The organism is Maribacter corallii (genome assembly GCF_047345415.1).
In the GTDB taxonomy this organism is placed as follows: domain Bacteria; phylum Bacteroidota; class Bacteroidia; order Flavobacteriales; family Flavobacteriaceae; genus Maribacter_C.
In genome coordinates, this window is record NZ_JBLFEP010000002.1 from 863,908 (window position 1) to 979,250 (window position 115,343).

A 115,343-nucleotide genomic window follows, 5' to 3' on the forward strand; every position below is an offset into this window, starting at 1 on the left:
CTCTAATGGCAAACTCGGGAATTATTTGGTATTTAAGCCCCGTATTCCACCCTAGGAACCCATCGTTCTTTTCCAATAATTGCTGGCTGTTGAACTCTATAGCGGAAAGCTGGTAGGTATAGTATTTTAAGGCAGCCGAGAATTGGATTTTTTTATCTACAAAATCCCCTTCGTATTGAAGTCCGGCAATATCCTTGGTGATTTTTTGTTCCGGTACTACCGAAAATTGTGTCGGGTCGTTGATATCAAAATCGATAACATCCCTATTTTGATGCGCAATGATATTACTCAATAATAACCGCTGATTTTCATTGAAATCATAGTTAAGTGAAAGGCGATTCACATAGCTTTTGGTCATTGTCTCAATATTCGCAGGAGAACCTTCCGCAAATTCTCCCGGTCTATTTCTAAAGATTATATCGCCAAGCCAGTTATATGCATTTGCAGTCGTATCAATAAAGGTTACGGTTTCGTCACTATAATTGGATATCGTTTTTAATTTCAGTTTCTCTTTTAGTAGCGTCTTGTCATATTTTAATACCGTCGAAAAATTCTCTCGATCCCCTGTTGCTTCTCCAACGGCCAGATTGGTAATCTGCAATCCATTTTGAATCTCTCTGAACGAATTCAGATAATTAAAGGAAATCTGAGCATCGTCTGTCCAATTTTTGTCCGAAGTTCCCAAGGTGGCGCTTGAATACTGTAAACGATAGGCATCGTGGAACCTACGAATATTTTGGTCCTCTATTTCAATAGGAGGCGCACCTACTAGAGCAAAGGGGTTGTTGACCAACAAATCGGCTTTGAACGTATAATCGTTATCGGAATAATTAACACCGCCACTAACGTTTATAAAATTGTTTTTATCATCGACCAAAGTCAGGTTTAGATCACCCAAATGTGTATTAAAAGAACCTATGCTATAGGAAACCCTGAGGTTATTGGACTTTCTATTTCCTGTAATGACGTTTATTCCACCACCAAGCGCATCGGTTCCAATATCTACGGGCAGTACGCCTTTGTATACGTCCACACGTTTGATATTGGATAAGGGAAGGTTGGCCAAGTCCAATCCCGGGTATAAAAACTCTAAGGGAATACCATCGATATAGACCCGAACAGCTGAACCGTTGAGACCGTTTATAGAAATATCTGATTCATCACCTAGGGAACCGGAACGACGGATGCGCACGCCCGATATTTTGTCGATTTGGTCTGTAATGATATTGGTCTGCGATATCACATCGGCCAATTCAAAACTTCCGATGGTGATTGCTTTTTCAGTTTGACGCGTAGACGCTTTTTTACCTGAAACGGTTACATCGTCCAGGTTTTCGACGCTATCTGCAAGTATGAAATCTAGGTTAAGATTACCGTTTACGATTATATTCTGGGTGATGGTCTCAAATCCTATGGAACTAATAGTCATGGTATAATCGCCGCTTCTGACACTTTTGATTTCGTAACCACCGTTTTCTTCGGAAATGGCGTATTTATTGTTTCTGTCCAGGGTAATACTGGCGTAAGGAACGGGACTACCCGCAGAATCAGTAATACGACCTGAAATACTGAAGTCTGATTGCGCAAGTGAAAAAAAAGGGATAAACGCAAAGAGTATAAAAAGATGTTTCATTTAGTAAATTCTGGTTGGCTTGGTTTAATTCAATCCTATTTGATATTCTATCTGTACGGTAGGGTTATTCAGGATGAAAAGTCTGTCTTGTCCCGAAAACAAAAATTGTAGTTCTAAAAGTTCTTCTTTGTTCAAGAGAATCGTCAAACAGCTCTTACCCATACGTATCGGTATCTTTCGCCTATGAATTGAATTTTCATATTTTTTTTCGATGCTGTCCCCATCTAAACTCGATAGGTATTTCAAGAAGGCGTCGTACTCCTCTAGGTAAAAATCAAAGCACAGGTTTTTAAAGATTACCTGCGCCATTTCACAATTTTTGAACCAATAAATGGCGCCGTTTGTGGTAGTATTCAAGACTTGGATATTAGGACACATCATTATTATTTGGAACAAATCTAAATAACTATTTTTAATTAATCTAAATAATAATAATATTTTTATATATTTGAATTCTGAATCAACCAATTTTAACAAATGGCAATAACCACAGTACTTTTGGGAAGTTTTTTATTGTACGGAACGTCCAAGTATTTTCCTGAAAAATTTTTGAAAATCAGGTATTTAGTGGCTAAAAACAGAAAAATGGCCAAGCTTTTAGGCTGTTCGTTACTGCTTCTTTCCGTTATGCTATTCTCATTGAAAAATGGTTTTGCCACAGGGTTTATCATGTTTGCGATAACCTTGTTTTTGGCACTTAGCTCACTTGTTATCAGCCTTTCTGTTCATAAAAAACTCATCTATTTATTCATTGTCATTGTAGTGGGTGATCTGTTAACCCTAATACTTTTTTGATTGTATGCCGGCAAATGCAAAATACTTATCGAGTAAAGGTCAACGTTGGCTGAAAATATCTGCGGGTATACTTGGGGGGTATTTGGCCTCCATGGCAATTCATATTGCTATTGGGGCTGTTTTGGAACATAAATCAGCACTTGTCTTAACTACAGCATACAGCACTTTCTTTCTGTGGATAGCCTTTATGGTCTTTGCCTTCCTTTCAAAGAACGGATGGAAGGTATGGGGCTGGATGCTTTTGATTATCGCAATATGTTCAACTATCATCGTTCTTTTTAAACAATAGGTAATGAAATTGAAACCACTTGGAAAACGTGCGCATAATATCATGTTCCATACACATACTGTAGCCGGCATTGTTATCAGCTTTGCGTTGTTCATCATGTTTTACGCGGGAGCCATAGCCCTGTTCAAGGATGAGATTTACAAATGGGAGAACCCCAATGCCCGTTTTGAGGCTCCGGCCTGGGTCGATTACATCAAAGTACACGAAGCTATTGGCAATGCATACCCGAATTTTAAGGAAGAGGGCCAGCTTACTTATGTGTTCCCTGAAAGTAATATACCCTTTGTTCAGGTATATGGAGATTTGAAGGAGACCGATAGTACGACCTCAAGATTTCAGGCTTTAGTAAATCCCGAAAATCTTAGAGTTGTCAAATCAGAAGAACCATTGACCACCGTTGGCGATACCTTGTACCATCTACATTTCTTTGACCAAATCCCCGGTTTGGGTATTTGGTTATCCGGTTTGGTGTCGTTGTTCTTTCTTTTCGCTATTGTAACGGGTGTCTTGATACACTGGAAAAATATGGTCAATAAATTTTATGCCTTTACCACCAAAGGAAAATGGAAACAGATTTGGACGAACGCTCATACTGTTCTTGGGGTAATAGGTCTTCCGTTTCAAGTGATTTATGCAGTTACGGGCGCCCTTTTTGGATTACTTACGCTCTTACTTGCACCTAGTGCGGTAGTTCTGTTTGATGGCGATAGTGCACCCATCTTTGAAAGTATACGTCCCGAAAGGGCTATAACAATGAATCCGGAAGCACCCTTATCAGAGAATAAATCGGTGAACGAGCTACTTTCCGATGTCGAGGCCAAATACAGTGATTTCGAGGTCAAAAATGTGGTCATGCAAAATTTTGGGCGGGAAGATGCGACCGCCACGTTCTACGTTGATGACGGAGAAGGTATCGTAGGTGACGGACTTTTCGTCTATCGCATGAAAACAGGGAAAATCGAGGCCCAGATAGCTCCTAACAAAAAGACCTATAGCCAAACGGTTTATAACCTTTTGATTAAACTGCATTATGCCACTTTCGGCGGTATCTTGATGAAAATTGTATACTTCATTCTAGCAATGATCACCTGCTTTATCATTGTGAGCGGGATTCTTATCTGGCAAAAAGCCCGAGACAATTCGAAATATACGGAGAAACAGAAACGCTTCCATCACAGGACGACCAAAGCCTATCTTGCGATTTGTTTGAGCCTTTTTCCCGCTACGGCGCTTATCTTTTTGGCCAATAAATTGGTGCCCATGGAAACCGCTGAACGGGCATTTCAAGTAAATAGCATCTTCTTTTTAGGATGGTTGGTTCTTATTGTTGTTGGATTGTTCTGGAACGATTTGAGAAAATTGAATCGGAACTATTTGGCCGTGGGAGGGCTCCTTTCCCTATTCATTCCAATAATGAACGGCATGGTTACAGGAGATTGGGTTTGGGTTGCTCTAACCCAAGGGCAATGGCAGGTCGCTTCAATTGATATCGTTTGGTTCTTTACGGGGATTACGGCAGTGATTATGGTTCCTATCCTATCAAAGGAAAGAAAACGTAAGAATATAGAAGTTCCAGCAATATCATCTTAAACAAGAGTATGACCAAAAATGTCCCTATCAAACTAATAATTTAAAAATATGTTTCATGGCCTGTATCAGTAGTTTCAAAATTATCAAGGGAATATTCACCTCCTTTTTGGAAGAGAACGGACACCGAAAAACATCGGAACGTTACGCAATTTTAGAGGAAATTTATAATGCAGATGAGCATCTGGATATAGATGCGCTATACATTCTTATGAAGGATAAGAAGTATAGGGTAAGTCGCGCTACCTTGTATAATACGATGGATATTCTATTGGAATCCAAGTTGGTGCGCAAGCATAAATTTGGAGATAAGGTTGCTCATTACGAAAAGTCTTTTTTTGATGGTAAGCATGACCATATCATCTTAACGGACACGGGTGAGATATTGGAATTTTCCGATCCGAGGATTCAAGAAATAAAGCAGACTATTGAAGAGACTTTTGGGGTTGATATCGATGAACACTCCCTTTACTTTTACGCTACTCGGAATAACAACTCGATATCTAATCAGTAAATTTTATGGAATGCGCTTCAAATCTAAAATGGTTTCAATCGGATGCTATGTGATTCAAAACTTAAAAATGAAGAAGACTTTGTTATTTATTGGTTTGGTTATTTTGATTTTGAACTGTTCAGAAAGAGAGAATAGTTCTGAGTTGAAACCTTTGCTGATTGAACAATTGAAATACTCACACACTGATGAAAATTGGTTCGTTCCAACTAAAATCGCAGTAGCAGGACTTACTGCCGAGCAATCGAATTGGAAAGACAGCACGGAAAACCACTCCATCGGAGAACTCGTTTCGCATCTGACATTTTGGAATGAAATGTTTCTTAAGGATATAAATGGAGAGGATTTTTCTGATTTCGATATGGATAATGAAATAACTTTTAAAATATACTCGGAAAAGGAATGGAAAAACGCAATTACTAAATTGGACAGCGTTCAGACGGAATTTGAACGCATATTTGAAAATGCAAACGACAAACAAATATCCAATCGGGCTTCAGACGTTTTGACTATGACCGCACATAATGCGTATCATACGGGACAAATAATCTATATTAGAAAACGTAATGGTTGGTGGAATAGAAAATAAAAAAGATGTGGCCAACCTTTTAAAAGGCTTGAATTTTGAGTCCCGTAAAGCGAACCTTTCTTAAAACACCTACCCATTTTCCTATTTAGTCCCTTTTTGTCGCTGTTGTATCGGTCTGGCCGAAGCGTCAAATCATCCAAAAGTTTCCGAATGATGGTAGCGTACGTTTGCGTTTATGAAACTGTTTTGGAGGTGTTCCCTTACTATCTGATGACCAGTTATACACGCTGAGCAGCCATGTATATAATTTGCTATGTGAATAAAAACTAATTTATTACATTTAATGTAAATCGCTTATTACCAATACTTCCCCCAAGAATGTAACGTATAACTATTCTATTATGGGGTACTACAGCATCTTTTCGAATTTATTTTTTATCCTGGTATTCGTTACCGGAATGGTTTCTCAACAAGACAAATCCCTTAAAACAGTTGACACCCAAGTGATTCATGCAGGTGCCCTGATCGCTGTTGAAAAAGGCCAGGTTATCAATGACGTTGTTATCGTCATTGAAGGGAAGAAAATCGTAAAAATTGAAAAGGGCAGTGCAAAGACGAAATACAACCCTATCGTCGACTTATCCGAGTACACGGTACTTCCCGGTTTGATCGACTGTCATTCGCACCTGACAAGCCCGTATTTCGACACCTCCATTGATGCTTATGAGATGGCCATCGCATCCTATGGTGTTTTAGGAACAGTATACGCTAAAAAAACGCTTGAAGCTGGTTTTACAAGCGTACGTGACGTCGGAGGTGTATTTTATAGTGATGTTGCCCTTCGTGATGCCATCCATAACGATTGGATTCCCGGCCCGCGCATGTATGTAAGCGGCAAGGCCTTAACGATGACAGGGGGACATGGTGCATGGGGCAATTGGTTGGCACCGCATATGAAGCTAGAGCCCAACCCCGGATTTCCGGCAGATGGTGAAGATGAAGTCAGAAAACAGACCAGGACCCTCATCAAAAATGGAGTTGACTTGATCAAAATTAATGCTACGGGTGGCTTTGGCACATCCAAATCAATTCCCGGGGCGGCATCCTTTACTATCGAAGAAATGAAGGCCGCGGTTCAAGAAGCAAATAAAAATGGCTTGAAAGTAGCTGCACATGCCCATGGCGCTGATGGTATTAAAAATGCTATAAAAGCCGGCGTGAATTCCATAGAACACGGCACTTTTTTAGATGACGAATCCGTACAATCAATGAAAAACCAGAAGGTATTCCTGGTGATGGATTTATTGGCCGCCCACTATGAGCTTATTGAAAAAAACGACGATTTCAGTGACAAAAAAACAAACCTGAACAATCAAGAGATGTTTCAAAAGCTTTCGGGCAACTTCAACAAGGCATATACCCAAGGCGTGAAAATGGCCTTTGGAACCGACTCGGGCATCTACCCACATGGAAGAAATGCGGAACAGTTCAATTTGATGGTCAAAGCAGGAATGAGTGAAATGGATGCCCTAAAATCTGCAACGATAATTGCAGCGGAGCTTATCGGAATTGAAGACAAGACCGGAAGTATCGAAGAAGGAAAATGGGCCGACCTCATAGCCGTTAAGGGAAATCCACTGGAGGATATCTCGCTCTTGGAAGAAGTCGAATTCGTAATGAAAGAGGGGAAGATTTATAAATCACCTATACAATGAAAATACACCTTTCAGCTGTAGTATTGATAATGGTATGCAAAACCAGTATTTGGATGGCATCCGCGCAAAATTCGATTACCCCAGATGCTATTGAAATCACGACCCAACTTACGTTTATCAAAGTCGAAGAAGCCGATACATCAAAGTTTGAGACTGCGCTGTCTCGTTTGGCCACATTGGCCCAAGAAAGCGAACTGCCAGAAGATTTTGATTGGTTGGTGTATGAATCCGATGAAAAAGAGTATTTGATTATAAGCTTTAGTAACGGCTTGGACGATGTGCTCAAGTTGGACGATTACCAAACTGCATTTCAGAAGCGCGACGAAAAAGTCGCCTTTGATGCTATTTTGAATTCCCTGAAAACTTGCCACTTCATAGTGACCAAAAACTTCTTGCAAGAAATGCTTTTGCCTTGGAGTACCGTAAAAGAAATAGCAACCTCAAAACATCCTTTGACAACTATGGTCGAGTATAAGGTATATCCGAACAATCGTGATAAATTCGATGACTACACCCGACAACTGGTAAAACTTTTAAAAGAAACGGAGTACCCCTATCCTCTTGAGGGTAATCGGGGTGCCTTTGGGGCATATAGCAGTCTATTTCATATTTGGTTTTATGATTCGGGCATGAATGAAGGCATTTATGAAAATATCGAAAAATGGATGACTAAAAAGGGAAAGTCCAACGAATATGAAAGCATTGGAAAATCCATTGCGAAAGTGGTCATTTCCCAAAAAGAGTACCATCTGGTATACCATCCGAAAATGAGTTATTGAAAATCATAAATATGAGAACACTTTTAAGAATAGGAGCTTTTATGCTTCTGATAACGTCTTTTGTTGTTGGAACTACCTGTAAAGAGGCACAGGACGAAAGGTCAAACTATGACCTGATCATCTCCAAAGTCAACCTGATCGATGGCACGGGGAAAGACCTACAAGAAAATGTGAATGTCTATATCAAGGATTCCAAAATCTCAAAAATAGATACGGGCGCTATCGAATCAAATGAGCTAAAGAACGTAATCAATGGAGCGGGCAAATATCTTATCCCTGGCTTATTTGACTGTCACGCACATACCTCTTCCGAACCATCCTATATAGCTAAATTCGTCCATTTTGGTGTGACCTCTATTTTCATCCCCGGGGGGAGTCGAAGCACCAATGCGTTTTACAAGAAAATGCGTGCTATGGGAAATCAAGATTCCATTCCAGCTCCCAGGACATTCCACACAAGCCAACACTTTACCATGGAAGGTCGGCATCCGGTCAAAACCTATAGTTCGTCAAATTGGGTCGAAGGGGAAACGGTGTATTTATTGCGAGAGGTTGACGAAATAGCGGGCCTAGTCAAACAAATGGCCCAACAACCCATTCTAGGGATCAAGTTAACCATTGAAGACGGCCCACATCCGCCCGTGGTAGAACGCATGCCACAAGCTTTTGTAGATCAGGTGCAAAAGGAAGCAGAAAAAAATAATCTTGAGGTCTATGCACACATAAGTGACAATGTAGAATTGGAAATGGCCGTAAAAGCCAATATCAATAATCTGGTACATTTTACTGGGGTCGACCTTGACTTTGTTCGCGACAGCAGCCTTGTGTCAAAAATATACAAGGATAGTATCAATTGGGTGACCACTTTAATGCTTGACAAGAGTTTTCTGTACCCGCTGCACCCCGAATGGGCGGAAGATCCACACATTCAAGATTTGTATCGGTCGGAGACTTTTGAAGCTCTCAACGATTCAAGCTATGTTTTTCGCGCCAACGATTACATCACTTTTATGAAGGACTATTTGAATACCGATACCCTGACCTTGAAAGACGCCGTTCAATTTCAGGTAGACGATATCAAGGTGCTGATGCAAAATGGGGTCAACATGGTACTGGGAACGGACACGGGCAACACATTTATTCTTCAAGGATATAGTTTACATGAAGAAATGCAACTCTTGGAATTAGGGGGTATGCCTCCTCTGGACATCATCAAAATGGGCACCTTAAATGCTGCTAAAATGATGAAAGCCGAAGACCGTCTAGGCTCTATCGAAGTAGGTAAATTGGCCGATATGGTCCTTTTGGACGCGAACCCCTTAGTGTCCATTACGAATACCTTAAAAATAAATAGCGTGTTTAAAAATGGTCAAGCCCAAACTCGGATCGAATGACGAATGGAAGGTCTTCGACAACTTTGAAAAGCATACGAATCAAGTTCGGTAAACGGAACAATTTACCGCCCCAAGTTTAACTTCTTAAGGTTCAATTAAACGTATGACCACTTCATTGTACAAATGCAATTGATCCCGTGGGGGCCATTCCTATCCGCGTGCCAAACTATTTGAGAGCCATTGGGGGGTGAAGTCCCATCAAACCGATGACTTTCTTGTAGCACTTTAAAGCGCATTGCTATTCCCGTTCAAGAAAAAAGCCAAGGAAAAGATTGGGTAAATTACCGTTCAATTATGCAGCCAGTTATACACTTTCTGAAGCCATTCATACAATAATATATTGTTAATCAAATATTTACATTTAATTTGACACAGCTTTTATGGGAATATAAAACTTGGATCAAATGGAATGGAAAACGAACTCTATATCAAAAATCCCCTTTCTTTTGATAGCGATTATGTGCGTGACGTGTTCATCGTCGGATGATGGCGCCATAGAAGAACCTCAGAGCGGGGAAATCGATCAAGCTCTTGTAGGCACTTGGATAGGCACTATTGACGGCGGTCTTGGCGAGGCTGAGATTGTCATTGATCTAAAAAGTGACGGAACCATGTCCGGTGAAGGAGCCGATTCCCCATATTGCCCATTGAACGCGAAATGGGAAGTGAAAGAATCTTCTTTTATAGCAAAAGGAAATGATACCTGTGATGGCACCGCTGTCACATTAACTGCGCCCTATTCCCAAACGGAATTAAAAGGGAGATGGAATGCGTCGAGCGGAAATACAGGTACTTTTTCAGTAAAAAAGGAATAGCACTCGGCGATTGCCCATTCCCGATTCTTTCCTAAATTCGAGAAAGTTTGGAAGGGTCCCTCAAAAAAATAAAACCAAACACAGATGCTATCCGATGGTATTTAAGTTGACGTTAAACCTTATCGTATTCCTATCGTGTCTTTTCGTGCTTCAATCTGGCAGTCCTGAATATGATAAATTAGCTGACGACCAAAAGAGTACAAACCAAAAATTAGATTCAAGTAGAAATGCATATCGTGATAGTTTAAAGATTTCCTATATCGGTAATATGGGGGTATTGATAGGTTGTGATGATCGGCACATTCTCATTGATGCGCTACACAAAAAGTATAAACCAGACTATGTATTTCCTTCCAAAGGCACTGTGCAAAAATTGATAAATGGAGATTCAGGTATTGACATTGCTCTAGTAACGCATCATCATAAAGACCATTTTGATGCAGTGTTGGTCAGTGACTATTTGAAGGAAAATGATAGATCAATCGTGCTAGGTTCTCCGCAAGTGACAGAAGCAATTGCCCCAAATTCCAAGGAGATATCATTTTCGAATAGAATAAAGGAAATCGCCTATGATGGGGAAATGCATACGATACTACATGATGAAATAGAAATACGAGCCTTCAAATGCCCTCATGTAAATGCTACGCGACACCGTTCAGTTCAAAATATTGCCTACATCATTAAAATCAAGGGGTATTCGGTATTGCATGTCGGGGATACCAATTGGGATACCGCTAGATCAAGTTTTAAAGCTCAAAATGTAATCGATGAAAAATTTGATGCCGTGGTACTTCCGTATTGGATGCTACTCGATAAAAGTTCACAAAAGGAAGTTTTAGAATCCTTGACAACAAAACAAATCATAGCAACGCATATTCCCCCATTTCTTGACGACGCAGAGAAGAAAGCTCTATTGGCCAATCATGCCAATATCGTTTTATTTGACGTTCTAGGTAAGCAAATTACGCTCTGAACAGTCTTGATCACAACACAGTGACAGTAAACGTCGGCATACATTTGAGCTAATAGTAATGAAAAAATTGGTGACACGGTCCGATGTTGTTCGAATCACAAAGTGTAATCAGGATAGCAATTGCCAGCTTGACTAATGATAAAGGCCTGAAGGAAGTGTCCTAGTTCGCGTCAGGGTTATGGATAAAATGATACGTTCAAAAGTTCAGTCTTAAATTTAATTAGAGAAAAGATACAATCGTTTTTCTTTTGGCCTTGAAGATAGATTCAAGTAATTGAGCCAGCCGCGCTGTTGTTCCAATAGCATACAGGGCATAGGTTTTTCTTTTTCGAAATTTATCGGCTAAATAAGTATCTTTAGGGTAACAACCATCCAGTTTCGAGCATGTCCGAAATTCAAACCAAGCTTCCGGCATTTCTGAAAAAAGTCCCCTTCTTTTCCGAAGTTTCCAAGACTTCGTTGATTACGTTATGCGAACATATTGAATTGCATGATTTTTATAAGAATGATCCTATTGTTGTCAAGGGTGATGTCGGTGATGCCATGTATGTCATTCTTGAGGGAGAAGTGAAAGTACATGAAAATCAGTACGATTTTGGTACCTTAGGAAAGGAAGAGTGCTTTGGCGAATACGCACTTATCGATGACGATAGGCGGTCCGCTTCCGTGACGGCCCTCAGGGAAACCCAGGTTGCAAAGATAGATAGGGTGCACTTTCTCGATCTGATGAAAGGTGACCAGGGGTTTTCCCAGGGAATACTCTCAGTAATGATCAAACGTCATCGTGAATTGGATGCCACCCAAGAACAATTGGCGAATTCCAAAAAATTAGTGGAACAGGCAAACGGTAAAATGAGCGGACTCATCAATGGCGCTATGGACGCCATTATCATGTTCGATTCCAGGTTTCGCATCATCTTGACAAATCCTTCTGCGGATACGATACTACAAAATGATGATACACTTCAGCGCAACATACTTTTTTTCTTTGATGAAGCTAGTGCCGAACTCATTGAAGCTCTCGTAAAATCGGGACTCGAAGGCGATGAAAAAGCCATCAACAACTACTTGCCGAATATTGTTAAGGTCATCGGTTCAGATGAAAAGGAAACCTTGAACGAAGGTACGATTAGTAGATATGGTGAAGGTGATGAAACATTTTATACGCTAATTCTAAGGAATATCGACGAACGCCTCGCAGCTCAAGACACCATTAGTCTTTTGACCAATCAGACCGAATATTTGGCCGAGGAAATACAGGAATTGACCAGCAGCTACGGAATTATCGCAGAAGATTCAGGTATGGTCGACGTACTCAATTCGATTGAACAAGTCGCGCAGACTGACGCCACGGTCTTGATTAACGGAGAAACCGGTACAGGTAAGGAATTGGTCGCCAGGGCGATTCATCAAGCTAGTCCTAGAAATGATAAACCACTTATTCGAATAAATTGTGGTGCCATTCCGGCGAACTTGATCGAGAGCGAATTGTTCGGCCATGAGAAAGGAGCCTTTACAGGAGCTACGGCAAGTCGCAGAGGGCGCTTTTTATTGGCTGATAAAGGAACCATCTTTTTAGATGAGATCGGTGAAATGCCTTTAGACTTACAACCTAAATTGTTACGCATTATTCAAGAAGGGGAATTCGACCCCGTTGGAAGTTCGGAAACCATAAAAGTAGATGTTCGGATTATCGCGGCAACACATCGAGACCTGTTGCGCTTCTCCAAGGAAGGAAAGTTTCGAGAAGACCTCTATTATCGTCTAAACGTTTTTCCTATTGTGGTTCCACCATTACGGGAAAGGGGTGATGACATCTACTTGATCGCTCAGGAAATCATGGGCCAATTTTCTGCCAAATTGAATAAAAATGTAAAACCTCTGACGGAGGCGGACAAAGCGTTGCTATCACGCTACAATTGGCCGGGTAACGTTAGGGAACTTCAAAACATTATTGAGCGAGCAGTAATCATAGCGAAAGATAGAAACATCGACTGGAACACTTTGATTCCCAAATCTTCCGAAGATGGTGCTGTGCAGGTTGAATCAAAAACGGAAAAAATCTACTCCGCCGAGGAAATGATCAAACTCGAACGCGAGAACATTCTTCGCGCGCTCAGGAAGACCAAGTGGAAAATATCGGGAAGAAATGGGGCGGCGGCCATTCTCCAATTAAAGCCCACGACGCTTACTTCCAAGATCAAGGCCTTGAACATCGAAAGGCCGATATAATATCTCGACTGCATTTGAATTGCGTATTGACCTTGGCCATGCACTCTTATGGCATTGGTCAGCTCATCTGACCTCTCCGCTATGACCATCAAATGTCGGTACTAAAAATATGCATTGGATATTTCACGAAATCTCGTAAATATACTAACGATATTTCGTGAATACTTGAAATATCGTAATATCTTGAAAGCAATTTTTATTATTTAATAAACTGATAATCAATAGTTTGAATGGTTTGGCACGGGGATGGTAATAGACCTGGCAGCAATAATGCTAAACAATTTAAATTTTATTAAAATGATTACAACAGCAAACATTAAAAACGGAGTAAACGTAGACCAATTAGTAGAAACCATTGGTGCAGTTCAAGGAAATCCTGAATTGGCGAAATTCGAGTTCAGAACAAAAAACAATTGGATCGAAGGCGGTCATTGTGTATCGAGTATGAAGAGCTTTTACGGTGTGGGTCAGGAAGACACTACACGTAAAGAGACCTTTACCATGGAGTGTGATCACCCGAACGTTTTGTTAGGAGAAGACAAGGCCGCTACACCTGCAGAAGTGGTGTTGCACGCTTTGGGTTCTTGTTTGACAGGTGCAATGGTGTACCATGCCGCTGCAAACGGAATCGAAATCGAAGGCGCTGAATCTTCTCTAAAGGGAGGATGTGATTTGCACGGTTTCCTTGGTTTGGACCCTGAGGTGCGAAAAGGTTTTGACGGTATCACGGTTCGCTTAAAAGTGAAATCGGATGCTTCTGAGGAGCAATTGCTAAACTTGGCGAAGTTTTCCCCGGTTTTTGATATCATTTCAAACCCTACTCCGGTTGCTATCGAAATCGTAAAGTAAGACTGCTAAAAAAGGCCGCCCGAAAAATGGGTGGCCTTTTTTATTTTTTAAGCACCAAACAATAAACACCCAATCATAGTCAAAATGAATTCTCATAAGCATAGCATAATTACGGGAAACGAGGCCGCCGCGACAATCGCTTATAAAACCAATGAGGTCTGCGCCATTTATCCTATAACACCATCTTCTGAAATGTCGGAACTGGTAGCGGAGTGGAGCGCGACCCAACAAAAAAACATTCTCGGTTCTATCCCCACTGTTTTTGAAATGCAAAGTGAGGCCGGAGTCGCCGGCGCGTTACATGGCGCCCTGCAAACAGGATCTTTGGCAACCACATTTACAGCCTCTCAAGGGCTTTTGTTGATGATACCCAATATGTACAAGATTGCCGGTGAGCTTACACCTAATGTCATTCATGTGGCGACGCGTTCTGTTGCTACCCACGCCTTATCCGTTTTTGGAGACCATAGCGATATCATGGCGGCGCGCAGTACCGGTTACGCTTTTCTTGGTGGCGCATCGGTACAGGAAGCGCTCGATTTTGCTTTGATTGCCCAGGCGGCGACCTTGGAATCGCGTATTCCTTTTGTGCATTTTTTCGACGGATTTAGAACTTCTCATGAAACGGCAAAAATCGAATGCATCTCTGATACTAGTCTTCGCGAAATGATGGATCAAGATTTGATCATCGAACACCGAAATCGAGGACTGAACCCGAATGCGCCGGTCTTGCGTGGAACATCTCAAGGTCCTGATGTATTCTTTCAGGGTCGCGAAGCAGTGAATTCCTATTATAATGCTTGTCCGGATATCGTTCAAAATCAAATGGACAAGTTTGCAAAATTGACCGGCCGACACTACCGACTATTCGACTACGTCGGTCACCCAGAAGCGGAACAAGTGATCATTGCCATGGGTTCCGCCACGGAAACTATTCAAGAAACCGTAAAGCATCTCAATGCCAACGGAGAAAAAGTCGGACTGATCAAAGTCCGTTTGTTTCGGCCTTTTAGTATAAAACATCTATTGGAGGCATTACCTAAAACATGTAAATCGATAGCCGTTTTGGATCGCACCAAAGAACCGGGTAGTGCCGGTGAACCGCTATATCTGGATGTCGTACAATCGCTAATGTCAGTAACGGATACCTACGCCACACTTCCTAAAATAGTGGGTGGCCGTTATGGACTTTCTTCCAAAGAGTTGAACCCCAGTATGGTCAAGGCCTTGGTCGATCATTTAAAACAAGAACATCCGAAACACAGTTTCACGATGGGAATAAACGATGATGTGACCCATCTGAGTATACCCTATACTGATGACATTCAGCTACAGGGTGAAAACTTTCAGGCGTTGTTTTATGAAACCAAATCGGAAGCTTCATGTACCAGTTTCAATGCACTACTGCAAATCATCGGAGCGGAAAAGCAGATCCAGGGCTATACAGAAATCGATTATAAAAAATCGGCATCTCGTAGTGTGTCCCATCTACGGATGGCTGATTCGCCCATCAAAGCACCTTATTTGATTTCGAATGCTGATTTCGTTGGATGTGATTCCGTAGGGTTTTTGGAAAAAGATACGGTCTTGAAACGCCTAAAGGACAATGGAGTATTGTTGATACATACTGCTTTGAACACTACGGAATTTTGGAAGGGTATATCCTTGGAAAAGCGGAAAGAAATTCAAGATAGAAACATTTCATTGCACTGTATCGATTTGAATACCATCAGCAAAAACTGCGTTTTGGGCGCTAGTAAAGTGTCAGGTTTTCATACTTGTGTTCTACCATTGAACGGTGATTTGTGTGATGAAAAAACAGCTGCGCAATTACAAGACTATATTTTAAAGGTCGATACGTCATGTAATTTCAGTACGGAACAAGCATCGAATTTTGATGTCGAATTTGCCGATTCCTTTTTGGGAAGATTGATGGAGGGAAGAGGGGAAGAGCTTCCTGTGGGGGTATTTCCCGTTGATGGAACTTACGAAACGGATACGGCGAAATTCAATAATCGAAATTCGTGGGATGCCCTTCCGGAATGGGATGCCGATTTGTGTACGCAATGTGGCGCATGCAGTATGGCATGCCCGCAAGGGGCCATTCGCATGAAAGTGTATGACGATTCTTATGTACAGCAGGCTCCTGAGGGATTTCGATCGGTCAAGTGGATTGAGGAAGATGGGCAAAGCGATTTGTTGAATTATACGATACAGGTAAACCCTGAGCAATGTACGAGCTGTAACAATTGTCTGGATGCCTGTCCGGCAAAAGCGTTAACGCTTCAAGACAAGGGTTTAAAGTTCAAGAAGGCGCAAGAAAACTGGACGCATTTTGATAGCATTCCGGAATTTGATAGAACCAAATTAAATACGACCAAAGTAAGTCAGCAGCAGCTGCAAGAACCGCTGTTCAAATATTCGATCGGTGTTGATGGATGTGGCGAAGCGCCTTACTTAAAGCTGATTTCCCAATTATTCGGCGATCGAATGTTAGTTGCAAACGCTACTGGTGCCAGTTCCATTTTCGGCGGGGCACTCCCAACAACGCCCTGGGCAAAAAATGACAAGGGCAGGGGGCCGGCTTGGTCGAATTCCCTTTTCGAAGACAATGCGGAATTCGGTTTGGGGTATCGACTGTCTTTAGACCAACAAGCACAGCAAGCACGAATGTTGTTGCAAAGCTTAGTGTCCGATTTTGATTTGGCACATGATATTTTGACGGCGGAGCAAAACACCGAAAGACAAATTCAAGAACAACGAAAACGAGTAGAACAGTTAAAGGCCCACTTAACCACTGTCGCCAAGACGGAAGCGCAACAACTTTTGGGTATTGCCGACAGTCTGGTGAAGCAGAGTGTATGGATCGTGGGAGGCGACGGTTGGGCCTACGATATAGGTTATGGCGGATTGGATCATGTGGCGGCGTCCGGGAAGAATGTAAACATTTTGGTATTGGATAACGAAGTCTATTCGAATACCGGCGGACAAATGTCAAAAGCCACCCCCTATGGGGCTTCCGCTAAATTCGCTACCAACGGAAAGCAACGGCAAAAGAAAGACCTGGGGCGTTTGATGCTGTCGTATGATGCTATCTATGTCGCTCAAATTGCGATAGGAGCTGATCAAGAACAGACGTTAAAAGCGATTCAAGAAGCAGAAAGTTTTGACGGGCCATCGATTATCATTGCCTACTGTCATAGTCCTGCTCATGGGATCGACATGAAAAATCCGAGCCAGTACCACAAAGCGGCTGTTGCTTCCGGACAGTGGTTGTTGTATCGAAATGATCCTAGAAGAATAGCGAATCCTTTTCAATTGGATTCAAAAGCTCCCGATATTCCTATTCAGGAGTATTTAAAACTCGAGGGGCGATTTGCAAAAATGGTCAAAGAAAATGGGGCATTGTTGGAGTCCAAAATAGCGTCTATTCAAAAGAGTATCGATAAAAAATATGAACTGTTCGCGACAATGGCTTCACAAGAAGAAGCTGCCTTGGTCTAAAACCTTATTTCTCATGCATGGTGTTTACGATTTCCCAATCTTTCGGAACTCCTGAAACTATATACTCGGCAGCCTTGGTCATAAAATATTTCGAGACCTTGTCTTTTGGGTTTTTGGTCAGCACCTTATCAAAAATTGCGGAAGCTTTCGGAAATTGATTGTTGAAATAGTAGTGCAATCCTTTTTCAAACTCCTTTAGAGTTTTTCTCTTGAGTTTGACCACCTCAGGGTCATCCCCATCAAAGCATTCGTAAATACCGATAATGTTGTCTTTTCCTTTGACCTGTACTTTCCCCAAATACCTAAAATGATAATCCCCCTTGTTCTTAATAGTTGCAAGACTATCTTCACTGATAATAATATTCGCACCATAATGTTTGGTCACACCCTCCATTCGCGAAGCAGTGTTCACGGTATCGGCTATGATGGCTGTGTCGTTTCTACTTTCATCACCGATGATACCCATTACCAAAGGCCCGGTATGGAGGCCCATTCCTACCGAAATAGGAACATTGCCATCACTGATTCGTCTCACATTATATTCTTGAAGGGATTGTTGCATGTCGATACTTGCCTGTAGCGCATGCTCCGCTTCATGCGGGAAAAGTGCCATAATACCATCCCCCAAATATTGATTGACAAAACCTTTGTTGTTTTGAATTACGGGTCCCATTTTACCCACATAAGAATTAACGAATTTAAAATTCTGTTTCGGAGTCATGCCTTCCGCAAGGGTGGTATATTCGCGAATATCGGTAAAAACTACGGTCACGTCCTTTTCAACATGATCGCCCAATAGTACATCTGTAATGGTTTCCCTTCCGACGGACTTTATGAATTCCGTAGGGACAAATTTACTTGTGGCCTTATGAATTCCATTCATATCTAAATGGGCTTTGAGCCGCGCCAACAGTTCATTTTTTGAAAAAGGTTTGGTCAGGTAATCGTTTGCCCCAACATTGAAACCGGCTACCAGATCTCGTACCCGATTTTTTGCCGTGAGCAATACGATAGGCAGCTCACTGGAAACGTATTTTTTTCGAATCTCTTCGCAAACCTCATAACCCGACATGCCGGGCATCATGACATCCAATAGAACGATACTGAAATCTTCTCCCTTTTCTATGATTTTGAGCGCTTCATCCCCGTTTTTAGCACTGATCGTACTATAACCACCAATGGCCAAATGGTTTTCAAGCACACGCCGATTGATGGGTTCATCATCGACGATAAGAACCTTGGCGAGGCCTTTTTGCTTTTGTACAGAGACATCGGATGATGTTGTACTTTCATCGGTTTCTACACGTAATTGGGGAATTTCCTCATGTTCTAGAATTTCCCCCAGCAACATATCTTTGCGTGTTTTATCACTTATGGGAAGTGTAAACGTAAACATCGAACCTTTACTAACTTCCGAATCAACTTGAATGGTTCCCCCATGAAGCGCTATCAACTGCTTTGTTACCGAGAGTCCGAGTCCGGTCCCGCCATATTCACGTTGCGTAGAACCATCGCCCTGCTCAAAGGATTTAAAAATGTCTTGAAATTTATCTTTTGGTATGCCGATCCCGGTATCGGAAACAGAAATCGAGAGCATTTTGTCTTTTTTGCTGGCTGTGATTTCGACGGTACCTTTTTCGGTAAATTTAATCGCATTGCCAACGAGATTATGTAAAATCTGTTGGACACGATTTTCGTCCGCTTCAACCAAGGCAATTTCCTTGGGTACGGTGTTGAGAAGCTTCAGGTTCATGCCTTCTATCAAGGGCTGCGAGAGCTTCAGTACAACGTCTGCAATCGAATGTATATCCACCGGTCGTGTAGCGAGCTCCAAATCGTGGTTTCTCAATTTCGAAAAATCCAAAATATCATTGACCAAATGGGATAAACGTTTACCACTATTGGTTATCATATCTAGATTTTCAATGGCTTTTAAGGGCAAGTTTCCTGCAACTCCGTCTTTTAAGGATTCCGAAAGTCCGATAATACCACTCAAAGGAGTGCGGAGTTCATGGGAGGTATTGGCGAGGAATTGATCTTTAAGTGCATCGACTTGTTTTAAGCGGGCGACAAGATTTCTTTCTTGCTCTAATTTCTTGTTTTTCTGCTTGTTTTTCCAATAAAAACCACCAAAAAGTAAAAGGGCAAAACTTCCGAACAAAGCTAAATAGAGGGTAGTGCGTTGTTTACTGAGGTTCTTTTCAAACAACAATTCTTGCTCAGCTTTTTGTTTGGTAAATGCGATACTGTCGGATAACTGTTGCTTATCGAATTGGTATTGCATTTCTTGCCTGGTAATCTCCTGTATTTTCTCTTGGTTTATCAATGAATCCTGAGTGGTAGTGGCAAGCTTAAAATACTCCAGTGATTTTTGCATATCCCTTAACCCTTCCCAAGCGCTGCTCAAGCACTCGTATGATTCCTTTTGAACGAGTAGGGCTCCTGTTTTTTTTGATAGTTCAAGTGCTTTCTCGGCATCCTTGATTGCCAATCGAAAGTCTTTTTGCGCTAAGAAAGTTTTTGCCCTGTAACTGTAGACGGCCGGTAGCCCCTCGCTATCGCCTATTTCTTCTTTGATTTGGACACTTTTGTTTAGGAAATCCAACGCTTTTGCGTATTCCCCTTGTTGGCTATAGGCCCCACCTATATTACTATATGCCCTACTAAAAGACTTTTTATCATTTACCTCTTCCGCTATTTGCGCACTTTTTAATAAGTTTTCTAAGGCGAGTTCATGGTTTTTTAGATTCGTATAGATAAGTCCAATATTGTTATAGGATGCCGGTAAAGCTCTTTTGTTCCCTAATTCCTTCTTTATTTTTAAGCTATATTGATAATATTCCAATGCTTTTTCATTTTTCCTTTGATCTGAGTATACATTGCCCAAATTATTGGTGACCCTTGCAAGCCCTGGTTTATCATTTAGTTCTTCAGAAATTTTCAGACCGGCTAATAGATTTTCCAATGCTTGGGTATAGTTTCCGAGCTCGTAGTAAATAGTTCCTATATTACTATAGGACGTGGCGGTTGCCTTCCGGTCTTCCAACAGTAAATTTATTTCATGGGTTTGTTGAAAGTATTTTAAGGCCTTCCTGAATTCTCCTGCCACTGCATAGGCTCTCCCAATAAGATTTAAGGAGGTAGCTTTCCAATCCTGGTTTTTTTGCTCCAAGGAGAACTCTAGTAGTTGTTGCCCGGTGGCCCTTGCAGTATCAAGGTTCTGCCTAAATTGAAGTAAATACAGATCAAGTCCTGCTTTGAAACGAATGGAATCGATTTGGGTAGGGCTTTCCCAAACCAGTTTTAAGCTATCTATTTTGTCGGTTTGGGCGTTCACGAACTGGCACGTCAAAATAACCCAAAGAAATGTGAGTAGTACTTTTTTCATGGTCTGAGCGGGAGAACAGTTGGTTTGTTGTTATCCTAAATGTAACGTTTAATGTTCTAAACACAAAAAAAGGCCTACGGCATGATAGGTCGTCTTATGAATGAAATTTATGTTTCCAATAGCATCCTGATTGATATCAATGAAAATCTAATGGGAATATACCCGCTAGTAGGTAAAAAGACCATCTGTCAAATTTAGATGGTCTTTTGCGATGGGTAACTCGATATTCGAGATGTATACGGGAATGCCGTCAAACAAGCATCGATATGGTAAATCTGGCTTTCCTTGGATGCCTTCTGAGTCCATCTTTGTTGGCAGGCCGGCTTGGTCTGAGCTTATTTACGGGTTGTCTAAAGCTAGTTCCCCTGAATGGAGTCTAGTTTCGCGCTTACAATTTTAGAAATTTCCTTTAGCATTTCACTATTCTTATACAGTTCACCATAGGTGCTCACCGTTTCGATATAGTCCAAGGTTTTTTGGTACATTCCGTTTCTATTGTAAACCATAGCTGCATATTCGGCGTAATAAAAATCATTCTTGGCATTAGCTCCATATTGTATGGCCTTTTCCAGATACTCCAATGCTTTTTTATAGTCTTTCTTCGAGTAATACATGACAGACATGAACTCATATCCTTTCGGTAAATTAGGGATGAGCTCCGTACTTTTTTTGTAGCATTCCAAAGCCTTGTCAAACTCGCTGTTGTAATAATAGGCCATACCTAAAGACCAGATGGCCGCTGCACTATCTGGATACATATTCACTACTTTTTGAAAATACTCTTGCGCCTTGAGATAGTCTTCCTTTACCAATAAGTAGTACTCCGCTTGCATAATATCACGTTCTGATTTTAATCTTGATTTTTTGGAAAGCTCATAAGCTTGAGTAACCTTTTCTTTATATTTTTCAGGGTCTTGCTCATAAAATCCTCCCATTAAAAAACCACTTGGATAAGAGGGATCTAATTTCATTACTTGCGCTGCCTTTTCTTCAAATTCATCCTTATCACCATAGAAAAAGAAGTTTTTTTCCAAGTCATTAAAAAGCTGATGTACTTCAGGTACTTTGGAATCTACAGCAAGGGTAAACCCATGGGTATTCAAATCTTTTGGCGCATATTTTTCTACAAATTCGTCTTCTAGTTGACGTTCTGTTTTCTGTGATTGGCAACTCGATAAATTAGAAACAATGCATAGGGCAATCAAATAGGTTATACTTTTCATAGGGATATCGTTTAGTTTAAAAATCTAAAGTATATCGTATGAGTACACCTTTTTTTGAAAGTAGAGTTAGGTCGCACAACTGTTGACGAAGAAGGCGAAAGTGTCGCTGTTTAAAACGTGTAGTTTTTACGAGAAGGGTAGCTTTTGAATCACCTCTTTGGCATAGCTAGTACCAATTGGAATTTCAATCGTTCCGATTTCGATATCTTTTTGGGTATACGCGGTGATTTTTTCCAACGCTATAATGTAGGATCGATGTGTTCTTAAAAAGAGATGTTCAGGAAGTTGTTCGGTTATTTTACCAATATTGCTCTTCACCACAATCCTAGTATTTGTGGTATGAATTCTAACATAGTCTTTTAAACTTTCGATATATAGAATTTCATTAAAAATGATTTTAATTTGTTTCTTATTCACATTGACATAAAAGAATCGTTTCTCAATAGCTGCTCCTGGTTTGTTTTCGAATGTACGTTGTGTTTTTTCATAATACCGGTCTATGGCCTTGACAAAACGTTCAAAAGAAATAGGTTTTAAGAGGTAATCTACAATGTCTAGATCATACCCCTCTACGGCATATTCCCTATATGCCGTGGTAATGATAACCTTGGGCGGATTTTGCAATGTTTTTAAAAAATCCAAACCCTTTAAAACCGGCATTTCAATGTCTAAAAATAACAGGTCTATTGTTTCGTTTTTAATAATTTCAAAAGCTTCGATAGCGCTGTAACAGCATGCTACAATTTGAAAGGTATCTAACTTTTTTATGTAGTTCTCTAAAAGCGCAATAGCAGGTGATTCATCATCGACCAATACACATCTGACCATCTTAAGTTAGTTTTAAGTTTAATCGAAGAATGAAAGAAGTAGGCGCCTCCTGTAGTATGAGCTCATGTTTTTTTGAATAGATTAAATCCAATTGCCGTTTGATATTTATGAGACCTATACCTGTTTTATACGCGTCTGTTTTGTTATCGCTTTTGTCTTCGGTCTTTGTATTCCAAATACTAAAATCCAACTCCGAATTAAATTGCCTTAATTGAATTCTGATTTCCGGTTTTTGAATGCTTCCACTAACACCATGCTTAAAAGCATTTTCCACCATTGACAATAACAAGAGTGGTGAAATCTGAATGGTGTTTTTCGAGATTTCCTTATCAAAATTTATTTTTAATCGATTGCCGTATTTGATTTTTTCTAAGGAAATATAATTTTCTATGGTTTTTACCTCGGCTGCCAATGACACCTGTTTTTGCTGACTTTTGTATAGGATGTAATCTAAGATCCCCGATAGCTGTAGTACCATATTCGGTGCTTTAGGAGACTTCGTGATGACGTAGGAATAGAGATTATTCAGCGTGTTGAACAAAAAATGGGGATTTAGCTGTGCTTTTAAATATTTCAGCTCGGTAGATACTTTTTCATTTTCTAAGGTGTACAGCTGCTCTCTTTCTTTTTGCTGTTCTCTATTCACTTTATGGAAATACATAATTAAACCAGGGAAATGAAAGGATAGCATGTAAAGTGGAAAATCTTCAAAACTTAATAACGGATAAGGCCCGTCTACACAAAATTGATCTAAATAGTAATACCCCATCATACGAAATAGGATGACCAAAAACCCAATAGTAAAGGCCAAGGAGAGAGTGAACGCCATATACTTTTTTTGGTTCAAATACTTTGGTACCTGCCAATAATTAAAACTGTAGGCCGCTAGAATCAATAGGGGTAGCTTACATAAAGTAGTCTCTATGTTAACAGTAAATGACTCCCGACTTGTAGATGACGAAATGTAGAAAAGAAAAAATATCACCCAGAAGAAAAAATGTCCTAACAGTTTTCTTTTATTTAGGTTCATAAGTTGCGTGCAATTAAAGTAGTGCCATTGCGAGGCATTTGTGTATGACTATATGGAAAGCATAGTAGCATTCTACTATATCGTACAAGAATGGGCAAATAGGCTGTGATAAAACGATTGCTATTCATCTTTTTTAATGTATTTAAGGGAAAAGAATAGCCGCGCTCTACAAAACAATAATCAGATTCAGCATCTGCGTCACAAAATTAAGACAGGGCTTCTATTATTTGATTTTACGCAACAAATCCTTCATTTTTCTTTCTTGCTCTTCCGAGGCCCTTTGATGCCTTTCTTCGGTCCAGTTTTCTGGATTGGTTTTTACATAATCCATTCCAATTTTTAGTGTCTCAAGAGCTTCTTCATATTGTTTTCTGCTGGTTAATATGTCAATTTTAAGGTCGTAATACCAAGATACTTTTCTTAAATCTATTGCTAGATTGATCAGTTTTAGCGCAGTTTCTAATTCTGTATTTAGAAAATAGTAATAGTCGGCGTCTACATCAAGTACATCTGAGTCCTTGACTTTACCTGCCAATAATTCTTCATTAACCATTTTCATTAGACTCTTATCGGTTTGTGTCTTAATTTCGAAAGTCACCCGGGTATTTTCCCAAGAAATATTCAATTCGGAATCGGCCCTTATTAAATCAATATCAATTGTAAATGATTCATAGTACCTTTCGGTTGTATTTACATTTGTTTTAAAACGGATTATATCCTTGGTTTCATCATACCCTTCTAATCCGTAAACCGTACTATCACTATTTAGAATAATCGTCCATTCTTTTTTGTCAGGAATGGTGAATAAAGAATACTGTCCTGCTGGTATTGCGATATCGTCTATGACAACCTCATCATCGAATTTGATTTTTGTGCCATTACCTGCCCCTGTGCGCCATATTGCTCCAAAGGGTACCAGTTCACCAAAAATTTTTCGCCCCCTTGCTATGGGGCGCTCATATGCTATTGAAATTGTTTTGATTCCAACTTTTTGTTCAATACTTCCCTTTGGACTTAGTGACGGAAATTCTATTTGCGCCGCCAACCCGGAAGTGGAAAGTAGTAGCAATAGTAGTAGATAAACCTTCATACTTCTCAATTTTATTGGTTCTTAAATTTTTATTAGTAGTCATGCTAACAGAAGGTAAACGCTCAACACTTTAATAATTGAAGTTTTACTGATTCAAAAGCTCTCCGAAATTGTATTAAACTGCCAGAGGCCTATATATTGTTTTCGGATTACGCTTATTTTATGTCCGATATAAATTCAAAAGCATGTTGTATATCAGTAGCTTGAAGTACTACTTCTTTTGTGTTTTCATCTTCTGAGCCAGAGGAGACCAAGCCTACAATTCTTCCGATAGTATCCACTACGGGAGCTCCACTCAAACCTCCCATATTTTTTGGGCCTCTTGTTTGTATAAGGGTATGAAAATTTCCCTCAGTATTATCGAATTTGTATTCATAGGCGCGTTGTGGGCCTGTTGTATCTTTATAAGTCCATCCGACGGCGTATAAACGTTCTCCTTTCTTTAACGGTTTCTTCCTAAAAAGTAATGGGGTATAGTTTGTTTTGTTTTCTTTGACGGAGAAAACCAACCAATCCTCATAAGTATCCCAGTTGGTGTCCATGTAGGTCCAAGTGAGGGAGTCTTTTTTATTTGTATTCAATAGTTTGTCGGTAATAATGTATTTTGTGCTATCATTCTTTGGGTGCATTTTCCACTGCTTCAAACCCCCTTCAAAATCAACAAATTTCATAGCATCGGTTTTAGCTATCATTAGAACATGTTTTGCTGTGATAGCATACGTTTTACCGTTATACACAACTAAAAAACCGTTTGACGCATTTGAATTGTCAAATGATGAATCTTGATAAGAAACATTGTTTATAAGGCCAATTTGAGTATTCTTCAAACGTCTTGTTGTTGAACAACTTATAACTACCGTCGTCATAATTGTTACTACTATCGCGCTCCTAAATTTTATGGTCTCTGCAAATGTCATTTTTGTTTATCAGGTTTATAATTAAGATATGTCAGGTGTATATTCAGTGATTCTAAAGATTGACTTCTATTTAGTTACTGAAATAATATTTTTATCGGTAAACCCATTATTGAATTTAATCTGGGATAGTGTTTGTGTGATGCTTGGAGATTCTCCATACGCGCCTTTTGCGTCAGGTAAAAAGTAGATTCGGTTTGTAGCAAGTTTCTGCCCTTCAACCATTTCATAGGTGTATTCTGCTAAAATTACCGGTGCATTAATACCCGCGAAAGGGAGCGAAAAATAAAATCGGTCTATTAAAAGCGTAGCTGGATTTATATGAAGTATATAAATGTCATTTTCCGCTTTTCCCGTTGTTGCTGGATCATAGGTGACCTCTAACTTAGAATACGTAATGTCATTGTATACTTCTGTTCCTATATATTTAGCAATGGTTCCGGGGTCATTGAGCTTATATGGCATTACAAACCAAAAGTAATTGGCACGCCGTACAAATTCTGCTATGGCTATTGTCCTTTCCTTTTCTATAGTACTTCCATTAAGTGTGATCTTTGTTTTTTTTCCATCAAAAAGATGTGTGACGATACCATTTTCAGTGGGTAAGGTGTTTATTTCATGACGAGTGTAATGTCCAAATGAAATTTCATCATCAAATATGTAACGTTCCGTAGAAATATCTGCATTACCTTCTGACATCGTATATTCGTAATGATATTCCACATCATTTTTACTGCGTAGGTGATTCCAACCGCCATGAGCCTTTTCAACTGCAGCAAGTAAAGCGCTTGGGTCCGTGAGGTCAAGTTTTGGCGCTGTATCTTTTTCTTCCGTTATCTGGCTCTTCTTTTCTTTACAGGCTGTTAGGTTTAGCAAAATAACTATTGCTAGTAGGAAGGGTTTTTTAAAATGCATGAGTTTAGTCTAATGAACCCGAAAGGTATGTTAACAATCGCTGGCACTATCTTTTTATAGACATTTACAAGGTTTCTGAATACAAAGAGCTATTTACCGTAGACGTAGCGCATACTATTTTATGAAATTATCATTAAGAAAGACCTGGTTTCTATGTGACTGCGTCAATTAAAAGAGCACTATCATGTAATAAATCAAAAGATTTTTTTGATATGAAGAAGACTACGAAAATTGAACAGTGCTTAAGATAGAAGTTTACAAAGCGCGTATTGCGGTTTGTCAAGGACTCTAGAAAGGTCAATGAAACCTGTGAACTATTCAATATCAGCAGGAGCACTTATTTTAACTGGAAAACAAAGTGTCAAAAATAAACAAGACCTATAAATCCATACACATAAAAGAATTTAATCTGTAGCTATTGTTTTGGAAATCAAATGGCCGTCGTTTGAAAAACCTTGGATAACGAATAGTAAACCGTTGGTCTTTTCATTTTGTGCGATTTTAAAGCTGATGTCTCCTTTCGTATCCGTTTTCAAGTGGGGTTTCCAATCGACTTCCAATAAATCCAAAGGTCTTGATTCCTCAAAGATATATCGGGGTGTATAATACGTTCTAGCGCGATCAAACCCATTGTTAACAACGAATTGGTCAAAAGGTTTGTTTTTATATTGGCGATAATCAGCTGAAGTAAATACTTGAAAAATCATAATACTTACTTGAGCTCCTGGGTCAAAGCCGAGATTGTTGACCATGATATTTTCAATATCATTTAGTGGCAATTGCAGGGTGGGTAACTCTTCAGGTCGGATCGACCTACCATTGATGAATAGTGGGGCGAACTTGCGATGGCCCCCAAGATAGGCTTCCCCATTGTCTCTTGTTCGAACGGTAAACCCTTGTTGTGCCAGAAGATCCATTAAGCCCATATCGGAATTTTTGAATACTTCGGGAAACGGTATATCATAGTATTTGCCAATATCGCTCACCAAGGGTTTATACTTCGCGATTGTTTTTCTTCTTTGTAGGTATCGTTCGCTACGTTTCTTATCGGTTACGGTTACTTCATCTAGGTCAATGGTACCCTCCAAATTTCGGAATAGACTATCATTGCCCCAGACCCTTGTTCCATAATTTTTTATGTTGTCAAAACCATAGGGCGGGCCCTTTTCTCGGGCGGAAACTGCTGGTGCTCTATCAATCTTAAGGTCGGTGGTCGTTTTGTTAGCAGTGGTGTCATATGCAATAGTTGAGGGTTTGATCAGTTTCCCGAAACTATCTCGATAGGCTACCCTTAAGGTATCGCCATTGAAGAGGTCCAAGTTTTGAAAGACAAATTGAGATTGGTCCGTTAATTCAACCTTGTCGATTATACGGAGGTCATCAGGTATTAAAACAAGATCGGTATACTTCCCTTCTTTTTTGAGTGTCCCCTTTAGTTCAAAACCCTGTTCGAATTCATAGGCTTCATCTGGGTTGATTTCTTGAATCAGTTCATCAAGCGTGTACCGGGTCCAGCCCTGGGTAAGTAACAGCAAGTCTAAATGTTCTTTTCTTTTCTCATTTTCGGTGTCAAAGTAATATGCCGGGTTTTCAATCGTACCTTTCACATAAGGACTCAGTAGAAAGGCGCTCTCGATGGTGTTTTTTTGATCTACCGCCTTCGATTTTTTTTGAAGTATTGAAACACTCAAATCGACCCCTAGCCTTTTCTTTTTTCCTTTGGTCGAAAGACGATACGTAATGGAGTCACTATCGATTTTGGCTTTTTCAAGAGAAACAAATGATTTTTTCCGGCCGGTTTCCATATAGAATTTACGTTCGGCGATAGGTTGGTCATCGGCGAAGAGTGTTAGGGTATGTACCCCGTCTAAAAATATGTTTTTATCGGTTTCGATGAATAGGTTCGTTGAATCGAGCCGTTCCATCGAAAGAAGTTGGAATAGCTGACGGTCTTGATAGTATAAGAGCGTATAGTTCGAAACCGCTTGATTATTTAGCGTCGCCTCATTGGTCTTTACGCTTGTTTTGAGGTATTTTTCGTCTGAATTGTCGATGCTTAACGACACGCCTTTCGCCAATGCCTTGGGCACATCTTGTTCCAGTAGCGTATCTTGAAGTTGTATTTTGGCCCTATAGGTTTCCCCTTTTTCGTAGATAAAACTACACCTTCCCATGCCCTCATGTTCACTTTGGAAAGTGGTAATGGTCCCGCCCTCGTTGTTAATAATAGTGCCTTGAAAATCAACACTTCTGCTGCCTAATAGTGCTTTAATGCCAAGGCTATTTTCAACGTCTTCAATAAGATTTCCACTTTCGGGAAGCAATTGCACATCATACTGCTTGTGCTCTTCCATTGATGGGTTAGGGGGTAGTTGCCCCAATATCGTAATTTCTTGCAGGTACTGGTATTCCTTTCCAAAATTACGCATGTAGTTGGTGCGGGCCTGAAGGTAATAGACGCCGGGCGCGATAGCATCATTTAGTTCGATTTGACCCAAGCCCGTCCCTTCTGTTATAGCAATGTTCTTTGCGAATATTTGTGTTCCATTTTCATCGAACAGTTTTACTTCCAAGATTTTTGTTCGAACCGATGGATGATTGATTGAATCGCCTACGTATGCTTTGAACCAAATGATATCATCGGAAAAGTAGGCCGTTTTGTTGGTATGCACATAGACTTTTTCTTTCAGTCTAGGGTTTTGTTGCATTTCGTACAATCCGTCGATCAACGAAGTCTGAGCGGTCATAAAAAGGCTGACCGATAGCATGCCGATATAAAGCAGAAATTTAACGCCGCTGGCCACTTTAGACATTTCCTTAACGATTCTTTCTATCAAGATAGTAAAAAGGATAATGGACACTGGATAGAACGACCTATTTATCGAAAATCCCTTCAAATTTGTACGTGGTAGATGAACCGCATCGATTTTCTTTTTTGTGTAGATCCAATATATCAATTTGAAATAAGGAAGTGCTATTCGCGTGTGAATTCAAATCACGAATTACATACCGGAGACGGAAGTCGTAGAAAATGACCAATATTTAAGCCCCATGGATTTTCTGAACCGGATGGATTAAATGGCCGTTTTGAAGGACCGCTATTTTTCCACCAATTCTTGAAAGTTGTACTGAACCATCCTTATCAGTTATATTTGGTATATAGTGAGCATATGTTCATTATACATACATTGGTAATCATTTCACTCAAAATGAAATTTCTCTTCTTATTTCTAGTCATTATAGGTTTCCAAGGTTTCTCCCAACCGGGGTGTGAAGATGGAAAATATAAAATATTGATATACGGAATGGCCAAAAATCCAAGCCAGTCGGAACTGGCTTTAGATCAAAAATGGAATATTGAAAAAATATCCGTTGCCCAATGCCGAGTGAATGCTAAATTAAGGGACAGCGTCAAAATTGAAAATGAACAAACTTGGGCAAGAATAGCAAAAGAATTGCGAATCGAAAATCCTGAATTGGACTATCAAAAACAACTCTACAGTACGAAAAGAGACTTGAACATAATCAAATCAATGGTTCACAATAGCAATGTTGCGAATTCAATATGGAAAAACCTAAGGAAGAAAAAAGAGGATTTTTTGATTTATGAAAACATGGAGATTTTGGATAAATCAAAATATGCGATTTCAGTTAAGAAATGGAAAAGGGAAAATGACAGCAAACCACAAAGCAGGACTTATAATTGCATTGTTGACCTATCTTCGGAATCGGTCGTACTGAAAGACTAAGCTACTATTGGCAACATGGGTCATAATTTATGGCTACAAAAAGTTAACTTCAACCTTGGAAATTATCAACGGCTGAATTGGCCACCGCAGGAAATCTAAAGAGTTCCAACGCCACTTCAAATTATTGCCGAGACGTTGGCAAACAATAACAAAAGAATCATGAAAAAAATCATGTTACTATTTCTGACTATTCTGACCATAGGATGTAAAGAGCAAACGAAAAAGGAAGAAGCCAAATCTGTAGACAAAAAGGAAAATGTAAAAAAGAAACGACCAGTTGCATTTGAAGAGGGCAAGTTTTTCGAAGTCGATGGAAAGAAAATGTTATGTGGTGGAGAAAATGAAAATGAGCATTTTGACATTACTAATTATCTACTCAAAGACGAACAGTTTCACTACGGAATAGGACGTGAAAAATTTCCCGCGTTATTAAAACCTAAATTTGTTTCTGTTGCAGAAGCAAACAAAGTGTGGGCAGATAGTACAAGGTTTTTGTTAGCTCAATCTGGTAATGAAGTCAAAGCATATGCTGTTAAAGACTTAACAAGACACGAAATTGTAAACGATGTTTTGGACGGACAACCCATAATGGCCGTTTATTGCATATTGGCTGATTTAGGAGCTATTTATGAGAGAAATTATGGCGATAAAGAGCTAACATTTGCATTAAGTGGATATACTTACTATGACGAAAATGTTTGGAATGGATTAGATGGGTTTGTGTTTTGGGATAGGGAAACAGAAAGCCTATGGTGGCCATTGATCGGAAAGGCGGTCTCCGGACCTTTAAAGGATGTAAAACTTATTGAGATGGACAAAAACAAATGGAGTGATACCCATTGGAAAAACATACGAGAAAATCATCCAAATGCAAAAGTTCTAAAGTCAGGACAGGATTTTGAAAGGCCAACTGAATGGAAAAAAATAGAAGATGTGGCTTCCATTGTAGAGAACTTTTCGGTAGAGAAATAATAACGTTTGCCGAGCCGAAATAATAGCCGATACAATTACATATCATTTAAACTAACCATATGAAAAATTATATTCTTTTACTGGCAGTCGCCTTATTAATATCTTGTGAGCAATCCAAAACGACCATTACCGAAAACGAAATTCTTTGGGATACTTATGGCATTCCTCATATCTATGCAACTTCTGATAATGACTTGTATTACATGTCTGCATGGGGTCAGATGAAAAATCATGGAAACCTTATTTTAAAACTTTATGGAGAAGCTAGAGGTACTAGTGCAGAATTATGGGGTGAAGGTTTTGAAATTAATAAAGCATTACATCATTTAGGCCTTTATGAACAATTGCAACCCGCTTATGACAATTTAGTGCCTAAATATCAAGAAATGCTTCAATCTTTTGTGGCTGGAATCAATTCCTACGCAGAGAAGAATAGTGACGAATTAGATGAAAAATATAAAAGGGTTCTACCGATAACTGTAAATGATATCATCGCACACAATTTTCGTGTAGTGAATTATGAATTTCTTATTCGAGGAACTTTTTCATCCAATCAAAAAATAGAAGGTGGATCAAATTCTTGGGCGCTTTCAGGAAGCAAAACCTCTACTGGCAATGCGATGTTGGTTGCCAATCCACATTTATGGTGGTCAGACCTTTATTTATGGCATGAACAACAATTTATTACAAATGAATACAACATGTATGGCGCAACCCTTATAGGGAATCCCTCAATAATTCTTGGTTTCAATGACAACGTGTCGTGGACACATACGGTAAACACAATTGATAACACAGACTTGTTCGAATTAAAGAAAGAGGGCAATACTTATTTACTGGATGATGAATTTATTCCATTTGAAGTGCGTAACTATATAGTTAAAGAATTGCAAGAAGATGGAATCATAAAAACGCATGAATTCAAAAGGAACATCGCAAAGCATGGGGTTATCATCCGGGAAAGTGAAAATTCTGCAATAGCCATTCGCTTTGCACAGATGAAAAACTTCACACCACTAATCGAACAGTACGACTTAATGTCGAAAGCGAAGAATTTAGAGGATATGAAAAATGCCCTTGCCCTAAGACAAATGCCATTTTTGAACACAGTTTATGCCGATAAAGACGGCAATATAATGCACCATTTTGGCGGACTTGTACCTAAAAAAAATGGCGATTGGGATAAATGGCAAGGAGTGGTATCTGGTGATTCTAGTGCTGACATTTGGACCGATTATTACGAAAGTAATGAGTTGCCTGTTGTTATCAATCCTCCCTCCGGTTGGTTACAGAACGCTAATGATCCACCTTATTTAAATACGTTGCCAAAGGTATTGGATCCCAATGATTTTGCATCACATATAGCACCGAATAATATGAGGTTTCGACCACAACGTGCCGCGAGATTAATGCATGAAGAAGATAGTATTTCTTTAAATCGTTTGGTAGAGTTAAAACATGACAATAAAGCAGAATTGGCACTACGATTAAATGATGACCTGCTGGCTTTGAAAGATCTTACGTCCGACTCTTTAGTTCGTGCAGCCGTTGACGTAATGACAAAATGGGACGGTTCTTACGACGCCAATAGTCTAGGTGCCCTACTTTTTATGGAATTTACCAATACATGGGCTTTAGAAAAGCAAACTAGCCCATTTCAATTGATTAATTTATTGAAGGATCCATGGCAGTATAATGACCCTATCAATACACCAGACGGATTTGTTGATAATAAGGAAATTGTTGATATCATAAAAAAAGCTGCTGAAAATCATTTGACTAAGTATCCCTCTCTTGAAATTCCATATGGAGACTATTATAAATTAAGAATCGGTGATTTAGAATATCCCGGAACAGGAGGTCCCCAACATTTAGGTGTTTTTAGAATTTTATATTCTTTAGGTTCAACCCCTGATGAAGAAGGCAAATTTTTCGGCAATTTTGGAGATACTTTCGTTCTTGTTCTTGAAATGGGAGAAGAAATCAACGCTAAAGGACTCTTAACATATGGAAATTCATCTAATACTGATAACAAACATTATGGCGACCAACTAGAAATGTTTAGTAAGAATAAATTAAGGGATATTTGGTTCGAACGAATCGATCAGGAGACGAATATGGAGCTGAAGGAAAATAAAAACGATATGTGACAATAGTTATAAGTAATCGCCTGCCTGCGGGTAGGCTTGCTAAGTTAAGTGTTAACTGACACAACTACTTATAACCAAGACCGCGAGGTACAGGCAATTCCTAAAATCATGGATTTTTGAAACTTTTTCTTCCTTAAGTCCTGTTAGTCGACCGTTTTGTGAAATGTATGAGAGGTAAAAAGCTTTTTGTCGCTAAAATTTCTAACTATTTTATAGAATAGTGTACTATTAATTTAGGCCTTACCCACCCGATTTTACTTGATGTAACCAGTACACATCAAGATATGACCACAGTATCGCATTTTTCAAAAGTTTCACCGACTTCATTCAAAACGTGGAAAACACCTTTTTTCCTCAGCGTCAATACGCTTTTGAGGATGCCGTTATATCGATCCGAAAAATAGTCCGCTTCGCCTTACATTAGATTTAAAAGCCCTTTTATTTGTTTTTAGAGCTCATCTGCCTTGGTGCAACAGTTTTCAGTAAGGCATTGACAATACCTACGGTTGTACAAATGCAGTATGACCAAGGCAATTGAGGGTACATAAATCAGTGCCTCTGCAAGTGCGATGAATTGCAGTTTTTCATTCAAAATGATTCCGGCCAATACTGCCCAAAAGCTCCATAGGGCCAGCTTCATCCATTTTTTGGAGGTGTTCTTTACGGACCAAAACACGGCCACGAAGGATATCACAATGAAAACAATATCCAAAAACCCCCACCAAAGGGGGCTGCTATGATGTCCGTGCACATGACCGGTATGGGCGGCGAATAAAAATGGTGTGGCCAAGCAATGCGCAAGGCACAGGCTACTTGCCATGGAGCCCCATACATCTGATTGCTTGATCCATTGTGTCGATGTTGCCATAGTTGTTTCGTCGGTTATCTTTTTAAAAATTAGGATTTCCTTTTAAGGTTTTAGCGTAACTGTTCGGGTTACTTGATTGAAGGGGCCTCCAATGGCATTGCCATCGACATCCACCAGCGCTAACTGTATGGTGACTTCGCCCATCGGTAATCCTTTGACAATGTGTGGGGCCCATTCCGTAATTAGAAATTCGGTGCCGTTCACCGTCGCCTTCACCTTAGCACCATCTTCTGCAAGGGTGGTGTTCAAGACAAAAAAGTCTAATAAAAGGCTTTCCGTGTCTTTTCCTGAATACGTTCCTTTGGGGCGGCTGTAAATGAGGGTAGGTGCCTCCATATCCAATTCTAAAGAGTCGATTGCATTTGGCCCAATCTCCAGTTTTTTAACTACTACCGATTTTTCATTTTTAACCGACTCGTGGTAGGAGCGGCTCAAGAACGCCACTAGATGATGTACACCATTCGGAATGTCCTTTGCAAAGGAAGACTCGTAGTGGGCCGAGTACGGTTGGTTATTCAAAATAAAATGGATGTGTTGCCCCTTGCCGGAATTGGCCAAGAGTTGAGCATTGGGACCTTTGGTCTGTGCGCCCAGTTCGTAATTGTCTACAGTAAAGCCGAAGTCTACATTCCCACCTTCGGATATTTTCATGTTCTGCGGAGCGTTCATCTGCAAAACGGCATCGCTATAGGCCGGTGAACCTTCAAGTTTTTCGAGGGTAATCTTAGGGGTTTCGATTTCGACTGCCACTGATTCTTCGACTTGTTCGCTATTTTCCTTTTTCTGTTGTTTACAAGAGGCAATTATAACTGTAATCAAGAGCATTGTTAACCAATTGGGTGTGTTCATTTTCATTTCTATTGCTTTTAAGGGTTATGTATTATTCAATGTTGTTTTTATAAAGGCCTTCAAAATCCCATACGGATTCAGTGCCTTGATTGGAGATGATAAGATTACCTAAGTAGGTTATACTATGGTCGATAGTGTTTAAACGGCACTCTATCTTGAGGATACGGCTATATGCTATGGCATTTGACGGAGTTATGGTAATGGTGACATCACCACTGGCAATAGTTAGTGTTTGGCCTTCTTTTTTTAATAGATTACATCCTAAATGCCTCATTTCTTGAGCAATGCGTTCGTAATCTTTAGGAGTGCACTCTAGGGAGATGTTTTTGATTCCTTCAAAAAGCTGTTCTTCTTTATAGGATTTCCTTAAAAAAGCCTCACGGGAGTAGTCGGGATGTTTCTCAGGGTATAAACTATCAAGAAAGGCCGGATTGTAGAAGGCATACCAAGTATGTAGGGCGGTGTCTTCACTTGGGGAATAAAAGGCCTTGAACCAAGTGGCTTCCTGTTTTCCAACTGGCATGTCAACGGTTTCGGAAATACTGAGGTATGGGGTACCCGATTGTTTTAATTTGGGTTCTACGCCCAAATGAAAATGTTCTCTGCTGTTCTGGAGTGAAAAACCTACACCGCTTTTGCCAATCGGCTCTTGGTAAGTATTGTCAGGGCCAAGTAGTTCAATATAGTGCTTATGGCCCCGAAGATAACACGAGGTGGTCCGCTTATCAATAGCGGCAAAATCCGGCAGGCCTTTGTCCATTGCTCCATATGTATTCCCCCAAGAATCCCTTTGGGTCAATTGGGCGTATGAAACACTGTCCAACACTACGTAAAGGTGATCAAAAAGGAGCTGTGACACATCATGACCGAATAGCGCATCGACTTTTTCATAATCTATTTTAGAAGGTGCTGTCTCGCTTCCCTTCCCCAGACAAGATAGGAGACCTATTAGAATACCGGATAGTATCCCAAGAAGTCTAAGCATAAATTTTAATCGAGGTCCTTTGCCCTTTTTCATGATCTTGACTTAAGTTGCCTTACGGTTCGTTTGTGATGAAAGCTAGTACTGTTTTGTTGAAATCGCCGGGTTTTTCCCAAAATGTGGCATGACTTGAAATAGAAACGACCTTGGCCTTGGGTACATGGCTCGTTAACCACTCGGATGCTCTTCCATACCATGATTCCCTTAGCATAAAGAGCATAGGCACTTTTTGGTTTAATCCTATTAACACTTCGGTATAGTCACTTGCCATACCATCTATATAGAGGCTCAACGCGGCATCGTTAGCAGTCATTAACATCTGATCGACTATCCAATTCTTCTGAACTGTATCCAACTTTTGTTGTGTCATCCACTGAGCCGTACCCGAGGCATAGGCTTTTCGGTCGTTGATCAAATCCTTTAGACTTTCGCGATAGTCATCGAAAGTTCCATACACCCACTCATCTGAAGTATTGCCAATCCATTTTGGGGGCTCATCGATAAAAACAACGTAATTGAGGTCGTCAGTACCGTATAGTTGAACATATTCATAGATGGTGGCGCACCCGCTTGACCATCCAACCAGAGTGATATCTTGGAGGTCCAACAACTCAACGATAGCATGCAAATCCTCAGCGTGATTTTTATAGGTATGGCCTACAGCGGTTTTAGAAGATTTTCCATGACTTCTGGGGTCGTATGAAATGTACCGGAACTTACTTCCAAAGTAATCTCGTTGTTTTGAAAAGAATTCCGTGGTCATGGTCCAGCCAGGAATGAAAATGATAGGCTTTCCTCTCCCAGTATCCTCGACGTATAGGGCGATGCTATCATTCCCTATCTCGATGATTTGACCTTGTCCTCTTAAGACAAAGGTTGATAAAAGCAGTAACCAGTATATTGGTTTTCTAGTCAAAAGCATCGAATATATATTTTGGTATTGATTCCTTATAATTGATCTGAAGGTAATTATTACCATCAATCGATTGGGCAAAACCTTCCGGGGTAATTTCAGGAGCATCAGGTCCGATTAAGGTAGCCACATCGCCCACCTCTACTTGTTTTTGCGTTCCTATAACCACATTGCAATGGCTTGCATTAACGTTGACCACAGTGAAAAGCTTGCCCTTGATCAGCAGTTTCGCCCCATTTTCCGCTGCACTTGAATAACCATCGGCCCAACCTATGGGAAGGGTTGCAATCCATTGTTTTTCAGGTACTTTGTAAAATCTGGAAAACCCAATGGTGTCTCCTTCATTGAGGAGTTCCAGACGAATGACCTTGGCCTTTAACCGGTAAGTTGGTTTCAACAAGAACGGCCTGGGTAACGACATTTTTAATAGCGGAAAAGACCCATGTAGTAGAATTCCAGGTCGTACTGTGTTCATGTGTGACTCTTTCAAGTCCAATAGGGATAACGAAGGAGCAAGGTGTTGCCTTTCCGGCACTATACCCATGGTTTTGAGTTTCTTTAGAAGTACTTTAAATCTCGTGATTTGTTCATTAGCGAAGTCCTTTGGCGTTGTAAGGGTAGAGAACAGCCCGCTGACATGAATATTGTCGTTTTGGGTCAAATCTTTGATCCATTCCCAATCCGTGTCATGGGGTATACCCATGCGTCCCAGTCCGGTATCAAAGTAAAGTTGCACTTTAATTTTTTGGGATTCATTGCGAGGAAGAGTTGTAATCTTCTTAAAGGACTCTCTCGAGAACACACTTAGCGTAATATCCGCATTGACGATTTCTTGGCCTAACTCACTAGAAAAATCGCCCATCAGTAGAATCGGTTTTTTTACTCCGGATTTCCTAAGAGCCAGACATCGTTTTTCCTTTACTAGGGCAAAACCGTAAACATGAGGGCTAACATCTAAAATGTTCGCTACTTCCACATCTCCAATACCATAGGCGTTGTTTTTCAAGACCGCGAGGATTGGTTTCCCGTTTACGATATTTGAAATCTCCGCGGCATTGTTCAAGTAGGCTTCTTTGGATATTTCCAACCAAGGATTGATATCCTGACTTTGACTTCTTTTCAGGTCAAATGATTTTGACCATATCTGCCCAAATGGTATTCCAAGACCCAAGGCGGTCATGGATAGTTTTTTCAAAAAAACTCTTCTTTGTGATTCCATAGGTTCTGTACTTTGAGCTAAAACTGCTTCAAAAAAGTGATTTTGCTGATGAATTGGGTACTCCGCTGAATGGGATCAATAACATTGGTTTGGGTGTCGTTGAACACGAGGTAAATGAACGACAGCGGCATATATTCCCAACTAAAGCGAACGTTCCACCGTCCTTGTTCATCAAAACTATTATATTGGTAAAAGGTGGATAGCTGTACCCTCGGGTTCAACGCCAAGCGCAAACTTGCCGTATAGAGATCGGTATCGAGGTCTTCTTGTGAAACGCCAACTCCATTGATATTGTTATGTTCGTAGTCAGCCGTAAAGGCGATATGAGGCAAAGGTGCATAACGCAACCCTGCGGTCACTGTATTTCTGGCGCCATTGTAAAAATTTCCGAAATCATACCGAACGGAACCCGATAGCTTTTTTGACTGGTCTGAGTTATAGCGAAGTGTATATCGGGTATAGTTATAATCCCCTTGTCCAATTTCGAGACCCAATGGAGCAAAACTGAAATTGATATTTTGCCATGTGGGCGTGAGGGAAGCTTCAACAAAACTATTGTCCTTAAACCAAGTGTAGATGGGGAAAATATAGAGATTGGATTGTTGAAATTTTCCAAAATCCTCAAAATCATGAAAGTAATTAAAAAAGACCCCGGGATCCCAACGGCGCACAAAGGGCAACCATTTAGGCCTTAGAATGGCATACCCTCCAGGGCTATGAAGCATGAAATCTTTTTGGGCAACAAATCCCATATCCGGGGCGTAATCAGGACTTACAAAATCAGTAATATATCCCATGTAATATTTATTGGTTCTTGAGGTAGCTCCTATTCTTCCAGCAAAACCGTTATCTTCCGTCTCACTATCGAGTGAAGTAGATAGTAGATAGGTCAATGTAAGATCTGGTTTTGGACGAATCAATCCATCAATTGAAATAGTGGTGTTATCCTGGCTTTCGACACCCAAATCACGTAAAGAATCATCCAACCGATAAGTGACCATGGCCCCAATATTATTTTCCTCACCATAATTCTGGGTATAACGCGCCACACCAAACGTACTTCCCGGGCTGTCATCCGTTTCCCTTTGACGAACCGCCAACGCGGCTATGGTTCGGTTTTCGTCTCGATCAGTATACCGGGCGCCGGCATCCAAGGGCGCGGGGGAAGCATTAAAGCTATTGGAGAGACCTATGGTGCGACTGAAAAATGGCCGTACCCTAGAGCCACCTGCACCTGCCCAAATACCGGAATTTTCTAAAAAGAACTGCCGCCGTTCGGGAAAGAAGATATTAAAGCGTTCCAAGTTGTTTACCGCTCTATCCACATCTGCCTGTGCAAAATCGGTATTTATGGTCAAGTCGAGTACGGCGTTCGGGTTAATAGCCCATTTGACATCGCCCCCGACCTTTGGCTCATTTATTTTATCGGTCACGATGTCACCCGTTTTGTTTTCGTCATACTGAAATAGTGCATACGGTTCTATTCTGATGTTCGCTGATGGCGGAGGTACCTTTAAGCCCGTAAGTTTGGCGGCATAGATCATGCGGTTTTCAGAAAATGACTGAGGGATATCAGGGAAAACGGTTTTTTCATAGTCTTTACGTGCCAAGCGGAAAAAAGTAATCCCCCATTCTATAGGAACACCTTCTAAGGGTTTATCATACCGAATCGATTTGAAGGGAATGGCGAATTCCGCATAATACCCCTTATCGGTTCGCTGGGTGCGAACACGCCATAAAGCGTTCCAGTCTTCATCTCTATTGCGATCGTTAAAACTCTGTAGGTCTTGTTGATTCCCATAGGGAGTGGTCTGAAAGGAAACGGCATATTGTTTTGTATTCTGCGCGTCGATTTGAATGCCGAAGACATCATTTTCAAGCCCATTGAAATCTCGACTTAAATCTTGCATTCGAATGCCTTTTTTACCAAGGGAATCCTTGGCAAAGACCCCAAAATAAAGATTCTTATCATCGTAAAGGATGCGTACTTCGGTAGGATTTTTAATGGTGCCACCTTGAACAGGCTCTACCCTGAAAAAATCGGTAACGGGTTTTGCTATCTTCCAATCGGATTCGTCCAAGCGCCCATCAATGTTCATTTCCGAGGTCGTCTTGAAAGCCTGAATCTCTGCAGGAATTTTAGGGGGTGGGAAATTGCCCTCTTCTTGGGCAAAAATAGCGGGCCCTGAAAGACTTGCCAGTACAAATACAATACTGCTGGGCCACTTTTTGAGTCTTAGGAATATACGGAATAGTAAAAGTGTATTTCTCATTGTGAATTCTATTGGTTTTTCATTTTGATAAAGCCCACCAAAAAAGCGATCAATGCCATGACCCCGGATTTGGCCAAGCTTGTTCCGACCCCGTATAGATTCGAATGCGTTGGTGGTATTTTAAATGAGGGAAGATTTGAATAGTCTTCAAGTCGTATAGGCCTGTCCCAAAAGAGTTTCTCAAAGTAGAAATCCGTAATATCCCCATGAAAATGGGTGAGCGCTTTTTGAAACTGAAGGAAAGTTTCCAAATCGGTTTTGGCTACCTGAGCGAATAGATGCTGTAAGTTTACGGAAGGACTCAGCCAATGAAATCCCTTTGTCCACCGACTTCTTTTTTCGACTTCAAGATTGTATCGAGTGACCTCCTGGTTGCTGTTGATATCCTTTAAGGCCGTAAATGCGGCATAGGCCTTGGCGGGCATGTTGTGGTGTATCAGGCTGTCGCTGGCGGCTAGACCCGGTTCGTGGGAAAGAAATTCCATAATCACTTCCCGTGATTCGTTTTCATCATTTTCGTTTTCCAGACCGGTACGTCGGGTGAGTCCTGCTAAAGTCGTGCTGCTCAATGGGTATTTCGTAGTTACGATGATGTTGAGCAATGCGGGAACGACAATCAGGAATAATAGCCATAAACCGGCCGCTATCATGGCATTAAAGGCCGAACTTTTGCGAAAGCTGATGATTAGAAATAGTAGGGCAAACCAAAACGCGCAATAGGTGACTACCCCCAAAATCCAAATGATTGCGGGAATTCTATTTTCCGCATCCAAAAGGTCGCCTGAAGCAAATAACCCGATGAAGGAAATGAGCAAGGCAAGTCCGGTGATGATCGTAAAATAGAACAATAGGCGTAACAGTATGATTTTTCCAATACTGACGGATTGCACTTGTAAGAGGGGCAATGTTCCATTCTCTTTTTCTGCGGAAAATGAGCTGTAACAAAAAACAATAATCAAAAGGGGAAATAGGTATATGAGTACGAATGACAGGTCAAAGTTGCCTGCCAATAGGTTCACCGGGTTGGCCAGTTCATTTTCAAAAAGTTGATAATGAAGACTCATACCCGTTAAGCGGTAATAATACCGAAATAAGTCACGTTGACCAATGGCCAACGCAGCATAGTCGTGCGGAGGTAGAATTGCATGATAGCCATGACGAAACCAAGCGAATTCAGGGCGCGAGGCGATATCATGCATCTGTTCTTGTGCCGAAGATTCTAGGGCACCTTTGAAACTGTCCCTATAGGAGGAAAATTCCACATCTTCCAGATCCGTAATGGTTACAATCGTCTCTCGCTGTGCATCTATTTCCGATTGTCCATAGTAAATGGCATAGAGTCCGAAAACAAAGGACGCCAGGAGCATGACCACTTGGTAGCGGTTTCGAACAAAGGTCTTCCATTCGTATTTCAGTATTGTTTTGGAAATTGTGTTCATAACGGCGTTTTCTTTTTTTGGTCTACCTGGTTTAGAAGCACCAGTATGGTCGAGATCCATATCATTAGGGAGGCGAGTTCGACCTTGTAGTTGCTAATTGCCTTGATGGCAGTGGGCGATCGATACGAAAAGTCTGCGATGCCTTCCCATAAAGACTTTCCTGCCTTGTACTCATAGAACTCCCCATACTTGGAATTCTGAGCCATATCGTCGTTCATTCGTTTCACCAAATTCCTGCGATATTCCTCGACTTCATCTTCAAAGTGCATACTGGTGTGAATATCGGTGCCCGAAAGCCCCATAGAAAGGTGCTGTATCGCCAAGTATGGGTTGATTAGGCTTCCGATACTTCCCAAACGGTTCTGTTTGTGAAAAATGCCCCTTAAATTTTGGAGATGATGGTCATAGATTTTATTACCGTACTCTTCGCCAGCCTGCATGCTCACACCGTCAAAATTGAACGGTAGTTGCTGTATCGAATCGACATGGTATTCTTCTAAAAATTCTTTTTCCAATTGGGCCATTCGAACGGAACGTGAAGTGTTTCCGTCAAGTCCATTATCGATGTCATGCTGTATTTGGGTCTTGAATAAACGCATTGATGGGAGCTTATAAAAGCTCTCACCCATATTCGCCAATGCTTTTGGCATTAGCATGGTAAAAAAGATCCAAAACGTCAGTAAAGTCAGTAAGGCGTTCCTTCCTGTTGCGGATTTTAGGGACACCCACACTGAAAAAGAAATAAATAGAAAAAGGTAACTGCTGTATAACAACAGTAGAAACAGGAGTCTAGTTCCCATATCGAGGAGCGCATCAGAATCTACTCCAGATTGGGAAAGTAGTATGACACCGAGCAAGAAAGGTGTTAAGAGTACCAAGAGCATGAGGAGATAGGCCAGTATCTTTCCATAGGCCAATGCCCTAAACGATATGCCCTGGCTTATCAACAAACGCAAGGTGCCACTCTCCCGTTCTTTAGTAAAGGAAGCGAATGCCAAGAAAATAATGAGCAAAGGAAGGAGTACTTGCAGGACCAAAGCACCGCTCAATTCACCAAACCGTATCATGCTACTATGATCCTGGGCGGGCCTGAACATGAATTCGTGTTGGTAATGTGCTTCTAAATACACAGAGGTTCCAGTGAAGGTGTCCAATCCGAAATCGAACATGCTGAAAACGGTTTTCGGTTTGAATGCGAAAGTTCCGTAATGGGCGGCAATATGTGGGTGTTTATCTCCCTGACCCAGCCATTCTTTTCTTTTTTCATCCTGTGTCCGTATGATGGTCCTTTCCTGTTGCTTATACGAGAGATATCCTGCGAATAAGGCTATTCCCAATAGTGCCGAAATCAATACCCCAAGGGATACTACGAGTTTTTCCCTTAGGGCTATCTTGATTTCGTTCTTTGCTATACGTACCAGTTTAGACATGATCCCTTGCTCAATCCAGTGTTTCCAATCCGTTTACGTAACCGCCTGTTGAAACGAATTTCTTGCTTGTGGAGTTGGTCGCCCCATTAAAACTGTATACGGCGTTCTCATCGTTGGTAGCATTGGTGAACAACAACTCTTCTCCATCCAAAGGGCGAATGATCATTCCCCTTGAGCCGTAGGTTGTAGGAAGTCCGGGCACCGCACCTACACTGGTTCCGTTTAGTAGATCTATTTCATAATAGGTGAACTGCGGTTCGCCTGTTTGGAATTCGAAAAAATCATTCTCGTCCTCGACCTTGGATGTAAAGGCACGTCCATCGGGCATTAAATAGACCCCCCAACAGACATTACCCGTTGCGGTTTCCATATCCATAAAATAATCTGAATCAAAATCGGTCTCCCCATTGGCAATCTTTAAAAGGCCACTCGGACTGGCACCTCCGCTCAGGGTAGTACCCAGACCTTGTACATAGATATCGCCATTCTCGGCCTTTACCATTCCGGTGTTGGCAGCCTGACCTCCGAAAACCATACCTGTTCTTGCATCGGAAAGTATTTTCTCAACCGTTCTTGAATTTAGATCGATTACGGCAACATAGGCAGAATCGTTTACGGGCACAAAGTTGTTCTCGTAATGGACTCCCATAAACAGTTTGTCATCACGTTCCATCATATCGAGGTAGTAGGTGCGTGTTGCTTCTGGAAAACGGCTCGTCACATCGCTCAGGGGTACTTCGTCGGTAATGCGCATGGTAGTAGGGTCGAATACGATCACCTTTGAAATGCCTCCGGCCACGGAGCCGTAAGCCACGGTTTCACTTTCAAAGTACAGGGTTGAGAAAACGTTCGCGCCAGGAACCACGATGCGTTCCTCTTCCACAGTATTACCTTCAGCATCAAAGACATATTTCACCAGTGTTGCGGGCGCTCCAAAAGGAGAGGTGTATAGCGCCTTGTTATACGATACGGTACCCGCCCCAGAACCTGCAGCTAGTTCTGTCGCCTCATCATTACCGATCGTATCGAAATCTAAGTCGGTCAATCCTTGTACATAAGTGGTCTGGTTAGGGAAAGCTCCGCCTACCGTAGAGAGCCCAAAATTGATGACAACAGGATCCGGCTCAGGTTCAGGATCTGGTGTGGCATCGGGCGTAGGAGTAACGTCTGCCACCGGGGGCGCATTGTCGTCGCCACTGCAACCGATGGAGATAATTCCTATGAATAACAGGGTAATCAGAAGTTGACCATTTTTTAAGAGTACTTTTTTCATTTTGTTTTTATTTAAGTGTTATAATCGATTTAAAAATGTTCTTAGGGTTATGTAAAAAGCCCTGCCCGGGCGTTGCACGCTAAAGTTGTCAAATACCTTTTCATTCAACAGGTTGGTACACTCTAGGGATAGGGAGGCCTTGTTTTTCAATAGTGCAATGGATGCCCCGATATTCTGTACGAATTGTGAGGGAATGCTGTTCTTGAAATCCCTATTGCCATCAACTTCCCAGAACAGGAAAAACTCATTTACATAGCTGCCGGACCACCAGGCCGAGAATATATTCCCTGAACCGAACAAGTCCTTCTTGTTAAAGCGTACTTCGGCATTACCGAACAGATACGGAATATTGGGGAGGCGTGCATTGAAGTAGCGTTCGTCAACTGTTCCAGTGACACTTTTCGGAGAACGGTTTCTCAGATCTTGATAGGTAGCATTAGCGGTAATCTCTAGAAAATTGAGCGGCCGTAAACGAAATTCCATGTCTGCGCCCAAAGTCCTGGCCTTTAAAAGGTTTTGATATTGAGCAAAAAATTGCGAGGTTCTTAACCAGATAATATTATCCGTATCACGATAAAAAAAGTTGGTCTCCCAATCGATTTTTGTAGCGTTCAATTGTATTCCAAGATTCAGATTATGACTTTGTTCTGGTTCAAGAAAGGGGTTTGGTCTGGTTAAAGTGAAATCACCAAAAAGTTCAAACTCGTCTGGAAGTCTTGTGGCGTATTCGTAAGAGGTTTTTATTAAAAATTTATCCGTCATGCGATATCGCAAGGACTGTAAAAACCCAAGATTGGAAACCTCTTGTTGGTTCGGAATGAACTCAAGGTTTTGAATAGCATATCCCTCTGCATTCAACCAGAAGTGCTTCACTGCGGAATAGCTCACCAACTTTTTCGAAAAATTGTGCTCGTAGGCCAATCCGGTGGCATTTTTAAAAAGAACGGTAGGATTGGCAAAAAAGTCCTCTCCGTAAAATTGGGCGGCTATCGGGTCTTCACCAATTCTCCTGAACCAAGCCGAGAATACATTGAGCGTGAACTTTCCTTTTTCCCATGGGGCATTCGTTATATTAAACCTCTGGAGCAGATTTTTACTATTGAGTTCCAAGAGATTTCTAGAGGTCGAAATTTCACCGCCGTCGGTTCGCCGGTCAAAGACTTTTCCGTCCCAGGTGTAGACGTTTAGCGTAGTATCTATGAAATGCCCCCGGGTTTGATTATAAGCTCCGTACCATTTTACGTCGGTTTTCTTGAATACGTCTCTTTTCTGATAATCAATAGAAGTGCTTACCGTAGTTTCATCATAGGTCACCTCTCCATACGGTTGGGCCATGATGGCATTGTGCTGAATATCATCTTCCATGCCCGAATAACGGACGCTAAGAAGCAGTCGGTCGGCATAGGGTTTGTCAAGGACGCCTCCGTACAATCCTGCCAAAAAATTTGAAAAACCATCGTGAAATCGTTCTGCCGTGGCCGGATTCGGATTGCCAAATTCATCTGGAATCTCGATATCGACCTCGTAGTTATTATCGGAATGGTTAAAAAAGGAATTGACACCGATCATCCATTGCTTCTTCGGATGTGTCCATTGCGCATTCAGATTGATTTTATGACTATTGAACGACCCGCCGGAATACGAAGCATCCAAATAATCGCCATGGGATTTTCGCGTAATGATATTGATGCCTCCACCCAAGGCATCTGCTCCTAGATGCACGGGAACCACTCCTTTATATACTTCGATTTGATCCATGAGACTGGCGGGAAGCACATTTAACCCTAAGCCAGAGCCATAGTATGATAGCGGGATGCCATCTAAAAAGAAGGGAACCGATTTACCGGTCATCCCGTTGAGATATACCTCCGCATTGCTGCCAAAACCTCCGGTCTGTCGAACGACCACTCCGGGAACTTGTTTAATAATATCACTTGTGTTGGTATTTCGAACAAGAAATCGTTCCGTCTGGACAACGGAAACATCGAAGGTGCTTTCCCGAAGTTCTTGTGTTTTCGTTTTACCGGTTACGGTCACCCCATCCAAGGCCTCGGTCTCTTCCGAAAGAACCACCCTTATTTGAACGGATTGCCTTTCTTCTATATCCATTTTCTTGAGTTGGGTCTGATAACCGATGGAAGAAAACAGCAACCTAAGTTCTCCTACGTTGTTGATGGATAAACGGAAATACCCAGATTCATCAGTACTCGTATACGCTTCTTTCGGAAGCAATTGCACGGTAACGCCCAGGAGCGGAATATCGTTTTGATCCACGACCAGTCCTGAAACAAGTATATCTTGACACCATACCGCGTGGGATGTGATCGTAAAAAAGAGGATGAGGGTTCGAATCATTTTAAGAATCCATTATAATCGAATGCGTTCGACGCATGGTGCTGCCGAGGAAACCAAGTCCAAATAGACCAAGGGCAATCAGTAGCAATGGCGGTATCGACACCCAGCTATTTTGAGCTTTCGGTTCGTAGTTGAATTCAGGGATATTTGGATAATCCAGTTGGGAAAAATCCTTATTGTTATACAAAAAGGGCATAAAGTGTTGCCGCCATTCTCCGGCAAAAGCAACTACTTGCTTTCTGTAGTTTTCATAATTTTCCTTTGAAGTACCGGCCATACGGTTGAGCGATTCCTGAACGAGTATTGCCGGAGACAACCATTTGAACTTGCCAATCCAATTTTGTTGGTTTTGTAATTGTCCTTCATACGAGTCGAGTATCGGCGCCATTTTTTCTTTTACCAAATTTTGCGAGGCCATATAGCGATGGTAAAAACCTCTACTTTGCGTTGTATCGTTCAGGGCGTATTCTGGATGGTCGCGTAAGAAATTGTCCAAAATTTCATTCTGTTTTTCTGTAACTTCAGCTTTCATAGTCCGCATTTCATTGATCATCAGATTGCGGGAAGGCATGGGATACAATGAATTGCCTAATTGGTTTAGGATAGAGGGCACCAAGAGTACAAATAGCACCCATAAACCCAATAGGGCCACGGCATTTTTTGCCGAACTCCCAACCCATATATTCACCAAGAAGGACAAAGCGAACCAAAACAGCATATACACCAAGATGAGACCTACCAGGCCGAAGAAAGTCGTGGGTTCACCAAAGGGGTCGAGTCCCAATACCAAGAAAACGAGGGTTAGGGATACAAGAACCAAAAGGGACAACCAGAAAAATCGCAGGACCAATTTCTGCAAAACCCAATGCTGAAGTCCGATGGGTTGTGATGCCAATAATCTCAACGAACCACTTTCCTTTTCCGAGGAAAGTACATTATACGAGAAGGCCACGATCAACAAGGGTAAGAGGTAGATAATTACAAAGGCCAGATCAAAGCTGCCGAATAGCAGTTGTACAGGACTCGTCATTTCGGTAAAATTCAAAGAAGCGTCATCACCGCTTACCGTTGGTTTGACATAATGGGTGAACAGATCGGCTTGTCCAGTGGCGATAAAGGACATGGGTTGTTGCTCCATTGCGGCTACTCTTGGATGGTAGTTTCCAACAGCCATGGGGCTTGAGGGAATCGTCCAAGATGACGCGCTGACCTCCATACCCCGTTCAACGGAATCTAAAAGTTTTAGCATCATGGCGTCGCTTTCCTTTACTTCATCCTTGGCCTTGATGATACTATCTTGGCGGGTTTCGACCTTTTTCAAACCATTATAGGTCGAAAACCCAAACAGTAGCACCAAGATCAAACTCAACAATTGAATCCAGCGGCTGCGCAACAACAGGGTCAACTCGTATTTAAAATTATAGGATAACATAGCTAAAGGGTTTTGGTGGTGAAAAACAACAATCCGAAAGTGGCAAAAAGCCAGGTCGCCAACACCACCATATTGGAGGTGTTGCGATTTAGGACGGAACCGAGTTCGGGCGGATCATATTGAAAAGCGGGCAACTGCTTCCAAAAGTCGGCACTTGCTTTATAGCCCCGTTCCCCATATTGGGTGTTTTTGGCCGTATTGCCATTTAAGAACTCTTGGGTGGCGATGCGGTAGGTCTCGGCAGCATCGGCGAAATCCCAATGGGTATCATAATCGGTATGTGCAATGGCCATACTCAAAAAACGTGTGGGCAAATAAGGTGAGATAGACGCCAAACTCCGATATATATTCGATTGATTGGAGTATTGCTCTTTAAGGTAGTTGTAATGCTTAAAATAAATTTCCGCTTCATGCTCCTCCCCTTTTTGCATGCGATAGGCATTAAAATTAAAGGGAAGTTGATGTAGGCTATCCACACCGTATTCTTGCAAGACTTGTTTTTCCAACTGTTTGGCTTCCTTGCTCCATGGATCATGACCATCCAACCCTTCTTTTTTATCTTGAAGTACATTGGCTGCAAATTCTTGTCGCGTAGGGTAGGGGTACTTGTTTTCCGCAATGTTACTGGCCGCTTTGGGGGCTGCCAAACAGGCCAGAATCCAAATACAAAGGGAGGCGACCAGTGCAATTCCAGATTTTTTGACCAGGGAGGAAATCAACAATATGATGTTGATGAAAACCGCGTAATAAACCATATAGACCAAAAACATGACCCCAAGGGAGTTCCAGTTGAAGACTCCAAAATCTTGAAGGTTGTCCAATAATATTCCCGCGATTAGAAAAAGTGTTAGGGTTATGATCAAGACGGGCATAAAGAGGGCGCTCCATTTACCTAGCAACCACTTCCAATTGGAAACACCTTGACTTTTTAAGAGGGTCAAGGTGCCCATTTCGCGCTCTTTCGTAAAGCTGTTATACCCTAGAAGGATGATAAGTAGTGGTAAAATGAACAACAGAATAAAATCTGGTGTCAAATCTCCAAAGCGCGCCAGTCCGGTTTGGTCCGCCGCCGCACTGAATTGTGCTTCGTTACGTTTATGTGCTTCTAAGAAAATAGAGGTGCCCGCGTATTTGTCTACACCTTGGTCGACCAATGATAAGGGGTATTTGGGTTTGAAAGCATAGGTTCCGTAATGGGCGGCGGAGTGCGGATTCTTTTCACCTTGGTTGTCCCAAACATCCCGTTCTGACGTTTTGGCCATGGCATATTGGGCGTTCACGTTCTGGAATTGTCGGGTGCTGATCCACACGGATACTCCAAGTAATAACAGCACGATTATCAATGAGATTCTAACCCTACCCTCACGAAACAATTCCTTGGTTTCTTTAAAAAATGTTTTTGAAATCATGGTGCTACTTCTTTATAGTCCATTGTGTTGAGGTAAGCACTTTCCAATTCGGAAAGGGAAATGTCGCCGGCCACAAATTGTTGCTTCAGTTGGCCGTCTTTCATAATACCAATATGGGTAGCTACTTCTTTGGCACGGAACAGGTCATGGGTGGCCATCAAGGTGGCGACCTTTTTATCTTTGAGCTTCCGTAGCAGGCGCCCAAATTCATTACTCGCTTTAGGATCCAGACCAGAGGTAGGCTCGTCGAGTAGTAAGACTTTAGCCTCTTTAGCCAGTGCAATGGCAATACCTACCTTTTGGCGCATCCCCTTAGAAAATGTTGAAATTCGTTTACTAAAAGCCTCCGATTGCAGTCCGGCTTCTTCGAGAAACCCTTTTAACTCAGGTGTGGAAAAAGTTTTTCCTGCAATTCCTGAAAAATAATCGAGGTTTTCCACAGCGGTAAGGCTGGGGTATAGCATCAGATTTTCTGGAATATAGGCCAAGAACTTTTTGGTGTGCTTAAGGTTTTCCTGTACGTTCAACTGGTTGATGAACGCCGTGCCCGAAGTAGGCTCGATAAAGCCCAAAAGTAGATTGATAGTCGTGGTCTTTCCGGCACCGTTGGCACCAAGGAGGCAATAGATATCACCCTCTTTTACATTGAGATTCAAATGGTCTAAGGCCTTCTGCCCACCATACATTTTTGTAAGGTTATCAGTTATGATCATAATGAATGAAATAGTAAATTATACAGTATAGTAACCACTGTTTCTCCTAGAGGAAACACAGTGTTGCGCGTCAAAATTCAAGGGGTTTGCCTTGGAAAATATTAGTAACGTATAGAAACAGGGGGTCCTCTGAGCCGGGAAAGGGCTCTAAGAGTCGATTCAAAGATGAGTTCGCCAAGACCAATAACTACAACGGAAATCGGGATAGCTATTAAAGGAGAACGGGATGACTGTAGAAGGAACGTTTGTCCCAATAATTTGGCACATAGTTCGCAAGAAGTGGAGTTTTCATCAATTTGGGAATCATTCGCGTCATGTTCACTATGGAAATCAAACGAATGTTGCGTAAAGACATGGATGGTATGGATTGACGACTGCACAAATAGTACAATTGTCAACAGCAGTACAAACCACTTTTTGGTTCTATCGCTTCCCATGGGAAAAGGGTGAGTGGAGCACATCCACTACGGATTATTGGTTAAAAGTTTAACGAAACTTATTCAACGGTTACATTGAATGTTTGTGTAATATCGGTTTCACCGCCAGCATCGGCCAATGTGCCATCATTCGGTTTTTTGGGTTCATGCCGTAGGGTGAACGTAAGGGTTCCTGAACTCGCGGCACCCGCCGTAAGTTTGATTTGCGTTCCTAACGGGTTGCCATCGCCGTCAAAATTGACGTATTCCATGGTGACGTCTAGACCGTCGCCAATAGTATAGAAAAATTGGTGTTCCTCATCTTCTTCTTCGACTTCATCCGTAATGTTTTCCGGGGGAGTCTCGGTTTCGTTCAACAAAAGAATATTGCCCGTATAGGACGTTCCTGCAACAAAACTTCCAGAAACCTCTTTTACTGGAGCATTGGGTCCGTCACCATCGAGGTCTCGTGACTCCATTGTGATTACGGCACCGCCGCTATCGGGGTTTAGGGTTACCATTAAGGTAGTGATGACCTCTTCTTCATTAACGATGTCTGGAGTATTGTCATCATCGGAACAGGAGGCAAAAAATAAGGTCAAAAAGGTAAACATAGATAAAAACTGAACTGTTTTCATGGCTAAAATTGAGAATGAATACTAAAACTAATTGTGATGTACTTGGGTTTCGCCTCAATGATATTCACATTTGATTCCTTTGATTCTTTCGAATCGACGCATATCAAAATAGGAGGAACTTCGGTGTTGAATCGAAGAGCCTTAAAAAGAGACGAAAAACAGGAGGGATTATCCTAAAATAGTAGGCGGGGGCCTTGAGAAAAGTGAGCCCTTATAAAAAGAAACGATAGCTTCTTGATCGAAAGGACGGACTGTTGGTTCAGAAGGTATGATAATCAGCGACTTTTCAATAGTAGTCGATGCTGGAATGATGCCATCAAGTTGCTGACCTTCGAGTGTCAATACACAAAGTTCACAATTCGTATTGGAGTCCTCCAACGTATCGTGATGCTCGTAAACATGAAATGCAGAAATCTTCGTCAGTAACAAACCGACAAGAATAAATATACCAAAAGGGCTTAGTATTTCTTTCATGTTATCACAAACTTAGTGAATTCTCAGTAAATTTTGATGCTTATCAAGTAATGATAGTAGAAGAGTGCTTCACAATGTATTCGATAGTAAGGAATTTTTTATGAAGTCTATCAACGCTCATAAAATACAAACTAGTAAACCCGACATTTGTGAAGGAGTCTTTTTTGGTGCCGATATATTTTTAGGCAACCATTTTTCATTTTTGACATCCTTATGGAAATCCTTTATATGATGATGAAAAGACTAAAACTATCAGTTGTAGCCCTAGTCGTACTCTCAATGATGACACAAATGTCATGCGATAGTAGCGATGATTCCAATGCGGAATGTCAAGATGCTATCTGTACGGCAGTATTCGTGAGAATCATGGTAACCATAACCGATGAAAATCAAAACCCCATTGCCTTGGATTCTTTTGAAGTGATACATCGGGAAAATGGAAATGCCATAGCAACATCACTAACTGCTTCTGAACTAGAAGGAGCTAAAGAACTCGGGCGATATCCATTGATAGAAGATGGAATTCTAGGAGTAAACCAAGAACTACAGGTTTTATTTAGAGGATACATTAACGGTCAGGAAGTCATAGATAGTGATTATACCGTTGGCACCGACTGTTGTCATGTAAGTGTGACTTCTGGAGATATAGCGCTTATCCTCTAACTAAAACGATGCCCCACCCCTCGAACGATCTAAAGTGCATTGTCCACTTTTTTCACTAATCTGAAAAATAGACTCCTTGTTGAAACCAAAATCGTCCGAACATGAATCGGCTTTCTAAGCGTACACTTTCGTTTAAAGTAATCGTTTGGTGTACTTAGAATTTCAACTTCTCGGGGAGGTATTTCGATACCAAACCTTCGTAGTAGGGGCGTAAGGCTTTGGCATCGGGTTTTATCGGAGCTTTGGAATAGAGATCGTACGGATTGAATTTTTTCACCCATTCAAACATTTCGTGGTCGTGGGCATTCATCAGATGACTATAGGCACCCTCTCGATGCTGGGCATAGAAAGAATGGTACCGTATCATATATAAAGCGGGTTCGGGTAAAAAATCCTTCGTTATTTGATAGAGGTATTCGTCATGGCCCCAACTCATTTTAACATTGTTCAATCCACAGTTTTTACTATAGATGCCATATTTATGATTGTATTTTTGATTTGTATAATCAGGGTTTTCCTTGAAAAATTCATGATAAACGATTTGATCCGAAAATTGGCATCCTACCGGGAAGGTGTCCCCTACAACGGCCCATTGAGGTTCGCCAAAAAGACAGAGCACCTTGCCCATATCATGTAAAAATCCGGTCAGTACAAACCAGTCTGGGTGTCCGTCTGCCCGAATGGCCTCAGAGGTTTGTAGTAAGTGTTGTAATTGATCTAAATCGATATCGGGGTCACTATCGTCTACCAGGGTGTTTAGAAAGGTAACGGCGTCCCAAATGGACATTTCCCTTCTATTGAACTTCAAGAATTCCTCTTCCTTTTTACAGACAAAATCATAGGTCTGAAAAGTGTGATTAAGACGATAGAACTGCTTTACGGTATCTAATCTATCGGAATCTACATAGTTTCGAAATTCTTCCTTCTTCTTTTGAGATACTTCCGGATCGGGATATCGCTCCAGCAAGTGATCTTCCCAATCATCAATATCATTCATTGGGGTATGCTGCGGTTTTAAGGGCTCTTTCATATGACGGATTTTATCATGGGGTACACCTTGCCATTATACAACTTCAAAGCTACCAAATGCGTTGTAAGGTATGTACAGGATCGCAATTGCATATGGATAAACAATTCAAAAGAATGGAAAAATCAATCTATTACTCGAAGACTAGCGTTTCTATTTAATCAATTGGCTAGGGGGGTACCCGAATTGCTTCTTAAAACAGCGGCTGAAATAAAGTGGATCACTAAAACCAACATGGTCTGTAACTTCCGAAACATTGTACTTCTTGGTTTTAAGTAGTTTTGCCGATTTTTTTAGACGTATGGTTCTTATGAATTCATTGGGGGCAAGGCCGGTCAGCTCCTTGATTTTTCGATATAGTTTGGACGAACTCATTCCTATTTCCGCACAAAGAAAACTTGAGTTAAGATTCGTATTTCCCATGTTTTCCTCTATTAGCACGTTTAATCTGGCCATAAGATCTTCATCGATGGGGGAATGCACGATTAGGCTTACTTCACTTTCAATATCTTCAGAGAATCTGGCTTTTAGTAGTTTACGTGACCTGATGACGTTTTCGATTCGCGATCGTAAGAGCGATGGCTCAAAGGGTTTCACCAAATAGCCGTCTGCTCCATAGGTGAACCCTTTTATTTTATCTGCATTTTCAGATAAGGCCGTAAGCAGTATAACCGGAATATGGCTGATAGTGGCGTCATTTTTTAGGCGATCACAGAATTGAAGTCCGTCCATAATGGGCATCATAACATCGGCCACGCACAATATTGGCTTGATCTGGGCACAAATTCGTAGTGCTTCTTTACCGTTTTCCGCTTGAAATACCCTATAAAAGTCAGACAGGTAGTCGACCAAATAGGCGCGAAGTTCAGAGTTGTCCTCCACGATTAAGATACGTTCTTTTACATCTGTGCCTTGAATTATTTTTTTTGCAGTAGTGAGTTGAGGTGATTCGTCGATGATCCGATTTTGGCCATATTCAAAAATCTCATCACCGAGATAGGCATCACGTTCAATCGGTAGTTTCAATGTAAAAAGGCTCCCTTGATCTGGAGAACTCTGAACAGCAATGGTGCCTTTGTGCAAACTGACCAGGGCTTTTACAAAGGAAAGGCCAATGCCTGCTCCGGTATTATTAGCGGTACTGTTTTTTGCTTGATAGAACCTTGTAAAGATCTTTTCGTGACTCGCTGACGGAATTCCTATTCCGTTATCACTTACTTCTACGACCAGAAGCACTTGGTTATTTTCCGTTTTTTTGGTCAAAAAGAGATCCACGTTGCCGTATTCGTGGGTAAACTTGAAAGCGTTGCTCAACAGATTGTATAGAATTTTATCATATTTATCACGATCGATGTACCCTTGAAAATCATCTATTTCGGAAATGTAATTGAATTGTATTTTTCTGTCTTCCGCAAATTCTTCGAAAGTCTCGAACGTGGTCTTCGTATGCTTTGCAATGTCTGTTTTTGATACCTTCAATCGTAATTTCCCTGTTTTTGATTTTCTAAAGTCCAGTACTTGGTCCACTAAATTCAACAGCCTATTGGTATTTTGATGTATGAGGTCAAACTTTCTTTTTTGAAAGTGATTGGTCGTTTCTTTATTCTCTTCCAATAACTGTTTGATAGGGCCTAAAATCAACGTTAAGGGGGTTCTGATTTCATGGGATATGTTGGTGAAAAACCGAAGTTTCTCATTGTTCAGTTTCTCATCACGTTCACGCTTTACTTTCTCCATCAAGAGTTGTTGTTTCAATTCTAGTCTTATTTTGATTTGCCTTCGAATCAAATAGAAGAGTAAAGTCAGAATGAGCAGTAGCAATATCCAAGCTTTGTAGGTGAGCCAGAAAGGGGGTAAAATAGCTACTTCGTAGACCGAGGGATCGCTCCAGACACCATGACTGTTCATCGCTCTCACTTTGAACACATAGTCCCCGAAAAAAAGATTGGTGTATTGAACAGTCCGCTGATTTACGTCAACCGTATTCCAAGATTCATCAAAACCTTCTAAAATATAGCTGTACTTGTTGGCCCGTTCGTTGACATAGGAAGGACTGGAAAAGGTAAATGCGAAATTCTTGTTTACATTTTTCAATCTTAGTTTGCGTTCTGAATTAATATCCTTGTCCAGAATTTTTTGGTCATTTAAAATACTTCCGACTTTAATCTCTTTGTTTTGTACACTAACACTAGTAATCATTGGTGGGGGCGAATAGTCATTATCTTTTAGCACTGATGGCGAAAAGGAAATGACCCCGTCTTTACCTCCCAAATAAATATGCGAATCATCCGAATAGTAAAAACCGCTCAAACTAAACACATCTAAGCGATTGCCACTGTTGGCATGATATGTTTTTAATTCATGGGTATCCACATCATAACTGGCTACCTGATTATTGTTCATGTTGAGCCATAGCAAATCGTTTTCATCAGAGATTACGTCGGTTATCCACCTGCCCTGCAATTCCGTGGGCATCGTAGCGGGCAAAAAGTCATCGAGACTTTCATCGTAATAGTTCAATCCGTTTCTGGTAGCGGCCCAAATTCTTCCGTTATTGTCCTTGGCCAAATCGCTCACATTGTTGTGTAATAAACCTCTTTCAGGGTGGCTATTCGCCTTATACGACTTTGTCTTTTCAGAAAAAGAATCGTATCTGAAAACACCGTCTTGAGTGGCAATCCAAATCTTGCCTACATCGTCAACGAGAATTTTATTAACTTCTTTATGGACACTTGAAATGCCCGGCGAATCAATAACTTCTAATGTTTCTATGTCTATGGCAACCAAACCTTCTCCATGGGAGCCAACCACCATTTTGTTTTCACCGATCTTCGCGAAAGACAGCACGGGATCTTGCTGAAAGCCGACATTTAAAACCGCTGTGCGATTCTTTAAGTAATCATAAACCAAAATCTCGCCACTCCATAGACCACAATAAAATGTTTTGCCATCGAAAGACTGAATGCTAGCAATATCTTTCATGCCCTTGTATAGCGGAATGTAACTTTCATTTTCTGAAATAAACAGGCCGTTATGCCTAGTGGCCACCACTATTTTTCCATCAAATGTTTTTGAAAAGCCCCTTATACGAGGTACTTGGTTTTCAATATATTTGGAGATTTCTTTGTTCGTTTTAAACTGGTTTTCAAAGGGGTCGTATTTATCAAAACCGTTTTCCGTACCTACCCAGAGTACTCCTGATGCATCAAAAAAGAGTGCCGATATCAAATCATCGACCAAGGTGTCATCATCGGAAAGCTCGGAGTAATACCACTCAAAATTCTGTAAAGCAACATCTTCTAATCGATCGACCACTAGTATACCTCCCAAGGTGCCCAGCCAATAGTTTCCTTCAGGAGATCGAGCGACCGAGATAAAATGAGGACCTATCTTGTCACGAACCGTTTCATCTTCAATATATAGGTTCTCAAATTCGTCACCTTCTTCATTTAACCTATAGAGCCCTTCGCGCGTACCAACGAAAATAGCTGCTTCCGTATCTTCATAAATGAAGTTTACATAAGGATTTACTTCCTCTGATTCCGGTACCGTTAGAGTATAGTTCTTCCGATCGGTAATGGCGCCTTTTTGATCGAGTTCGATTTTGACAATGCCAGCGGTTTTATAGCTGCCAATCCAAATATTGCCCATTGAATCTTCGAATATTTCCTTGATGTACTGAAAATTGGGTAGCGGTATTTTTTTGAATGTGTTTTGCCCTGGATAATATATGAATAAACCGTTGTCTTTAGTACCTATCCAAACCCGGCTAAAACGGTCAATATGAATGGACCTTATCTCAGGATCTGGCAAACTATTCGGGTTATCGGAATCGGGAAGGAATGTCGAAAAGGCTTGGGTATGCATATCCAAACGAATAAGCCCATTTCTTGTGCCTATCCACAATTGGTTCATTTCATTATCAAGTTCAAGTGCGGTAATATCCCCACTTTGAATCGTATTGTTCGATGATATGGCTCCGAACCCCTTGAATTCTTGTCCGTCAAAACGATTTAAACCAGAAAATGTGCCCAGCCAAAGAAAACCATTCTCATCCTGTAGAATATGCCGTACTGAATTATGTGAAAGCCCATCATTATCATTATAATGTTCGAACTTGATATTCTGGGCCTGCATATGGATGCCGAGCATCAATAGCAACAAAAATTTCATCACTTTCCGATACAGGGCTTTTTCAAATCGCATACTACAATTTACGGTTTTAAAAGGGAAGTCACGGACCTTTTTCAGTGTACCTAGTTTCCAAAGCGCAAGGCACTATATTACTCCAGCTTTGAATTCTTTTCCGAAGACATATAAAGTTCCAGCACGCCTCCTTCTATCAATTTTTCGTGGTTTATAAATGGTGCTTCCAAGGGCGTATCGTTCCATAACAACCTATCAACGTAGATGTTTTCGGAACTATTCCCATGGGATATGATTTGAACCTTTTCGCCTGGATAATAATTAGTGTTCAACATAATGGTAATGGAATCAAAAATGGGACTGCCGATTTCGTATTCCGGGTTTTCTTGAACACCGCCGTCCATTTGAAAAACACCTATTTTTAAAAGTACTGCCAAGCTTCCCATAAGACCTTGGTCTTCATCACCATTATACCCCGTCGAAGGATTTAGCCCGCCAAACACAATTTCCGAAACCTGCCTTGACCAATATTGAGTGAGGTCAGGACGGCCAAGCCTGTTAAAGATAAAGGCGGTTTGCATTGAGGGTTGGTTGCCGTAATTTATGGGAATTCGGCTCCATTCCGGATGCATCTCCCGATCATGCGAGCTTCCAGCCGTAAACCCTTGCTTTTGGGCTGCCTTAAATTGGGTGTTTAGTTTTTCCACGGCTTGTTCGGTACTTCCCATAAGCTGTGCTAAACCGATGAGGTCATGCGGTACAAACCACGTTGCTTGTGCCCCGTTAGACTCGTTGAATCCCGATTCATATTTGTACGGATCAAAGTGTGGGTGCCACTGCCCCCTAACATCCTTTGGACGCATCCAACCCGAGACTTCATCGTACACATTTTTGTAGTTAAGAGCCCTTTCCGAAAAATAGTTGAAGTCTTGTACTTCACCTAATTTTTTCGCAAGTTGTGCCAGTACAAAATCTTGGTAGGCATATTCCATTGTCAGGCTGGCCCCATCTTGATGTCCTCCGAACTTGCCTTCGGGTATGGGGTATGGCACATAGCCTTTATCAAGGTAGTGCTTCAGACCACCACCAATAGTGGTCGTATGTTCATATCCGGCTTTTTCCATGATACCGCCAGGCATATGGTTCTTTTTTAGTTTTTGATAAACCGAATCAAGATCTTTGGTAATCAGACCTTGTTGAATCGCACTTACAATAAACGGAGTACTGGAAGCACCTGTCATTACATAGGTGTAATTGCCTCCGGAAGGCCCTCTAGGAATGAGTCCGCCATCCTTTTCGTACTGTAAAAGCGACTGAACAAATTCTTCTTTTATTTCAGGGTAGACTAATCCCCAGAGTGTATTGATCGTCCATTGTGCTCCCCAAAAAGAATCGGAATTGTAGTGATTGAATTCAGGAATTCCATACGGGTCGAGGGGCAATTGGCCAATGCGAAATGCAGCTCCAGTATTGTCAGGATACGCACCATTGACATCACTAATGGTCCGTCGCCCTTGCAAAGCGTGCCATAAGTCGGTGTAAAACCTTCTTTGGGCCTTTTTTGTTGCGCCCTGCACCTTTATCCTGCTCAATAATTCGTTCCATTCCTCCTTCGAATCTTGAACTATTTGATCAAAATTCCAGTGTGACAGTTCAGCATCCATATTGCGTTTTGCATTGGCGGTCGAGGTGTACGAAATAGCGACCTTCATTAATACAGGCTGCTGGCTTTCTTTCAAAGCCAATTTATAGTTGCCGGTTTCTTGATGCTTTAGTAAGCTCTTAGCGGCCGTATTTAAAACAACATGAAAGAAAACTGAGTGTGGCTTTGGTTTTCTGCTGGTGGGAGCCACCACGAACTCACCTGAAAATTCCGTAGCGGAAATTTGGGTCAGTTGCCCTTTTAATGTCTCACATGGCCCTAATTGCCCATTAAGGTTGAATAAAATGGCTTTCTCTGCCTTATCGTTTTCAAAGGTATATCTATGCATACCAACGCGTTTGGTGCTGGTCAGCTCGGTCTTTATGCCATAGCGTTGTAATTTTACCCGGTGATAGCCAGGTGAGACTTCTTCATCTTCATGGGAGAATTTTGAATAGAAATCCGTGAATACCGTCGCTTGGTTTTCGCCATCTAATACTACGGGCATAACCGAAAGCCCTGAGAGTTGCCAGCCGTGTACATGACTAAATCCCTTTATCGTATCTATTTCATAGCGATAGCCACTACCCCAAGTTCCTTTTAGTTGCGTATCAGGACTTAGATTTACCATGCCAAAAGGACGGGCCGCCGAGGAAAAAAGAAACCATCTGGAATTCTCGGTATCTAACTGCGGATACACCAAATCAACGGGTTGAATAGCGTTAACCACTTCTTTGCGGTTTTTTTCAATTTGTTTGCAGCAATGAAGAGCGCCTACAATCAAAAGCATCCATGAAATTGTGTATAAAGGAACTCTGATGGTTTTCATTCAATAGTTGCTTGAAGTTTACTGCGTAAATTTGATGCTATCTTTTTCATCATTTCAAAATCAGGAAATCCATTATTAGGCCTCCTGAGCTCTGGAGAATACCAATTTACCCATTTCTTGTTTTTATCCCCTATTTCTCTAGTTTTATATAGCTTTTCTAGTTGCGCCGTCGCTTCTGGTAGCAGTGTTAATGCCTCTTTTATGAAGGTCGCATCTTGCCCATTGGAAGCTTTCTTTTTTAGCTTGGCCATTTTGTGCAAGGTTTGCTCAAAGGCAATAAGTTCGGCATACAATAAACTTGGAAGGTAGATGTAATCATGATAGAATTCTTTGTTCATTGTATTCTTCGATACCCCTTTTGAGGCCTCAAGTAGTGCTGCCTTGATTTTCTTTGCAGTATGGCCAACGTGCTCAAAATCATTTTGAACCCTTGCATAGTCTGAAGGTACCGGTGTTTTGCCGGGGCGCTCAATAGGCTCATCCGATAGGTACGATATGACCTCGCGAATTTCCCATAGGTGCTGAACATACCCTATTCGACCCTCTTGGGCGTCGCTAAGCAGTCGCATTGAGGCCACGGCATGCGCTGCGGTTTCCGCCTCGAAATAGCGCGCTGTCCATTTTTTGTAGAAGGCTTCCCCGGTAAATTCGTCGGGAGTATTCGAAATTTCTGAATACGCCTCTATATTCAAAAGGAAGGGCCTGAAGTTTTGACCATTTACCAAACAAAACTGATAAGCATCCAGGTCTTCAAAAGAGGCTTTCATCACATACTCTATGGTTTCGGGATAGGGATTATGAACGGTATGGTTTAACCAAAAGCCTGCATGCATATAGGTCCCGAACGCATACCCATCCGTGGTATTCGGTAAGAACCTATAATCGCCAAAACCGTCATCCGACCAGCAGACGATCCAATCTTTAGGTGGTCTAAAACCATCGTTCCACATTTGCATGGCATCGGAATAGCAGACCAAAACCTTCTCGGCTTTAGGGTTGTATTCCTCTACAAGTGCTCCAAAAACTTCATATACGGCATTGAATACCTGAATTTTGTCTTCTCCACAACTACTTTCGTATTCCCAGTCCCAGACCTGATGTCTCGGGCGCAGCATGAAAATATCCGTTTTTTTTAAAGGTGTTTTCTCCAGGTAGTAGCGCCAGGCACCGATCCAATCCTCTTTATAGTGCTCCCAACAAGTGGCTTTATCAGCTGACATCGGATGTATTTGATACCCCAAAGCGAAGTCAATGGCTATTTTCATCCCTTTGGAATGGGCATAATCAATCATTTTCTCAAGGTACTCGATGTTTATTTTATACTCGGGATGGAGTTCTTTATATTCCGGTCGAATGAAAAATTCCGGCCTACCCAACATATCGAATAGTTGAATGGCATTGTAGCGTAGTCTGACTAGGGCATTGATCATTTCAGTATAGCTCTCCCAGTCGTATTCAAGTAGATTTCCCCGATAGTTGGCCAGTTCATCAACATCGTTTTCGAAGTAACATAAAAGTGGGACTTTTGGTGGAGGTATTTTTTTGTTTTCGAAAGCGAAAAAATCGGTGAATTTTTTTTGCTTTGGAAGTTTACCTGTCCAAAATTTCAAAGGATCGATATCCAAAATTTCTTCCGCGTAGTCATATACTGCATATTGTAGGCCCTGTACATCGGAACCCGCTAGAATGATTGCTTGCGCTCCGTTCTTCAAGGATGCCTTGGACCATATTCCGCCTCTTGGCCCCGGCTTGGATGGCGATAGTTCTAACTTCGACTCTTTTGTTAAATTCGTGATTATCGTATTGGACCGTGACGTGCCTAGTACGAAAAACAAACCGTCATCCGGTAGTTTTTCAGTTTCAGAGATTACTTTGATGCTAAAATCGGCAACGTCACCCAAGTCATTTTTAAAATCGCTAATGAGGTTTAATTCCAATTCGCTTGGGGCATTTCCGCTAATGATGAAACACTCTTGAGCGGTTTCTTCCGCGCATGATAGCAGCAACGTTGTGACCAGAGAGAGCAACCAGATACGCTTAAATTCATAACAAAGCGACTGTTTCGGTATACGGTTCCTCATAATGCTAAAAAGGTTGAATTGATCCATATGATACTAGAGTTGGGCATAGTATAAAATAAAATGGGCAGATGATATGAGGTCCGCCCATTTTAAACTCAACTAACTAACAATTTTAGAAACTTTAATAACCTGGATTTTGCACTAAGCCCGGTGTTTCAGCCAATGGCCCAGGGGGTATTGGGTATATTCTCTTGTTCGGGTCTGAATCGGTCTTATCTATCCAAGCGTTTTCCCAAGTACCAAATCTGATTTGATCTGTTCTTCTATGGTACTCCCAATAGAACTCAAAACCTCTTTCATCGTAAACCTCTTCTAGCGAAGCACTCGGTAGTGCAAAATCGGCCCCACCGCGGGCAACCCTTATAGCATTTACGTCGGCAAGGGCATCACCTGATCCTAACCTTAACCGTGCCTCAGCTCGCATCAAATATAAATCTGCCAATCTGAAGACAACGATATCTACGCCAGTATCATCTCTGTTGGCGCCTAGACCGTCTATGCTCCATTTTGAAACCCGTACCCCAACAGATTGGTTTTCGGCAATCAAACTTACTTCTCGAGTATGATTTGCCATTGATTCATCTCTGGTCCAAAGTTGAACAGGGACAATATCAATAGTACCGTCATCATTGATTATAGGTGTTCCACTATCATTGTTAAGACCATAAATCTGTCCTTCAAGAAAACCCCTGTTCATTTTATAATCATCTAGTGGTATGGTAACTAATTCATTTGGGTAGTTTTCTTTATAAAATCTTGGGTCATTGGCTGAGTCCCACGTGTCTAAAAACCCGGGTAAAGTGCATCCTGCATCAGAACCTGTTTCATATCCGCCATCGACAGGATAAAGCAGACCTCTCGACAGGCCATTTGTGGTGTTTCTGGAAACACTTCTGCCCCCGATTCTTATTGCCGTTTTTTCATTCTTTACAGACCATATGATTTCAGGGTGATTTTCATTGTCCGGATCGAACATGCTGAAATAATCATCGGTTTCCAAAGAATGTACTCCGCCATTGATCACTTCGGTAGTAAGGTCGATTACTTGCTGCATATCCTCATTGGAGAAAGAAAAGTTTGAAGCATATCTGTCTTCATAGACTACTTTGTTTAAATAGATCCGTGCCAAAAGCGATTTTGCCGCATCTTGGGTAAAGCGAACTGTGTTTTTACCCGTAGGAAGATTGGACATCACTGATTGCAAGTTCTCGATTATCGTACCTACAGCTTCGGCTCCGGTAAGGATTTGTGGGTCTGCATTAAAATCGATTTCAGTAGTTCCGCGATAGGGTACTTGACCATAGGCATCCAAGGCTACCCACATGAAATGGGATAATAATCCTACGGCCTCTGCATGCTCTTGCGAACCTTCATCCAAAAAATCGACAGCCTGGCTTGCACTTGCCAATCCTGATACGATGTGTTCAAAGGTCTCTCTTGTATAACGATGATTGGGTCCCCAATCATGTCTGTGCAACTCTTGAAAGGTGCCGCCGTCAAACCAATCACTTTGTCTAGTAGGAACCATGCCTTCATCTGCTGAAAAGGTCTGCAGCGCAAAAAACCAACGGTGCCCGTAAACTCTTCTCATATTGTTGTATGCCGGGGCCAAAAGATTTAATGGATCTGCATTGGTCAACAAATCCTCGCCGAGCGCTTCGTCGATAATTTCTTCTTCGATATCACATGATTGAAATCCGAAGAGGACAGTCAACATGATGCAAAAAATAATAGATTTTTTTTTCATAACGTATATTGTATATTGAATTACTTTGCTGTTTAAATTAGAAAGAAAGGTCAAGGCCTAAAATGAAGGTTTGCGGACGTGGATAACCTCCAAAATCTACTCCATAAACATTACCGCCACCCGTATTTATTTCAGGGTCGTAGCCCGAATAGTCGGTTATGACGAATATATTTTGCCCAGTAACATACACTCTTAAGGTGTCAAGAAAACCATTGTTTTCGACGTTCCACCCCAAAGTGGCATTGTTCAATCTAAAGAAGGAACCATCCTCAATGAACCTAGATGAAGAAACAGGGGCAACCAGAGGACTTTCATTAACATCTAAATATTCCCTAAAAATGTTATTCCCGTTTTGCCCTAAAGATGCTGCACTTGAATACGCTCTTGCCGTGTTATTAAAAATGTCGACGCCGCTAACACCATTAAAGCCCAATGCTAGATCGAAACTTTTGTACCTTGTATTAATGTTTAATCCAAAAATCGTATTGGGCAATGCATCTCCTACTATTTCAGGATCTGATATGATTTCTACACCATCGCCATCATACCCTTGAAATCTAGGTAAAAAGAACGACCCTGCAGATTCTCCATTGGTAAAGATGCTACTAAATTCCCCTGATGCCCCAGGTCCTGAAATGCCTCCAACAAAGAGATCTGTTGTTAGTCCATTAATGGAATTATCCAAAAATGATATGTTTCCAGAAAAATCAAGTGAAAAATCTTCAGTTCTTGCAGCATTTACATTAAGCGCAAATTCAAATCCTTTATTAATGATTTCCGCATCTGAATTGATGAAAATAGTGCTCGCCAATGCAGGAACCGGTGCAGAAACCTCTAGGAAAAGATCGGTCGTATTTTTATGAAAATAGTCGAATGTACCGCTAACTTTACCATTTAATATAGCCCAATCAAGACCTACGTTGTATTGCTCTGTAACCTCCCACTTTAAATCAGGATTAGGTGTTCGTGTGGTGGTTACACCGTTGACAACCGTTGTTCCGTCAAAGGTAAAACTGTTATCAAAGCTTGTCTCGAAAGAGGCCTGTGTAACGCGTACGGGAACGGCTTGGTTACCTGTTTGTCCCCAACCTAGTCTCAATTTTAAATTGGAAAACACTTCTGAATTCGCAAGAAACTGTTCTTGGTCTATTCTCCATCCTAAACCGACCGCTGGAAAATAACCGTATTTGTTGTTATCACCAAACACTGAAGAACCGTCTGCCCTAAGTGATGCAGTTACCAGGTATTTATCCGAAAAACTAGCATTGAACCTTCCGAAGAACGATTGTAATTTTCTTTCCGTGTTGCTTGTTGATATGATAGGCGTTCCCTGTGCGACTCCTAAATTAAAAATAGGATCGATTTCCCTAGTACTAAAATCAAACTGCTGAATTCTCAAACCAGTATTATTGAATGTCTGATAGGAATGCCCTGCGAGCACATCGAAATTCCATTTATCATAACTTTTTGTATAAGTCAAAAAATTCTCTATTAAGACATTGGTATCCTCCCTTGAATCTTGAGTAACCTGATCTTGACCTTGGTCTCCTCCATCAACCGAATTATTGAACAGCCTGAAAAAGCGATCCGTATCTGAATTTTCGTAACCGAAATTAAGCTTATAGTCCAAGCCTTTCACAATGGTGTAAGTGGTAGTGAAGTTCGCCAAAACTCTTTTGCTCTCGGCCCTATCACGATATAGGTCAAAAAATGATACAGGGTTGTCGGTGGCACCGGCCCTAGTTGTCACTTCACCTCCGGCAAAGACGGGAGACGTTGGGTTGGCTCTAAGTGCTCCGGTAATTACACTTCCTAAGGCTTGGCTTTCGTCCGTAAGATCTGCCACAGTAATGTTAGCTCTGAATTTTAACCTGTCATCCAGTAATGAGGTACCTATATTCAGTCTTCCTGTGATACTTTCGTGTCCTGTAGTTTCAACGACCCCTTCCTGATCCAGATAGCCCAGTGATACATTGTAGGTTGTTGTACCCGCTCCGCCGGAAAAGCCTAAATTATAATTACCAACCTGAGCCGTTCGATAAATCTCATCTTGCCAGTCGGTGTTGGTATTCGCCCCATCAATATAAGATGCAGGATCCCTTTCGACTATCGAGGCCAAACGTGCTGTTTGCTCACGATATTCAGCAGCACTGAGCACATCAACATCTCTGGCTACCGTGGCAAAACCCCTTGATGAACTAAAGGTGACCTTTGTTTTGCCTACCTTTCCTTCCTTGGTCTTTATAAGAATAACGCCATTGGCACCCCGAGTACCGTAAATCGCCGTAGCGGAGGCATCTTTTAAAACGGTTATACTTTCGATATCCTGAGGATTCAAAAAGTTCAAAGGATTCTTGGGTCTTGAAGTTCCACCAACACCTGAAAGACCGGCACCGGTAGAGGAGCCTCCATCCAAAGGAACACCATCAACTACAAATAAAGGATTACTGGAACTGCCTATTGAATTTACACCACGGATGTTGATGTCAATAGCGCTTCCTGGTTCACCGGAGCCTGTGGTTACATTGACACCGGCAATCTTACCTTGCAATAACTGCCCAGGAGCATTATTTACACCCTTGTTAAAATCCTCGGCTCCAACAACTTTAACCGCTCCGGTCACATCTTTGGATTTTATACCGCCATACCCCACTAGAACTACCTCATCAAGATTGGTGGAAGTGGTAATCAGTTGTACGCTATACGTTGAAGAACCATCCAAAACAATTTCTTTGGTTTCATAGCCGATGTAAGAGATCACCAAAGTGGAGGCGTCGTCATTTACCGTTATGGTAAAGTTTCCATCAAAATCAGAAACCACTCCATTGGTGGTTCCCTTTTCCAAGACACTAGCACCGGGTAGGGGAGCATCTGTTTCATCAAGCACCACACCGTTGATTTGTGTTTGCGCAAATGAAACCGACGCGACACCTAAAGCAAGGAGTGTCATTAAAATCTTAAGTTTTTTCATTTTGAATAAGTTGATTAAAGTTTATTCAAACTTACAAGCACCTCAAGGTTGTAGAGATGGATATTTGCATCAAAAACATGGATAAATCTGTCAATAGTGCAATTTTTACAGGGGTTTTATGCCATTCCTTGAAAATCGGAACAGATTTGTGGATGCCCCCTGATCCCAATAGAGATACTTGGTTTGTTTTATTCTGGAAGTAAACCAAGAGCTACAAGTTTTATGTAATGGGGTATGAACAAGCAATAAGTGATTGCCAGCGGCCATACTTTTGGCACCGACCAATGTTTTGTAAGCATCTTTTACAGCACTTTGACTAAAAGAAATTAAGCACAGTCGATACTTGGAATACCGGTTCTTTTAAAAACTCTTTTTGCTTAATTTCCCATGGCGTGTATAATTGACACGTCATTTCAAACCTCCGCCTTGTTTTATTTCATAATTTGTCCGTAGCTAATTCAAAACCGACTTCGACGATGCGTACTAGAAAACGAAACACTTCCCTTGTTTTTTCGATCCTACTTTTTATCTGCTATAGTCCGCTGCAGGCGCAATCATCAAATACTCCAAGTAATTATGGAGATTTGGTATCTTTCTTTCAGGATTGGCGCTCCTTTGAGAATCCACCCCTTCAAGAAGGTGCCCCCGATTATACCAAAGCAACATTTGAAAGTAGACAACCGCAGTTTGAGCAACTACAGACCCGATTTACCGCTTTGGATACGGCCGGAATGACCATAGGCCAACAGGTCGATTGGCATATTGTGCGAGCGGAACTCAAGGGGTACGATTTTAATTACCGCATCCTCAAACCTTGGGAACGTGACCCTGCCTTCTACAAATCGCTTTGGATGGAACGAAGTGATGTGCCCGCACATGAAGGACCAACACATCACGGCACGACAGAACTCTGGACCTACGATTTTCCCTTGGATAAAATGGAGCGGGAGCGACTTTTGAATGAATTGGGAATGATCGTTCCGCTAAACGAACAGGCCAAACAGAACCTTACCGGAAATGCTAGGGAACTATGGATTGCCGGAATCCGAATCATCCGCAATCAAAGTGAACACCTGACATCGATGCTAACGCTTCCGGGAGTAGATAAGGATAAAAAGCTTGTGAAGCGTATTGAGGAAGCCACCGCCTCCACAGATGCTTTCGTCGCCTGGTTGGAAAAAGAGAGTGAGGCAAAAACGGGCCCCTCAGGCATCGGAAAGGAAAATTATACTTGGTATTTGCAGAACGTTCATTTGGTTCCCTTGACTTGGGACGATGAGGTGATGCTGCTCAAAAGGGAATTGGCCCGGGCTTGGGCGTCCTTGAAATTAGAAGAACATCGAAATCGAAAGCTGCCCCAATTGACCGCTGCGAGTTCACCGGAAGATTATGCGACCCGGGCCGATAGGGCAACACGTAGTTTGATCGACTTTTTGGACAAGCAAGACATCGTTACCGTAAAAGAGTACTTTGAACCTGCCATTCGTGAACATCTCGGTGCTTTCGTTCCAGAGAATAAACGCAACTTTTTTTGGATAACCGCTCACTATGATCAACGGCCGTTGTATTCCCACTTTTACCATTGGTTTGAACTGGCACGCATGGATACCGAGCCGAATGCGAGCGAAATCCGAAAAGGACCACTACTGTATAACATTTTTGATTCACGAAATGAAGGTACGGCCACGGCGGTAGAGGAGATGTTCATGCAGGCCGGCCTCTATGACGACAACCCCAGGGTACGTGAAATTGTATATATCATGATCGCTCAACGTGCTGCCAGAGGTTTGGGGTCCTTGTATGCGCATGCCAACGAAATGACGATGGAGGAAGCGGGCGGTATTCATTCGGAATACACTCCGCGTGGTTGGATGAAAACCGAAAAAGAGCTGTTGCTCTTTGAACAGCATCTGTATATGAGACAACCCGGTTACGGAAGCAGTTATATTACCGGAAAGTATTTGTTGGAGCAGGCCATGATGGATTTTGCCAAAATGAAGGAAGTGAAGAACGAACCGTTTGCCCTTAAGGACTTTTTCGACCAGTTAAATGGGGTAGGTAACATTCCTATATCCCTAGGTACGTGGCAGATGACCGGCAATGGGGCATCACTCCAGAATATCAAAGAGTAGTAGTCAGCACTTTATTTGTTGGGTAGAGTATCCCTGATAACCTTTTTCTATGCAGCGCCATCGCCATCTATATCATAGGTCTGGTGGTCAGTATCGTTCACTTAGATTAATGGTTTTTAAGTGACTTTGCTGCTTCATAAAGAGACCGAGATCGATTTCTAGGTAATCGGTATAGATCTCAGGATAAAGGCAAAACGGTCTAGATGTATTTCGTATCTTATAAGGATATAATACGACAGCTATGAGGTTCTATTCAGCTTTTGTTTTACTAGTACTTTGGTCAATTCAAATCGATGCCCAAAAATCGAAACAAACCGTAAAATGGGTCGAAGGTACGGTCTTGAATTCAAAACAGAAACCGGTAAAACGAGCCATAATTTACCTTGATTCGGTAAAAACGAAAATTAAGACCAATAAAAAAGGTCAGTTTCGAATTGGTTTAAAACCATCTAATAGAACTGTTTCGGCATACTCATGGAATTATGGTATTGAGACCATTACTTACCAAGGCGATGCCGATATTTTGATAGTCTTTCCCAAAAGTGAGTCAATTATGTCAGAAGAAGAACTGGAAAGAATAGGGTTCAAGACTAGAGCCAGGAGAACCCAAAAAGAACCAAAGGATTACAGTGAATATCTAAACATGTACCAATTAATTGCCACTGAGGTTCCCGGTGCAATGGTCAGTGACAAAACAATTCGTTTGCGAGGCGTCAACTCTGTTCAAAATGGTCAAGACCCATTGATACTTGTAGATGGTACTCCCACTAGTTCCTTAGAAGCTATTTTTCCTAGGGAAGTGGCTTCAGTAAAGGTGATTCGCGACGAGGGCACTTCGCTTTATGGGGTGCGCGGAAGTAATGGGGTCATTTTGATAGAGATGAAAAAGTAATCGAACTGTACTACCTTTACAGGAGTCCTATGCTCTTCACATTTTCATGAACAAGTTTGTTTTTATCCTTTTTTTTGACCTTTGTGTAAACCGAAGACCAGCATATATTAGGTATCTAGCCCATCTCCTCATCATTAAGCTCTTTAATGAAATACGAGGGTAAAATACCCAAACGTTTTTTAAAGGCCGAGTAAAAGGTATTTAGATTGTTGAATCCGCTTGAGCGCGCTATATAACTGAGCTTACTATTTCTAAAGTCTTTGTCTTCCACTAATCGGTTTAATAGAAAATTGATTCTAAGTTCGTTAATGTAGTTGTTGAAATTAGTTTTCTTCTCATGGTTGATTACAAGGGATAAATATTTTTGATTGGTTTGTAGTTTTTCCGAGAGACTTCGTAAACTACATTTCGTATCGAGAAAAAAATTATCCTCCTCAAATCTTTGCAATTTCGTAAGGATGATTTCTTTCACATCTTCATCGATATACGCCTGTTGTGACTTAGGTCCTTTTTTTGTCGTGACAGGCTTCCTAGCAGTCGAATTTGCATCAGGAACAATTTTTTTCTGATTCAGCTTCTCCAGGGTCAATTCTTTGGTCCTGTTAAATAGAAGCTTGTTCTTTTTTTTGACTTTCATGTAGGAGTAGGCCGCTATGCCGGTAGAAATGAGTGTCAGTATCAAAATCAGGGTCAAAAAGCGATACTTTTGCGCTTGGCTCTCTGTTCGTAATTCCAATAATTCTTTTTGTCTGGAAATATTATCGATTTTGCGTTCGGCCTCCAATATTTTGATCCGTTGTTCAGATTCTACTGAAAACAGCGAGTCGCTTATGGAAAGATGAAGGTCGGAAAAAGCAGCAGCATCCAAAGAATCTCCGTTGAACAAGTAAAGTTGTGATAGTTCTTTGCTGACCTCTTTGATAACGTCGAAGGCATTAATGACCTTTGCTGAATAAAATGCTTTTTCGTAACTGGTTATTGATTGAATAGTGTCTTGTACTTCCAAATATAATTTGGCCATCAATACATGAGCTCTCGGCCTCCTAAACCGATAGTTGTTCGAATCTATTAGGTCTAAGGATTTGGACAAAAAATAGTCCGCCATAGTAAACTCCTTTTCCTCGATGTAAATGTTTGCCATGTTCATGTAAACAATGCTTCTAACATAGCTTCCTGGCTCTTGAATTTTCTTTTCCATTCTTAAATAGAACTCATAGATTTCAGAGGCCCTTTCGATTCCCTCGAGTTTGTGCGCCATTCGAGCTAACTCATCGATTTTTGGAAATATGTACTGTACTTTTTCTAGGGTTAAAATTAGATCCAGACCTTTGAGGCAATTATCCAACGCTTTGTCATATTCATTCAGTCTAAGATAGACATGTGAAATAGCAGAATACGCCCGCATTTCGGCGTACTTATTTTGAGATTTTTCACCCATTTCCAATACATCCAAGGCCGTTTTTAATGCAAGTTCATATTTCCCCTGTTCTGCAAAAACATATGACTTTAATGTACCACTTTCGGCGATTAACTCGTGAATGTTCTGAGATTCGATTTGAGATTCGATTTGGGCTATTTTGCTTAAAGCACGCCCGAAAAGACCTTGGATAAAATAGATATAGGCTTGATTTAAGGACGATTTGAGATACTCAGGTTTGAAATCTAAATCCAACGCTAGCCTTTGGGCTTCATCATTGTACTTTTTCGCTTTGTCAGTTGATCTGTAAATAAAAAAAGTGAACAAATCTAAACAGGCTTCAACTCTTTGTATTCCGAAAGATTCATTTTTCCTTTCAATCAATTTTGCTTCATTGAAAGATTCAGGGTTTTCGATGAGCTGTTTCTCTACTAAGCTTTCGATTCTTTCTAGATAAGGGAGCAGTTCTATGGTAGCACATTCTTGGTCGCGAGAGTACAGCCAAATCGGCGATAATACGAAGAACATTACTAGACTAAGACGACTCATTGATACGTTTTTCAAGACAAGATTTGTATTATAAGAGGTAGTGTCAAGCTAGCTATACTAAAGTAAGAATAAATACCATAGACTCGTAGTCTTCTAAGTGTATTGCGCACAATTAATTTAAATAGTTAGCTATTCGATCATAATAGAACCAAGTGATCCCTATTCTGTTTAAAAAGATTCAATATTGAGGTTATAAAAAAAGCAATATTGCCAACCGACAATATTGCTTTAAACTAACTTCAACGCTCTAAGGTTTTTGACAGATTACGGTAAATTCAAAAACCAATGAGTATTGAAAGAACTTGAATAAACTAACTCACCTCTAAGATAATTTTTAAAATCACCAATGTAGATTGTGTCCAAAAAACATAATTCAAATTCATGAATTTTCGTCTCGTTATGTCATTTACAAGGTCATTTGATAGTGCTTTTTGTCTTATCTTTTAAAAGAACAATCGTATAGCTGTTCTACGTCGAGAATTGGCACTTCTTGTGGCGCTAGGACTTAATTAGGTGCAAGCAAATGAGATTTCTATAAAACGCCTATTTGACCTAAAAGGAGGTATACCAATGAAGGATAGTTAATACCAAACTATGATGAATTCAATTTGGCACGACTGTTTGTTTTGTACAATTATCCTTTTGGGTTATTTCGGTAGTGCCCAACTGCAATGCCCAAAGATCGATAACCCCGTAAATGGTGATACGGATGTACCTGTAGATACACAAGTATCATGGAATGTTGTTGGGGGTATCGATGGTTATTCGGTCTCATTAGGTACTACCGAAGGTGGTTCGGACATATTAAATAGCCGATCGGCTGCTCTTGTAAATTTTTTGACACCGGTTGTAGGGTTGCCCGATAACACAGAAATTTTCGTGACCATAAGTCTTTTTTTAGACGATGGTACTTTTATTACATGCCCCTCGGAAAAGTTTACCACAGTCGACGTGATGACTCCTCCAAATTGTACTACCTTGAATCAACCGCTGCCTGGAGCGGAAGATGTGAATTCAGGCGAGGAGTTGGTATGGGATTATGCGCCTACGGCAACGGGGTATAAACTATCTATTGGAGTAACGGAAATGGGTGAGGAACTATTGGCGGAGACCGATATCGGAAATAATTTGTCGTACCGACCCGTTGAAAACCTTCCTCTGAATACCCGGCTTTTCATAACGATAACCCCTTACAATGAAAATGGTGATGCCCAATCATGTTCTTTTCAGACATTTACGACCGGGGCGTCGAATATTGATTGTGATCAGTTCAGGCCAGAAACCAATATGCCGGAAGTAATAGGACTATGTGAAGGCAGCTCGACGGTTATCGTTTCGACCGATGACCGCGCCCAAGGTTTTCGCTGGTATAGAATTGAAGAGGGTTCGGAAGTATTATTTTCTGAGGAAGAGGCTGTCACAATTTCAGCGGTAGGTGAGTATCGGTACGAAGCCTACAATTCTGTATCACTTTTTGGAGATACCTCGGAATGTACTAGAATACACTCTTTTTCGGTGGTTGATTCAGAAATTGCAACTATAGAGGAGGTAAAAGCTGAGAGAGGGCGTTTTGGAATTAATATAGAGGTTATAACCTCGGGTATCGGGAATTATGAATATGCCTTGGACACAATTGAGGGTCCCTATACAGATAGCGCCATTTTTACTTCGATTGCAGAGGGGAACCATAACATTTTTGTTAGGGACAAGAATGGGTGTGGAATTTCAGAGTATTTTTTCGTTCAGAGCATAGCTAAAAAAGACTTTCCAGTTTTTTTTACCCCCAACAACGACGGTATCAACGACTACTGGCAGTTTACTCCAATGAATGGGGTTATCGCCAACTTAAAAATGATTTTTATTTTTGACCGCTATGGAAACTTACTATCGCAGTTGGTACCCGAATCTATCGGCTGGGATGGTACGTTCAATGGAAAAGCGATGCCGTCATCAACCTATTGGTACAAGGCTACCTCGGTATATGATGAAACGATCGAGGGCTACTTTGCATTGAAAAGATAAATCCGTCTTTTAGAATAGTACCTTAGTTTTCAAAAACCAATAGGGTGCCCTTATTTTGGGTTACGAAATACAGTTTGCCTCCCGTAGCAGATTTGACAGCTGCGATGGACTTCGCATCTTGAGGTGCCAAAAAACCGATTTCATCGTTAGGGATCGCTTCAAATGACCCTTTACCGTTACCTTTTAAATAAATTCCATTAAGCGCGTCATACCTTCCTATAAATGTTTCATTTCCAAAATCATTGCCGACCGCCAAAATATCTTGATTTCCGTCACCATCCAAATCAGTTAACACAATGTCATTAAGAGGTGCCAATTGGGCTTCAATGGGCAAGTCGTGTATTTTGAAAGAGCCATTGCCCAAGTTTTCTACATAGCTACTTTTATCGAAATTTCCCTTGAGCACGAAGGCATCACTTGCCTCTTGTGAGGTCAGCAAGGTACTATCAGTGGCTTCGGCGTATTCCCTGAAGTAGCCGAATTTCGATCGAAACAGCGGACTTTGTTTAACGAGGTCACCCCAAAAGTTAACTGGGTACGACTTGAATGACCCGCTTTTGTCCTTAAGGTAGGCAAAGCTCACAGGGTCAATACTTCCGTTTTTATCAAAGTCCTTTGCCATTATAGTTACCGGTTTGTCAACAGAGGGCTGAAACAAGTTGTTCTTCCCCAGATTTCCTACTACAAAATCGGTGTCACCATCGTTATCCAGATCACCTGCGGCAATGCTCTCCCACCAACCGGTAAAATTTTGAAGTCCTGTATTTTTGACCTTTTCAAAAGACCCGTTTTGGTTTTTGAAAATAGTAATCGGCATAAGTTCACCAACTACGATCAAATCTTGCTGTTGATCCCCGTTATAATCGCTCCAGACCGCATCCGTAACCATGCCGATATTCCTTAAGTCCGGGGCTAAATGGTCAGTGACATCCTTAAGAACGCCATTTTCATTTTTCAATAGATGACTTTTTTCTGGCATAGGAAATTCACCCATGGCGGTTCTTCCACCGACGAATAGATCGATATAGCCATCACCATCAAAATCAATAGGTTTTACCACAGAGCCACTTGTTCTGATATCGGGTATGCGGTTCGGATTCTCTGTGAACCTTCCTTTTCCGTCATTTATATAGAGTCGGTCTTTGTAGCTTTCAGTTCCTTTTTCAAATTGATTACTACCAGAAACCAGATACATATCAAGATCACCGTCGTTATCGATGTCAAAAAGGGCAATTCCTTCTTCTTCAAAATGCATCTCATCGGGCTCTGTGAACAAGGGTTGTTGGGTAAAATTACCCGCTTCCGTTTGAAATAGAATGATTGGAGATTGTTTTGCCGAGCTTCCAACTACCACGTCCTCAAAAGTATCACCATTCAAATCACCTACAGCGAGACAGGGACCATTTTGAGTTAACTTATGAGGTAAGGTCCGTTGTATGTCAAAGTCTATAAAGTCCAAATCTTTGTGAACGATATCGATGTTTAATTGTTGGGTCATGTTGGTCAGCTTAGGTACGTTCGAACGTTTTGAAGTTGGATGAAAGGAACCCGAACCCTGTTTGACAGCATTTTTATGATGTATTGAAACCGTTTGATTGGCTTCAATAGTTGTCAATTTTTCATAGGTGCCATCTGGCCATTGCACTTCTAGTTGCTGAACGGTGTCGATTGTTCCCAATCCAAAGTGTGGAATAGGTTCGACTGAGGACATATAGCCACGAGTCAAATAGTGTTCATAGTACTGCGTTTTGCCATCACCATACGAAATCTTGATTTTGGTGCCAATACCCAATGGGTTATGGGTAGGGCCTTTAAGTGCTAACCGCAAAAAGTTATTCGTTTCACTTTCATTTTTGCCATACGTATTTTCAAAAATGAAGGCCTCATCGTTAATGTTGTTGACCACATAGTCTAAATCACCGTCTTGATCTAAATCTACAAAGGCGGCACCATTGGAAAATGAAGGGATACTTAGACCCCAATCTTGGGTTCGTTCTTCAAACATCCAGTCCCCTTTGTTGAAATAGGCATAATTCGGGAGTTTCACTACCGGTATAGAGTCTAAAATTTTGAAGGGACTTAAATAGGGTCCGGCACTTACTGCAAAGTCGCCAAAATCCTTATCAGTAATATCACGAGGGAAACCATTGGTTATAAATAAATCTCGAAGGCCATCATTATCGGCATCCATAAATAGGGGCGACCAGCTCCAGTCTGTTTTGGCTATGCCGGCCATTAATCCTATTTCACTGTAATTACTGTCAGGGCCAGTACCTTTATGTAACATGTTACGCATGTATTGGTACTCGTAACCATACTTTTTGTTTAGGGTGTACTCTAGATAGTTGGTATTGCCAATGGTTGTTTTTAACCGTTGGTTGCTTTCGCCCAGCATGTCTAAGGTTAGGATATCTAGAAGGCCATCATTGTCATAATCCGAAATATCAGAGCCCATCGAGAATTTACTTTGATGTTTAAGATAGTTCTCGATTTTGTTGGTGAAAGTGCCATCTTGATTATTGATATACAATACATCATTAGTGAGGTAGTCATTACTGATATGAATGTCGGGCCAACCATCATAGTTTAGGTCAGCTACCGCAAGTCCCAAACCGAAACCCTCATACACAATACCTGCTTTTAGCGTCACATCTTCAAAGGTGCCATCTCCTTTATTTCGATATAGTTTATCATTGCTCATGGCAGAACCGTCATTTACCCTTGCACGATAGTTCGTAGGTAGGGTTTCGCCCTGTTCGTTATTCAGCACATAGAGGTCTAGAAGGCCATCTTTGTCGTAGTCGAAAAAGGTGGCGTTCATACTGTTTCGATTATCGTCAATTTTGTATTTCTTCGCCATTTCCTGGAAGGTTGGTACCCCTTCATTAGTAATTCCTTGATTGACAAAAAGCATATTTCTTCTATCTTGTGCCTCACCGCCCATGGCGGAGCAGATATAAATATCAATAAGGCCATCGAGATTGATATCGACAATGGCAGCTCCAGTACTCCATTTTTGTCCTGCCTCTATACCTGCCGTTTTTGAAATATCCAGAAACTTGAAATCACCTTCATTTAGGTAAAGTTTGTTGGTGACTTGATTGCCTGTAAAAAAAATATCGTTTAGACCATCGTTGTTAAAATCAGCGACAGCAATACCACCACCATTAAAAATATATTCTTCGGTAAGAATGTTAAAGCTATCGGTTTCTACAATACGGTTGTTAAACTCTACATTGGTTTTCTTTGATGATTTTAGCACGTATAGTGTGGCCTCCTTATTTTCACAGGAGGAAAAAAGTAGTACTAGGAGAACAGATAATAGAAGGCTATTTTTCATTTTGAAAACTAATTGACGGAACTTCGTTGACAGAAGTAAAAAAGCAGTGATTATACGAATATAACCACTGCTTTTGATAGTATGAAAATTATAAAAACAAGTTTGAAACTAGTAGGCCGGGTCTTGTGTTAATGTTGGCACACCATCCACCGAGGAGCGATCGATAGCTTCCAAGGGTATTGGGAAATATTCGTGTTTTCCTTCCACAAAAGTTTTACCTGCTAGATAAACCCTACTTTGTGATTCACTTTGAATGTAAGCGGTAAGGGTTTCTGCTGCTATACCCCATCTTGTCAAGTCAAAGAAACGATGACCTTCCATTGCAAACTCCAAACGGGTCTCGAAACGAACGGCCTTACGTGCCGTCGCGGCATCGGTCCAGGCCTCATTATACTGTGATATTTCATAATTGGCGGCCGGCTCATCTGCGATTACTTCAAAATCATTACGCTCTTCCCCTTGAATTGCCCTGGGCACAAAACCGGCAGGGTTTGATGCCCTCGCTCTGATGAGGTTTACTAATTCGCGTGCTCTTTCTAGATCGCCCAATTCCACTTCTACCTCGGCCAGCCATAAAATTATCATACCCAAACGCATAATGCGATAGTTGTTCGCAGAAAGATTTTGCCAACCGCCTTGCGCGAAAAACTCTTGTTCGGCAACATGCTTCTTAGAAACAAAAGGCCCTGCATAGTTTAGGTCACGGGAAAAATCGGTTTGTGCAATTTTAAAATTCTTAAAGAGAATTCCTGGTCTGCCAACGGTATGATCTAATCTTGGATCTAAAGGACCATCGTACACTGGCGTCACGGTAGCATCTACGTCCGCTGAAACATTGGAATCGTTGAAAGAATCCAACAAAGGCAAACCGCCTTCGGTCTTGTAGGCATTCACCAAATTCTGGCTAACTTGATAGAAACCACAGCACCCCCATGGGTCCGTGTATGGATGTGCAAGACCCATACCTCTATTGGAGACATCTGCATTCGCCTGACTAATTGCATATTGCACTTCGAAAATGGACTCTGAGTTGTTACGGCTACCCACCAAGAAATTATCTTCAAAGTTTTCTACCAACGAAAACCCTCCATTATTGATAATATCTTCTAAGATGGGTTTTGCTTCTTGAAGTTTGGCAATATTGGCAGAACCGTCTTCATTAAACCCTTGATATACTTTTGCTTTAGCCAAAAACGCCTTAGCGGCCCAGCTTGTAGGTCTACCTACTTCAGACTGAGTTTCTGGCAGTACCGCTGCGGCGGCTTCAAAATCAGCCTCGATTAAGGGCCATATTTCGCGGTCGTTAGGAACTTGAGAACTAGACAAATCAGCTTTGTCAAAATTGGTTTCATCCACATAAGGAGGTCTTTCCCACATCTTACGTGCTTCAAAGTGAAAAATACCGCGTAAAAAACGTGCTTCGGCAATAATCTGCGCACTTCTTTCCGCAGGAGCATCCTCCACTAGTGCTAAAGTGTTTATTGCGTCGTTAGTCGTAGCAACGCCTAAAAACAACCCTCTCCATTTATCCCGTATGTGCAGGTTGAACGATTGAAAATCATATTGCTCGATAAAGGACTGTTCAGGCTGGTCACCCGCATCCGTTCCTTTTAAAGCATCATCGGAAGGGAGATTAAATACCCAATTTTGAATTTCGTTACGCCAAGTTTGACCCGTAAGTCCACCCCCTTGCAACATATTATAAGATCCCAACAGGATTCCTTCAACACCGTTCATTGATGCGACATCACCTTCACCAAATGCCCCTTGTGGCTCTTTGGCTGAGAATTCATCGCTACATCCCGTCACTAAGACAAGCGAAGCAATAAATACGATTACTAAACCTTTAATTGTTTTCATTTCTATTTAATTTAAATTTCAGAGTCAATTTTTATTATTTCAAAGTCAAGTTTAAGCCCAGGCTAAGGGTCATAGGCACGGGGTTGAAACCACCATCATATCCTAAAGTCAAATTTCTCCGAAGGTCTTCTGCAACCGAAGGGTCGGTTCGTCTTAATGAAATTTCTGGGTTTAATCCTGAATATTTGGTGAAAGTAGCTAAATTCTGAGCCTGTACATAGATTTGGGCATTAGCCAAGCCAACATCCCCTATAATATCTTCGGGAAACGTATAGGTCAACTGTACGTTTCGCAATCTAAAAAAGCTGCCATCTTCAATTAGATAAGAAGAAGGTCGACTACTCGTCGCATCATCGGCATCCATAATGGGGGAGGTCGCATTTGGGTTTGCTGCAACCCATTGAGCTACAGGTGCCTCGGGGTTTGAAGGCTGCCATGCATCAAATAGCGCCCGCGAAGTTCTATTCCCTTGAAAGGTATTGAAGTCACCAAAGAAACGTACGTAATTAAAGACATCGTTACCCTGAGACCCATTTCCGAAAATATTTAAACTCAAATTCTTGTACGTAAAATCTAAGTTGATACCATAGGTGAAATCAGGATGTGGATTGCCGATGATGGTTCTGTCATCATCGGTGATTTCGCCATCTCCATTGGTATCTTGAAACCTGAATTTACCAGGAGCATTGTAATCGCCGAATGGCGCCCAAGCGTCCGCTTCCGCTTGTGTCTGAAACAAGCCTAGGGTTTTAAAACCAAAATACGAGGAGAGTGGCTGTCCGGCTTCGGTAATCGTAATTGCAGGAATACGTTCGGTTCGTCCAAACAGTCTTTCATCAGGAGTACTTAACTCATCAACTACAACGGAATATGCCGAGATATTTCCATTTACACTAAAGGAGAAATCATCACCAATTTGACCATTGTATCCTAGTGCAATATCAAAACCTTCATTGGTTATACCTCCAGTATTTACGGCTGGAGGAGTGGCTTGACCCGCTGTAAAGGGGGGCTGTGCCGGCAGTAACATATCGGTAGTGATACGGTTATATAAATCTAATGAAAAAGTCATTTTGTTCTTAAACATGGTTAAGTCAATACCTAAATTATTAGAGGTAGTAGTTTCCCATTTGGCATCAGGATTACCGAATTGACGGGGTTGAAAACCAATTGCCGGTGAGCCTGTTGAACCATCTATGGGATAACCTCCTGTAAGGATATCTGAGCGGTAGGTGGTAAACGCGTTATAGTTTCCTATTTCTTGGTTACCGGTTTGTCCCCAACCATAGCGTACCATGAAGTTGTCAATCCATTCGACACCGTCCATAAAGTTTTCGTCGGAAACCCTCCATCCCAGATTGAAAGCTGGGAAGATGGCACTTCTTGAAGCCTCTCTAAAACGGGATGAGGAATCATTTCTTAGGGTAACTCCTGCTAGATATTTACCATCATAATCATAATTTATCTTGCCAAATTGAGACCAAAGTGTGTAATCAGTTACTATAAAACCATAATTGTCGGCAGTAGTTGCGTCACCTAAATCCAAATAACTGATGATGTTATTGGTGTCGAAAGCAAAAATATTCCTTCCAGCACCAAAACGTTCTTCAAATTGTTGAATTGATTCCACACCTACATAAGCATTAAAGTTATGTACATCATTAAAAGTTTTAGTATAGGTCAAGGTGTTGGTCCAAGTCCACCCGTAAGCATATTCCTCTCGTGCATCAGAACCATTGATAAAGTTACCTTCGACATATTCAGGTTGCGGACGACTGATGTCACGTTGTCGTAACACCCTACCGTCGACGCCAAAGCTAGAGCGCACCTCTAAGTTTTCAGTAAGTTTATAAGCTGCATAAACATTACCCAATAATCTTAGATTATAGATTCTATCATCTTGATTTCTAGAGAGTGCGGCAAAAGGATTAAAATTATTACCCAAATTTGCACCTCTACTACCAGCGAAGTTGCCGACAATATCAAAAACTGGTAATAAGGGATGGTGTTTATACGACCCCGCAACGGGCCCTTGTTCCTCATCGAGATTGTTGTCCCCTTTCCTATTCTCAAAAGAGGCCGTGAAATTTTCACCAATGGTCAATCGATTGTTCAGTGCCTTGAACTCGGTATTGGCTCGGAGTGAAACTCTATCGTAACTTACAAATTTAATAATATCATCTTGTGAAAAATAGCCTAAGGAAAATGCATATCTGGCGTTTTCGGTAGCTCCGGAGGCAGCAATATTATGCTGTTGAATAGGAGCCGCACGGGTAACCTCGTCCCACCAATTGGTATCTGCCGACCTCGTAATAGCATAAATGTTTCCATCTACAAGCGAATATAGATCTGGATCGGTTGCAGGGTCGCCTTCAAACGTACCGCTTGGAAAAACAAAATCAGGAATGGTTATTTCACCGTTTGGTCCGTACCCATATTGACCATGGCTCGGTGTACGTCCTGCATATCGGTCTGCTAGAAATAAATAGGTTCCTAAATCCCTTGCGTTCAAGACATCGGGAGACTCAGTAGCACTTTGCACGCCATAGAAGGTATTGTATGTAATGGTCGGTTTGCCGAGTTTTCCTCTTTTGGTCGTAATAATAATAACCCCATTTGCAGCTCTCGACCCATAAATAGATGCCGCGGATGCATCTTTAAGTACTTGCAATGACTCAATATCATTGGGATTCAAATTTCCTGGATCTTGGGAAGGTACACCGTCTATAATGTATAAAGGGTCATTGTTGCCGACCGAACCAAAACCTCGAATACGCACAGTGGCCGAACCACCGGCCCGAGAATCGTTCACGATGTTAACACCCGCCGCTCTACCTTGTAATTGCTGGGCGAAGGTCGTAGCCGGAACGGCCAACAATTCATCTGTGTCAACCACGGCAACCGCACCAGTTAAATCCTTCTTTGCTTGAGAGCCGTAACCCGTAACAACAACCTCTTCTAGTTGACTTGCATCTTCTTCCATGGTGACATTTATGGTGGTTTGACCATTTACGGCCACCTCAACGGTCTTGAAACCTATATAACTGAAGACCAAGGTTGCATCGCTTGCCGCTTCAATGGAAAAGTTCCCATCAAAATCGGTTTGCGTTCCGCTTGTCGTACCTGCTACCAAAACATTAGCTCCTGGTAAGGGCCCCGATTGATCAGAAACAGTACCGACGACTGTTTGTGCCTGTATCAATCCGATGGAAAACAAGCATAACAAAAAAAGAATCTTTTTGAAAAACATTTTTTTCATGTGTTAAGTTTTAAGTTGGTTATTATGATAAATATGAAATGTTGATTTTTTGATCGAGTATGTTAAAAACAGGTTAATGTGAAAATAGATCAAATGATGTTCAAATAGGGCAGCAACATTTTACTTTGGGTTTCAAATTCATGAATTTGATGATCTTGAAAGAATAAAACCCGTACGTAGTACTAATTAAGCGAATCAAGTATGCGTAGATTCCGATAGTTTGCCTTTCTTTTGTCATACCGAAATTTCATGCTAGTTGTTCTACCCAAAAACAATTTCGACCCTTCTGGATTTTGCCATATTTTAAAGACAATAGGTTGAAGAACTTCATCAAGATAGTTGACCGATTGCCTTGGTCGTCCAAATCGGTTGTTTCGAAAGTAGTGTAGCGTGACCTAGTGTGGTGAGCCGACCTCAAATGCGCTCGGAAAATGTACTTTCATAGCAAAACAAGGCAGGTTCAGCACATCAATTTTCTTTGGTAAATGTGCTTGGTGTCATACAGCTTGTTGCATACCGCAACGTATAAAAGAAGCACTACGGTTTTGTTTGATAGACCTTGTCGATGTAAATGCCTATAAGATGTGTCCGGATATCAATAGCCTTTTCTTGGTTCGTATTGGGAAGACTTACATTCATCGTTTTTGAAGGAAAAACGGGCATGTGACATTTGATGCAGTTGTCATATTGTGCTGTAGAAGATTTCATTTCTGTTTCATGCGGATGTTGCACTGCTTTATGACACTCCATACATTTCCCGTTAAAAACGTTTTCTTGTTCTCGTTGATTTAGATGTGAATCATGGCATGTAGTACAGCTCATTGTTGGACTATTTTTGTAACAAGCACTACTCTTTAAAAGTCCATATTGATTGCCATGAACATCCAGTTCATATTCCGGTTTGCGCGTGTTGTAATTTTTGGAATATTCTTCGAGTTTCTCGCCGACTACGTACGAAAAAGGATTTTTTAATTGATTGGCACGCAGACCGGCATGGCATTGAGCACAGATATTATCCCGAAGATTGCGGGACAAAGTGTCGATTTGAACGATAGGGTCGGCCGTGTTCAACTTCAAATTACCCTTTCTGAAATCAACATGTTCTTGAGAAGGACCATGGCAGCGCTCACAGTCTACGCCGTAGATGAAGGAGTCTTTATCATATACGTTCGACATGCCCGAAACATCCTCGTTTTTTGCGAAAGTGACATGGCATTTGATACAATTGTCCATTACCGGTCTTTGAAACCTTTGGTTGGGAAACCCAGGACTGTTGACCCATCCGTTCGTCAATTTAAAATAGGAAACTTGTAGCTGATAGAGTGAATCGCCCTTGAAAGTCAAATGAGACTGGCCTTTGACCCCTGAACCAATTACAACATCAATTTTTGATTTGTCCTGTATTTTACCGGGATAAGACTTGGTTACTTGAAAATAGTCCTCAGACTCTGCTACCAATTTGACCTGGCTTCCTACCAGGTTTATTCTATCTTGCTCCCCATTAAAACTGCCTTGTAGGTTTTCACCATTCGCTCTGGCAGAGGTGTTGAAATGAGCCGTGGCAGTATGGGTTTTATAAATCGATTCATGACAGGGAATACAGGATTGGGATCCTGCAAATTGTTTGCCATTGTAGTGAAAGGGTTGAACTTCATTTAATTTCTGATAGCCAGAATCAATTGAACCAAAATGACATGCCCGTAGTACAAATAGGCAACCGATGACAAGAGAGATGATAAGAAATGCTATTGATTTTTTTGACACTAGATAAAGATATATAAATGATACCGACAAAAACTAGCTTGGTGTGGGGTTTATCGGCATGGTGTTAATGCCAATCCGATTTTTTAAAAAAGGCGTTGCCTTTTAATTCCATAAAAGTACTACCAGAAGAGTTTGAGACCATTTCTCATAAAATCCATGAGCTTTTGTTTCAAACAAAGAAATTTGTCATCAGTGATCAATTCTAGACTGTAGCGTTGATGTTCCTATAGAAAAAGGATGCTATATTAAACTATTTTCTATGGCAATGATTCAATTTTCCCCGACTGTTTTCCAAGAGCCGCGATCAGTGATATCGAAGTTGCCTATTGTTCTTATTCGCGTATGGAATCCCTGATCACCTTTTTCAAAGTAGCGCCTGCGCCATCTATATAATAGGTCTCGAAGTCCGTATCGTTCACCCAGCCAGAACTGGTTTTTTCACCGGACATATACCGCTTATAAAAGCGGGCATTTCGTGTAAAGGGATATGCCTCATATAAATGTCCGAACCCTTGCATACGCAAATCGCCTTGACTCCTCAATTTATTTTCCATAAAGGTTTTTAGTTCGTATTTCAGCGATTCGTAGTTCACGTTTTTGGCTAGGTTTACCATACAAAAAGGATCTTTTTGAATGTTGTAGAGCTCTTCTTCTACACGTTTTCCGAAATTGAGTTTCCAATATTCGGTATTCTTACCCGTCCTACGCAGTTTGAGGATTTCTGTTTTGGTCGGGCTACCGTCCGTATTCAGATAACCCGTTTCAGGGTTCCCCGATGGCCAGCGGTCTACTTCATAATTTGTGACGTATAAGAGACTATCCTTATATAAACCACGAATGGGATATCCTACATCATTGGGCCTTCCCGTGTCGTGTCGCTCTTTCCCCACTAGTACAAAATCCCGTTCAGGGTCTAGTTGCCCTGTACCGTCTGAAGTAATCAGGGGCATCAAGCTATTGCCAGGGGTCGGATGCATCCCAGAGGACGTCCAATCAATCCCTGCGGCCTCCAAAAAGGTCGGGGCCAAGTCGATAAAACTGACATAATCATCAACTACCTTCGGTTTGGACTTTCCTTTCCATAGCAAGGCCATCGGAACATGGTTCGCATTTTCATACTGATTTCCCTTGACCCTTGGAAAAGGCATGCCATGATCCGAGGTAACAATGATCAAGGTGTTTTCCATAAGCCCTCTTTCGTTGAGCGTTTCCAAGACCCGCACAATATGTGCATCGGTATCCTCTATTTCATAGGCATAGTCCAAAAGGTCGTTTCGGGTAGTTTCATTATCTGGCCAGTAGGGTGGAAAATCCTGAATCATATCAGGGGTCTTCCCTGCGAGACGTGCACCACTTCCATATTCATATCCGCGATGTGGTTCAATGGTGCCCAACCAAAAACTCCACTGGTTGTTTTCAGGAATACTATCTAGAAAGTGTTCAAAATTTGCGGCATAGTCGTTTGTCCCGATTCCGCTCGTGGGAGGTTCCAAGGTTTTTTCGTTATATGCCGGCCCCATGACCTCACGTTGCTCTCCTGAAGCGGTTAGGGTAATCGCTGGCCCGTATCCTTTCCCGGTATGTCCTGTTGTATATCCTTGCCCTTTGAGCACTTCTTGATAGGTTTTGAATTTGGGCGGAAAGTAAATGACGTGATTGGCCGCGGCATCCAATTGCCATGAGTTTCGGCCAGTGATGACCGCTGCACGCGAAGGAGCACATTTGGCATTGGGCGTATAGGCCCTATTGAACAAGATGCCTTCTTTTGCTATGGCATCGAAGCCTGGAGTATTGACATAGGTACTACCATAAGCGGACATGTCCAAACCGGCGTCGTCGAACATGATGACCAAGATATTGGGCCGATCCCCACTTTGCGCAAAGCCGATTTGAAATGCGAAAATTGTGAATAACGTAAGAAAGGTTTTTAATGTCATAGGGCGAGGGTGCTAAATGATATCATAATATATAGAACAATGACGATAACGCTAACCGATGCGATGATGTCCCATATGTTGTAACTCGATTTGTTAGCGGTCTTTTGCTCTTGGGTGACCGTACCAAACGTCAAACCTGCTAGTTGCTGCTGTGATGGTGCAGGATAAAATAGACTTACCACAATAGCGATGGCGATACATAAGGCAAAAAAGTAGGCCCCAAAGACCAACCAATTAATATCCGCAATACTAAAAAGAAAACTACCTTCTTGAAAACTGGATTTCAATATCTCCAAGGTCAACTTTGAGAAACCGATGATGAATCCGCCGATCAAGGTGGCGATGGCCCCATTTGCATTGATTCTTTTATAGAAGATGCCCAGCAAGAATACGGCTGCTATCGGCGGGGAAATATAGGCCTGCACATTTTGTAAGTACTCATAAAGGCCATCGGAAAGCGTCGTGATAATAGGTATCCAGAGCAGGCCTAATCCCACGACGAAAAAGGTGGCGATCCTGCCTGTTTTGACCAATTGCGCCTCGGGTTTGTCAGGTTTTAGTTTTTTATAGATATCCAGTGTGAATAGGGTAGAGCAGGAGTTGAACACGGAGGCTAGCGAACTCATTAGTGCGGCAAGCAAACCTGCCGCAACCAAGCCTCTTAGTCCTGAAGGCATAATATTGCTCATCAAGACCGGAAAGGCCTCATCTGGACTGTCCCAATCCAATTTGCCCTGCATTTTTAATCCCAAAGCGATGACTCCGGGAATCAAGAAAAGAAAAACGGGCATTAATTTCAACAGTGCCCCAAAGATGCTTCCTCGACGCCCTTCTTTTATATTTTTGGCTGTTAGTACACGTTGTACAATGACCTGATCGGTACACCAGTACCATATGCCCACTACCGTACTGGTAATGAACAAAGGCAACCACGGGTATTCGGGATCAGAGTTGGGCCGCCACATATTGAAGTAATCAGGTCCGACCGTGTTTTTTAGTTCTCCCCATCCTCCGACGGCTTCGAGCCCTAAAAAAGTCAGGATTCCGGCACCGAGAACAAGTACAATGGCTTGAATTGTTTCGGTATAGACAACCGCTCGCATTCCCCCTAATACGGTGTAAAGACCGGTAAGCACTACGGTAGCTACAGCTCCGATCCAAAAGGGAATACCCAACAAGGCAGAGACCACGACTCCACCAGCGTAGATGGTGACCGAAACTTTGGTCAAAATATAGGCGATCAAGGAAATGACGGACAAGACCCATCGAGATCGTGCATCGAAACGTTTTTCCAAGAACTCTGGCATCGTGAATACCCCGCTCCGGGCATAAAAGGGGAGAAAGACCCAACCAAGCATCAATACGATCCAGGCGTGAAGTTCATAAATCAGCAAAGGCATTTTGTCGCCAGCCCCATTTCCGGCCAATCCAACAACGTGTTCCGAACCAATGTTGGAAGCAAAAATGGAGGCGCCCACCATGAACCACCCGATATTGCGACCCGCCAAAAAGTAATCTTCGGTGTTTTTCTGCTTTTGTCTGATGACCCACCAGGCTACCCCAAGAAGTACTATAAAATATAAGGCGATCACCACCCAATCAAAAGCATCCAATCCTTTCATAAGTCTTTATTTAGTCGGTATGGCAATAAAGATAACCGATTTACTACTATGGACAAACGGTTTAAAGGCCCCTGTTTCGATTAAAAAACCGCTGTTTAATGATTGGTGAATATTAATAAACAATTAACAATGGTTGCACATGCAACGAATTGAATTTTGTTTAGATTCGCCGAGTGAAAACGAAGTCCGTTGTTATTGATTTTGAAAGGTCCATCGGTCCGTGGTTGGGCAGAACCATGAAATTGGTCGACTATCACATGAACGAAGCTTTCGACAACGCGGGTTTGGATTTGACCAAAGAGCAGATGGTAGTGTTGAAGAAATTGGATGAACAAGATGGCCTAAACCAAAATGAGCTGGCTTATTTGACGTATAGAAACAAATCGTCCCTAACGCGATTGCTAGCAAAAATGGAATCGAAAAAGTATATCCAACGTAGACAGGGGAAGACGGATAAAAGGGTAAACCAGGTGTTCTTGACAGAGGTAGGAAAAGGGGTCTATCAAAAAACCAGACCGGTAATCAAAAGCTTGATTACCAAAATGGAGCGAAATATTAGTGATCAAGAGAAAACCGAAATGATTGCCCTGCTTAAAAGAGTACAGCGGAATTTTGAACCATTGATCGATTTTTAATAAAGTTTTAACTGAATTGAATTAAACGAATGACGACGGCAAAAGTCTGACTGGGATAAAGTGAGGCGGCACTTGTCATAACTAACACAACGATACCTTTACAATTACCAACTTATGAGAAAAATAATACTATCCGTTTTAGGGATTTTATTGATTGTTGCCGGCTTTTTCGGAGCCAAGGCAATTGTTGCAAGTAAAAAGAGTTTCCAACCCCGAGCACAGAAAGTGGTGAAAACGGTTTTCACGGAAGTCGTTGAAAACGGTCCGGTGCCTATCGTCGTTCCCGCAAACGGAAACTTGGTGGCCAAGAACAGGGTCGAACTGTATTCTGAAGTACAAGGGGTGTTCCGAAAAGGGAGCAAACTCTTTAAGACCGGGGAACGCTACCAAAAAGGGCAGGCCATCATTAGGATCGATGCCTCCGAATACGCCGCAAGTGTACAATCGGCCAAGAGTAATCTGTTCAATGAGCTCACCTCTATTATGCCTGATTTACGATTGGATTATCCCGAATTCTTTTCCAAGTGGCAAACTTACCTGAATGGCTTTGATATGGCAAAGCCAACACCCGAATTGCCGGAGATGATTTCCGAGAAGGAGAAATTCTTTATCAGTGGGCGAGGCATTTTGACCAGCTACTACAATGTAAAAAACTTGGAACAACGCCTGTCTAAATATCGTATTTCGGCTCCTTTTAACGGGGTGTTGACCGAGACCCTGGTAACCGAAGGCACGTTGATTAGGTCGGGCCAAAAATTAGGGGAATTTATCAATACCGATGTATACGAGTTGGAAGTAGCGGTTAGTAAAAAGTTCAGTGACCTTCTAAAGGTTGGTGAAAGCGTATCGTTATCGGCTTTGGATGACTCCAAAACCTATACCGGAAAGGTAGCTCGAATAAACGGTCGCGTAGATCAGGCTTCCCAAACCATCAAGGCTTTTATCGAGGTTAGGGACAACACGCTTAGGGAAGGGATGTATCTAGAGGCCAATCTTGATGCCAAACAAGAACCCGATGCCATTGAGGTGGATCGAAACCTGTTATTGGAAGGCGACAAGATTTTCGTGGTGCGAGACACGATATTGGACATCATCGATGTCAATCCGGTTTATTTTTCCGATAAAACGGTGGTCATTAAAGAAGTACCTGACGGTACGGTCATTATGTCAAAGCCCTTACTTGGGGCATATACGGGCATGGCCGTTAAGGTATATGAGGAGAAGAAAACCAACACCGAAGGATAATGAGAAAAGTAATCGCATATTTCATACGCTACCATGTAGCGGTCAATGTTATTATTATCGCCTTTGCGGTCTTTGGTATCGTTGGGGCAAAATCGTTGAAGTCTTCGTTCTTTCCGCTCACCGATTCCAAAAATATCTTGATTACAATTACTTACCCCGGTGCTTCGCCACAAGAAGTAGAGGAGGGTATCGTACTTAAGATAGAAGATAATCTTAAGGGGTTAGAAGGGGTTGACCGGGTCACTTCTACCTCCCGTGAAAATAGTGGTACCATTAATGTAGAGATCGAAAAGGGCAGGGATATCGATTTCATGTTGCTGGAAGTCAAGAATGCCGTTGATCGCGTCCCAACCTTTCCAACAGGTATGGAGCCCTTGATCGTTTCAAAACTGGAAGCAGTTCGGCAAACCATCAGTTTTGCCATAAGTGGTGATAATATTCCACTGGTTACCCTCAAGCAAATCGGGCGCCAAATCGAAAACGATATACGTGCCATCGATGGTATTTCGCAAATAGAGATTACCGGATATCCCGATGAAGAGATAGAGATAGCTGTTAACGAGAATAACCTATTGGCTTACAATATTTCCTTTTCAGAGGTAGCCCTAGCTGTAGGTAATGCCAATATTCTGGTTACTGGAGGAAACATTAAGACTAGTGCCGAAGAGTACCTGATTCGAGCGAATAATAGATCTTATTATGGTGATGAACTGTCGAATATCATCGTAAAGGCCGATCCTTCAGGGCAAACGGTACGCCTCAAAGATGTGGCTATCATACGTGATCGCTTTTCGGAAAATCCGAATGCCTCTTATTTCAACGGAGACTTAGCGGTCAATACGACCATTACCAGTACGAATACCGAAGATCTGATCAGTTCGGCGGACAAGGTTAAGGTGTATGTTGAGGATTTCAATCAAAAGTACGACAATGTAACACTGAGCGTAGTAAGTGACCTATCTAAAACACTAAATGGAAGAACTGACCTTTTGATTAAGAATGCATGGCAAGGGATGCTGCTCGTGTTGATTTTTCTATCACTTTTCTTGAATACCAGATTGGCTTTTTGGGTGGCTTTCGGCCTTCCGGTCGCTTTTTTGGGAATGTTCATTTTTGCGGGATTCTTCGATGTGACCATTAATGTATTATCGTTATTCGGGATGATCATCGTAATCGGTATTTTGGTGGATGACGGGATTGTTATCGCAGAAAATATTTACCAGCATCACGAAAAAGGGAAATCGCCGATAAATGCAGCCATCGATGGTACGATAGAAGTGCTGCCACCGATTATCTCTGCTATTATTACCACAATTTTGGCTTTCTCGATCTTTCTATTTCTCGATAGCCGGATCGGTGAATTCTTTGGGGAAGTATCGGTCATCGTGCTCCTGACCTTGGCAGTTTCCTTAATCGAAGCCTTGATTATATTGCCGGCACACTTGGCCCATTCCAAGGCGCTACAACCCGTATCGAAAACGCCGAAAACAGCTTTTGGACGTGCATTTGCAAAACTGCGTGTCATCAACGAAATGGGGGATCGCTTCATGTCATGGATGCGCGATAACCTCTACAGTCCAGTTTTCCGCTTTGCCTTGGATTACAAATTATTGGCCTTCGGTATTTTTGCCCTTGCGCTATTGCTTTCTTTTGGCTCTGTGGGTGGTGGAATCGTGAGAACTGCCTTTTTTCCGCGTATCGCCAGTGATCGCGCGCAGATAGAACTGAATATGCCCAACGGAACCAATGAAAAGGTAACCGATTCGATTATTACGATGATCGAGGAAAAGGCTGAAATTGTCAATCAAGAGCTGACTGAGAAATACCTAAAAGGTACGGATAAGGTTCTTTTTGAAAACGTAATTAAAATTATCGGTCCAGGGTCGAGTGCGGCTACTTTGACCATCAATATGTTGCCGGGTGAGGAACGCCCTGATGCCATACGGGCAGATATGGTGACCAACCGATTGCGTGAGTTGGTAGGGCCCGTCATCGGCGTAGAAAGTTTGATTTATGGATCTGGCGGCAACTTTGGGGGGTCTCCGGTTTCCGTATCCCTCTTAGGAAATGATATCAAAGAACTTAAGGCGGCTAAAGAGGAACTGAAATCTTTTCTGCAGAGCAATGCGATCTTAAAAGACGTTTCGGACAATGACCCGGCCGGAATCAAGGAAATCCGCTTGCAATTAAAAGACAATGCATATCTTTTAGGACTTGACCTACGTACCATTATGAATCAGGTACGCGCCGGATTTTTCGGCTCGCAGGCCCAACGTTTCCAACGCGGACAAGATGAGATTCGGGTGTGGGTACGCTACGACCGAGAAAACCGCTCCTCAATTTCCGATTTGGACGAGATGCGTATCGTAACCCCGAACGGCAGTCGCGTACCGCTGAAAGAAATCGCGGAATACACTATAGAAAGAGGCGATGTAGCCATTAATCGTTTGGAAGGCCGCAGGGAAATCCAGATTTCGGCCGACATGAAGAATCCGAAAGATAGTCCTACCGACATCATGAACGAAATACGTACCGTGGTGATGCCGGAGATTCAGTCAAAATACCCTACGGTCGCCGCCTCATATGAAGGACAGAACCGTGAACTGGGCAAGCTTACCGGTTCGTTGAAGGTGGTCGGGCTATCGGTCCTAGCCTTGATTTACATGACCATTGCCTTCACCTTTAGAAGTTTCAGCCAACCCTTAATGCTGATTTTATTGATTCCCTTTAGTATGACAGCTGTCATCTGGGGGCATTGGTTGCATGATTTTCCGTTGAACATTCTTTCATTGTTGGGCATTATCGCCTTGATCGGTATTATGGTTAATGATGGGCTGGTATTGATCGGTAAGTTCAATAGTAATTTACGCTCGGGTATGACCTTCGACGATGCCATTTATGAGGCCGGTCGCTCAAGGTTCCGGGCGATATTCTTGACCTCTATTACTACTATCGCCGGTCTGACCCCCTTAATTTTCGAGACCAGTAGACAAGCACAGTTCTTGATACCGATGGCGATTTCTATTGCCTATGGTATCGGTTTCGCTACGGTCTTGACCTTGATTATGTTGCCGCTCTTTCTCTCTTTCAGCAATAAATTGAAAGTGGGCACCAAATGGTTGGTCACCGGAAACGAAATCACCAAAGAAGAAGTAGAACGAGCCATTAAAGAACAAAAAGAGGGTGTTCATCTCGAAGAGGACCTCGCCAAGAGGCCTCCAAAATTAGGGGAAAGCCTAAATGGTTCGAACGAAATTCACGAAGACTCTTCAAAAGCGCTAGAAGTACAAGACTAATGAGAAAAACAGTACTCCCTATTTTGCTACTTTTCGTAGCATTACAATACAGCACGGCCCAAGAAAAAATGTTGTCCAAAGAGGAAGTCGTTCGGCTTGCCTTGGACAATAATTTCGGGATCAAGGTGGCCAAAAACCAAGTAGAGATCGCGAAGAACAACAAGAGTATGTTGAACTCCGGTTTTCTGCCGACCGTCACAGGTTCCGCAGGAGCAAATTATCAGCGTGATGATTCCACTTTTGATTTTCCCGGACAATTGAATGCGGATGGAACGCCGAGAGACGAAACAAACCTCTATAAAGCGGAGGCCCAACGTTATAATGCCGGAGTAACCGCGAATTATACGCTTTTTGACGGGTTAGGGCGTTTGTACAACTACAAAAGACTAAAGGAACAATACCAGCTTAGCGAATTACAGGCACGGGAAACGATCGAGAATACCATGTTGCAACTGTTCAGCGTCTACTTTGAGGTGGCTCGTTTAACTGAAAATGAAAATGTACTACAGCAAGCACTCGAAATATCTACCCAACGGATCCAAAGGGCGGAGTATGCCTTTGAATACGGTCAGAACACCAAATTAGACATCTTGAATGCGCAAGTTGACGTCACCAATGACAGTATTAATCTGTTGAACACCAAGCAGCAATTGGCCAACGTCAAGCGTGACCTGAATGTGCTTATCAACGAAGATCTGAACCAACCTTTTGCGGTGGATACGTTAATACGGTTTATTCCGAAACTACAGGTGGAGGAGTACATCGCTCAAACCGATCTGAACAATGTGGCCCTACTCCAAACGGAACGTAACCTGGCAATCAACAAGTATGACATCAAGGTCAACAAATCGGGGTACCTACCAACGATCGGCCTAAACGGTTCTTACGGCTGGAATTTAAATCAGAATGCACCAGGGGCTTTCTTCCCCGGGGTGAATGTGAACAATACCAGAAACTTTGGTTTGGGAGCGACCCTGACCTGGAACCTTTTCGATGGCGGCGGCACCAATGTGCGAGTAAAGAATGCCAAAATAGCCTATGAAAATCAAGAATTGTTGAAAGAACAGATTACGCTTGAAGTGAATCGCGATATTGAAAATGCGCAGGCTATCTATGAGAATCGGTTGAATATCTATCAAATTCAGGAACAAAACGTAGTGACGAATCAAAATAACTTCGAACGTTCGAAAGAACAGTTTCAATTGGGTAGGATTACCTCAATCGAATTCAGGCAGGCCCAGATCAATCTGTTGAATGCCCAGACCAATAAGAACTTGGCAAAGTATGATGCAAAACTGGCCGAACTACAGTTGCTGCAACTCACAGGACAGTTGTTGAATGTGGAATTTTAGTAAATTGACTACCTTGTTTATCTAAAATTTATAGCCTTATATGGAAAGGATAGGAATTGGCATTATTGGAACGGGATCTATTGTCAATACCTATGTACAGTGTATTAAAGCCCTTGATAATGCCGAATTGGTGGCTCTATATTCAAATTCCCCGAATCGGGCAAAAGAAGCCGAAAAACAGTTTGAAACTCCTGTTTTTACTGAATTGGAAGCCTTTTTGGATCAGCCGGAGATAAGCCTGGTCTGTATCTGTAATCAAAGCGGACTCCATGGTGAGATGACCCTGGCCGCTGCTCGGCATGGTAAACATGTGCTCTGCGAAAAGCCGCTGGAAGTCACTACCGAAAAAATCGATGTGGTCATCGCCGCCTGTGAGCGAAATGGTGTCATCTTGGGTTGTGTGTTACAAAACCGATGTTCCGATACGTACCGTGCTGTGGAACGTGTCGTAAAGAATGGGTCATTAGGTAAATTGCTATTGGGCAACGCCCATATCAATTGGTATCGTTCTAAGGAATACTACGCGAACAATCCCTGGCGCGGAACCCTCCAATATGATGGCGGAGCGGCGTTTATGAACCAGGGCATCCATACTGTGGATTTACTGTTGAATTTGATGGGGGACGTACAATCCGTTTTTGGTTCGACCAAGACCCGGGTACATGACATTGAGGGGGAAGATGTCGGTGCGGCGGTATTACAGTTCAAAAATGGTGCAATAGGTACGCTCACGGCAGGTACGGCTTTGGTTCCGGGCTACCCTGAGCGATTGGAAATTTATGGGGAGATGGGCAGTATTTTGCTGGAAGGAGGAAACATAAAGGCATGGAATGTGGAAGGTGTCCCCAAACCCGATGATTTGAATGTTTCCGGCCGGTCAAGTGGTGCGGCGGATCCGGGAAACATCGGTCATTTGAACCACCTGATTGTACTTCGGGACATGCTTGCCGCACTTCTGGAAAATCGCGTGCCACTCGTTGGGGGCTTAGAAGCCAGAAAGGCTGTTGAAGTCATTACCGCTGTATATCGTTCTTCCGCTGAAGAAAGGCCGATAGCCTTATAAGTCTTCATAAACCAAAAGAAGTATACCCATGTACGAACACTTTTTTCAATGTCCCTATTGTTGGGAAGAGATATCCATGCTTATGGATCCTTCGGTGCGCGAACAGACGTATGTTGAAGACTGCGAGGTGTGTTGTAATCCGATGGAGATCAGCCCTAGATTCGAGTCGAATACCTTAGTCTCCTTTTCTGCGAACAGCATTGAGCAGTAAACAGTCCCATTATTTAATTGCAACTTGCTTTAAGGTATTCTTAATTAAGTCTCTTTTTTTGGCGGATATTATAAAAAAACCAAGACATTTGCGTTGTATTTTAAATAATTAGCAAAATGCCGAATTCGCATCATCCAAAAAGAAAAATTTCGTTGAAGCCCTATGGTATTGAACATGAAGATTTTCAATACCAACTGACATCTGCCGAACTTCATGATATTACTTTGAAAAAAAACATGGGCCGTGAAGCTTCTTCAGGGGCATTGGCTGTGAACACGGGGGAGTTCACGGGCCGATCGCCACAAGATCGATTCATCGTAAAAGATGAGATTACCGAAGACAAAATTTGGTGGGGAGATATCAACATTCCATTTGAACCATCGAAGTTCGATGCCTTATACGATAAAGTCATTTCGTACTTGAACGAGCGAGAGCTCTTTGTTCGCGATTGCTATGCTTGTGCCGATGCCAATTACAGAACCGATATTCGAGTCATCAATGAATATCCGTGGTCGAATATGTTCGTCTATAACATGTTCATTCGCCCTACTGCGGAAGAATTACGCGTTTTTGAACCGGAATGGCTTGTGGTGAACGCCCCCGGCTTTATGGCGGATGCTGAAGTAGACGGCACGCGCCAGCACAATTTTGCTATTTTGAACTTTACCAGAAAAATTGCCCTAATCGGTGGAACCGGATATACTGGGGAAATCAAAAAAGGAATATTCTCGGCCTTGAATTTCATACTCCCGGTCGAAAAAAAGACCCTTCCGATGCACTGCTCGGCCAATGTGGGAAAAAAAGGAGACACGGCCATTTTCTTTGGCCTTTCAGGAACAGGAAAAACGACCTTGTCGGCCGATCCTTATCGCAAACTGATCGGTGACGATGAACACGGTTGGAACAACGAAAACTCGGTCTTCAATTTCGAAGGGGGGTGCTATGCCAAAGTCATTAACCTTTCTGCGGAAAACGAACCTGAAATATTCGGGGCGATAAAAAAAGGAGCCATTCTGGAGAACATCATTATGGACGATAACGGAGCGGTAGATTTTGCCGATACCTCCATAACTCAAAATACACGGGTAAGTTATCCTATTTACCACATTGAAAATGTAAGGCGACCTTCGATAGGTAAAAACCCAAAGAATATTTTCTTTCTGACGGCCGATGCGTTCGGGGTACTACCTCCCATATCAAAACTAACGCCCAGTCAGGCGGCCTATCACTTTATCTCTGGTTATACGGCCAAGGTGGCGGGAACGGAAGCAGGGGTTAAAGAACCAATTCCGTCTTTTTCAGCCTGCTTTGGGGCACCTTTTATGCCGTTGCACCCTACCAAATATGCAGAAATGCTTAGCAAGAAAATGTTGGAAGCCGGGGTCAACGTTTGGCTCGTGAATACGGGTTGGACCGGTGGACCCTACGGTATCGGAACGCGTATGAAACTGAAATATACCCGTGCCATGATCAACGCAGCATTGAACGGGGATTTAGGATTGTATTCCTATGATGCCTATCATATCCATTCGGTTTTTGGGGTAGCACAGCCAAGGGAGTGCCCTGGAGTGCCAACCACGGTGTTGAGTCCGCGAGCCACATGGAACGATGATGAAAAGTACTATAAGACCGCATTTAAACTGTCGAACGCTTTTCGGGAGAACTTCAAGAAGTTCGAGTCGTATGCCAGCGAGGAAATCAGAAGAGGAGGGCCACAACGCTACGCCTTTTGATAAGACGTAGTACTTGAACGCTACCCAACGATGGGGAGCTATTTTAAGTGGCGTTTAAAATGAATGACATAGGTGGCATTAAATCCGAAATTCAAGTTGGGATTCTTAAAGTTGAAATTGTAGCGGGTCTGAGTAATAAAAGCATCTTCCACAATTCTTTGTGCATTGGTGAGATTGAACTGTAGCATAATGTCGCCAAGTTCCCAATTCACGCCGATGGCGAAAGGGGCATAATTGTCAAAGGAAGTAATCGGGTTGGCACGATAATAATATTCCGAAACCAATGAAAGATGAGGGGTTAGCTTAAAACGTGCTCCCAAACCAAGGGCAAAATGATTTTTTTCAGGGCCACCCGCGGAAAGGTTTCCCCGATGAATGAACGTTGGTGCCAATTGTACCGAGAAATCCGATGAAATCTTTTTGCCTATTAACAGTTGGCTTGTAAATGACAATCTGTCTGAGAAACTATTCGGCGCCTGCGGAAACGCATTGCTGTTATAACTGGTATTTTGAAAAAGGGTAATGCTCAAGGGCGAGCCACCTCCTTCTTTTTGTCGAAGCAGCTTGTACTTCAAATAACCATCAAAGAGCCCGTCCCATGTGGTTCCACCGAGTCCTGTAGAAAGCCGGTCTGAGATCCCATATTCCAGCGCAATACGAGATGTGAGTCTGTCGGCCACAAAGCTTTGAGAACGTTCTGTCGGGGTATTCCAAAATCGATTGGTTGTGACGATTTCGAGGATGCCTTTTTTTCGGGTTTCTATGGAATGGCCAATGGCAATCCGAGTCATTTTAAAGGTCGCTGCGGTATAGGTGTCGGTAGGCTCCAACTCTTTGTCCAGAATATCCAAAAGGTCATCTTGGGCATTCGAAAGATGCCAAGAGCCGAAAATCAGTATCAGGAATAATAGTTTAATTTTCATAGGGCTCAAATTCAAATCTAAAATCTACAGAAATCATCTTCGCGATATTGCCCGCCAATAAAGGGGGTATTTTTATTTCATAATCTTTCACATAGGCCTCGAAGGTACCTGTTAGCACGTAACGACCATCGGTTCTTTCGATTTTGGTCTTAATTTCCAGTTCCTTTGAAACCCCGTGCATGGTAAAGACCCCCTTGACCATTTTGGTCTGCTCTCCCGCAAGTGTCGGGTCAAAATCGATTATTTCCCCTTCGAAACTTGCTTTTGGATAAATATCCGACTCGACATAGCTTTCATTAAAATGTTCACGCATCAGCGCTTTTTCAAAAACAAAGGCATTCATTAACATGCTGACCGCTATTTTGGAATTATCCAAATCGATAATGCTCAAGACTTGATTGTTTTTCGCCTTGATATTCTCAACAGAGGTATATGAGAAAAAGGAAACCTGTCCTTGTCTTGCAATGATTTTGTTTTCATTTTCTTGAGAATTCAAGAAGAAAAACAGCGCAATAAAAACTGTTCTAATCATGGTCTTTTTTGGTTGGCGGTAAGTACACAGTTTAGAAAAACAGCATCCTGAAGAAATCCTTTGAACACTCCTTTCAGCACAACGGTGTCGCCCTGCTTTAAAAATCCGGTTTTTTTAGCTTGGTCGGTTTGCATGTCGCAAATGACTAAGGCGAGGTCTTCTTGGCCTCCCCCCAATAATATGGTATGACGTTGATTGACATAATTGATTTCCTTAATGACCCCTTCAACAGCTATGACCTGATCCACCAATGTGGCAAGGTACTGCCCTTTATCCGTAGTTACATACGAAATTAGGTTTTCAGCAGTCATTGCCGCCGTTGCGCTTGTCTTTTGCGTATTGAACACATCTTCTTTATGCAACGAAATGTAGATACCGCCCAAAACTAAAATGGACAACAGACCTAAGCGAAACCCATACTTTCTGATCATTTGGTATGATAAGGTTTTAAAGGTACTAATTACACGTCAATTTTTTAAATGATGAAACAACCCCGTACACTTCTCCTAAGTTATACGGGATTGATTGAAGTTGACCCGGTATAGGTCAGTCTGTAATGTTGATGGTTCCGGTCATGGAAAAATGAAACTCGCAAATATAGAATAAGGTATCCGGAGCATCATTCGGTACCGTGAAGATGATACTGCCCGATGACGCACCATTGTCCGTTACCCCTTCGTCAAAAGTATTATCGGTTCCAGTGGTCTGGGCCGATTTGATGAAGAAGGGATGCCCCGGCGTATTTACTTGAAACTCGTAGGTTTCTCCTCGTTTGAAGGTGAAATCGGGATTACTTGCATCGGTCAATCCCTCACCATTGAAAACATAAGCGCTCGCCCCTTGATTGGTGACCGTATATAACGTGGCACTTGCTTCAGCTTCCGGTGCATTTTCCGTATCGGGGTTTACCGTAGGCCAAATGCCCGCAGCAGGGAACCCTACCCCGAAGTTGTCTCCTCGTGCGGCATCTTGACCAAAATAGTATAGTGGCCAGCCTTTATAGGAAATCTGTGACTCTCCAAAAACCGTTAGAGCTCCAAAATCACTAAGCTCCAAAATGCTTGGGACATTGCTAATGCTGATATCGACTATAGGCCAAACCCCGTTGTTCGAAAAGTCGTCAGCGGTAAAATTATTGACATTCTTTGTGTCGTTGATAAAGCTGTAAAGCGTGTTTCCACTAGCATCCGTAATATAGGTGGTCTCCTCATCACCAGGTTCAAAAGCGCTATTGAGGTTGGTCTCATCGCCAGAGGAATCCCGGCCGACCAATTGGGCCTTTGCGACCATTACCGAATAATCGGGTTTTGCCACGAACCAGACGCCCCCGCTACCATCACCGGTAATCTGACCGGCCGCGGAATCACTGGCGAACAGATAGAGAGGCCAGCCCTTATATGTCGTCTGACTGCTTCCATCAGCTCTTGTAATTGAAGCGAAATCCGAAGCTTCCAGACCGTCGTCTAGGGTGAGCTCTTCCGAATGAAATGCGGGCCATGCCGCTAGACATCCGTTTTCACATGTGGAATCCCCTTTACTGTCCTTTGCAAAGAAATATAAGGTGAACCCTTCTGAATCGGTCATGACGTTGCCAAAAGTAGCATCGTTTACAAGTCGAACGGAGTTAGCGACTTCGGGGTCCGGTTCAGGTTCCGGATCGGGATCTGGGTTGTCAATGATGTCCGGTTCAGGGACGGTGGTCACTGGATCATCCGAGCTACAGCCCATCATAAAAATGGCACTTACAAATACGACTAGAATTTTTTTCATTTTGTTTGTTTTTAAGGATAATTAAATTATTTATTTGGGGAGTGCCTCAACAGGCACAGGTAATGCTAAGGGGTGTTTGCCTGATTTTCTCGCCCTGAGGAGGAAAACCTAGGGCGGTCAATGTATTGAGCGCATCCGACACCTCATTTGCCCTTTTAAAATTAAAAATGACCAGGGCGTCCGTGGGATAGAGTCTAACATTTGTAATATTCGCGATCTTCAAAAGTTCTTGACCGATCTTAGTTGAGCATCCGTCACAAAAGGAGCGTTGTACCGGAATTTTTGCAAATCCTGTTTTCATGGCTGTTCGATTTAAAATACTCTTGAAAGGTTGAATCCAAAGAAAAAATCACCGCTGCCCCAATCGCCGGTGGCCTGCCCCAAGAATCCGTTGGTATTCATGGGTTGGGCATTGGTAAAATGCAATTGGAACACATGCCCCCCGGTTTCAATGTCGATGCCAATAGACAACGGATTCACGAAAGGGGAGTTTTCAGCTCTGTTCAGGTGATATCCGTAGTCAAAATTGATCGAAAAGCGTTTGGTCAGTTTGTGACGCCCTCCTATGCCGATGACAAATTGAGAGTTTTCCTGTTCATCGACCTGTACCAGGTTGTCGTGAAAAAAGGTAGGCATGAGCTGTAAGGAGAAGTTCTTGTTAACTTTTCTGGAAATCAAGAGTTGGGAAGTGTATCCCAAGCGGTTGGTAAAATCCAGTCCGGGTAGAAGATCTTTATCGAGAGCGGTATTGATCAGTATATTGTTAGAACTGACCACCGTAAAGGGAAAGCCATTGTTTCTTTGTCTAAGGAGTCGCAATTTCAATGAGGACTCATAGATTTTTAGAAAGGAACTTCGGGAAATACCGAAATTTATACCATCTGAGATGCCGTAGAGAAAATTGAGCCGGGTGACTGCTTGATCTAGTCCGAAAAAATCGTCAAACCCTGTTTTTACCGACCCAAAACGGTGAGAAACCACGAAATACAATTCCTTCTTGGAGACCATTTTAGTCGACTCGAAATTGACGATTTTAAGGCCTTTGAAGGCAGCGCTGTTGTATTCTTTCGAATTGTCCGTGTTGTCGATTTCAGATAAGAGATCCTCTTCTTGAGAAAGAATGATCAACGGAAATAAGAGTAATAGGATATAGATAAATTTCATGTGGTGTTGTTTTATTCGGTTAGTATGGTTGCTTGATCGATCTTGACGACCTCGAGTAGGTCATCGTACCCTACACATCTTCCCTTTAGGCTAATTGATTGGCCATTTTGGACTGAGGTTTCAGCGGCTGGTAGAAGATTTACTTGAACCATGCCATCGAGTACGATGCTATTTTCGTCAGTACTGGTGACATTTCCTGAGACCAGAATTACTTGATCGGCGTAACTCGTAATATCCGAATCTTGTTGTGTGAACGCATAAAGTAGTTCTGGTGCCTGAAATTCGGCGGTCACTTCTTCTTGGGCAATATTTCGGTGCTTCGAATGAAACGTATAGAAGTATACCCAACTAAGAAAACCGACCAATAGGAGTAGGGCTATGCTGATGATCTTTGTATTCCGGCTCATTTTGCTTGAAGTTTAAAGGCTAAATTGACGATGACCTCTTTGGCAATTTTATTGGCAACTATTTTCGGAATTTCGATGTCAAAATCAGAGGGGGTCACCTTGAATGACCCCTTCATGATAATCACATCACTCACTTTCTGAACAGACAAGATGGTACGAACATCTTTCTCTTTTTCACGCAATTTCAGTTTCCCATCCACCGTTACTTCGGTAGGGGTTTCGGATACTTGTGAGTGATTGAAATTGAGAAGGCTTCCTCTAAAAATGGCCTTCGGATACGTTTCAGACTCGATGTAGTTCTCGTTAAAGTGCTCCTCCATTAGCGAATTTTCAAAATGAAAACCTTTGAGCAAGGCGAGTGAGGCCAATTCTCCGGTATCCGCATTCAAAATTGCGGTAACCGTCGTATTGGTGGCCTTGACAGGTTCGAAGAGTTCTTCCGAGGCTTCGAATTCGATCTCGCCGTTTTTGTCGATATATTTTGTCTGTGCTTGAAGCTGCACCACTGCCATTGTGATTACTAGTGCCGATACTAATTTTAGTTTCATTGTTTTTATATTTAGTCGTGTTATTCTTGAGTGCCGTCTTTGATCCACTGGTCGATAATATCAATGGTGGCTTGGGGTAATTTACCGGAAGGGGGCATAGCGGCCGGTGTACCATTTGCCCGCGACATGGCCGTAAGAATGCTGTTGGCCCGTGAACTCACCTGACTGAAATTTATTAAAGCGAAGGGTGCGCCGTTCCTTGTAGGGCTTGAATGACACCCTAGGCAGTTACTGTCTATAATGGACTTTACGTCATTGGAATAGGTGACTAAATCACCGTTGTCAGGATTCCCGTCTGGTAAATCCAAGAGGTCACTTTCGCTGTCGTTACTGCAACTTGTAATAGAGATGCTTGCCAAGGCTAGAAGCACGATGCCTATTTTTCTTGAAATCATAATGTGGATTATTGGTTGAACTTGAGTCCAAAGGAAGAGGGTTTGGGTGAAGAATGACTACAAAAACTACGTCAGAGGGAAGAATCGGCTGTAAAAGGGAAAAAAGCGGTTTGAATGGAAAATCCATGTTTTTAGGGGTATTCCAGCTGCAAGAGGAAGAATTACCCTTGAATTTGGGGCAAATCCGTATCTTGGGTACCGCTAATCAAAAAATGCAATGCGAAAGGATAAAATGTACTTTTTGACATTCTTGTCAATTTCCGCAATCTTTATGATCATGGCAAGTATTGCCATTCACTATATCGAGAAAGTCAGTGTCAGTCAAATGCTCGAAACCCAGTTGGAGTATGGAAAGCGGGAAGCGAAAGAACTAGGTAGTCTGATCAATTGGCAATTGGCCAATGGGGTTGAAAAGGAACAACTCATCAGCGCCATTCAGAAGAGTATAGACAATACCAATCTGGAAACAGGTTTCGTGAGTATGTTCGACTGGTCGGGCACACACTTGTGCCATCCTGATATCCGGCAGGTGGGTCAACCGGTCAGTCAAGAAACCTCGTTTGTTTCCTCCGTGGCGGATGATTTGGGCACTGAGGAGTTCTATACCTTATTAAAGGATAGAAATCTATTGAAAGTTACCGATTCGTTGGAAAATACGTCCGAGGTTATTTGTATGATACCGATTCAAAATTCGGATTGGATTGTTGCCGCCCACGCGAATACCCAGAAAATAGCATTGAAAGCGAATCAACTGAAGAACGACCTGAATACTATTTTATTGATTATGGGATTGGTGGTCATTCTATCCTTCATCATCGTGGCTCGTTTGATCGGTAGCAGCTATGAAAAACGATTGGAACTGAAAAATCAAAAACTGGAGGATGAGGTCATCAATCTCACGAAATTGAACCGAGCAGTTGGGGATTATCAACAAAAGGTAAGTGAGCAACAACCCAAGGTCACAAAAAAGGATGACCAAAAATCAAAACGGCGAATACTTACATACGTACGAAATGAATTGTTACCGGTAGCCACTGAAGAGATTGCGCATATTTATACCGAAAGTAACATCACGTATGTGGTACGAACCGATGGTCGAAGAACCACGACGAACTTGAGTCTTGATGAATTATTCAGTAATTTGGACAATAGTTTTTTCTTTCGGGCCAACCGGCAGTTTATTATCGCGATTTCGGCCATTGACAAGATCGTAAAATACGGAAACAACCAACTGAAGATATTGGTCAACCCTGATTCCGCAGTTGATATTATCATCAGTAAGAATAGGGCCTCGGAATTCCGGCAGTGGTTAAACCTCTAGCGGAAGTCAGTTGATCTTGGGCAATATAAATATCTATCTTAACTCTTTAATATATGACCATTCAATTCAAAATACCGTATCGCTTGTTGGTGCTCATTTTATCCATGGCCCTTTTTTCCTGTAATGAAAAGTCGGAAAAAAAAGCGTCGAATCAAGATGCAACAACGAACAATGACGACGGATTCGACCTCATTTTTGATGGAAAGACCTTGGAAGGATGGCATGGGGATCCCAATTACTGGCGTGTAGAAAACGGCCATCTTGTGGGCGAGGTTACCCCGACCACACCTTTAAAACACAATACTTTTATTATTTGGCAGGGTGGGGAACCCGATGATTTTGAACTTAAGTTATCCTTTAGAATCGAAGAGACGGGTAATAGTGGAGTGAATTATCGTAGCGAACTCCTTGATACTATTCCGTATGCACTTCGGGGCTATCAAGCCGATATTGACGGAAAAATCAGATATACCGGGCAGAATTACGAGGAAAGAAAAAGAACGACTTTGGCATATCGGGGCGAAAAAGTGACAATCCTTTCCCAAGAAGGACCCCAAGAGGGTTCACTAAGGGATAACGTAGCCAACAATTGTTGGCAAAGCAGGGATGTAACGGATACATTGGGGGAGTCGGACTCCCTTAAATCGAAAATCGGCTTCGAGACTTGGAACGACCTTCATTTGATCGTCAAAGCAAATCATCTGCGGCATTATGTCAATGGGGTCTTGATGAGTGAGGTGTTGGATACCGATACGATAAACCGAAAAATGTCGGGCAAACTCGGAATGCAGGTGCATGTTGGGCCTCCAATGAAGGTGACGTACCGAAATATTCGTTTAAAACACCTCTAACGGTGCTATTGGATCTTGATTTTCGGGTGGGCTTCCAGATAGCCGAGGGATTGTAAAAAGTCATCGGCCAAGGAGACAGTTTCCCTATAGTTTTCAAACTTGGCGTAATTGAAAAAACCGTGCGATTCCCCTTCAAAAAGATGTAGATCACATCGACTGCCCACTTTTTCCATCACTATGTTGTAGTAACGACTTGTTTCAACAGGAATCAAATGGTCTTTCGTTCCCAAAAAAAGGAGTGTGGGTGGGGCACCTTGTTTAATATTGTGCAAGGGGGAGAATGTTTTATAGGAATCACCGATTCGCTCATGTCCATAGCCGCCCGGACCATTGTCGATTACGGGATTAAATAAGACCAATGCATCGGGGATCGCGGATATCGACAGATCATCCGTGCTTTCTGAATACCCTTCGATCAAGGCGGTGGCCGCCGCAAGATGGCCTCCGGCAGAACCACCGGCTGCAATGACTTTGTCGGAATCGACCTGGAATTTTTCAGCATTGGCCCTTATGTAACGGATAGCCGATTTGGCATCCATGAGCGACTCGAAAGGAGTTGTTCCCTGTCTGCTTTCCACCCTATAATCCGCCAAAAAACAGACGATTCCCCGTTGCGCGAAATATTGGGCTTGAGGCTCGAACTGTTTAGTGCTACCTCCTTTCCATCCGCCGCCAAAGAAGAAGACCATGGCCGGGTACTTTTTTGAACTAGTCATTGTTGCAGGCCGATATACCTCTAGCATCAATTGTACGGTATCGATTTGCTTGTAGGCCAACTTTTCAACTTCTTGGGCCATGCCTAGCGAAACTGTAAAAGCACTAAGGAGAAAGAAGAGGATATCGTGTTTTTTTATCATGGATAATACTACTATTTTTAAAGGAATTGGGCCTGATGGGTCTGTGATGCCCTCTAAAGTATTAAAATTAATGAATCGATACCTCATTTATTTCTCGATAACCCTCTTGGTCTTGAGTTCGTGTGCTGATGAACCCAAAACACAAGAAGCCAAAAAGCCCAATATTATCTTTATTCTGACCGATGACCAACGGTTCGACGCGTTGGGCTATGCCGGAAATAGTTGGGCCCACACTCCTGAAATGGATGCTTTGGCCAAAGACGGAACCTACTTTAAAAAAGCCATGGTCACCACCCCGATCTGCGCTGCCAGCAGGGCCAGTATTCTAACGGGGTTGTATGAACGTACTCATCACTATGACTTTTCAAGTCAAGGCATCGCCCCCGAGTTGATGGAGGTTTCTTATCCTACCATTCTTAAAAACAACGGCTACCGTACTGCTTTTTATGGAAAATACGGAGTTCGGTATGACGGACTTGACAAACAATTTGATGCCTACGAATCCTATGACCGCAACAATACCTACAATGACAGACGTGGTTATTACTACAAAACCTTGGACAATGATACGGTTCATCTAACACGTTATACAGGGCAGAAGGCCATGGATTTTATCAAGAACACCGCTTCCGACCGACCGTTTTGTTTGTCTTTGAGTTTTAGCGCGCCGCATGCCCATGATTCGGCGGAAGACCAATATTTTTGGCAAGAAGAAGTCGGCACCCTGCACGATACGATCGACATGCCGACTCCTGATTTAGGCGAACCGCTCTTTTTCGAGGCCCAACCCAGTTTTGTTCAAGAAGGGTTTAACCGAGTGCGTTGGTATTGGCGTTACGATACTCCAGAAAAATACCAGCATAGCCTGAAAGGGTATTATCGAATGATTGCTGGGATCGATCTAGAGATTGGCAAGATCCGACAAGCACTGCACGATAAGGGACTTGCTAAAAACACCGTAATCATTCTGATGGGCGATAATGGTTATTTTCTTGGGGAACGCCAATTGGCGGGAAAATGGCTATTATACGATAACTCCATACGGGTGCCGTTAATCATATATGACCCCCGGGGGGTAGCGCATCAAGATCGTTCCGAAATGGTTCTGAACATTGATGTACCCGCTACCATACTCGACTTAGCAGGTTTGCCAAGGCCTCATACTTGGCATGGCCAGAGTCTGATGCCGATGGTCGTCGATAACAAGACGACCGTCAAGAGAGACACGGTGCTGCTAGAGCACTTATGGGATTTTGAACATATTCCGCCCAGTGAAGGGGTCCGTACAGAAGACTGGAAGTACTTCAGGTACATCGATCACCCGTTGCATGAGGAATTATATTATTTAAAAGAAGATCCGCAGGAAATCGAAAATCTCGCCAAAGACCAGGCCTATGAAGACGTTCTGATGCAGTTAAGAAAAAAATGTGAGGCATTGATAAAGGAAAAATCCCCATGATAGCATTACATAGGCTTTCGATTGAAAGACGTACTATGGCGAACCGATACTGGTTTTACAAGAAAAAGCCCAGAGCTGGCCTGTCTGGTGAAAAGGTAGGCTCACGAGGAATTCGAAGGAAACTAAATTTGCCGTATCAACCCTTGCGGCGACAGTTGGATGTAAATATCGATATGGCGTAAAGGTTGATTTTTTCATCAAAAAAGTGAAAAAATCGACCCTCATCCCCCATTTTTTTAAAAACACACTTCTTCAACGAAAATATCTACTGCCCCTCCCTTTTATTTTAGAGACATTTGAACTGTTCTTATTTAAGCAAACTTAATTTCCAGGGGTGCCGTGATTATCTTGAGCTCACGGGTTAAGGGCACATCCTACTGTTGCTCCAAAACTAGGGTGAGATGATAGGTGTCTTTATTAATGGTTAAATATAGGTGGGCCCCCTGGAATGCTTAAATAGGTGTAAAATAGCTAAAGTATAGAAGAATCAAACCTACACCATATGGAAAACAAATCGTTAATACTGGAAGATGACGGATATGCCGTCGGAAATCACAACTATGATGATCAACTCAACTTTCAGTTGGATACCTCCTACTTCCGTGATTTTCAACATTCAAAAAACCATCATGGACTTCTAGCGGAGTTGAAGTATGTTGCCAAAGATTACATTCTTTTTACAAAAACCTGGTTGTCAAGGTTGATGACGTGGCCCGTGGACCAAGGCTATTCAAAACGGTATCGCCAAGACAAGATTCTCAAGGATTGCTTTATTCAAGGTGAAATTCAAGAGAAGCTCAGTACAATAAGAAGTAGGCTTTTATTTGCGAACCTTGATAAGGTGCCAATGGAAAGTCCGGTTATGGGAAGAAAACACTCCAGTATCAAAAGCGCCGGTATGTTTCCGCTCAGCGAGGCCGTATTACAATGGGTACAGCAGCAGTCGAATCTCAAGAACCTGATAAAAAAATACCCGAATCTGAAGAGGAACTCACAAGTTACGACACCTGAACAACTATGGATTGCCGATATCACGTTTACGAATACCCGAGAGGGTAAACGCTACTTTCATATGATTACCGATGCGTATACCAATCAGGTAATGGGATATGCCGTATCGGAAGATCTTACTACGGCATCAGCAATCAGAGCGCTAAAGATGGCTTTGGGAAACCGAAAGCACTATGGTGACTTGATACATCATTCCAAAAGAGGTATTCATTACTGTATGCATAGGTATATACAGCTTCTCAGGGAGAGCAATGTTAAAATGAGTGCTTCGGAATTTTAAGTGTCAAACCAAAACCAGTCCTTTTATGAAAGCATATAACAAATACAGGATAGAGCTGTTAAAAAAATTGACTGTACGGTATCAGACTCTGGTCGAACGTGCATATAACCTGAGACAAACCGATGAAAGCAAAAGTGATTATTTTACCTATGAAGCGACGAAAATCCTTCAGAAAATCAATTGGTTGGATCTGTAACCCCGGTGAGTTAGCGCGCATAGCGACATGGGCAGGCTGAAAGTATACCCTTCAAGCGCTATAGGTATCGGATTGTCACTAACCCCTTAAAACCTTTTGAGGTCAAGATTTCTAAAAACCAAGTTGAGGTTTTCTACTGATCTACTCCTCGGCCAAAGCATTGACCCCACATGTATTGTACCAGTGCTTGCCGAGGAAAGTAGATTTCCGTATTCTGGGCATTCATTGCGCTAGATTTTGACTATTTCACCTGTTGTACAAAAACGGTCGCTCCGAGGCTGTATTTGTTGGTGCTGTAGTTTTTTTCTTCTGAAAATCGACATGGACGATTTCACCGAAATTTCCTTTTTGTTCGATGGTGTGTACCACCTTTAAGATATTCGTATAATCACTATTCAAGGTGAAGCTGTAGGTATGTAAACTATTCTCGCCGATATGAAAGAGGTGAGGTTGTTTAAACTCCATCACCTGGGTATTGGTTTTGGTGGCCTCTTGGTTAATGGTTCGCAAAAGTTTGTTCTGAAAAGGATATGCTTCGTTCTGGCATGAAAATCCATTTCAGTGCTAGTTTGTATTCAAAGCGAATCAGCTGCAAATTTTTCTGCTCTTGTAGACGGTTCGTTTATGAATTTAGTAGATACTTTGGCCAAATGTCAAGAGGTTGTTGTCTGGGTCAAGTAAGGCAAATTCCTTTTGCCCCCAAGGTTTGGTCTGCAATGTTCCATTTGGATGTATCTCGATTTTACTGTCAAGCATGGACTCATATAAACCCTCAACATCGTCGGTTCTAATGTACACTTGCCCGTAATTCTCTTTGGGGTCAAGTTCTTTAAATTCAAAAAAATGAATTTCTATTTGATCCTTTTTGACCATTAAATACCCTTCATAGTCTCCTATTTCTTGAAAACCCAATTGATTGATGTAATACTTTCTTGAGTTGGATTTGTTGCGCATGGGTAATTTTGGATTAATATCAGTGAGCATGGTTCTATTTGTAAGTTTATACTATTTCGATGTTCAAATTCAGTTTAAAAATATTCCTAAAGTCCAATTTTGTAGTATGCCTAAATGCCCGGCCGAAGGCAAGCGTTTAGTCATGAGAGCTATCGATACGCAAGCAATGCATTTTTAGGCTTTGGTATTCATATTCTGGGACTAGTAACACCAAAAAATCAATTCGTAGTGATACTATTTCCACGTTTTCGTCGATTTCCCAAGATGATGAATGCATTCCATCTCCATATCCTCAATAAAACAGTGTTTGTCTATGGTTAGTTGCGAGGTTAGGCGACTCATGTTGCAAACAAAAACTTGCCATAGCGATTAATTCTAGTTTTGGTTTTGCTTCGTTTTTTAGTGTATTGTTTGAAGATAATTTACCATCCATTGCACCCCGAATTTATCTGTAAATGTCCCAAAGTACGCTCCCCAAAATGTATCGGCTAGTGGCGCTGTTACTGTTCCACCCGATGAAAGCCCATTAAATAGTTTAATAGCTTCTTCTCTACTCTCTGGACTAATGGATATGTAATAATTAGTTCCAAAGGTTAGCGATTGCCCCATCGATTCAAGTGCATCTGTCCCCATAAGGAAATTCCCGGGCCCTATGGGTAAACCAACATGCATTACCTTTCGCTTGTCGACTTCCGACATTGATTCATTATCAGGCATATCCCCAAAGCGTCGTATTCCACCAACGAATTCAACGCCAAATACCGATTTGTAAAAATTAAATGCTTCTTCAGTATCACCCATAAAGCTTAAATATGTATTGATTGCTGCCATATTTTAGTTTTTCAGAAATTGATTATTCTTAATCTTTTTAGTATTGAAGCGCAGCGGTCTCGGCTACGAGTAGTTAGGTGTTTTAAAGTTATGTTTTATTCCGAAGAACGAAAGGTTTCTTCGTAGGAAAACCCATTCTTTAATCATCAGCTGCAATTACTTATAGCCAATGTTGTATACAGTTTTTTTATTAGTAATCAGTTCGATTGAAGTCATTGCTGTCCAACCAAAAATTATCATAAATACCAATCGATGTGTAATTGACATTGACCAAAACCCAAATACAAAACCTATCATTGACAATACTAGAATGACAGCAGTGAAATTTGCCCTATTCCTTATTCTTCGTTTCAATTTTTGGTTGTATCCAAGTCTCGAAAGTCCGAAGAACCAAGATGCCAATCCTAGACAAATGGCTACTATGTGGGCTTTAGAAACTGATGTTCTGGAAAATTCCATATCAATCGGTATTGCTGTAAAGGCAAACCCTAATCCGAATAAGGCTAATAGTATTGATAATAGTTTATCATTGAGCAATTTCCCATATGAAAGCCCGAATATAAAAAGTAATATTCCTACCACTGCAAATCCAATTAGATTAAACCAAAGTGCATTGGGTTCTCCTTTTGCTCCAAGTTTACTTATAAAGTCCTCCCAAAAACTGAAACCTGAATTTGATACTCCAAAAATCAGTAGTGCAGTTATTAAAGTCAGTACCGATAGAAGACCAAAAATTCCGATATTTTTTTCAGTTAATTTCATTTTCTGTCTTTAGTGTTCAACTTGCTGGCAACGGTTTCGTGTATGAGTAGTAGCGGATTTCTATTCACAAACCTTTCGATTTTGAACAGACCTTTATTTTATACTTTCGTTTATCACTTGAACCACTATTATTTATATATCGTGTTGTAGAACGTTTATGTATTTAATTTTTAATTAGTGTTTCCCATTTTTCGCATCAATAAGCCCTTTTTGCATTTCTTCTTCAAATTCCGAATTTGGATATTTGGTAAGTCCTGCCTTAAAAAATTTAATAGCATTTTGGTAATTTTTATGTTTTAAGTAAAATTGGCCGAAACGATTTTGCCAATAGGCCGAAGCATATCTTTTTGTCGTCAACACATCTTCAAATTCGGTCATAAAAAGTGTAAAATACTCATAGTTATTTCTGTTCCAGGCTAACCAAATGAGTGCGTCTTTTGTGCTGTTATCTATTTGTTTATCCATACCAAATCGTTTTGACCGTTCTTCAAAATAGGTAGTCAGGTAGTTCATGCCACCTAAATCAATATACTCCCGTATGCTTTCGAACACAGGGGAATTATAGTTGTGGTAGAAATATTTCAGTCCTTTATAAAGAGCCAAATGTCCGAGAGATTCATGCACTTCATCATTAAACAAACTATATTTCCAAATAAGGTTTTGCGGAGCATGATTTTTCAAAACTTCATGGAACGCATCTGTAGAACTGATATAATAAATATCCTTTTTGGAGTTGGCCATGAATAGATATACGTCTTTTTTTGAAGTAAAACTTTTTACGTTATCCTCAGAAGCATAACCTCCATCAGTTATGATGGCCCCATCAAAAATTTCACTTTGTTGTAATATCAAATCACTTAGATAATAAGCAGCAGATTCCCATCCGAAAATCACCCGATCATCACTCGTCCTGTAGTTGGAATCTACGTAGTGAATGACTTCTTTGACTAAGAAATTAGTAAACTTTTCATTTTCATCTCCAAATAACTCTTGTCTTAATGGATTACTGGTATTAATGCCTACAACAATCATTTCTGGAATAGCTAGCGGTGTTTTCATTGCAGTCTGAATCGCTACACCACTTAAGAAATACCATTGCCCATCTAAAATATACAGTACAGGATATTCTTGTGCGGAATCTGAATAATCGTCTGGAACATAAATTTGAATTGTTCTGTCTTGATTTAGTATGGAAGACTTAATGGTATGATTAATCCCAATACTAACAGGAGAACTATCCTCCTGTGCTACACATAGTCTCGTATTTATAAAACAAAACATGGTGAAAATGAGCAATTTTTTCATGGAGTGGATTTCTTTCTTATGATTTCTAATATTCTACAACTGTTCGGCTAAGGTTCGTTGCTGTGATTCGTCAGAACCCCAATGACTATAGGGGCAGCCGAACCTAAACCTGCCTGCCGGTAGGCAGGGATAGCTTTTTGCACCGGATTTCCTGAAAGGAAATTCGCAAGCAATGAATTTTAGGCTTTGTTGTGTTTAGTTTTTATTCTTTTAAATATCCAAATCCCAATAGCAATTCGAACTATTGGTTGTAGATAAGAATAAATCCATTCATAAAGCCAATTTACTGGTTCATTCAATGAAGAAATTCCGAGATAATACCTTGTAAATGAGCAAAGGCTCAGTATTCCGATGAATAAAAATGAAACACCAATCCATTTTCCAAGTCCATTTTCCTGAATGAGTGCAGTACCGTATAGGAATGAACCAAGTCCAAAACCGTAGATAACAAGGAAATACTTACTATCTGAAATTCCGTTTGCAGCATTAATCAATGACTTAAACATACTTTTGGTAATCTCACTTTCAGCATTTACATAGTTAGGTCTCCATATTTGATTTAAGGTGTCTATTAATAAGGATTGTTGAGACATTTCAGTATATGCCCAAACCAACAAGAATAAACTACCAACTATAATTTGTGTAGGATATTTTCTAAAAAGAAGGCAAGCGATACCTAAACTTGCAATTATGTTTACCTGAGGGTGGAAAAATAATATCCAAAGTTTGGTTAAATATAGTTTGTTCTCAAAAAGTAAAGTTTGAGATTCGAAATCTGAAGCTACTGGATTTGGCAGGAATATTAACAAACTAGTTGATATCGCTCCAAGAATAGAACAAATTCCAGTAAGTTTTAGAAAGGATTTATAATTAGAAATATTCATTTTCATTATTTTATCCAAATTAAGCACACGCTTGAGCTACGAACAGTAGGGGAGCAAACTAACGTTTGCTTTTCACCGGGCACATAGCGAAATCTTTTTGCCTGCCTGCCGGCGAGGCAGGTTTTGTTTCTTTTCCTGTCTAAAGCAAAATCCCATTCCGACAGCTATCGGGATTGCGGACCTCATAAAAATACACAAACCATTCGATCCTGTCTGCCAGCAGGCGGGATCGAATGGTCTATAGGTGTTGTGATGTGCAGGCTTTTTCTCTTTCGTGGTCTAGTAACCAACGCTTTCTTTCCATTCCTCCACCATAACCCGTCAATTTTCCATTAGACCCGATTACCCGATGGCATGGAACTAGTATGGCAATCCGATTGCATCCGTTTGCAGATGCTACAGCCCTAATTGCCTTAGGTTTTTCAATTCTTTCCGCTTGTTGTTTGTAAGTAGAAGTTTCTCCGAAAGGTATTTTTATTAAAGAATTCCAAACTGAATTTTGAAAATCCGTACCTGGAGTATGTACCTTAACATCGAAAACTTTACGTTGGCCATTGAAATATTCCGATATTTCATTCTTGGCCTGTTTGATGTGTTCATTTTCGCCAGTGATAATTCTAGCTTTTAGAAGTCTTTGTAAATCTTTGAATTCAGTTTCTAGCATTCTTCTGTCCACGAATTCCAAAAGGCAAATTCCAATATCGGTTGCACAAATAAACATTGGGCCAATGGGAGTGGTCAACCTACTGATCAGTATGATATGGTCCTCTAAGCTTTTTTGTGGTGATTGCCCAAGTAGTTTTTTATAGGTATACCCAAAACCGCTTAACGATTCATAACTCGTATCGAATGCTGTTGCGGTAACTTTTTTACGGGTCTTTAGTTCTTGAAATGCACTATTTATGCGATAC

At 41.7% G+C, this 115,343-nt stretch carries 87 protein-coding genes (2 of these 87 only partly in view); 32 read left to right on the top strand and 55 right to left on the bottom strand.

Annotation, left to right across the window (positions count from 1 at the left end):
• Positions 1–1,633 carry the 5' portion of a TonB-dependent receptor gene (locus tag ACKWCA_RS09075; RefSeq protein WP_413977862.1) on the bottom strand. The gene continues 740 nt to the left of window position 1, outside the view, so 1,633 of the gene's 2,373 nt are visible here — the first part of the coding sequence; the start codon lies at positions 1,631–1,633; the stop codon falls past the left edge of the window.
• 24 nt (positions 1,634–1,657) lie between these two features.
• Positions 1,658–2,014, bottom strand: coding sequence for a DUF6686 family protein (locus tag ACKWCA_RS09080; RefSeq protein ID WP_413978032.1), 357 nt, complete (start codon positions 2,012–2,014; stop codon positions 1,658–1,660).
• A gap of 96 nt (positions 2,015–2,110) precedes the next feature.
• Between ACKWCA_RS09080 and ACKWCA_RS09085 the strand changes: the two genes are divergently transcribed.
• The 13 genes from ACKWCA_RS09085 to ACKWCA_RS09145 all read left to right on the top strand — a co-directional run bounded on the left by ACKWCA_RS09085 (position 2,111) and on the right by ACKWCA_RS09145 (position 17,605).
• Positions 2,111–2,428, top strand: coding sequence for a hypothetical protein (locus ACKWCA_RS09085; RefSeq protein WP_413977863.1), 318 nt, complete (start codon positions 2,111–2,113; stop codon positions 2,426–2,428).
• A 4-nt stretch (positions 2,429–2,432) separates the two neighbouring features.
• Positions 2,433–2,717, top strand: coding sequence for a hypothetical protein (locus ACKWCA_RS09090; RefSeq protein ID WP_413977864.1), 285 nt, complete (start codon positions 2,433–2,435; stop codon positions 2,715–2,717).
• A 3-nt stretch (positions 2,718–2,720) separates the two neighbouring features.
• Positions 2,721–4,307, top strand: coding sequence for a PepSY-associated TM helix domain-containing protein (locus ACKWCA_RS09095; RefSeq protein WP_413977865.1), 1,587 nt, complete (start codon positions 2,721–2,723; stop codon positions 4,305–4,307).
• A gap of 55 nt (positions 4,308–4,362) precedes the next feature.
• Entirely contained in the window at positions 4,363–4,818 is a 456-nt protein-coding gene (locus ACKWCA_RS09100; RefSeq protein ID WP_413977866.1) for a Fur family transcriptional regulator, read from the top strand.
• Between the two features lie 67 nt (positions 4,819–4,885).
• A complete protein-coding gene (locus ACKWCA_RS09105; RefSeq protein ID WP_413977867.1) occupies positions 4,886–5,404 on the top strand; it encodes a DinB family protein in 519 nt (172 codons plus the stop codon).
• A gap of 341 nt (positions 5,405–5,745) precedes the next feature.
• Positions 5,746–7,059, top strand: a complete 1,314-nt coding sequence (locus ACKWCA_RS09110) for a metal-dependent hydrolase family protein (RefSeq protein WP_413977868.1) — start codon at positions 5,746–5,748, stop codon at positions 7,057–7,059.
• Positions 7,056–7,838, top strand: coding sequence for a hypothetical protein (locus ACKWCA_RS09115; protein ID WP_413977869.1), 783 nt, complete (start codon positions 7,056–7,058; stop codon positions 7,836–7,838). Before ACKWCA_RS09110 ends, ACKWCA_RS09115 begins: the two co-directional genes overlap by 4 nt.
• 11 nt (positions 7,839–7,849) lie before the next feature.
• On the top strand, positions 7,850–9,232 hold the full coding sequence (locus ACKWCA_RS09120; protein WP_413977870.1) for an amidohydrolase family protein: 1,383 nt from the start codon (positions 7,850–7,852) through the stop codon (positions 9,230–9,232).
• A 404-nt stretch (positions 9,233–9,636) separates the two neighbouring features.
• Positions 9,637–10,047, top strand: a complete 411-nt coding sequence (locus ACKWCA_RS09125) for a hypothetical protein (RefSeq protein ID WP_413977871.1) — start codon at positions 9,637–9,639, stop codon at positions 10,045–10,047.
• 94 nt (positions 10,048–10,141) lie between these two features.
• On the top strand, positions 10,142–11,020 hold the full coding sequence (locus ACKWCA_RS09130) for an MBL fold metallo-hydrolase (RefSeq protein WP_413977872.1): 879 nt from the start codon (positions 10,142–10,144) through the stop codon (positions 11,018–11,020).
• 384 nt (positions 11,021–11,404) lie between these two features.
• Positions 11,405–13,252 carry a sigma 54-interacting transcriptional regulator gene (locus ACKWCA_RS09135; RefSeq protein ID WP_413977873.1) on the top strand — a complete coding sequence of 616 codons (1,848 nt, stop codon included), beginning with the start codon at positions 11,405–11,407 and terminating at the stop codon, positions 13,250–13,252.
• 297 nt (positions 13,253–13,549) lie between these two features.
• The gene (locus tag ACKWCA_RS09140) at positions 13,550–14,101 is read left to right on the top strand and encodes an OsmC family protein (RefSeq protein ID WP_413977874.1); all 552 of its coding nucleotides are present in this window, start codon (positions 13,550–13,552) and stop codon (positions 14,099–14,101) included.
• Positions 14,102–14,185: 84 nt separating this feature from the next.
• Positions 14,186–17,605, top strand: a complete 3,420-nt coding sequence (locus tag ACKWCA_RS09145) for a 4Fe-4S binding protein (protein WP_413977875.1) — start codon at positions 14,186–14,188, stop codon at positions 17,603–17,605.
• A gap of 4 nt (positions 17,606–17,609) precedes the next feature.
• Here ACKWCA_RS09145 and ACKWCA_RS09150 read toward each other — a convergent pair whose 3' ends face one another.
• The 8 genes from ACKWCA_RS09150 to ACKWCA_RS09185 form a co-directional block, all read right to left on the bottom strand.
• On the bottom strand, positions 17,610–20,993 hold the full coding sequence (locus ACKWCA_RS09150; RefSeq protein WP_413977876.1) for a tetratricopeptide repeat protein: 3,384 nt from the start codon (positions 20,991–20,993) through the stop codon (positions 17,610–17,612).
• A 356-nt stretch (positions 20,994–21,349) separates the two neighbouring features.
• On the bottom strand, positions 21,350–22,216 hold the full coding sequence (locus ACKWCA_RS09155; protein WP_413977877.1) for a tetratricopeptide repeat protein: 867 nt from the start codon (positions 22,214–22,216) through the stop codon (positions 21,350–21,352).
• A 126-nt stretch (positions 22,217–22,342) separates the two neighbouring features.
• Positions 22,343–23,044: a LytR/AlgR family response regulator transcription factor gene (locus ACKWCA_RS09160; RefSeq protein ID WP_413977878.1), complete on the bottom strand. Its 702-nt coding sequence runs from the start codon at positions 23,042–23,044 to the stop codon at positions 22,343–22,345.
• A 1-nt stretch (position 23,045) separates the two neighbouring features.
• On the bottom strand, positions 23,046–23,873 hold the full coding sequence (locus ACKWCA_RS09165; protein WP_413977879.1) for a sensor histidine kinase: 828 nt from the start codon (positions 23,871–23,873) through the stop codon (positions 23,046–23,048).
• 424 nt (positions 23,874–24,297) lie between these two features.
• Complete coding sequence (locus tag ACKWCA_RS09170; protein ID WP_413977880.1) at positions 24,298–25,164, bottom strand: DUF2911 domain-containing protein; 867 nt, start codon at positions 25,162–25,164, stop codon at positions 24,298–24,300.
• A gap of 155 nt (positions 25,165–25,319) precedes the next feature.
• Positions 25,320–26,081, bottom strand: a complete 762-nt coding sequence (locus tag ACKWCA_RS09175) for a trypsin-like peptidase domain-containing protein (protein WP_413977881.1) — start codon at positions 26,079–26,081, stop codon at positions 25,320–25,322.
• 66 nt (positions 26,082–26,147) lie between these two features.
• Positions 26,148–26,993: a DUF6503 family protein gene (locus tag ACKWCA_RS09180; protein WP_413977882.1), complete on the bottom strand. Its 846-nt coding sequence runs from the start codon at positions 26,991–26,993 to the stop codon at positions 26,148–26,150.
• A gap of 404 nt (positions 26,994–27,397) precedes the next feature.
• Positions 27,398–29,806, bottom strand: a complete 2,409-nt coding sequence (locus ACKWCA_RS09185) for a hypothetical protein (RefSeq protein WP_413977883.1) — start codon at positions 29,804–29,806, stop codon at positions 27,398–27,400.
• 492 nt (positions 29,807–30,298) lie between these two features.
• Here ACKWCA_RS09185 and ACKWCA_RS09190 point away from each other — a divergent pair, with 492 nt between their 5' ends.
• From ACKWCA_RS09190 to ACKWCA_RS09200, 3 genes are all read left to right on the top strand, one after another.
• The gene (locus ACKWCA_RS09190) at positions 30,299–30,742 is read left to right on the top strand and encodes a hypothetical protein (protein WP_413977884.1); all 444 of its coding nucleotides are present in this window, start codon (positions 30,299–30,301) and stop codon (positions 30,740–30,742) included.
• A gap of 159 nt (positions 30,743–30,901) precedes the next feature.
• Positions 30,902–31,714: a DUF3179 domain-containing (seleno)protein gene (locus ACKWCA_RS09195; RefSeq protein WP_413977885.1), complete on the top strand. Its 813-nt coding sequence runs from the start codon at positions 30,902–30,904 to the stop codon at positions 31,712–31,714.
• A gap of 59 nt (positions 31,715–31,773) precedes the next feature.
• Positions 31,774–33,864: a penicillin acylase family protein gene (locus ACKWCA_RS09200; protein ID WP_413977886.1), complete on the top strand. Its 2,091-nt coding sequence runs from the start codon at positions 31,774–31,776 to the stop codon at positions 33,862–33,864.
• Between the two features lie 448 nt (positions 33,865–34,312).
• Here ACKWCA_RS09200 and ACKWCA_RS09205 read toward each other — a convergent pair whose 3' ends face one another.
• The 15 genes from ACKWCA_RS09205 to ACKWCA_RS09275 form a co-directional block, all read right to left on the bottom strand.
• Positions 34,313–34,732 (bottom strand): MerC domain-containing protein, encoded by a 420-nt coding sequence (locus ACKWCA_RS09205; protein WP_413977887.1) that lies wholly within the window; start codon positions 34,730–34,732, stop codon positions 34,313–34,315.
• 42 nt (positions 34,733–34,774) lie between these two features.
• A complete protein-coding gene (locus ACKWCA_RS09210) occupies positions 34,775–35,587 on the bottom strand; it encodes a hypothetical protein (RefSeq protein ID WP_413977888.1) in 813 nt (270 codons plus the stop codon).
• Positions 35,588–35,612: 25 nt separating this feature from the next.
• Entirely contained in the window at positions 35,613–36,566 is a 954-nt protein-coding gene (locus tag ACKWCA_RS09215) for a DUF5829 family protein (RefSeq protein ID WP_413977889.1), read from the bottom strand.
• A gap of 52 nt (positions 36,567–36,618) precedes the next feature.
• Entirely contained in the window at positions 36,619–37,485 is an 867-nt protein-coding gene (locus ACKWCA_RS09220) for an alpha/beta fold hydrolase (RefSeq protein WP_413977890.1), read from the bottom strand.
• Positions 37,472–38,695, bottom strand: coding sequence for an alanine racemase (alr, locus tag ACKWCA_RS09225; RefSeq protein WP_413977891.1), 1,224 nt, complete (start codon positions 38,693–38,695; stop codon positions 37,472–37,474). Before alr ends, ACKWCA_RS09220 begins: the two co-directional genes overlap by 14 nt.
• Before the next feature lie 17 nt (positions 38,696–38,712).
• Positions 38,713–40,968, bottom strand: a complete 2,256-nt coding sequence (locus ACKWCA_RS09230; protein ID WP_413977892.1) for a DUF5916 domain-containing protein — start codon at positions 40,966–40,968, stop codon at positions 38,713–38,715.
• Positions 40,969–40,976: 8 nt separating this feature from the next.
• Positions 40,977–42,407, bottom strand: a complete 1,431-nt coding sequence (locus tag ACKWCA_RS09235) for a DUF3526 domain-containing protein (protein WP_413977893.1) — start codon at positions 42,405–42,407, stop codon at positions 40,977–40,979.
• Entirely contained in the window at positions 42,404–43,837 is a 1,434-nt protein-coding gene (locus ACKWCA_RS09240) for a DUF3526 domain-containing protein (protein WP_413977894.1), read from the bottom strand. The genes ACKWCA_RS09235 and ACKWCA_RS09240 overlap by 4 nt, the downstream gene beginning before the upstream one ends.
• 10 nt (positions 43,838–43,847) lie before the next feature.
• Positions 43,848–45,110, bottom strand: coding sequence for a DUF4374 domain-containing protein (locus tag ACKWCA_RS09245; RefSeq protein WP_413977895.1), 1,263 nt, complete (start codon positions 45,108–45,110; stop codon positions 43,848–43,850).
• 18 nt (positions 45,111–45,128) lie between these two features.
• The gene (locus ACKWCA_RS09250) at positions 45,129–47,465 is read right to left on the bottom strand and encodes a TonB-dependent receptor (RefSeq protein ID WP_413977896.1); all 2,337 of its coding nucleotides are present in this window, start codon (positions 47,463–47,465) and stop codon (positions 45,129–45,131) included.
• A gap of 1 nt (position 47,466) precedes the next feature.
• Positions 47,467–48,897, bottom strand: coding sequence for a DUF3526 domain-containing protein (locus ACKWCA_RS09255; RefSeq protein WP_413977897.1), 1,431 nt, complete (start codon positions 48,895–48,897; stop codon positions 47,467–47,469).
• Between the two features lie 2 nt (positions 48,898–48,899).
• Entirely contained in the window at positions 48,900–50,306 is a 1,407-nt protein-coding gene (locus ACKWCA_RS09260; RefSeq protein ID WP_413977898.1) for an ABC transporter permease, read from the bottom strand.
• The gene (locus tag ACKWCA_RS09265) at positions 50,303–51,019 is read right to left on the bottom strand and encodes an ABC transporter ATP-binding protein (protein WP_413977899.1); all 717 of its coding nucleotides are present in this window, start codon (positions 51,017–51,019) and stop codon (positions 50,303–50,305) included. The genes ACKWCA_RS09260 and ACKWCA_RS09265 overlap by 4 nt, the downstream gene beginning before the upstream one ends.
• A 496-nt stretch (positions 51,020–51,515) precedes the next feature.
• Positions 51,516–52,073 (bottom strand): type 1 periplasmic binding fold superfamily protein, encoded by a 558-nt coding sequence (locus tag ACKWCA_RS09270; protein ID WP_413977900.1) that lies wholly within the window; start codon positions 52,071–52,073, stop codon positions 51,516–51,518.
• Positions 52,074–52,241: 168 nt separating this feature from the next.
• Positions 52,242–52,547, bottom strand: a complete 306-nt coding sequence (locus ACKWCA_RS09275; RefSeq protein ID WP_413977901.1) for a hypothetical protein — start codon at positions 52,545–52,547, stop codon at positions 52,242–52,244.
• 228 nt (positions 52,548–52,775) lie between these two features.
• On the opposite strand from ACKWCA_RS09275, the gene ACKWCA_RS09280 reads away from it, so the two are divergent.
• A complete protein-coding gene (locus ACKWCA_RS09280) occupies positions 52,776–53,210 on the top strand; it encodes a hypothetical protein (protein ID WP_413977902.1) in 435 nt (144 codons plus the stop codon).
• A gap of 154 nt (positions 53,211–53,364) precedes the next feature.
• On the opposite strand, the gene ACKWCA_RS09285 is transcribed toward ACKWCA_RS09280, so the two are convergent.
• The 6 genes from ACKWCA_RS09285 to ACKWCA_RS09310 form a co-directional block, all read right to left on the bottom strand.
• Positions 53,365–54,240 carry an inositol oxygenase family protein gene (locus ACKWCA_RS09285; protein WP_413977903.1) on the bottom strand — a complete coding sequence of 292 codons (876 nt, stop codon included), beginning with the start codon at positions 54,238–54,240 and terminating at the stop codon, positions 53,365–53,367.
• 150 nt (positions 54,241–54,390) lie between these two features.
• Complete coding sequence (locus ACKWCA_RS09290; protein ID WP_413977904.1) at positions 54,391–58,443, bottom strand: two-component regulator propeller domain-containing protein; 4,053 nt, start codon at positions 58,441–58,443, stop codon at positions 54,391–54,393.
• A gap of 77 nt (positions 58,444–58,520) precedes the next feature.
• Positions 58,521–60,854 carry a GH92 family glycosyl hydrolase gene (locus ACKWCA_RS09295; RefSeq protein ID WP_413977905.1) on the bottom strand — a complete coding sequence of 778 codons (2,334 nt, stop codon included), beginning with the start codon at positions 60,852–60,854 and terminating at the stop codon, positions 58,521–58,523.
• Complete coding sequence (locus ACKWCA_RS09300; protein ID WP_413977906.1) at positions 60,851–62,935, bottom strand: glycosyl hydrolase 115 family protein; 2,085 nt, start codon at positions 62,933–62,935, stop codon at positions 60,851–60,853. Before ACKWCA_RS09300 ends, ACKWCA_RS09295 begins: the two co-directional genes overlap by 4 nt.
• Before the next feature lie 121 nt (positions 62,936–63,056).
• The gene (locus tag ACKWCA_RS09305) at positions 63,057–64,682 is read right to left on the bottom strand and encodes a RagB/SusD family nutrient uptake outer membrane protein (RefSeq protein WP_413977907.1); all 1,626 of its coding nucleotides are present in this window, start codon (positions 64,680–64,682) and stop codon (positions 63,057–63,059) included.
• 37 nt (positions 64,683–64,719) lie between these two features.
• Positions 64,720–67,653 (bottom strand): SusC/RagA family TonB-linked outer membrane protein, encoded by a 2,934-nt coding sequence (locus ACKWCA_RS09310; RefSeq protein ID WP_413977908.1) that lies wholly within the window; start codon positions 67,651–67,653, stop codon positions 64,720–64,722.
• A gap of 476 nt (positions 67,654–68,129) precedes the next feature.
• On the opposite strand from ACKWCA_RS09310, the gene ACKWCA_RS09315 reads away from it, so the two are divergent.
• Positions 68,130–69,785 (top strand): hypothetical protein, encoded by a 1,656-nt coding sequence (locus ACKWCA_RS09315; protein WP_413977909.1) that lies wholly within the window; start codon positions 68,130–68,132, stop codon positions 69,783–69,785.
• Positions 69,786–70,026: 241 nt separating this feature from the next.
• Positions 70,027–70,677: a TonB-dependent receptor plug domain-containing protein gene (locus ACKWCA_RS09320; RefSeq protein ID WP_413977910.1), complete on the top strand. Its 651-nt coding sequence runs from the start codon at positions 70,027–70,029 to the stop codon at positions 70,675–70,677.
• Between the two features lie 115 nt (positions 70,678–70,792).
• Here the strand turns inward: ACKWCA_RS09320 and ACKWCA_RS09325 are convergent, their stop codons facing one another.
• The gene (locus ACKWCA_RS09325; RefSeq protein ID WP_413977911.1) at positions 70,793–72,643 is read right to left on the bottom strand and encodes a helix-turn-helix domain-containing protein; all 1,851 of its coding nucleotides are present in this window, start codon (positions 72,641–72,643) and stop codon (positions 70,793–70,795) included.
• Between the two features lie 594 nt (positions 72,644–73,237).
• Here ACKWCA_RS09325 and ACKWCA_RS09330 point away from each other — a divergent pair.
• Positions 73,238–74,665 carry a T9SS type B sorting domain-containing protein gene (locus ACKWCA_RS09330; protein ID WP_413977912.1) on the top strand — a complete coding sequence of 476 codons (1,428 nt, stop codon included), beginning with the start codon at positions 73,238–73,240 and terminating at the stop codon, positions 74,663–74,665.
• Between the two features lie 22 nt (positions 74,666–74,687).
• On the opposite strand, the gene ACKWCA_RS09335 is transcribed toward ACKWCA_RS09330, so the two are convergent.
• The 6 genes from ACKWCA_RS09335 to ACKWCA_RS09360 all read right to left on the bottom strand — a co-directional run bounded on the left by ACKWCA_RS09335 (position 74,688) and on the right by ACKWCA_RS09360 (position 88,447).
• The gene (locus ACKWCA_RS09335; protein ID WP_413977913.1) at positions 74,688–78,005 is read right to left on the bottom strand and encodes a VCBS repeat-containing protein; all 3,318 of its coding nucleotides are present in this window, start codon (positions 78,003–78,005) and stop codon (positions 74,688–74,690) included.
• Positions 78,006–78,113: 108 nt separating this feature from the next.
• Entirely contained in the window at positions 78,114–79,865 is a 1,752-nt protein-coding gene (locus tag ACKWCA_RS09340; protein WP_413977914.1) for a RagB/SusD family nutrient uptake outer membrane protein, read from the bottom strand.
• Between the two features lie 34 nt (positions 79,866–79,899).
• On the bottom strand, positions 79,900–83,124 hold the full coding sequence (locus ACKWCA_RS09345) for a SusC/RagA family TonB-linked outer membrane protein (RefSeq protein WP_413977915.1): 3,225 nt from the start codon (positions 83,122–83,124) through the stop codon (positions 79,900–79,902).
• A gap of 537 nt (positions 83,125–83,661) precedes the next feature.
• Positions 83,662–84,888 carry a multiheme c-type cytochrome gene (locus tag ACKWCA_RS09350; protein WP_413977916.1) on the bottom strand — a complete coding sequence of 409 codons (1,227 nt, stop codon included), beginning with the start codon at positions 84,886–84,888 and terminating at the stop codon, positions 83,662–83,664.
• Positions 84,889–85,220: 332 nt separating this feature from the next.
• Complete coding sequence (locus tag ACKWCA_RS09355; protein ID WP_413977917.1) at positions 85,221–86,825, bottom strand: sulfatase family protein; 1,605 nt, start codon at positions 86,823–86,825, stop codon at positions 85,221–85,223.
• Entirely contained in the window at positions 86,822–88,447 is a 1,626-nt protein-coding gene (locus ACKWCA_RS09360; RefSeq protein ID WP_413977918.1) for a sodium:solute symporter, read from the bottom strand. Before ACKWCA_RS09360 ends, ACKWCA_RS09355 begins: the two co-directional genes overlap by 4 nt.
• A gap of 173 nt (positions 88,448–88,620) precedes the next feature.
• Between ACKWCA_RS09360 and ACKWCA_RS09365 the strand changes: the two genes are divergently transcribed.
• The 7 genes from ACKWCA_RS09365 (at position 88,621) to pckA (ending at position 97,982) form a co-directional block, all read left to right on the top strand.
• Complete coding sequence (locus ACKWCA_RS09365; RefSeq protein ID WP_413977919.1) at positions 88,621–89,082, top strand: MarR family winged helix-turn-helix transcriptional regulator; 462 nt, start codon at positions 88,621–88,623, stop codon at positions 89,080–89,082.
• Positions 89,083–89,196: 114 nt separating this feature from the next.
• The gene (locus tag ACKWCA_RS09370; RefSeq protein WP_413977920.1) at positions 89,197–90,327 is read left to right on the top strand and encodes an efflux RND transporter periplasmic adaptor subunit; all 1,131 of its coding nucleotides are present in this window, start codon (positions 89,197–89,199) and stop codon (positions 90,325–90,327) included.
• Positions 90,327–93,623, top strand: coding sequence for an efflux RND transporter permease subunit (locus tag ACKWCA_RS09375; RefSeq protein ID WP_413977921.1), 3,297 nt, complete (start codon positions 90,327–90,329; stop codon positions 93,621–93,623). The genes ACKWCA_RS09370 and ACKWCA_RS09375 overlap by 1 nt, the downstream gene beginning before the upstream one ends.
• Positions 93,623–94,975 (top strand): TolC family protein, encoded by a 1,353-nt coding sequence (locus tag ACKWCA_RS09380; protein ID WP_413977922.1) that lies wholly within the window; start codon positions 93,623–93,625, stop codon positions 94,973–94,975. The genes ACKWCA_RS09375 and ACKWCA_RS09380 overlap by 1 nt, the downstream gene beginning before the upstream one ends.
• A gap of 40 nt (positions 94,976–95,015) precedes the next feature.
• On the top strand, positions 95,016–96,038 hold the full coding sequence (locus tag ACKWCA_RS09385; protein ID WP_413977923.1) for a Gfo/Idh/MocA family protein: 1,023 nt from the start codon (positions 95,016–95,018) through the stop codon (positions 96,036–96,038).
• Positions 96,039–96,066: 28 nt separating this feature from the next.
• Complete coding sequence (locus ACKWCA_RS09390; protein WP_413977924.1) at positions 96,067–96,249, top strand: CPXCG motif-containing cysteine-rich protein; 183 nt, start codon at positions 96,067–96,069, stop codon at positions 96,247–96,249.
• Between the two features lie 116 nt (positions 96,250–96,365).
• Entirely contained in the window at positions 96,366–97,982 is a 1,617-nt protein-coding gene (gene pckA, locus ACKWCA_RS09395) for a phosphoenolpyruvate carboxykinase (ATP) (RefSeq protein WP_413977925.1), read from the top strand.
• Positions 97,983–98,020: 38 nt separating this feature from the next.
• On the opposite strand, the gene ACKWCA_RS09400 is transcribed toward pckA, so the two are convergent.
• The 9 genes from ACKWCA_RS09400 to ACKWCA_RS09440 all read right to left on the bottom strand — a co-directional run bounded on the left by ACKWCA_RS09400 (position 98,021) and on the right by ACKWCA_RS09440 (position 103,721).
• Entirely contained in the window at positions 98,021–98,905 is an 885-nt protein-coding gene (locus ACKWCA_RS09400; RefSeq protein WP_413977926.1) for a DUF5777 family beta-barrel protein, read from the bottom strand.
• Positions 98,895–99,437 (bottom strand): YceI family protein, encoded by a 543-nt coding sequence (locus tag ACKWCA_RS09405; protein ID WP_413977927.1) that lies wholly within the window; start codon positions 99,435–99,437, stop codon positions 98,895–98,897. Before ACKWCA_RS09405 ends, ACKWCA_RS09400 begins: the two co-directional genes overlap by 11 nt.
• Positions 99,434–99,868 carry an OB-fold protein gene (locus ACKWCA_RS09410; protein ID WP_413977928.1) on the bottom strand — a complete coding sequence of 145 codons (435 nt, stop codon included), beginning with the start codon at positions 99,866–99,868 and terminating at the stop codon, positions 99,434–99,436. Before ACKWCA_RS09410 ends, ACKWCA_RS09405 begins: the two co-directional genes overlap by 4 nt.
• Before the next feature lie 115 nt (positions 99,869–99,983).
• Complete coding sequence (locus ACKWCA_RS09415) at positions 99,984–101,207, bottom strand: hypothetical protein (RefSeq protein ID WP_413977929.1); 1,224 nt, start codon at positions 101,205–101,207, stop codon at positions 99,984–99,986.
• Between the two features lie 46 nt (positions 101,208–101,253).
• On the bottom strand, positions 101,254–101,508 hold the full coding sequence (locus ACKWCA_RS09420; protein WP_413977930.1) for a hypothetical protein: 255 nt from the start codon (positions 101,506–101,508) through the stop codon (positions 101,254–101,256).
• An 11-nt stretch (positions 101,509–101,519) separates the two neighbouring features.
• Positions 101,520–102,371 carry a DUF5777 family beta-barrel protein gene (locus ACKWCA_RS09425; RefSeq protein ID WP_413977931.1) on the bottom strand — a complete coding sequence of 284 codons (852 nt, stop codon included), beginning with the start codon at positions 102,369–102,371 and terminating at the stop codon, positions 101,520–101,522.
• Positions 102,372–102,382: 11 nt separating this feature from the next.
• Positions 102,383–102,778, bottom strand: coding sequence for an OB-fold protein (locus tag ACKWCA_RS09430; protein WP_413977932.1), 396 nt, complete (start codon positions 102,776–102,778; stop codon positions 102,383–102,385).
• On the bottom strand, positions 102,775–103,326 hold the full coding sequence (locus tag ACKWCA_RS09435) for a YceI family protein (RefSeq protein ID WP_413977933.1): 552 nt from the start codon (positions 103,324–103,326) through the stop codon (positions 102,775–102,777). The genes ACKWCA_RS09430 and ACKWCA_RS09435 overlap by 4 nt, the downstream gene beginning before the upstream one ends.
• Positions 103,327–103,346: 20 nt before the next feature.
• Positions 103,347–103,721, bottom strand: a complete 375-nt coding sequence (locus tag ACKWCA_RS09440) for a hypothetical protein (RefSeq protein WP_413977934.1) — start codon at positions 103,719–103,721, stop codon at positions 103,347–103,349.
• Positions 103,722–103,938: 217 nt separating this feature from the next.
• Here ACKWCA_RS09440 and ACKWCA_RS09445 point away from each other — a divergent pair, with 217 nt between their 5' ends.
• Both ACKWCA_RS09445 and ACKWCA_RS09450 read left to right on the top strand, forming a co-directional pair.
• On the top strand, positions 103,939–105,042 hold the full coding sequence (locus ACKWCA_RS09445; RefSeq protein WP_413977935.1) for a LytR/AlgR family response regulator transcription factor: 1,104 nt from the start codon (positions 103,939–103,941) through the stop codon (positions 105,040–105,042).
• Positions 105,043–105,095: 53 nt separating this feature from the next.
• Positions 105,096–105,893, top strand: coding sequence for a 3-keto-disaccharide hydrolase (locus tag ACKWCA_RS09450; protein ID WP_413977936.1), 798 nt, complete (start codon positions 105,096–105,098; stop codon positions 105,891–105,893).
• A gap of 5 nt (positions 105,894–105,898) precedes the next feature.
• Here ACKWCA_RS09450 and ACKWCA_RS09455 read toward each other — a convergent pair whose 3' ends face one another.
• Entirely contained in the window at positions 105,899–106,750 is an 852-nt protein-coding gene (locus ACKWCA_RS09455; protein WP_413977937.1) for an alpha/beta hydrolase, read from the bottom strand.
• Here ACKWCA_RS09455 and ACKWCA_RS09460 point away from each other — a divergent pair.
• The 3 genes from ACKWCA_RS09460 (at position 106,749) to ACKWCA_RS09470 (ending at position 109,696) form a co-directional block, all read left to right on the top strand.
• Positions 106,749–108,209 carry a sulfatase family protein gene (locus ACKWCA_RS09460; protein ID WP_413977938.1) on the top strand — a complete coding sequence of 487 codons (1,461 nt, stop codon included), beginning with the start codon at positions 106,749–106,751 and terminating at the stop codon, positions 108,207–108,209. The genes ACKWCA_RS09455 and ACKWCA_RS09460 overlap by 2 nt on opposite strands.
• 502 nt (positions 108,210–108,711) lie before the next feature.
• Complete coding sequence (locus ACKWCA_RS09465; RefSeq protein WP_413977939.1) at positions 108,712–109,500, top strand: DDE-type integrase/transposase/recombinase; 789 nt, start codon at positions 108,712–108,714, stop codon at positions 109,498–109,500.
• Between the two features lie 25 nt (positions 109,501–109,525).
• Positions 109,526–109,696 (top strand): Lacal_2735 family protein, encoded by a 171-nt coding sequence (locus ACKWCA_RS09470; protein ID WP_413977940.1) that lies wholly within the window; start codon positions 109,526–109,528, stop codon positions 109,694–109,696.
• A gap of 246 nt (positions 109,697–109,942) precedes the next feature.
• Here the strand turns inward: ACKWCA_RS09470 and ACKWCA_RS09475 are convergent, their stop codons facing one another.
• From ACKWCA_RS09475 to ACKWCA_RS09505, 7 genes are all read right to left on the bottom strand, one after another.
• Positions 109,943–110,206, bottom strand: coding sequence for a hypothetical protein (locus tag ACKWCA_RS09475; RefSeq protein ID WP_413977941.1), 264 nt, complete (start codon positions 110,204–110,206; stop codon positions 109,943–109,945).
• A 120-nt stretch (positions 110,207–110,326) separates the two neighbouring features.
• Positions 110,327–110,680 (bottom strand): bleomycin resistance protein, encoded by a 354-nt coding sequence (locus tag ACKWCA_RS09480; RefSeq protein WP_413977942.1) that lies wholly within the window; start codon positions 110,678–110,680, stop codon positions 110,327–110,329.
• A 369-nt stretch (positions 110,681–111,049) separates the two neighbouring features.
• Positions 111,050–111,481, bottom strand: coding sequence for a VOC family protein (locus ACKWCA_RS09485; protein ID WP_413977943.1), 432 nt, complete (start codon positions 111,479–111,481; stop codon positions 111,050–111,052).
• Positions 111,482–111,637: 156 nt separating this feature from the next.
• Positions 111,638–112,243 (bottom strand): DUF998 domain-containing protein, encoded by a 606-nt coding sequence (locus tag ACKWCA_RS09490; RefSeq protein WP_413977944.1) that lies wholly within the window; start codon positions 112,241–112,243, stop codon positions 111,638–111,640.
• A 174-nt stretch (positions 112,244–112,417) separates the two neighbouring features.
• Positions 112,418–113,548, bottom strand: coding sequence for an alpha/beta hydrolase-fold protein (locus ACKWCA_RS09495; protein ID WP_413977945.1), 1,131 nt, complete (start codon positions 113,546–113,548; stop codon positions 112,418–112,420).
• Positions 113,549–113,727: 179 nt separating this feature from the next.
• Positions 113,728–114,432 (bottom strand): hypothetical protein, encoded by a 705-nt coding sequence (locus tag ACKWCA_RS09500; RefSeq protein ID WP_413977946.1) that lies wholly within the window; start codon positions 114,430–114,432, stop codon positions 113,728–113,730.
• Positions 114,433–114,670: 238 nt separating this feature from the next.
• On the bottom strand, positions 114,671–115,343 hold the 3' portion of the coding sequence (locus tag ACKWCA_RS09505; protein WP_413977947.1) for a bifunctional transcriptional activator/DNA repair enzyme AdaA. It continues 398 nt past the right edge of the window; the window shows 673 of its 1,071 coding nt (coding positions 399–1,071); its start codon lies beyond the right edge, outside the window — the gene reads right to left on this strand; it ends in the stop codon at positions 114,671–114,673.

Coding starts and splice junctions, on each gene's coding strand:
- ACKWCA_RS09085 (WP_413977863.1), top strand. CDS start 2,111: ATGGCAATAACCACAGTACTTTTGGGAAGTTTTTTATTGTACGGAACG.
- ACKWCA_RS09130 (WP_413977872.1), top strand. CDS start 10,142: ATGGTATTTAAGTTGACGTTAAACCTTATCGTATTCCTATCGTGTCTT.
- ACKWCA_RS09430 (WP_413977932.1), bottom strand. CDS start 102,778: ATGAGCCGGAATACAAAGATCATCAGCATAGCCCTACTCCTATTGGTC.
- ACKWCA_RS09345 (WP_413977915.1), bottom strand. CDS start 83,124: ATGAAAAAAATGTTTTTCAAAAAGATTCTTTTTTTGTTATGCTTGTTT.
- ACKWCA_RS09255 (WP_413977897.1), bottom strand. CDS start 48,897: ATGTTATCCTATAATTTTAAATACGAGTTGACCCTGTTGTTGCGCAGC.
- ACKWCA_RS09200 (WP_413977886.1), top strand. CDS start 31,774: ATGAAAAATTATATTCTTTTACTGGCAGTCGCCTTATTAATATCTTGT.
- ACKWCA_RS09495 (WP_413977945.1), bottom strand. CDS start 113,548: ATGAAAAAATTGCTCATTTTCACCATGTTTTGTTTTATAAATACGAGA.
- ACKWCA_RS09235 (WP_413977893.1), bottom strand. CDS start 42,407: ATGAACACAATTTCCAAAACAATACTGAAATACGAATGGAAGACCTTT.
- pckA (WP_413977925.1), top strand. CDS start 96,366: ATGCCGAATTCGCATCATCCAAAAAGAAAAATTTCGTTGAAGCCCTAT.
- ACKWCA_RS09460 (WP_413977938.1), top strand. CDS start 106,749: ATGGATAATACTACTATTTTTAAAGGAATTGGGCCTGATGGGTCTGTG.
- ACKWCA_RS09095 (WP_413977865.1), top strand. CDS start 2,721: ATGAAATTGAAACCACTTGGAAAACGTGCGCATAATATCATGTTCCAT.
- ACKWCA_RS09320 (WP_413977910.1), top strand. CDS start 70,027: ATGAGGTTCTATTCAGCTTTTGTTTTACTAGTACTTTGGTCAATTCAA.
- ACKWCA_RS09160 (WP_413977878.1), bottom strand. CDS start 23,044: ATGGTCAGATGTGTATTGGTCGATGATGAATCACCTGCTATTGCGCTT.
- ACKWCA_RS09170 (WP_413977880.1), bottom strand. CDS start 25,164: ATGAAGGTTTATCTACTACTATTGCTACTACTTTCCACTTCCGGGTTG.
- ACKWCA_RS09220 (WP_413977890.1), bottom strand. CDS start 37,485: ATGCTTTTGACTAGAAAACCAATATACTGGTTACTGCTTTTATCAACC.
- ACKWCA_RS09205 (WP_413977887.1), bottom strand. CDS start 34,732: ATGGCAACATCGACACAATGGATCAAGCAATCAGATGTATGGGGCTCC.
- ACKWCA_RS09280 (WP_413977902.1), top strand. CDS start 52,776: ATGATGATGAAAAGACTAAAACTATCAGTTGTAGCCCTAGTCGTACTC.
- ACKWCA_RS09155 (WP_413977877.1), bottom strand. CDS start 22,216: ATGAAAAGTATAACCTATTTGATTGCCCTATGCATTGTTTCTAATTTA.
- ACKWCA_RS09165 (WP_413977879.1), bottom strand. CDS start 23,873: ATGGCGTTCACTCTCTCCTTGGCCTTTACTATTGGGTTTTTGGTCATC.
- ACKWCA_RS09325 (WP_413977911.1), bottom strand. CDS start 72,643: ATGAGTCGTCTTAGTCTAGTAATGTTCTTCGTATTATCGCCGATTTGG.
- ACKWCA_RS09415 (WP_413977929.1), bottom strand. CDS start 101,207: ATGAAAAAAATTCTAGTCGTATTTGTAAGTGCCATTTTTATGATGGGC.
- ACKWCA_RS09100 (WP_413977866.1), top strand. CDS start 4,363: ATGGCCTGTATCAGTAGTTTCAAAATTATCAAGGGAATATTCACCTCC.
- ACKWCA_RS09295 (WP_413977905.1), bottom strand. CDS start 60,854: ATGAAAACCATCAGAGTTCCTTTATACACAATTTCATGGATGCTTTTG.
- ACKWCA_RS09405 (WP_413977927.1), bottom strand. CDS start 99,437: ATGATTAGAACAGTTTTTATTGCGCTGTTTTTCTTCTTGAATTCTCAA.
- ACKWCA_RS09370 (WP_413977920.1), top strand. CDS start 89,197: ATGAGAAAAATAATACTATCCGTTTTAGGGATTTTATTGATTGTTGCC.
- ACKWCA_RS09355 (WP_413977917.1), bottom strand. CDS start 86,825: ATGACATTAAAAACCTTTCTTACGTTATTCACAATTTTCGCATTTCAA.
- ACKWCA_RS09380 (WP_413977922.1), top strand. CDS start 93,623: ATGAGAAAAACAGTACTCCCTATTTTGCTACTTTTCGTAGCATTACAA.
- ACKWCA_RS09315 (WP_413977909.1), top strand. CDS start 68,130: ATGCGTACTAGAAAACGAAACACTTCCCTTGTTTTTTCGATCCTACTT.
- ACKWCA_RS09190 (WP_413977884.1), top strand. CDS start 30,299: ATGGCCAAAAATCCAAGCCAGTCGGAACTGGCTTTAGATCAAAAATGG.
- ACKWCA_RS09410 (WP_413977928.1), bottom strand. CDS start 99,868: ATGATCAGAAAGTATGGGTTTCGCTTAGGTCTGTTGTCCATTTTAGTT.
- ACKWCA_RS09400 (WP_413977926.1), bottom strand. CDS start 98,905: ATGAAAATTAAACTATTATTCCTGATACTGATTTTCGGCTCTTGGCAT.
- ACKWCA_RS09265 (WP_413977899.1), bottom strand. CDS start 51,019: ATGATCATAACTGATAACCTTACAAAAATGTATGGTGGGCAGAAGGCC.
- ACKWCA_RS09185 (WP_413977883.1), bottom strand. CDS start 29,806: ATGTCTAAAGTGGCCAGCGGCGTTAAATTTCTGCTTTATATCGGCATG.
- ACKWCA_RS09215 (WP_413977889.1), bottom strand. CDS start 36,566: ATGCTTAGACTTCTTGGGATACTATCCGGTATTCTAATAGGTCTCCTA.
- ACKWCA_RS09180 (WP_413977882.1), bottom strand. CDS start 26,993: ATGCATTTTAAAAAACCCTTCCTACTAGCAATAGTTATTTTGCTAAAC.
- ACKWCA_RS09500 (WP_413977946.1), bottom strand. CDS start 114,432: ATGAATATTTCTAATTATAAATCCTTTCTAAAACTTACTGGAATTTGT.
- ACKWCA_RS09290 (WP_413977904.1), bottom strand. CDS start 58,443: ATGCGATTTGAAAAAGCCCTGTATCGGAAAGTGATGAAATTTTTGTTG.
- ACKWCA_RS09375 (WP_413977921.1), top strand. CDS start 90,327: ATGAGAAAAGTAATCGCATATTTCATACGCTACCATGTAGCGGTCAAT.
- ACKWCA_RS09385 (WP_413977923.1), top strand. CDS start 95,016: ATGGAAAGGATAGGAATTGGCATTATTGGAACGGGATCTATTGTCAAT.
- ACKWCA_RS09110 (WP_413977868.1), top strand. CDS start 5,746: ATGGGGTACTACAGCATCTTTTCGAATTTATTTTTTATCCTGGTATTC.
- ACKWCA_RS09490 (WP_413977944.1), bottom strand. CDS start 112,243: ATGAAATTAACTGAAAAAAATATCGGAATTTTTGGTCTTCTATCGGTA.
- ACKWCA_RS09310 (WP_413977908.1), bottom strand. CDS start 67,653: ATGAAAAAACTTAAGATTTTAATGACACTCCTTGCTTTAGGTGTCGCG.
- ACKWCA_RS09240 (WP_413977894.1), bottom strand. CDS start 43,837: ATGTCTAAACTGGTACGTATAGCAAAGAACGAAATCAAGATAGCCCTA.
- ACKWCA_RS09330 (WP_413977912.1), top strand. CDS start 73,238: ATGATGAATTCAATTTGGCACGACTGTTTGTTTTGTACAATTATCCTT.
- ACKWCA_RS09245 (WP_413977895.1), bottom strand. CDS start 45,110: ATGAAAAAAGTACTCTTAAAAAATGGTCAACTTCTGATTACCCTGTTA.
- ACKWCA_RS09455 (WP_413977937.1), bottom strand. CDS start 106,750: ATGATAAAAAAACACGATATCCTCTTCTTTCTCCTTAGTGCTTTTACA.
- ACKWCA_RS09340 (WP_413977914.1), bottom strand. CDS start 79,865: ATGAAAACAATTAAAGGTTTAGTAATCGTATTTATTGCTTCGCTTGTC.
- ACKWCA_RS09175 (WP_413977881.1), bottom strand. CDS start 26,081: ATGACATTTGCAGAGACCATAAAATTTAGGAGCGCGATAGTAGTAACA.
- ACKWCA_RS09300 (WP_413977906.1), bottom strand. CDS start 62,935: ATGAGGAACCGTATACCGAAACAGTCGCTTTGTTATGAATTTAAGCGT.
- ACKWCA_RS09080 (WP_413978032.1), bottom strand. CDS start 2,014: ATGATGTGTCCTAATATCCAAGTCTTGAATACTACCACAAACGGCGCC.
- ACKWCA_RS09470 (WP_413977940.1), top strand. CDS start 109,526: ATGAAAGCATATAACAAATACAGGATAGAGCTGTTAAAAAAATTGACT.
- ACKWCA_RS09465 (WP_413977939.1), top strand. CDS start 108,712: ATGGAAAACAAATCGTTAATACTGGAAGATGACGGATATGCCGTCGGA.
- ACKWCA_RS09305 (WP_413977907.1), bottom strand. CDS start 64,682: ATGAAAAAAAAATCTATTATTTTTTGCATCATGTTGACTGTCCTCTTC.
- ACKWCA_RS09445 (WP_413977935.1), top strand. CDS start 103,939: ATGCGAAAGGATAAAATGTACTTTTTGACATTCTTGTCAATTTCCGCA.
- ACKWCA_RS09485 (WP_413977943.1), bottom strand. CDS start 111,481: ATGGCAGCAATCAATACATATTTAAGCTTTATGGGTGATACTGAAGAA.
- ACKWCA_RS09360 (WP_413977918.1), bottom strand. CDS start 88,447: ATGAAAGGATTGGATGCTTTTGATTGGGTGGTGATCGCCTTATATTTT.
- ACKWCA_RS09105 (WP_413977867.1), top strand. CDS start 4,886: ATGAAGAAGACTTTGTTATTTATTGGTTTGGTTATTTTGATTTTGAAC.
- ACKWCA_RS09195 (WP_413977885.1), top strand. CDS start 30,902: ATGAAAAAAATCATGTTACTATTTCTGACTATTCTGACCATAGGATGT.
- ACKWCA_RS09145 (WP_413977875.1), top strand. CDS start 14,186: ATGAATTCTCATAAGCATAGCATAATTACGGGAAACGAGGCCGCCGCG.
- ACKWCA_RS09435 (WP_413977933.1), bottom strand. CDS start 103,326: ATGAAACTAAAATTAGTATCGGCACTAGTAATCACAATGGCAGTGGTG.
- ACKWCA_RS09115 (WP_413977869.1), top strand. CDS start 7,056: ATGAAAATACACCTTTCAGCTGTAGTATTGATAATGGTATGCAAAACC.
- ACKWCA_RS09140 (WP_413977874.1), top strand. CDS start 13,550: ATGATTACAACAGCAAACATTAAAAACGGAGTAAACGTAGACCAATTA.
- ACKWCA_RS09210 (WP_413977888.1), bottom strand. CDS start 35,587: ATGAAAATGAACACACCCAATTGGTTAACAATGCTCTTGATTACAGTT.
- ACKWCA_RS09125 (WP_413977871.1), top strand. CDS start 9,637: ATGGAATGGAAAACGAACTCTATATCAAAAATCCCCTTTCTTTTGATA.
- ACKWCA_RS09390 (WP_413977924.1), top strand. CDS start 96,067: ATGTACGAACACTTTTTTCAATGTCCCTATTGTTGGGAAGAGATATCC.
- ACKWCA_RS09120 (WP_413977870.1), top strand. CDS start 7,850: ATGAGAACACTTTTAAGAATAGGAGCTTTTATGCTTCTGATAACGTCT.
- alr (WP_413977891.1), bottom strand. CDS start 38,695: ATGGAATCACAAAGAAGAGTTTTTTTGAAAAAACTATCCATGACCGCC.
- ACKWCA_RS09425 (WP_413977931.1), bottom strand. CDS start 102,371: ATGAAATTTATCTATATCCTATTACTCTTATTTCCGTTGATCATTCTT.
- ACKWCA_RS09450 (WP_413977936.1), top strand. CDS start 105,096: ATGACCATTCAATTCAAAATACCGTATCGCTTGTTGGTGCTCATTTTA.
- ACKWCA_RS09275 (WP_413977901.1), bottom strand. CDS start 52,547: ATGAAAGAAATACTAAGCCCTTTTGGTATATTTATTCTTGTCGGTTTG.
- ACKWCA_RS09285 (WP_413977903.1), bottom strand. CDS start 54,240: ATGAAAGAGCCCTTAAAACCGCAGCATACCCCAATGAATGATATTGAT.
- ACKWCA_RS09230 (WP_413977892.1), bottom strand. CDS start 40,968: ATGAGAAATACACTTTTACTATTCCGTATATTCCTAAGACTCAAAAAG.
- ACKWCA_RS09090 (WP_413977864.1), top strand. CDS start 2,433: ATGCCGGCAAATGCAAAATACTTATCGAGTAAAGGTCAACGTTGGCTG.
- ACKWCA_RS09480 (WP_413977942.1), bottom strand. CDS start 110,680: ATGCTCACTGATATTAATCCAAAATTACCCATGCGCAACAAATCCAAC.
- ACKWCA_RS09135 (WP_413977873.1), top strand. CDS start 11,405: ATGTCCGAAATTCAAACCAAGCTTCCGGCATTTCTGAAAAAAGTCCCC.
- ACKWCA_RS09250 (WP_413977896.1), bottom strand. CDS start 47,465: ATGATTCGAACCCTCATCCTCTTTTTTACGATCACATCCCACGCGGTA.
- ACKWCA_RS09260 (WP_413977898.1), bottom strand. CDS start 50,306: ATGATTTCAAAAACATTTTTTAAAGAAACCAAGGAATTGTTTCGTGAG.
- ACKWCA_RS09420 (WP_413977930.1), bottom strand. CDS start 101,508: ATGAAAACAGGATTTGCAAAAATTCCGGTACAACGCTCCTTTTGTGAC.
- ACKWCA_RS09270 (WP_413977900.1), bottom strand. CDS start 52,073: ATGAAAACAGTTCAGTTTTTATCTATGTTTACCTTTTTGACCTTATTT.
- ACKWCA_RS09440 (WP_413977934.1), bottom strand. CDS start 103,721: ATGATTTCAAGAAAAATAGGCATCGTGCTTCTAGCCTTGGCAAGCATC.
- ACKWCA_RS09335 (WP_413977913.1), bottom strand. CDS start 78,005: ATGAAAAATAGCCTTCTATTATCTGTTCTCCTAGTACTACTTTTTTCC.
- ACKWCA_RS09150 (WP_413977876.1), bottom strand. CDS start 20,993: ATGAAAAAAGTACTACTCACATTTCTTTGGGTTATTTTGACGTGCCAG.